Consider the following 115,343-nt stretch of genomic DNA (forward strand, 5'->3'; position numbering starts at 1 on the left):
CAGTATCACTGCGCGCCGCTGTATGTTTGAGTACCCTTCTACCCGCGGCGATGCTGCAAGCAGCTCCCGACGCAGATGTGGAGACCCTGAAACAGGAACTTCTGGAGCTGAAACAACGATACGAAGTACAACAAAAGGCCCTGGCGGTGCTCGAACAACGGGTCCGTCAGGTCGAGGACCAACCGGCAGCCCCGCAACCCAAACGCCTGGCCAAATCGCCATCCGACATGAAAGGCAATCCAAAAGTCGCGACCGGGACTGGTGCCGCAGCAGCGTCGGGGGGCGCGGCCGGGGGCAGTGGTGCTTCTTACGGCCAGTCGCTGGCCGACGACTCGCAACCGGCACAGAGTGTGTCCAACCTCTACGACGAAGCCAGCGGCTTTTTCGGCGGCGGTAAATTCAGCTTTGAAACCGGTGTGACCTACTCGCGTTACGACACCCGGCAGTTGATTCTCAACGGTTTCCTGGCGCTGGACTCGATCTTTCTCGGCAACATCAACCTCGACCGGATAAAGGCCGACACCTGGACGCTGGACCTGACCGGCCGCTACAACTTCGACAACCGCTGGCAGTTCGACGTCAACGTACCGGTGGTTTACCGCGAATCGACCTACCAGTCCGGTGGCGGCAACGGAGGTGCGTCCAACGTCACGACGGAACAGGATGTTTCGCGTGATCCAACCATCGGCGACGTCAACTTCGGTATCGCCTACAAGTTCCTCGACGAATCGGTCAACACCCCGGACGCCGTGGTCACCCTGCGAGTCAAGGCACCTACCGGCAAGGACCCGTTCGGGATCAAGCTGCGTCAGACCGACGCCAACTCCAACCTGTTCGTACCTGACACGCTGCCAACCGGTAACGGTGTCTGGTCGATCACCCCGGGGATTTCGTTGGTCAAGACGTTCGACCCGGCAGTGCTGTTCGGCAGCTTGTCCTACACCCACAACCTGGAGGAGTCGTTCGACGACATCAGCTCGACCGTCAACCAGAAAACCCCGGGCAAGGTGAAGATTGGCGACAGCTTCCAGATCGGCGCCGGTATTGCATTCGCTCTGAACGAAAAGATGAGTATGTCGTTTTCGGTGTCTGACCTGGTGCAACGCAAGAGCAAGCTGAAACAGGACGGCGGCGATTGGGAGTCGGTGGTTTCCAGTGACGCTAACGCCGGTTATTTCAACGTCGGCATGACCATTGCCGCCACGGATAACCTGACCATCGTGCCCAACCTGTCGATCGGCATGACCGACGATGCTCCGGACTTTTCCTTCAGCCTGAAATTCCCGTACTACTTCTAAAGCACAAGATCGCAGCCTGCGGCAGCTCCTACAGAGTTAATCTCTGTAAGAGTCGCCGCAGGCTGCAATCGTTGGGTCTTTGGTTTCTAGCGAATCTGATGTTTATGCAGCAGGCGATAAAACGTCGGCCGCGACACGCCCAGCACTTTAGCCGCCACACTGAGGTTGTCGCTGTGCCGGTTCAACACATCGCACAAGGCCTGGCGTTCGGCCCGGGTTTTGTAGTCTTCCAGCGTGCCCATCGGCGTGTTGATCGAATGCTGGCTGATCAACCCCAGGTCACGGGCCTCGATCTGCCGGCCCTCGGCCAGCACCAACCCCCGTCGCACGCGGTTGGCCAGCTCACGCACATTACCGGGCCAATCGTGTTTGCCCATGGCGATCAATGCATCCTCGCTGAAGCTGCGTGGACGGCGGCCGGTCTCATGGCTGTAGAAGTGCGAGAAATGATTGGCCAGCATCGACAGATCCCCGTGGCGCTCGCGTAATGGCGCAGTCACCACTTGCAGCACATTGAGACGGTAATACAAGTCTTCGCGAAAGCGTTTTTTCTCGATGGCGGCTTCGAGGTCGACGTGGGTGGCCGCGAGGACGCGCACATCCACCGGAATCGGCTGGCTGCCACCGACGCGCTCAATGTGTTTCTCCTGCAGGAAACGCAGCAGATTGGCCTGCAATTCCAGCGGCAAATCGCCGATTTCATCGAGAAACAACGTGCCACCGTTGGCCGCTTCGATGCGCCCGACCTTGCGCTGATGCGCACCGGTAAAGGCGCCTTTTTCGTGGCCGAACAGTTCGGACTGAATCAAGTGTTCGGGAATCGCCCCGCAGTTGATCGCCACGAACGGCTTGTTGTGGCGCTGGGACTGGCGGTGCAGCGTGCGCGCGACCAGTTCTTTACCGGTTCCGCTTTCACCGCGGATCAGTACCGGGGACTCGGTCGGCGCCAGTTTACTCAATAATTTGCGCAGTTCGCGGATCGGCTTGCTGTCGCCGAGCAACTCATGCTCCGGCTGATCAACATGAATCGTCCCTTGCCCCCTCAAACGCGCCATGCCGAACGCACGCCCAAGGGTCACCTGGACCCGCGAGACATCGAACGGCAAGGTGTGGAAATCGAAAAACCATTCGCAGACGAAGTCACCGACGTTCTGCAACCGCAGGACTTCCTGGTTCAACACCGCGATCCACTCGGTGCCGCTGCGGCTGATCAGTTCCTTGACCGCTTCGGGGCGTTCGAGGTGAAAGGGCTGCAGGCGCAACAGCCCGACATCGCATGTCCGATCAGCGGCATTTTCCAGGCTACAACTGTCGACATCCCACCCGACCGCGCGCAAACCAGGTAATAACCGGTGACAGTCGTCGCACGGGTCAACCACCAATAAACGTCGTAACGCAGGCGCTTCGATCATGACTGTTCCTTGGCGCCAAATTTAAGGAAATTATTGTAAAAACAGTCATTTGGCAGACCCGACTGTAACACTAGCAAGAAATTGACAGCTCCTTGTATCGATTGCTTATAGATGTACAAGCTAACGAGTTATAAGAAACGAGGTTATTAGTTAGCTATCGAGTTTGAATCTTTCGCCCAGCTTTCAAAAACTGGCGAAAAGTCGAGCAGAGGCAATAAAGTTGAAATTTCTTTGTGTCGTGTGTGACCCGCCACGGGGTTGCGTGCATCAGTACAAGTAACCAGCCGAACGGTAAGCCCAACCGACGGCACATCATTTGATTGGGCACGACAGAGAGACGACCCCATGACCGCCCCGCTCCGTATCAACGAAGCTCTTCTGATTGCCAACCACGCATTCAAACCCTTCCAGTGCGTGGCCTGGGCCCCACAAGACGGCAACGGCGAACTGAACCTGACCGTCATCGACCTTACCAACTCGCACATCGGTCGCAAGCAGATTCCAAGCAGCGCCTATTCCGATCCGGCGCAACTGGAACTGCTGTTGCAACAGGCCCGTGCCGAATTGAGCAAAGAGGGGCATCAACTGCAATCGTGGTCGATGCCACATTGATCAGAGGCTGACGCGGATGACTTTAACGTCATCCGCCCTGTTCTTTGTTAGTTGTCCGCTGCTGTTTATCTTCAATACCTCTGTACAACTTTTTTCAACCTGTCAGGCGCCACTGCTTGGCAGGCTTTCGTTTGGTTCAAAAAGACACTGTTATGGCACAGTGCGACCCTCCACCTGTTAGTTCTGTCAGTTGAACTTGCGTGTATTCAGGGATTGAATGTTCCGCTCATGCAGTTACCGCCCATTCGGGCCTGGTCAACTTGCAAGGAGAGGCATGCATGTCACCCGAGAACGCCTTCGCGCGCCCGGCACTACTCAACAGTTCCGGGCAACTCGACAAACAATTTGCCAGCACTGGCGTTGCCCAAGTGTATTTCGCCGGCAGTGTCTCCAGCATGACCCAGGGTATTGCGCTGGATCGACAGGGGCGCGTGCTGGTCGCCGCCAAAGTCGGCACTGCGCAAGGCAGTCGGTTTGGTCTGGCACGCCTCTTCGCAGACGGTTCGGCCGACCTCGCTTTCGGCCAGCAAGGCAGCGTGATTGGCGAGTTCGAATGCGGTTTTGAGGCCACAGGTGGCAAGGTTCAGGTGTTGCCCGACGGACGAATCCTGCTGGCCGGGCTGCATTATCAAAACACCCATCGCACCCTGCCTGCGCTGGCCCTGTTCAGCGCTGACGGAATCCCCGACCCGGACTTTGGTAAAAATGGCTGCAAAGTGGTACGCCTGCCCGGCGACCTGTCCGTCGGCTCCCGCGATTGCTGGCTGCCACCCGGCGTACCGGGGGCTGAAGCCTGTGACATCGCCGTGCAGGATGACGGGCGTATTCTGCTGATCGCCAATCACCACTTCGAACTCGCCGACCATGCCGGAATGCTGATCCGCCTGACACCAGACGGGACGCTCGATGAAAGCTTCAATGGGCGCGGTTTCGTGATGATTCGACATTTGCTGCTCAACACTTGGCTCAGCAGCCTCGTATTGCAAGAGGACGGGCGGATCCTCGTCGCCGGCTCGATTGATTTTCCCCAAGAGGGTCTGGTGGCGCGCTATCTGCCTGACGGGCGTCTTGATGAACGCTTCGCGGTGGATGGCTTCCTGGCTTTCAAAGCCAACGGCAAAAGCGCGATGGTCAGCCAGGTCATCGAGTCGAAGGAACATTTGCACTGCTTTGGCAGCAGTCGCGATCCGATCCGCTGCCTGGCGCTGAGCCTGCACCCTAACGGCCGCCCGGACTGGCGCAACGACACTGGCCACCCGCATCTGCTGGAAATCGGCCCCAGTGGTTGCCAGTGGAGCGCCGCGCAACGCATGGCGGATGGTCGGATCATGGCGGTGGGTGCGACGATCGGCGGCGTCGAGGCTGACTTCATCGTGGCACGCTACAAAGCTGACGGCCATCTCGACCGAAGCTTCGGCAACGGCCACGGCTGGTTACGCACGCGCCTGGGCCGCAGCCTGGACACCGCCAACTCTCTCGCGATCCAGGCAGACCGGAAAATTCTTGTCGGCGGCTACTCGCTCGACGGCAACTACCGCGCCATGGTCGCGCGTTATCTGAATCAATAACTTCCCGGACTTGAACTTGCCAGACACATGCGGCAACTTGCGCGCTTCTTAATACAAGGAGCAACCGATGTCCGGTTCACTGGTTCAGGCGTTCGTGCATAACTTCCTCGGGCATTCGCCTCGCTGGTACAAGGCGTGCATCGTCGGGTTCCTGATCCTCAACGCGGTGGTGCTGTTCACTGTCGGCCCGGTCGCCGCCGGCTGGCTGCTGGTGATCGAATTCATCTTCACTCTGGCCATGGCCCTCAAGTGCTATCCATTGATGCCCGGTGGCTTGTTGCTGATCGAGGCCCTGCTGCTGAAGATGACCACGCCGCAGGCGCTGTACGACGAATTGGTGCATAACTTCCCAGTGATCCTGCTGCTGATGTTCATGGTCGCCGGCATCTACTTCATGAAGGATCTGCTGCTGTTTCTGTTCTCACGGTTGCTGCTGGGCGTGCGCTCCAAGGCGGTGTTGGCGCTGATGTTCTGCTTTCTTTCGGCTTTTCTGTCGGCGTTTCTCGACGCCTTGACCGTCACTGCGGTGATCATCAGCGCGGCGGTCGGTTTCTATTCGGTCTACCACCGTGTGGCCTCGGGCAATGACCCGCGCCTGGACAGCGAATTCAGCGACGACCGTCATCTGCCAGCCTTGCACCATGAAGATCTGGAGCAATTCCGCGCGTTCCTGCGCAGCCTGCTGATGCACGGCGCGGTTGGCACCGCACTCGGCGGGGTCTGCACCCTGGTGGGCGAGCCGCAGAACCTGCTGATCGGTCATGAAATGGGCTGGCACTTCGCAGAGTTCTTCCAGAAAGTCGCGCCGGTTTCGCTGCCGGTACTGGCGGCGGGTCTGGTGACCTGCGTGCTACTGGAAAAACTGCGCTGGTTTGGCTACGGCACCCTGCTGCCGGACAACGTGCGTACCGTACTGGCCAATTACGCCGCCGAAGACAACGCCGAACGCACCCCGCGCCAGCGTGCTGCCCTGCTGGTGCAAGGTGCTGCTGCGTTGATTCTGATTGGCTGCCTGGCGTTTCACGTTGCAGAGGTCGGGCTGATCGGTTTGATGGTGATCGTGCTGATCACCGCGTTTACCGGCATCACCGACGAGCATCGTCTGGGCAGCGCGTTCAAGGACGCCATGCCGTTCACCGCATTGCTGGTGGTGTTCTTCGCCGTGGTCGCGGTGATTCACGATCAGCAACTGTTCGCCCCGCTCATCCAGTGGGTGCTGGCGCTGCCGGCGGAACAACAGCCGGGCATGCTGTTCATCGCCAACGGCCTGCTCTCGGCGATCAGCGATAACGTATTCGTCGCCACGATCTACATCACCGAAGTGAAACAGGCCTTCCTGTCCGGGCACATGAGCCGCGAACACTTCGAGACTTTGGCGATTGCGATCAACACCGGCACCAACCTGCCGAGCGTGGCGACACCCAATGGTCAAGCGGCATTCCTGTTCCTGCTGACCTCGGCGATTGCGCCGCTGGTGCGCCTGTCGTACGGGCGGATGGTATGGATGGCGCTGCCGTACACCGTGGTGATGGGATTGCTGGGCTGGTATGCGGTGAGTTACTGACTCTGACAACACGCGATTAAAACTGTGGGAGCGAGCTTGCTCGCGAAGAGGCCGGGTCAGGCACTTGATGTGTTGGCTGACACTTCGCATTCGCGAGCAAGCCCGCCTCCACATTGCCAGGGCGGTGAGCCAATGACTCTGACAACACGCGATTAAAACTGTGGGAACGGGCTTGCTCGCGGAGAGGCCGTGTCAGGCACTTGATGTGTTGACTGACACACCGCATTCGCGAGCAAGCCCGCTCCCACATTGCCAGGGCGGTGAGCCAATGACTCTGAGAACACGCGATTAAAACTGTGGGAGCGGGCTTGCTCGCGAAGAGGCCGGGTCAGGCACTTGAAGTGTTGGCTGACACACCGCATTCGCGAGCAAGCCCGCTCCCACATCGCCAGGGCGGTGAGCCAATGACTCTGACAACACGCGATTAAAACTGTGGGAGCGGGCTTGCTCGCCAAGAGGCCGGGTCAGGCACTTGATGTGTTGACTGACACACCGAATTCGCGAGCAAGCCCGCTCCCACATCGCCAGGGCGGTGAGCCAATGACTCTGACAGCACGCGATTAAAACTGTGGGAGCGGGCTTGCTCGCGAAGAGGCCGGGTCAGGCACTTGATGTGTTGACTGACACACCGAATTCGCGAGCAAGCCCGCTCCCACATCGCCAGGGCGGTGAGCCAATGACTCTGACAGCACGCGATTAAAACTGTGGGAGCGGGCTTGCTCGCGAAGAGGCCGTGTCAGGCACTTGATATGTTGACTGACTCTCCGCATTCGCGAGCAAGCCCGCTCCCACATTGCCAGGGCGGTGAGCCAATGACTCTGAGAACACGCGATTAAAACTGTGGGAGCGGGCTTGCTCGCGAAGAGGTCGTGTCAGGCACTTGATGTGTTGGCTGACACTCCGCATTCGCGAGTAAGCCCGCTCCCACAGTTTGTTTCCGGGTGAATCAGCGACCGAGGATGTACTTCTCGATCGCCTGTGCCACACCGTCTTCAGTGTTCGGCGCGGTGACCACATCGGCTTGGCGCTTCACCGCCTCTTCCGCCTGCCCCATGGCAATCGACAGTCCTGCGCAATGGAACATCGCCGGGTCGTTGCCGCCATCGCCAATCGCTGCGGTCTGCGCCAGCGGGATATCAAGGTGCTCGGCAATCGTCGCCAGTGCGGTGCCCTTGTTGGCCTCCAGCGCTGTCACGTCCAGATACACCGGTTGCGAACGCGAAACCTGAGCCATGCCGCTGACCTTGGCTAACAGGCGCGCCTCAAGCTCGATCAGCAAATCGGTGTTGTTACTGGTGGCGACGATCTTGTCGATGCGCTCCAGGTACGGTTCGAAACTCTCGACCACCACCGGCGGATAACCGAGACCGTGCTGTTCGCGCGGCACCATCGGCCCATGGGGGTCCTTGAGCAACCAGTCGCCACCACTGAACACCCAGATCTCCACATCCGGCTGGTCAGCGAACAACGCCAGGGCAATCAGCGCGGTCGGCACAGGCAAGTAATGCGCCACCAACAGACTGCCATCCGGATTGACGATGGTGCCGCCATTGAAGGCGGCGGTCGGCAGATCGACGCCCAGGGCTTCGATCTGCTGCAACATGGCTTTGGGCGGGCGTCCGGTCGCCAGACTGAACAACACGCCGGCCTCGCGCAGCGAACGAACGGCGTCGATGGTGCGTTGGCTCAGGCTGTGATCGGGCAGCAACAGCGTGCCGTCCATGTCACTCAGTAAAAAGCGGATCGACTCACTCATCCCAGACCGTGCCAGACGCGACCATCGCGAGTCAGCAGATCATTAGCGGCTTGCGGGCCGTCTTCCCCGGCGGCGTAGGTCTGCACGCTCGCATCCTGTTGCCAGGCATCGAGGAACGGCTGCACCGCGCGCCAGCCGTTTTCGATGTTGTCGGCGCGCTGGAACAGCGTCTGGTCGCCGGTCAGGCAGTCATAGATCAGCGTTTCATAGCCGGTCGACGGCTGCATCTCGAAGAAGTCCTTGTAGGCAAATCCCAACTCGATGTTGGCCATGTTCAGCGCCGGCCCCGGCCGCTTGGCCAGCAGGTCGAACCACATGCCTTCGTTGGGCTGGATCTGGATACGCAGATAAGTCGGCTGCAACTCATCGACTTCGGTATCCCGGAACTGCGCATACGGCGCCGGTTTGAAGCAGATGACGATCTCGGTGTCGCGCACGCTCATGCGCTTGCCGGTGCGCAGGTAGAACGGCACGCCGACCCAGCGCCAGTTGTCGATCATCACCTTCAGCGCGACGTAGGTTTCAGTGTTGCTGTCAGGCGATACGTTGGCCTCCTGGCGATAGCCATTCAACGCTTTGCCATCGACCTCGCCGGCGCTGTACTGACCGCGTACCGAATTGGCTCGCGCCTCTTCAACGCTCCATGGGCGGATCGCGCCGACCACTTTGGCCTTCTCGCCGCGCACGGCGTCAGCGCCAAACGCGGCCGGCGGTTCCATGGCGACCATCGCCAGCAACTGGAACAGGTGATTGGGCACCATGTCACGCAGCGCACCGGTGTGCTCGTAAAAACTGCCACGGGTTTCGACGCCGACGGTTTCGGCGGCGGTGATTTGCACGTGGTCGATGTAATGGTTGTTCCAGAACGCCTCGAACAGGCTGTTGGAAAACCGGCTGACCAGAATGTTCTGCACGGTTTCCTTGCCCAGGTAATGATCGATCCGATAGATCTGTTTCTCCGACATGACCTTGAGCAGACAGGCGTTCAAGGCTTCGGCGGTTTGCAGATCGGAGCCGAACGGCTTTTCGATCACCACCCTTCTGAACGCTTCCGGGGTTTCCTCCAGCAGTTTGGCCGAGCCGAGTCGGCGCACCACTTCACTGAAGAAACGCGGCGCGGTGGCCAGGTAGAACACCGCATTGCCGGTGCCGCTGTCGGCGATTTTCGCCGCCAGCGCGGAATAAGTGCTGTCGTCCAGGAAGTCGCCCTGGACGTAGCTGATACCTTTGGCGAGCTTGGCCCACAAGGCCGGATCAAGCATCTGATCGCCCTTGCCGACCTTCGCCGCCACTTCGGTACGGATGAAGTCTTCGAGTTTTTGCGCGAAGGCTTCATCGGTAATGGCGTTGTGATCAACGCCGACGATCCGCAGATTTTCGTCCAGCAAGCCGTCGCGACTGAGGTTGTACAGCGCCGGCATCAGCAAGCGCTTGACCAGGTCGCCGTGGGCACCGAACAAAAACAGCGTGGTCGGTGGTGCGGGTTCTGCCTTGGATTTTCTGCGGATCGTATGGGTCATTTCTTCGGTGTCTCCACGTGGCCGCCGAAGCCGAAGCGCTGGGCCGAAAGAATCTTGTCGCCAAAAGTGCCCTGACCGCGCGAGCGGTAGCGCGAGAACAGCGAGTTCGACAGCACCGGAACCGGCACCGCCTGCTCCATGGCCGCTTCGATGGTCCATTGACCTTCGCCGCTGTCGGCAACAGAGCCGGAGAAGCCGTCGAGTTTCGGATCGCTGGCCAGCGCGTCGGCGGTCAGGTCGAGCAGCCAGGACGACACCACGCTGCCACGCCGCCACACTTCAGCGATGTCGGCTACGTTGAGGTCGAAACGCTGATCTTCCGGCAAGCGCTCGCTGGACTTGGTCTTGAGGATGTCGAAGCCCTCGGCAAACGCCGCCATCATGCCGTACTCGATGCCGTTGTGAATCATCTTCACGAAGTGCCCGGCACCGGCAGGACCGGCGTGAATGTAGCCGTGCTCGGCGCGGTGATCCTCGGACTTGCGATCCTTGGTGCGCGGAATGTCACCCATGCCCGGCGCCAGAGCGGCGAACAGCGGGTCCAGACGGTTCACGGTCTCGGCGTCGCCGCCGATCATCATGCAATAGCCGCGTTCCAGGCCCCAGACGCCGCCCGAGGTACCGACGTCGATGTAGTGCAGGCCCTTCTCGGCCAGGGTTTTGGCGCGGCGGATGTCATCCTTATAGTTGGTGTTGCCGCCGTCGATGATGGTGTCACCGGCTTCCAGCAAGTCGCTCAGGGTGTTGATGGTGTCTTCGGTCGGCGCGCCGGCCGGCAGCATGACCCATACGGCACGTGGCTTGGCCAGGCCTGCCACCAGGGCTGGAAGGTCGGCAACGCCCGTGGCGCCCTCGGCGGCCAGGGTGTCGACAAAGGCGGTATTGCGGTCGTAAACAACGGTGGTGTGACCGTTGAGCATCAGACGTCGCGCAATATTGCCGCCCATGCGGCCCAGTCCAATAATCCCGAGTTGCATGTGCTGATGCTCCTTACTACAAATAAATGTGTGTCATTGGTTATAGCCCAACGCGACTGATGGAGGTTAGTCCAGAGCGTTGCGATGAAGTTTCCGGGCATTGTGCCCGATCCAGACTGATAACGCCCCGAATCCTGCCGAAGACACACCGACCATGAAAAATAAAAAAGTTCCATTCACGGGCAAAAGAAATCAAAATTGGCGCCGATAGCAAGTCAGTAGCCCCGACGCGGGGACGATTTGCAGTTGAGACACGCCATTTGCGAGGTGAGCAATGGGCACAGTACACACAGCAATGCCGCCACAAACCCTGTACGTCACGATCCGTCGCGATGAATTGCGTCAGTTGAAAGACGAGCGCGATCAGTTGAAGCAGGAGCTGGCGCAGCTGCGCTCGCTGACCCAGGGCGCTCAGCCCAAACCTCTGCCGGTGGTCCAGCGCCATCCGCACGCCTGACCTGCCCCGCCAGCTTCGGGAACGGCGCCTGTCGTTCCCGACATGATGCTCCCCTGCCCCTGATCGGCAACTAACGAAGTTTTCACACTGCCTTGGTGATACTCCGGCGCATTCTGGCCGTGCGTTTGCGCGCGGCCTCCGTTCGTCGGTTTGATGTAGCACTCCGACGGTGGTTAGTGACGATGAGCTGGAGTGCTGAATGGCATTGTTCAAACGCAGCAAAACGACTGCGACAGGTTTCGACTGGGCCGGGGTTCTCTGGCTATTCGCTTTCTTCTGGTATTTCTCGGGTATCACCCAACTGCTGATCCAGCTGACCGGCACCTCCGGTTTCAGCGGGTTCCGTCAGGCCTTCGTGATGAGTGCGCTGTGGCTCGCCCCGATGCTGGCGTTTCCCAAACGCACCAAACTGCTGGCCGCGCTGATCGGTGTCGTCCTCTGGGCCTGCTCGATGGCCAGCCTGGGTTATTTCTTCATCTATCAGCAGGAATTCTCGCAAAGCGTCATCTTCATCATGTTCGAGTCGAACATCTCTGAAGCCGGCGAGTACATGACCCAGTACTTTGCCTGGTGGATGGTCCCGGCGTTTCTCGCGCACACCGCGTTCGCCTACTTCCTGTGGACGCGCCTGCGCCCGGTGTACATGCCCCGTGGCCGCGCATTCGCCGCAGCGATCGCGATCCTGATCGCCGTGGTCGGCTATCCGCTGATCAAGCAGACCCAGCGTACCGGCAGTTTCGCCGGCGGTTTCGAAAAGTTCGAAGACCGCATCGAACCCGCCGTGCCTTGGCAGATGGCCGTGGCCTACCACCGTTACCTCGATACCTTGGCCGGTATGCAGGACATGCTGCACAGCGCGAGCAAGGTGCCGCCGCTGCATAACCTCAAGGTGGCCGACGCCGATAAACCTTCGACTCTGGTGCTGGTGATCGGCGAGTCGACCAACCGTCAGCGCATGAGCCTGTATGGCTACGGACGCAAAACCACGCCGGAACTGGACAAGCTCAAGGATCAGCTCGCGGTGTTCGACAACGTCATCACCCCGCGCCCGTACACCATTGAAGCGCTGCAGCAGGTGCTGACCTTCGCCGACGAAGAAAATCCGGACCTGTACCTGTCCACGCCGTCGTTGGTCAGCATGATGAAACAGGCCGGTTACAAGACGTTCTGGATCACCAACCAACAGACCATGACCAAGCGCAACACCATGCTCACGACCTTCTCCGAACAGGCCGACGAGCAGGTGTACCTGAACAACAACCGCAACCAGAACGCCGCGCAGTACGACGGTGACGTGATCGAGCCGTTCAACAAGGCGCTGACCGACCCTGCGCAGCGCAAGCTGATCGTCGTGCACCTGCTCGGTACTCACATGAGCTACCAGTACCGCTATCCGCCGACCTTCGACAAGTTCCAGGACCGTAACGGCGTGCCGGCCGGTGTGCGCGACGATCAGGTGCCGACTTACAACAGCTACGACAACGCCGTGCTGTACAACGATTTCGTGGTGTCGAGCCTGATCAAGGACTACGCCAAGTCAGATCCGAACGGTTTCCTGCTGTACCTCTCCGACCACGGTGAAGACGTGTTCGACTCCGCCGGCCACAACACCCTGGGCCGTAACGAGAACAAACCGACCGCGCCGATGTACACCATTCCATTCATGGCCTGGGCTTCGCCGAAATGGCGCGAGAACCACGACTGGGACTTCGCCGCTGATCTGGGCCGGCCGTACAGCAGCTCGCACCTGATCCACACCTGGGCGGACATGGCGGGTTTGAGCTTCGACGAACTGGACCGCAGCAAGAGTCTGGTCAGCGACAGCTTCAAACCGCGTCCGCTGATGATCGGTAATCCGTACGAACGCGAGCAGCGGGCTTTGATCGACTTCAGCCTGATGAAGCCGAAGAAAGTCGACAATGCCGCAACGAATGTCGTGCTGCAGTAACCGCATGGAAGGCGCCGGTTGCGACAGATCGCCATCGGCGTAACGCACCAATAAAAAGCTCCGTATCGCAAGATACGGAGCTTTTTTTGTTGCGGGCGGACAGGTTGCCCGCTTGTGCGAGGCTCTGCTGTGCCGGCTGAAGAGAATCGGGGCAGCCAGCATGTTCGAACGCACCCTCGCGCTTGAAAAAGCAGCGAGCGCGCTCAGAGCGCGTCAGTGAATCGCGGCGCTCGACTCAAGGTTTTTCCCAGCACAAAAACAAACGCCCCGAACAAGTCGGGGCGTTTGTGGGTGCGTTCGCGCAGGTGCTTTCACACCCTTCGCGACGCAGATCCGGTGCTATCAGTAAGCCTTGCCGGTCTTGTAGAAGTTCTCGAAGCAGAAGTTGGTGGCTTCGATGTAGCCTTCAGCGCCACCGCAGTCAAAACGCTTGCCTTTGAACTTATAGGCCATGACGCAGCCGTTCTGGGCCTGCTTCATCAGGGCGTCGGTGATCTGGATTTCACCGCCCTTGCCTGGCTCGGTCTGCTCGATCAGGTCGAAGATGTCCGGGGTCAGGATGTAACGACCGATGATCGCCAGGTTCGACGGCGCGTCTTCCGGCTTTGGCTTCTCGACCATGCTGTGTACGCGGTAGATGTCGTCGCGGATCATCTCGCCGGCGATCACGCCGTACTTGCTGGTTTCCTGTGGGTCGACTTCCTGAATCGCGATAATCGAGCAGCGGAACTGCTTGTACAGCTTGACCATCTGGGTCAGTACGCCGTCGCCTTCGAGGTTGACGCACAGGTCGTCCGCCAGTACCACGGCGAACGGTTCGTCACCGATCAGCGGGCGACCGGTGAGGATCGCGTGGCCCAGACCTTTCATTTCGGTCTGACGGGTGTAGGAGAACGAGCACTCGTCCAGCAGCTTGCGGATGCCGACCAGGTATTTTTCCTTGTCGGTGCCCTTGATCTGGTTTTCCAGCTCATAGCTGATGTCGAAGTGGTCTTCCAGCGCGCGCTTGCCACGACCGGTCACGATCGAGATTTCAGTCAAGCCAGCGTCCAGAGCTTCTTCAACGCCGTACTGGATCAGTGGCTTGTTTACCACCGGCAGCATTTCTTTGGGCATGGCTTTAGTCGCTGGCAGGAAGCGAGTACCGTAACCGGCTGCTGGGAACAAGCATTTCTTGATCATATAAGTCCTTGAAAGGGCTGTGTGTACGAGTTTCGGCGCAGTCTAATCAGGCGGCGTGCACCTTACAATGCCCCGCACTGGCTAACCGATGTCAACATAGAGAAATATTCTCGCTGATAGTTCCATTGGCGACTTCCACCCGCGAAAACAGAGTAGTTCAAACACGCAAATGCGCTGCATCACCATACGCTCATCATCCCCCAATGTGAGGATTTGTCGGTATCATGGCGCCTTTGAACCAGCGAACGAGACTGATAGATGGCCGCGGTAAAAATCATCAACGGGTATGTGATCGACAAGAAAGACGGCAAGTGGAACCTGACCACGACCAACGGCGAACACATTGCCGGGCCTTTCGACAGCGAGCAACTGGCGACGGACGTAGCGTCGGTGTTCACCGATACTCCAGCGTCGTCCAAGCGCCGTGGCAAGGATCAGGACTGATCCACTGCGACACACACCGAGCCCTGCCCTTGCGCAGGGTTTTTTATGGTCGGGCGAAAGATCCGTGCAAACAAGTGGCCAATCGCTATAACCTTTTCACTCGGGCGCTGTCAGAGCGTTTAGCCCCTCCCTCGCTGAAGACGACACATCTATGAACATGAACCGATTGCTGCCGCTGATTGCGGTACTGGCCCTGGGTGGCTGTGCTACCTCGCAAACCACCTACCTGAACAATGGCGAACAGGGCTTGAGCATCGATTGCTCCGGCGAAGCCAACTCCTGGGCCACCTGCTACGAAAAGGCTGACGCCTCCTGCGCCGGCACCGGTTATCGCATCGTCGGTACCGACGGCACACCAGCGCCCAAGGAAAGCGACAAAACCCTGGGGGTCGATGTCGGCAACTACAAGAACCGCAGCGTGGTGGTGGTCTGCAAATAGACCCTACATGTGGATCTCGGCGAACTTGATCCCGAGCCCGCGCACGATCTCGATCAGGTCGTCGAGACGGGCGAAGGATTCGACTTCGTCGTTATCGTCCACCAGAAAATAGCTGCGACCGGCGCTCTTCTTGAAAAACACGATCCATTCTCCCGAATTCGCCGGATTCTGAATCACATGCGTGGCAGAGATAAGGCCCTCTGCATGCCGTTCCCGTACTTGCTCTCGCTTCATGCGCGACTCCAGAAATGAAAATGCCGTCACAGCATGGCTGCGACGGCATCGGTGCTGATGAGCACTATTCTATCAGCCGGAAATACAGGCATTGGCGGCGTTTCGCACGTCATGCGGACGAACCGGCACATTGGACATGCGCTCATGCAGCTTGATGCTGCTACCGCCGGAACGGTCTTCGATATCAAACACCGCAGCCGCGCCGGTGGCAAATTTCCCGGGAACAATCACTCGCACGCCATCCTTGTGCGGCTGCATCTGCAGCGCGCCACGACTGCTGGCAAGCTTGTCTGCCAGGCACTGAGCATACTCATGGGGTTTCTTGCCGGAAATCACGCTCATGGTCGGCAGGGTTTCATTGATTTCGGAAACACTCGCGCAACCACCCAAAGCCAATATCAACGGCAGACACACCACACCCCACTTCATACAAACACCTCCCATAAAGACCGTCGGACAGCAGTAATGCCATTTTTCTCCGAGGCTCACTCCATTAAACCCGCATCGAATCGCGAATAACTGTTTTTAATTGTCAAAGCAGCGCCCGACGGCGGGATAATAACCCGTTCTGGCTGATAAACTGCGCCAATCGCACATGCTATCGTTTTGATTTAGTAGAAAAAGCCCTTCTGGAGGCGCCCATGAAATTCATTCACCAGCGCGAGCACCTCAACGAAGACGACATCGTCGTCATCCAGTGCTCGCAAACCTGCAACATCCGCTTGATGAACGACGCCAACTTCCGCGCCTTCAAGAACGGCGGACGCCACACCTACCACGGCGGCGCTTTCGACACGTTTCCAGCGCGCATCACCGCACCGAGCACCGGTTTCTGGAACATCACCATCGACACCGTCAGCCGTCGCGCCATCAGCGTCACGCGCAAACCGACCCTGACCCACTCGATCAAGATCATCCGCCGCTCCAGCTCCAAACTCAGCTGAGTCGCCCCCAACGCAAAGGTAAGCACGATCGTGGCCCAAACGACCAAATACGTCATCAAATACAAGCTCAACGGCAAACGCCGCTTCGAGTTCGCGCAACTGGAAAACGGCACCGTGGAAGAAGCCAAGGCTGCACTGGACGCCATCCACGGCCAGACTGACGACGTGATCAGCGACATCGCCGTCAGCATAGCGCTCTAAGTGCCGACCAGGGAGAAGTGGCATACCCTTGGCACTGTCTGTCACGAGGTTCAATGACCGCCATGCACCCGACCACCCTCGATCTGTTTGCCGACGACGCTCTCGAACAACAGCCCCGCGATGAACAGATCGGCGAGCAATCGTGGGTGTTGCGCGGCTTCGCCCTGCCGGCGATCGATGAACTGCTGCCAGCGCTGGATGGCATTCTCGCCGCAGCGCCGTTACGCCACATGATGACCCCGGGCGGCTTCAGCATGTCGGTGGGCACCAGTAGTTGCGGCGCGTTGGGCTGGATCACTGACCGCAGCGGTTATCGCTATAGCGCTGTGGATCCGCTGAGCGGCAAGCCCTGGCCAGACATGCCTGAGGTGCTGTCCGAACTGGCGCAGACAGCGGCGCAACGCGCAGGGTTTGCCGACTTCCACGCTGATTCCTGCCTGATCAACCAATATGTCCCCGGCGCGAAGATGTCTTTGCATCAGGACAAAGACGAAAATGCCTACGCGGCGCCGATCGTCTCACTGTCCCTGGGATTGCCGGCGATGTTCCTGTTCGGTGGTTTTTTACGCAGCGACAAGAGCCAGCGCATTCCTCTGCTGCACGGCGACATGGTGGTCTGGGGCGGGGTCGATCGCTTGCGTTTTCACGGGGTGTTGCCGATCAAGCCAGGCCAACATCCGCGTCTGGGCGAACGTCGGATCAATCTGACCTTGCGTGTCGCCGGGTGATCTGAAAAGTTTGACCGCAAGGCCCGGAGTGTTACCAACATCGCTGCCGGTTAACCTGAATCAAACAGGTCAACGGACTACTCGCCATGAAAAAGCTTTCGCCCATCATCAACGTTGAAGCCGATCCGCGCTGGGCTGCCGTGGTTGCGCGGGACCCACGGGCCGACGGGCAGTTTGTCTATGCGGTGAAGACCACCGGCATTTATTGCCGCCCGAGCAGCCTTTCGCGATTGCCCAAACCGCAGAACGTCGAGTTCTTCGAAAGTGCTCAAGCTGCCGAAGCGGCGGGCTACCGCCCAAGCAAACGCACGAGCAAGGATCAGACTGAAGTCGCCAGCCAGCACGCCGCGACCGTGGCGATGGCCTGTCGGCAGATCGAGTCGAGTGAAACAGTGCCCGTACTCAATCAACTCGCCGAGGTCGCCGGACTCAGCCCGTTCCATTTTCATCGCGTGTTCAAGGCTGCTACCGGCCTGACGCCCAAAGGCTATGCAGCGGCGCATCGTTCGCGCCGGGTGCGTGAGCGGCTCGCAGACGGCGGCTCGGTGACTGATGCGTTGTACGACGCGGGTTTCAATTCCAACAGCCGCTTTTATGAGTCAGCCGACAAGGTACTGGGCATGAAGCCCGGCGACTACCGCGCTGCGGGACGCAACAACGATATTCATTTTGCTGTCGGGCAATGCTCACTCGGGGCGATTCTGGTGGCGCAAAGCGAACGCGGGGTGTGCGCGATTCTGTTGGGTGACGATCCGCACCAACTGGTCTGCAATCTGCAGGATCAGTTCCGTCAAGCCAACCTGATTGGCGCCGATGCCGGCTTCGAGCAGTTGATTGCCAAGGTGGTAGGTTTCATCGAGGCGCCAGCGCTGGGCCTCGATTTGCCACTGGACGTGCGCGGCACCGCGTTTCAGGAACGGGTATGGCAGGCGTTGCGGGAGATTCCAGTGGGTTGCACCGCCAGTTACGCCGAAATCGCTCAGCGCATTGGCGCGCCGACCTCCATGCGCGCCGTGGCGCAAGCCTGCGGCGCCAACCGCCTGGCCGTGGCGATTCCCTGCCACCGCGTGGTGCGCAGCGATGGCAATCTTTCGGGTTATCGCTGGGGCGTGGAGCGCAAGCGCCAGTTGCTGGAGCGCGAAACCCAGTTTTAGCAAATCTTGCCGGGAATGCGCTCGGCTTGTTCTTCGATGAAAAAGCGACTCCACACCGAGCCGCAATGACGCCTACTCTGTCAGCGATTGACGTCGACCACAACCCTGCCACGCAGCTGTCCGGCCAGCAGTTTCGGCGCCGCGTCGATGGCTTCGCTCAGGGCGATTTCATGGCTGATCAAGGGCAACAGGGCGAAGTCCAGATCCTTGGCCAGACGCTCCCAGGCCTCGATCCGCCGAGCCTTGGGCTGGGTCACGCTGTTGATTCCGGCCAGGGTCACTCCGCGCAGAATGAACGGCGCCACTGATGCCGGAAAATCCATGCCCTGAGCCAGGCCGCAGGCCGCCACCGTGCCTTCGGCGCGGGTGCTGGCACAGGCGTTGGCCAAAGTGTGACTGCCGACCGAATCGATCACTGCGGCCCAGCGTTCCTTGGCCAGCGGTTTGCCCGGCTCCGACAAGGTTGCGCGATCAATGATTTCGCTGGCGCCCAGTTGCTTCAGGTACTCATGCTCGGACACCCGGCCGGTGGAGGCCACCACGCGATAACCCAGCTTGCTGAGCAGCGCGATGGCGAAACTGCCGACGCCGCCATTGGCCCCCGTCACCAGCACCTCGCCCTGATCCGGAGTGACGCCGTTACGCTCCAGCGCCAGAATGCACAGCATTGCCGTGTAGCCGGCGGTACCGATGGCCATCGCTTGCGCGGGAGTAAAAGCCTTGGGCAGCGGAATCAGCCAGTCGCCATTGAGTCGCGCCTTCTGCGCCAGACCGCCCCAATGACTCTCGCCCACACCCCAACCATTGAGCAGTACCTGATCACCGACTTTATAGGCAGGATGCGAGCTGACCTCGACCGTGCCCGCCAGGTCGATCCCCGGCACCATCGGAAACTTGCGCACCACCGGACTGCTGCCGGTGATCGCCAGACCGTCCTTGAAGTTCAGCGTGCTGTACGCGACCTGCACCGTCACGTCGCCTTCGGGCAACTGCGCTTCGCTGATCTGCTGCAGGCTGGCGCGGTAACCGCTGTCGTCTTTGTCGATCAAAATGCCGTTGAACATGGCTGCCTCTCAATCAATGGATTCAAATCCTCGTGCCCTGAAATAACACAAAGCAACACATTGCCCCACCCGACTTTGCGCCAATGCGCAAATCCGCCCGGTAATTGTGAAGCGGGCGGCTATGCTTTTTCGACGGTCGTGCTTTCGCTGCCATCCTGCTGAAAGCGGCCCTGTCGATGGAGCTGACAATGTCTTACCCGCGCTCGTTGCTTGCGATGCTGATGCTATGTCTGCTGGCCGTTGGCAATGCCTGGGCAGCTCCTGCCCCGGCCACCAAAACTTCTGCGGCCGACACCGCCACGAGCGCCCCGACGTGGCCGCAAGTGATCACCAGCGGCAAGGCCAAGCTGACCGTGTACCAGCCGCAACTCGACAGCTGGGATGGCTACACCCTCAATGCCCGGGCCGCCGTCGAAGCCACCGGCGCCGACCGCAAACCCACCTTCGGCATCGTCCAGTTCAGCGCGCACACGCTGGTCGACAAGGCCACACGCTGGGTCGCGCTGGATCAATACAAAATCATCAAGGCCGATTTCCCTGCCGATGCGAGTCAGGCCGATGTCTGGCTCGCGGCGTTGCAAAAAGATGCCGAAAGCCGCAAGAAAACCATTTCCCTTGATCAACTCGAGGCCGCCGTCGGCGTACTGTCGGCGGAACAGAAGGCCGACAGCGCCCCACTGGAGAACACCCCGCCGGCGATCATCAGTTCCGACGTCCCTGCCCTGCTTGTCTACATTGATGGCGATCCGGTCTACAGAGCGGTCGACGCTACCGCGCTGCAACGGGTGATCAACACTCGCCCGCTGCTACTTGAGGACGCCGCAGGCAAGCACTACCTGCACGTGTTCGATGGCTGGATGGTTGCCGACAGCCTCAGCGGCGAATACACCCGCCTGACCACGCCTCTGGCCGATCTGGAGAAAGCCAGACAGGCGGCGATTCAGAGTCGCCAGGTCGATCTGCTGACCGGCCAGAGTGACCCGAAAGACAAGATCCCCAGCCTGGCCAAACCGCCGCAACCGAAAATCTTCATCGCCACTACCCCCACCGAACTGATCGTTACCGATGGTGCGCCGCAGTGGTCGCCGATTCAGGGCACCAGCCTGCTCTACGTGAGCAACACCACCGGGCACATCTTCAAGGAAATCGGCGACCAGAACAGTTACGTGCTGATCTCAGGACGCTAGTTCCGGGCGGCCGACATGCGCGGCCCATGGACGTTTACCCCGGCGGACAAACTGCCGGCAGATTTCGCCAACATCCCCGACGACAGTCCGAAAGAGAACGTCAAGGCCTCGGTCGCAGGTACGCCACAGGCCAGGGAAGCCGCGATCGCCGCGACCATTCCGCAAACCTCGGCGATCAAGAAAAGTGCAGTGAAAATGACCGTGCCGCAGTTCGATGGCGAACCGCAACTCAAGGCGATCAACAGCACATCATTGCAGTACGTGGTCAACAGTGCCACGCCAATCATCCGGGTCGCCAACGACAGTTGGTATGCGGTGGAAAACGGCATCTGGTTCAGCGCCACCTCGGTGAGCGGGCCATGGGCCGTAGCCAGTTCAGTACCGGCGGCGATCTATTCGATCCCGCCGAGTTCGCCGATGCATTACCTCACCTACGTCAAAGTCTATGAATCCAGCGGCGACACCGTGGTGGTCGGTTACACCCCGGGTTATCAGGGGTCGACGCTGGACCCGGCCACCGGTGTGGTGGTCTACGGCACCGGTTATCCGTATACGCCCTGGGTCGGCAGCGTCTGGTACGGGCCACCGGTGACCTACGGTTTCGGCGTCGCGATGCGCTACACACCGTGGACCGGCTGGACCTTCGGTTTCGGCTTCGGCTGGAGCTGGGGCGGCAACACCGTGGCGATGGGTTGGGGCTGGGGCGCTTATCCGTGGTGGGGCAATTACGGCTGGGGTTACGCCTGGGGCCCGCGCCTGTACCCCGCGCCGCTGGCCTGGGGCGGCGCCGCTTATGGATATCGCGGCGGTGCTGTGGCCTGGGGGCCCGGTGGCTGGGCTGGCACTACCGGCAACATTTATCGTCAGTGGGGCGACCGCGCGACCGTCAGCCGCTATGGCGCCGGCTACAACGCCTGGACCGGCAATCGCTGGGCCGGCCAGGTAACCGGCATTGCGGCGGCAGGCCAACGCGGCGCGGTGCACAATGCCTACAACGGCAATTACGCGGCTGGACGCAGCGGTGAAGTGGTCGGGCCGAACGGTGGCGCCATCGCCGGTGGCCGGGTGACCGCAGGTAATGCTCGCACCGGCACCCAGGTCAGCGCCAATCGTGGCGCGGTGTACAACCCCAACACCGACAAGACCACGCAATACGCCGGCGTGAAAGGCCGCAACGGCGGCGCCGCCCGGGTCGGCGACAACGTCTATGCCGGGCGCGACGGCAACGTCTACAAGAAAACCGACAACGGCTGGCAATCGATGGTCAAGGGCAGCCCGGCCCGCACGGCGCCGGTCAACAACAATGCGCAGTTGCAGAACCTCAATCGCGAGTCTGCCGCGCGCAACTTCGGCAACCAGCGCACCAACAACTTCCACAACTCTTCGCAATTCATGAACCGCTCATTTGGGGGCGGCGGGGGCGGCGGTTTTCATCGACGCTGATCGCTGCATTGAAAATTCAGGCTGGCCCTGAGTCCGGTTTTGCTGTTAAAAACCGCCTCTGCCGTCCCTGCCCCGTTTCATCGTTCGGAGTACCGCTTCAATGAGCCAATGGCCTGACACCCGCATCCTTGACCTGCTCGGCATCGAGCTGCCGATCATCCAGGCCCCGATGGCCGGCGCCACGACGTCAGCGATGGTGATCGCCGTGTGTAATGCCGGAGGCTTGGGTTCGATGCCGGCGGCGATGCTGAGTACCGAGCAACTGCGCGAAGAGCTGAAGACTATTCGTGAGCACACGGACAAACCGTTCAACGTCAATTTCTTCTGCCACCAGCCACCGGTCGCCGATGAACAGCGCGCGCAAGACTGGAAGCATCTGCTGGAGCCGTACTACCGCGAACTGGGCGTCGACTTCGATGCGCCGACACCGGTTTCCAACCGCGCGCCATTCGATGCGGCAGCGTGCGCAGTGCTTGAAGAATTTCGCCCGCCAGTGGTGAGTTTTCACTTCGGCCTGCCGGAGAAATCCCTGCTGGAACGGGTCAAGGCCACAGGTGCGAAAGTCCTCTCCTCTGCCACCACCGTCGACGAAGCGGTTTGGCTTGAGCAAAACGGCTGCGATGCAATCATTGCGATGGGGTACGAGGCGGGTGGTCATCGCGGGATGTTTCTCAGCGAAGACTTGAGCAGTCAGGTCGGTACCTTTGCGCTGGTTCCGCAGATCGTCGATGCGGTCAAGGTGCCGGTGATTGCTGCCGGGGCGATTGCCGATGCCCGCGGTGTGGCCGCAGCACTGGTACTCGGTGCGTCAGCGGTGCAAGTCGGTACCGCGTATCTGTTCACCCCGGAAGCGAAAGTCAGCGCCTCCCATCACCAGGCGCTGCGCAGCGCCAAGGAGAGTGAAACCGCGGTGACCAATCTGTTCACCGGGCGCCCGGCGCGGGGGATTCTCAACCGGGTGATGCGCGAAATCGGCCCGATGTCGGCCAAAGCCCCGGCCTTCCCGCTGGCCGGTGGAGCCTTGATGCCGTTGCGCGCCAAAAACGAAGCGCAGTTCAGCAACCTCTGGGCCGGTCAGGCGTTTCCATTGGGACAAGATTTGAACAGCGCTGATCTGACCCGGCAACTGGCGCAAGGCGCCCTGGCAAAACTGGCTCGTCGTTGACCCAGCGAGCAGGGTGAGACATGGCACCACCTCACCCTGTGTTCACCAGCACTTCCTGTTTAGCGGCCTTTCGCTATATATTTCGCTATATAGCGTTTCACCTTTCGCATCGGTGCAGTTCACCTCCAACAATCACTGCCCTCTGCCCCCGCCCTAACGGAGCCGTTACATGACCATTCGTGCCTCACGTTTTGCCCCGACTTGCCTGGCCACCTTGCTTGCGGTATTCGCCTTCGGTACCGCTCAGGCTGATGAGGTGCAGGTGGCGGTTGCGGCCAACTTCACCGCGCCGATCCAGGCGATTGCTGCCGATTTCGAAAAAGACACCGGACACAAACTGGTCGCCGCCTACGGTGCCACCGGCCAGTTCTACACCCAGATCAAGAACGGCGCGCCATTCGAAGTGTTCCTCTCGGCGGATGACACCACCCCGGAAAAACTGGAAAAAGAAGGCGACACCGTCAAGGGCTCGCGCTTCACCTATGCCATCGGCACTTTGGCGCTGTGGTCGGCGAAGGAAGGTTATGTCGACGCCAAAGGTGAAGTCCTGAAGAAGAACGAATACCAGCACCTGTCCATCGCCAATCCGAAAGCTGCGCCATACGGTCTGGCTGCCACTCAGGTGCTGGAAAAACTCAAGCTGACTGAAGCGACCAAAGCCAAGATCGTCGAGGGCCAGAACATCACTCAGGCCTATCAGTTCGTGTCCACCGGCAACGCCGAACTGGGCTTCGTCGCGCTGTCGCAGATCTTCAAGGACGGCAAAGTCAGCAGCGGTTCGGCGTGGATCGTTCCCGCCAGCATGCACGACCCGATCAAGCAGGACGCGGTGATTCTCAACAAAGGCAAGGACAGCGCCGCTGCCAAAGCGCTGGTTGAATACCTCAAGGGCCCGAAAGCCGCTGAGGTCATCAAGTCCTACGGTTACCAGCTCTAAATGTCGCTGACGAGTGCCGACTTCGGGGCGATCTGGCTGACCCTGAAACTGGCGTCCCTGACCACCGCCATCCTGCTGATCGTCGGCACGCCGATTGCTCTGTGGTTGTCGCGCAGCCGTTCCTGGCTGCGTGGCCCCATCGGCGCAATCGTCGCCCTGCCCCTCGTGCTGCCGCCGACCGTGATCGGCTTTTATCTGCTGCTGGCGATGGGGCCCAATGGCTTTCTCGGCCACTTCACGCAATGGCTGGGTCTGGGCACTCTGACCTTCAGTTTTACCGGGCTGGTGATCGGTTCGGTGATCTATTCCATGCCGTTTGTGGTGCAACCGTTGCAGAACGCGTTCTCGGCCATCGGCACCCGCCCACTGGAAGTGGCAGCAACCTTGCGCGCCAATCCCTGCGACACTTTTTTCAGCGTGATCCTGCCCTTGGCCCGCCCCGGTTTCGTGACGGCGGCGATCCTCGGTTTCGCGCATACCGTTGGTGAATTCGGCGTGGTGCTGATGATCGGCGGCAACATTCCCGACAAGACCCGCGTGGTCTCGGTGCAGATCTACGACCATGTCGAGGCGATGGAATATGCCCAGGCCCATTGGCTGGCCGGGGCGATGCTGGTGTTTTCGTTTGTGGTGTTGCTGGTGCTCTACTCCAGCCGCAAGACCCGCGCGGGCTGGAGCTGATCGATGATTGATGCACGTCTGAAAATCACTTATCCGGGTTTCAACCTGGATGTCGATCTGCATTTGCCGGGGCGTGGCGTGACTGCGCTGTATGGCCATTCCGGATCGGGCAAAACCACTTGCCTGCGCTGTATCGCAGGGCTTGAGCGGGCGGAACAAGGCTTTATCCGAATCAACGACGAAATCTGGCAGGACAGCGAACGGCGGATCTTTGTCCCGCCGCACAAACGTGCAATCGGTTACGTGTTCCAGGAAGCCAGTCTGTTTCCGCACCTGTCAGTGCTGGCCAACCTGCAATTTGGCCTTAAACGCATCGCCAAGGCCCAGCGTCGGGTCGACATGGCGCAAGCCACCGAACTGCTGGGCATCGGTCATTTGCTGGAGCGTCATCCGCAGCATCTGTCCGGCGGCGAACGCCAACGTGTCGGCATCGCCCGCGCGCTGTTGACCAGCCCAAAACTGCTGCTGATGGATGAGCCATTGGCCGCTCTCGACAGCCAGCGCAAAAACGAAATCCTGCCTTACCTGCAACGTCTGCACGACGAACTGGACATCCCGGTGCTTTACGTCAGCCACGCGCAGGATGAGGTCGCGCGCCTGGCCGATCATCTGGTGCTGCTCAGCGACGGCAAGGCCTTGGCCAGCGGCCCGATTGGCGAGACCCTCGCCCGGCTGGACCTGCCAATGGCGCTGGGCGACGACGCCGGGGTGATTATCGAAGGCCAGGTCAGCGCCTACGATGCCGATTATCAATTGCTCAGCCTGCAGCTGCCGGCCACTGAAATGAATATCCGTGTGACTCACGCACCGATGGCGGTCGGTCAGGCCCTGCGCTGCAAGGTGCACGCCCGCGACATCAGTCTGGCCCTGCACAACAGCGAGGCCAGCAGCATCCTCAATCGCTTGCCGGTGACCGTAGTCAGCGAGCTGGCGGCGGACAATGCCGCGCATGTGCTGATTCGTCTGGACGCCGGTGGCACACCGTTGCTGGCGCGGATCACCCGCTTCTCCCGGGATCAGCTTGGCATCCACCCGGGCCAGCATTTGTGGGCGCAGATCAAGGCCGTCGCCGTGCTGGCCTGAATTGGTTGGCACGACGGCCACGGCGCGCGGTCAATCGCTGTAACAGAGCGATTCGCCAAGGACACCGCCATGCCCGACACCGCACTAGCCGACGTCTTACCGCCCGACCTGCATTACGTCGACGATACCCAACCCGGCCTCACCCGTAAAAAGCTGCGCGGCAAGTTCGCCTATTTCGATCCGGCCGGGCAGCGCATCACCGACCCCGATGTGATCAAACGGATCAATTCACTGGCAGTGCCGCCAGCCTATACCGACGTGTGGATCTGCGCCGATCCGCGCGGCCATTTGCAGGCCACCGGACGCGATGCCCGGGGCCGCAAGCAGTATCGCTATCACCCGCGCTGGCGCGAGGTGCGCGATGCCGACAAGTACTCGCGCTTGCGAGAGTTCGGCATGGCGTTGCCGAAGTTGCGCAAACAGCTTGAAACCCTGCTGGACGCACCCGGCTTCAGCCGCGACAAGGTCATGGCCACGGTCATCACGCTGCTTGACGCCACGCTGATTCGTGTCGGCAACACCCAGTACGCGCGGGACAACCGCTCCTATGGCCTGACTACCCTGCGCAGCCGGCATGTCGAGGTCAACGGCAGCGCGATTTTGTTCCAGTTTCGCGGCAAGAGCGGCATCGAACACCAGATCACCGTCAAGGATCGACGCCTGGCGCGCATCATCAAGCGCTGCCTGGAGATTCCCGGGCAGAATCTGTTTCAGTATCTGGATGAAAACGGCGAGCGGCACACCGTCAGCTCCCATGACGTCAACAGCTACCTGCAAACCCTTACCGGCGCCGATTTCACCGCCAAGGATTACCGCACCTGGGCCGGCAGCGCATTGGCCCTGGCGGTATTGCGCGAACTGCAATGGGAGTCGGAAGCCGAGGCGAAACGGCACGTGGTGGAGATGGTCAAGAGCGTGTCCAAACAGCTGGGCAACACCCCGGCGGTGTGCCGCAAGTGCTACATCCACCCGGCGGTGGTCGAGCGCTTCCTGCTCGGTGCGCTGGCCGAACTGCCACGCCCGAGAGTGCGCAAGGGCTTGCGCACAGAGGAAGTGGCGCTGGCGATGTTTCTCGAGCAAATGATGGACGCGCCTTGATCGAGGCGCACCGCTGATCTACGCTAGCGGCCTTTCCCCTCTTCAGGACAACCGCAGACAGTGAACAATCAAGCCTTCTGAAAATGTAATCGCGACACGCGCTGAAGCGCGACTGTCAGTCTTCACGATATTTTTCGGAGGTGCCGATGACTCACGTCTCGCGTACGCCTGCCCTCGTCTCCCTGAATCAAACAAGTTTTCAGTTCGCCAATGGCGAAACGATTTTCAACGACCTGAATCTGCAATTCGATCACACCCACACCGCGATTGTCGGACGCAACGGCATCGGTAAAAGTGTGCTGGCCAAGCTGATTGCCGGACGCCTACAACCGACTGCCGGCAACGTGTCTTGCTCGGTTCCATTGGCCTATGTCGCGCAAACATTCACCGCCGACGCGGCGCAGACCGTGGCCGACGCCACGGGCACCGCTGCCGCTCTTCGCGCATTGCAACGGCTGCAGTCCGGCGAGGCGGCGGTGGAAGATTTTGACATCCTCGGCGAACGCTGGGATCTGCCCGAACGTCTGCGCCAATGGCTGGATGACGCGGGTCTACCGGACATTGCCCCCTCAGATTTGACCGAGTCGCTGAGCGGCGGCCAGCAAGCCCGACTGGCGTTGATCGGCGCCTTCCTGAGTCCGGCGCGCCTGCTGGTGCTGGATGAGCCGACCAACCATCTGGATGCCGCCGGTCGGCGCTGGCTGATGCGTGAGCTGCAACGCTGGCGTGGCGGATTGATCGTTGTCAGTCATGACCGGCAATTGCTTGAGCGGATGCAGCGTATCGTCGAGCTGACGCCATTGGGCGCCACGGTGTTCGGCGGCAATTTTTCCGCTTATCAGCAACAACGACAGATTCATCAGGCGGCAGCGCAAGCGACACTGGATCAAAGCCGAACCGAGCGCCGGCGCGAGCAACAGCGCTTGCAAAACGAGCACGACACCATCCAGCGGCATGCCGCCCGCTCACTGCGCAACGCCAAAACCGCCAACGTCTCGGGCTTCGAACGCGCCGGCCTGAAAGGTGCCGCGAGGCAGATCATGGGCCAGGTGCGTCATGGTCATCAGCAGCGCAAATCCGGACTCGATACGCGGGTGCGCGATGCCTACGCCAAAGTACTCCCGGATGATGCGGTGCTGATGAACCTGCCCGGCAGTTCAGTGCCCGCTGCGCGCAGGGTCTGTACGCTGATTGATGCGCGTGTGCCATGGTTGCCGGCGCAACCGTTCAACCTCGCGCTGAGCGGTCCTGTACGCGTCGCCGTCAATGGTCCGAATGGCTGCGGCAAATCGACGTTGCTCAGGTTGCTCGCGGGTCAACTGCATCCCGCCAGTGGCGAATGCATCACCCATGTTCCTGCGGCTTATCTGGACCAGCATCTGCAGCTGCTGGATGACGGTCTCAGCATCATCGAGCAACTGCTCGCGCTGCAGAGTCCGTTGAGTGAAAGCGAATTGCGCAACCATCTGGCGCACCTGCAACTGGGCGCGCAGCAGGTCACTCGATCGAGCGCTTCACTGAGCGGCGGCGAACGCTTGAAAGCCGCACTGGCGGTGGCCTTGTGGGGCAAGACGCCTGCGCAACTGTTGCTGCTTGATGAGCCGAGCAATCATCTGGATCTGGCATCGGTTGAGGCTTTCGAGCAGGCATTGCAGACGTTTCCCGGCGCAATTGTTGCGGTTTCCCACGACATTGAGTTTCTACAAGCGTTGAAACCGACGCACCGTCTGGATTGGCATGCCACAGAATGGCGGCTGCAACCGACGAAGTGACTGTCTATTTTTTGCACGATTGGCCAAGGCTTCTATAGTTGATCTGACACCAATTGCTGTGGTGACGCCATGGAAGACATATTTGTCGTGAAGCACTGCAACAAGATCATCATTCACGGCCGCCGCGCCGGGGAAAGCGAGCACGAGCCCGCCGAGGCCAGCAGCTGGTTTCGGATCAATGACACCCGCACCGGCGGTTTCATCGGTGATGGCTACGATCTTGAGGAAGATGCCCGACGCGAATGCCAACGGCTCAATGCGGCCAGCTCGCTACTACCGGCGCGACGATCGGCCGGCTGATGCAATTGACAGGTGGGGTCTATACTCAAAACAGCTGACGGACCAGCGCCCCCCCAACGGCAAAGCGCTCGCCGCCCGCGGGCTTTTTGCTGCCTCTCAACGGTTTGTCTGAACGGAGGTGTTCCATGTCCGAAAAAGAGTCCATCACCACCCTCCTCACCCTGCTCGACTCCCGTCAGGCTCGCCTGGCGGCGGCCTGCAAGGAAATCGCCGACTGGGTCGATCATCAAGGCGGCCATCCGACTGCCCTGCGCATCCGCGATCGACTGAACGACATCGAAAAAGACACACCGCTGATCCGCAGCACCCTGTCGTCGCTACAGCCTGTCGAACGGCCACTGCCGCGTTTCAGATGACTGCGCCGCGATAAACGACAGCTAACCGGCGTACCGTCTGGCCGATGTAACGAACGCCCCGGGGTGTGGGAGGTCAAAACCTGTACACGTCACCCAGGAGACGGTTCATGGTTATCCATTTCAAAACAGACGGACATCTTGCTTGTGGTCACAAGGGCAGCAACCTTGCCTCAAGCCTTGAACTCAATCGCGTCAAATGCCGCAGCTGCCGCAACACCGACGCCTACAAAGATGCACGCAAGACCCAGCGCAATGCCGCACGCCGCGCAGCGCGCCACACCAAGGCTGATCACGGTGCGTCTGACTGGCGTTCGGAGTGGATCGAACGGCTGACCGCACTGGCCGGGCCGCAGCGCTTGCCACGGGGCTTTTTCGGGCAAGCGTTCGTATAACCGCTTGATGTGGTGTTTTTAGTCCATCACTCGACGTGAATTGCCCCAAATTCACCACTCGACCCCATCAACGCCCTGGCCTTATCGTCAGGGCTTTTTGTTGAAAACACCGTCTCGAGCAACCCGTAGCCCTGAGTCAAGCTTGCAAATAGCCAACGCGCCCTCATAACCAGAACCGTATCCACAGTCACCGAGAGGCAAAAAAATCATGTCCGGACAAACCGAAACCGCGATTCTGGCCGGGGGCTGCTTCTGGGGCATGCAGGACCTGCTGCGACGCTATCCCGGCGTGTTGCAGACACGAGTCGGCTACAGCGGCGGCGATGTACCGAACGCCACCTACCGCAACCACGGCAACCACGCTGAAGCCATCGAAATCATCTTCGACCCGGCCGTGATCAGCTACCGGCAGATTCTCGAGTTCTTCTTCCAGATCCACGATCCGAGTACGCCCAACCGTCAAGGCAACGATCTCGGCCCCAGCTATCGTTCGGCGATTTATTACCTCAACGACGAGCAACGCGACATCGCCGAGGATACCGCCGCCGACGTTGACGCTTCCAGACTTTGGCCGGGCCGGGTAGTCACCGAAATCGAACCTGCCGGGCCGTTCTGGGAAGCGGAACCTGAGCACCAGGACTACCTGGAACGGATCCCGAACGGCTACACCTGCCATTTCATCCGCCCGAACTGGAAGCTGCCGAAACGCGGCTGAAAACACACCTGCGTAATCGCTTCACGCACGGCGCTGGCCTCAACTGAAGGCCGGCGTCGTGCGCACCTCTGGAATCAATCATTTTGGCGAGCCCTCTGTAGCACAGTTCAAGCACCCGAGGATGAACATACGTTCATCGCAAGCATGGCTCAATGCGTCTAGCCTGCGGGTTCCAACATAGTGCCTACAGGAGTACCCCACCATGTTCTCGCACGAAAGCCTCCCGCTGATTGCCATTTTCACCATCATGCTACTGTGCGTACTGGCTGCGTTTTTACACCCGGTACACGCATTCTTCAGCTGGCTGCGCAGGCGCAAGGAACGATCAAACGCCAAGGCTGCAAAAGAGGTTGATTCGCGCTGAGTGTTTTTCCCTGACAGGCCCGGGCATGCCTGGGCTTTTTGTTTTCTGGCCGAACAGCAGATACAAAAAAGCCCAGCGCGGGGCTGGGCCTGATTATTCGTCAACGTTAAAAACATCCAGGCTTCTTAGCCACGAGAGTGCAACTCAAGTGACTTACGCCAGACTCCTCTCGTGCTCGCGTTCATGAACGTAAACCCGCGCAAGCACAAAAAGAAATGGAAGGAATTGGCGAGGAGCCAGTTAAAAATAGCGACTCGGAAACAAACAAGGGTTTGCCTCAGCTTTCGCCCGCAAACCCTTGATTTAAGATGGTGCCCGAAGCCGGAATCGAACCGGCACGCCCTTACGAGCGGGGGATTTTAAGTCCCATGCGTCTACCAGTTTCGCCATTCGGGCGGTAGCGCGGTGTAGTGCTCAAATCAGCTATCAGCAAACCTGACAGAGCCGAGCCTTGTGTAGCAGAGCGGGAAATATATACATCACGTCCCGGTGAAGCAAGTTCACAGTAGCTGATTTCAAGACTAAATCTTGCAGCGCACTGAAAATAAAAAAGCTCCGTAAATCATGGATCTACGGAGCTTGTTTATAGTGGAGGCCGAGGTCGGAATCGAACCGGCGTAGGTGGATTTGCAATCCACTGCATAACCATTTTGCTACTCGGCCTCAAACGATCGCTGTTTAGTAGCACAACAACAACCGCGTACAAACTTGGAGCGGGAAACGAGACTCGAACTCGCGACCCCGACCTTGGCAAGGTCGTGCTCTACCAACTGAGCTATTCCCGCTTGGTGTGGCGCATTCTATAGATTTCAGATGCCCCGTCAACCCTTTGATTCAAAAAAGTTTTATTTCTTTTCAACGTCGGTTTTCAGATGCGGCCAGGCGGCCCGCAGGTATTGAACCATCGACCACAACGTCAGGCCCGCCGAGATCATCAGCAAGGCGTAACCCAGCAGTACCCAGAAGCTGAAGTCGCGGGGATTGGCCAGCAGGATCACCAGCGCCAGCATCTGCGCTGCAGTTTTCCACTTGCCGAGATTGGACACCGCAACATGGGCGCGAGCACCGAGTTCGGCCATCCATTCACGCAAGGCCGATACGACAATCTCACGGCCAATGATGACTGCAGCGGGGAGTGTCAGCCACAAGTTGCCGTGTTCCTGCACCAGCAATACCAGGGCGACCGCCACCATGAGCTTATCGGCGACCGGATCGAGGAATGCGCCGAACGGCGTGCTTTGCTCCAGGCGACGGGCCAGATAGCCATCGAGCCAGTCAGTGGCCGCCGCAAAGGCGAATACCGAGGCGGAGGCCATATAGCTCCACTGATAAGGCAGGTAAAACAGCAAAATGAAGATCGGGATGAGCAGGACGCGGAGAACGGTAATCAGATTAGGGATATTCATCGGCACAACTGGCTACGAGGTGAGTTGGCATTCTACTCGCTATGCAGGTTTGCATAAATCGACTCTGCGAGCTTTTTACTGATCCCCGGTGCTTTGGCGATCTCTTCGATGCTTGCACGAGACAGCTCCTGCAATCCACCAAAATGTTTCAACAAGTCCCGACGTCGGGTCGGCCCGACACCCGCAACGCCTTCCAGCGTCGAGGTACGGCGGGTCTTGCCGCGCCGCGCACGGTGGCCGGTAATTGCGAAGCGGTGAGCCTCGTCACGAATCTGCTGGATCAGGTGCAACGCCGGTGAGTCGCCACGCAGCGTGAACTCATGCGCGGCATCATTGAGATACAAAGTTTCGAAGCCCGCCTTGCGTGTTGCGCCCTTGGCCACACCCAGCAGAATGAGATCCGGCACTGCCAGTTCGTTGAGCACGTCACGGGCCATCGACAACTGACCTTTGCCGCCGTCCACCAACAGAATGTCCGGCAGCTTGCCCTCCCCGTCCTTCAGCTTGCTGAAGCGTCGGGTCAACGCCTGGTGCATGGCCGCATAGTCATCACCCGCCGTGACCCCTTCAATGTTGTAACGACGATAGTCGGATTTGATCGCGCCTTCCGGGCCGAACACGACACAGGAAGCGACGGTAGCCTCACCACTGGAGTGACTGATGTCATAGCACTCAAGACGCTGCGGCGGCTCATCCAGGTTCAGCACTTCAGCCAGTGCATCGAAGCGCGCAGCCGTGTGTTGACGGTTGGCCAGGCGTGCGCCCAGCGCCTGCTCGGCATTGGTGACCGCCAACTGCTGCCAGCGCGCCCGTGTGCCCCGCACCCGGTGGCTGATGCTCAGCTCCCGACCGCGCAGCTCGTGGATGGCGTCGATCAGAGCCGTGGCGTCTTCCGGAACCACGTTGACGATCAGTTCGCTCGGCAGGTCGCGCTCCGGACTGCTGATGTAATACTGACCGAGGAACGCCGCCATGACTTCGGCAACCTCCTCCTCGATACCCACTTGCGGAAAGAAGTTCTTGCTGCCCAACACCCGCCCGCCGCGCACGCTGATCAAGTGAACGCAAGCGCCGCCCGGGTTGACGAAGGCGGCGATGACATCAATGTCGCCCGTGCCACCTTCCATGCTCTGCTGATCCTGAACCCGGCGCAGCAAGGCGATCTGGTCACGCAACTCGGCGGCGCGCTCGAATTCGAGATTGATCGCCGCCTCTTCCATTGCCGTTGACAGCTCATTGGTCAGGGCATGACTGCGCCCCTCGAGAAACATTACCGAGTGGCGCACATCCTCGGCATAAACCTCAGGCTCGACCAGGCCGACACACGGCGCCTTGCAACGTTTGATCTGATATTGAAGACACGGGCGCGTGCGGTTTTTGTAATAGCTGTCTTCGCACTGACGGACGAAAAAGGTCTTTTGCAAGAGACTGAGACTTTCGCGAATCGCCCCGGCGCTCGGGTACGGGCCGAAATACTTGCCCTTGGCCTTCTTCGCGCCACGGTGGATGCTCAGACGTGGGAATTGGCCGTCAGACAGAAAGACATAGGGATAGGACTTATCGTCGCGCAACAGAATGTTGTACGGCGGTCGCCACTCCTTGATCAGGGTCTGCTCAAGCAGCAACGCCTCGGTTTCGTTGGCGGTGATGGTCGTTTCGACCTGGGCGATGCGCCCGACCAGCGCTGCGGTCTTCGGCGCCAGCCCGGTCTTGCGAAAATAGCTGGCAAGGCGCTTCTTGAGGTTCTTGGCCTTGCCGACGTACAGCAGGCGCGCATCGCTGTCGAACATGCGATAGACGCCGGGGCGCCCGCTGACAGTCGCCAGGAAGGCGCCGGAATCGAATACTTCAGTCATGATCAGGCGCTGGCATCCACCATGCCGTGGCGCACAGCCAGCAACGTCAGCTCGACGTCACTGCTGATCGACAGCTTTTCGAAAATCCGGTAGCGGTAGGTGTTCACCGTTTTCGGTGACAGGCAGAGCTTGTCGGAGATGATCTGCACCTTCTGGCAGCCGACAATCATCAACGCGATCTGGATTTCCCGTTCGGACAAGGCATCGAAGGGTGAATCGTTGGTGGGCTGGAACGATTTGATCGCCAGTTGCTGGGCAATCTGCGGGCTGATATAGCGCTGCCCGGCAAACACCAGACGGATCGCCTGGACCATTTCCGGCAAACCAGCGCCCTTGGTCAGGTAGCCGGCGGCACCCGCCTGTAACAGGCGCGTAGGAAACGGATCTTCCTCGCACACGGTCACCGCGACGACCTTGATGTCCGGGTGGCTGCGCAACAGCTTGCGCGTGGCCTCGAGGCCACCAATACCGGGCATCTTTACGTCCATCAGAACCACATCGGGTTTCAATTCACGGGCCTTGATCAGGGATTCTTCCCCGGACTCGGCCTGTCCAACCACCTGCAAGCCATCGATATCGGCCAGCATACGTGTAATGCCTGTACGAACGAGATCATGGTCGTCGACCACTAGCACCCTAATCAAGCAGACACCTCGCGATATGGTCTTATTGGGATGCCGGACACCTTAGCAAAAAGTGCCAGACAGACCTAGCGGCAAGCATCATTTAAAAAGTTTCAATTCATCATCGAAGGCTTGCCGGCCGTGGGTTTCAGAGCACAGGTGTACTGAAATCGAGCTGCATCCTCAGGAAACACTCGTCCTCACCGCACTCCTTGAAGCCTTTTCTCTTATACAGGCTTTGTGCCGGATTATTTTTGAATACTGTCAAACGCAGTGCCGGGAGTTTTTCGCTGTGAGCCAGGGCGACAACCTGATCAATCGCCCAGGATCCTGCGCCCTGCCTGCGAAAGGCCTCGGCTATTTGCAGCTCGCGGATGTACAAGGCCCGGCGATCATGACTGAGACTGAAAAATCCGACAGAAGCTTCACCAAGAAGGATCAGCCAGCTGTCCCGGCCATCCCAAGCAACGTCGAACGCTTCGTCCTGCCACAGCAGATCGTGGTCAATGTAATAGCGCAGCATGTTCTGGCACGTCAGCTCTCGGGCGAACGCCCGATCTGCCGATTCGGCACGACGCAATGCCCATGTCACCGGCCCACCGCCACGGGTACTACCCGTCCCTGCCATGCGCCGGCATCACGCCGGGCAATAACCAACACTTCACCCGGTCCTTGTGCCGCCACCACCAACGTACCGCTTTCAGACCAGACAGCACTGCGACCCGCCGATTGCCATCCACCCGTGAGCCCGGCGTGATTGGCCATCAGCACTGCCATCGCGTGTTTTTGGGCATAACCCTGCAGCAGCGCGCTATCCACGCCGTAGCCTTTTTCACCGATCAGAACGCCCGCTGCGTACAGGTCGGCGCCCGCACCAGCAGCCGCTGCCGCGTGGCTGGCATGAGAAAAATCAGCGCAGACCGCCAGCGCGACGGTCTGTCTGCCTATACGTAGAGTCGAACCACCAACCCCAGGGGCATAGAAGCGTTCTTCGCCACTGTGCAAATGTTGTTTGCTGTAAACCTCAAGAGAACCATTCCCGCCTAATGTCAGCGCGCCGATCAATACCTTCGAACGATCCTTATCGCGAATCGGCATGCCGACGACAGCGGTGACGCCCAGCTCGCGAGCGCAATCGCGCAAGGGTTGCAGCACCGCATCCTGCGGATCGATTGCCAGGTCTGCCGCCACTTGGCCTTCGTAGCCTGTCAGCGACAGCTCCGGGAACACCAGCAGCTCGACGCCCTGCTCCGCCGCCTCGGCCATGAAGCGCAAATGACGGGCGATGTTCGCCGCCAGATCACCGGCAACGGAAAAGGATTGGGCTGCAGCGATGGTGAATCTCGACATTATTCATCCTTGGGATTGTGCCAAACACGCAGTGTGTCACAACGTCCCTGGCACTCAAGCGATAGGTAACCTCTTGAATGGGCCATAGCAATTTCTGATTGCTCAGGCGTACGGGCCTCTAGTAAGCTCGGCGCATTCATTGGAGACAGACCATGTTCAACGCCCTCTCACAGCTTCGTTCCGCCAGCGCCCTGCGCTCGGTTGCGGCTGCCCGGGTGAATGACGTTTGTGCTCCTGCCAGCTTTTATTTTGGGTATTGGTTTAGCCACTGGCGCGCCTGATACCCACCGGCGCCCATGAAAACGGGTCGCCTACCAGAGAATTCTCAACCCCCGGTCGGCCTCCCGACCGGGGGTTTCGTTTTTTCAGGCCCCAACTTTTTCAGCAACACACCAGACACTTTGAGGATTACCCCATGAACTACGCCACTTATTACCGTTACGACACTTTTACCGCCTGGCGATTTAGCAGCCTCCGCTCGGGACAGCCTGCCGCCTCCGATCGGTCACCCACAGGTGGCAAGCACAAACACGCAGCCAATACGGCCAATTGTCGAACACCCCAGTAGGGCCGAGTGAGCGGGAAGCACCCGCCGCCAGCCCAGGAATCCCGAATATGAACTCGTCTGTTTCTGCTCTGCCACTGACCACCCTTGATTCTGCCAACGAAGCACTGACCCTGCGTCTGCCCAGCGCGTTGCAGCTCAAACAGCAATTGCCCCTGAGCAATGCCCTCGCCCAGCAAGTCGCAGCCCACCGCCAGGCGGTCCGCGCGATTCTCGATGGCGAAGACCATCGACTGCTGATCGTCGTCGGCCCTTGTTCGATTCATGACCCGCGCTCCGCACTCGAATACGCCGAAAAACTTTCCCGCCTGGCCCATGAAGTCAGCGACGAGATGCTGCTGGTAATGCGCGCTTACGTCGAAAAGCCCCGCACCACCGTTGGCTGGAAAGGTCTGGCCTACGACCCGCACCTGGACGGTAGCGATGACATGGCTGCCGGCCTGACCCTGTCTCGCGAATTGATGATCGAGATGATCCGTCTGGGCCTGCCCATCGCCACCGAACTGCTACAGCCGATGGCCGCCGGCTACTTCGACGACCTGCTCAGCTGGGTTGCCATCGGCGCACGCACCACCGAATCGCAGATCCACCGGGAAATGGCCAGCGGCCTGAACATGCCCGTCGGTTTCAAGAACGGCACCGACGGTGGCGTGAGTGTAGCCGTCGACGCCATGCGCTCAGCAGCACATCCGCACCGACACTTCGGCGTCGACAGCCAAGGACACCCGGCGATCATCCAGACCCCGGGCAACCCCGACACTCATATAGTGCTGCGCGGCGGTCATCACGGTCCGAACTACGATCGCGAAAGCGTCGCCCGGGTACATGCCGACCTGAGCCGACTGAAGATTCCGAGCCGGATCATGGTCGACTGCAGCCACGCCAACAGCGGTAAGGACCCATTACGCCAGCCCGACGTGTTCAACGCAGTTCTCGAACAACGCCTGATGGGCGATCGCTCCTTGATCGGGATGATGATTGAATCCCACCTGTTCGAAGGCTGCCAGCCGTTAAGCCCCACACTGCGTTACGGCGTGTCGGTTACCGATGGTTGCCTTGGGTTCAGTGCGACGGAACAGTTGCTGTCAAGCGCTGCCGAGCGTCTTCGAGCCTGATGATCCGAGCAGTCTTTGCGGGCTTATCAAAATCCCGCAAAGGCTGATTCATCGTTCAGACTTCACCACCGGGTTATGCCCGCACCCGGATGCGGGTTGTCTCGGAAGCCTGGCTGACATCATCCAGCCGCTCCACTGAATACGACACCTGCACCACAGTTTCCCGGTGTTCTCGCCAGAAACGGTAGGGCACGATGAATACCAAGGGCTGGCCTGCGGTTTCCCGGGTGATGTCCCGATCATCGCGGTGACTGAAATACTCACCATCGCATTTCAAGTAAACCAGCTCCCCCTCCTCGGCCTGGGCATTGCCGATCACCACGGTGATGCCATCCTCAGCATCTACTACCTCCAGTTCGCCATCTTGCGCTTCCAGTACCTGCGGAGCTGCGAGCTCGCCTCGCATCAATGGCGCGATCAGAATTCGCGAGATTGCAGAGTTCCTCACCTGCGCCGCCCCTGATTCCACCCGGTAGCTGACGCTTACCTCCTGCATACGATGAGGGGCGATGCAATCTGCGGGTATCCAGAAGGACAGCGCTTCGCCGACCGCAAACTGCTCCACGAGCAACACATCGTTGATCACCGGCAGCCCTTCGACACCATGCCAGGACAGGATGATCCGGTCCCCGACAGCCATCCGGGCATAAGGTCGTACGATAACGCTAGTGCCTTGCGGAACACGGGCTGGATCGAGCGTCCCACCCACCGTCTCTTCAAGAATCGGGGCCAGCAGATCGGGTTCCGGATCACCCACATTCAGCTGCAAACGACTGGACGACACCGGCTTCGGCTGCGCGACGCTGTACAGCGTCCAGTAAACCTCCAGCGAGCCGCGCTCCAACGCTGCGATATGCGAACCCTTTACGACAAAGACGAGTTCCTGATCCACCTGCCTTTCACTGACCGCACGTGTGGTTTCGTGAATATAGGGCAATCCTTCGTCATCCAGTCCTTGCCAGCTCAGCACAAGTTTGTCGCCGCACAACATGTTCGGGTAAGGCGCAACCCTGACGAATGCGTTGTCGAGTGAAGGATCAAGCATTCCGCCCTCCATAACCTCGAGCATCGGTGCAGGCAGCCACGAGTCTGGAGAGGGTGCCGCTGCAGACCCAGGTCGATAGCAGAATTCGAAGTGCTTGCCGTCCACCTTCAAACTCAGAAGACCGCGCTCATCAGAGTCATCCGCTACAGGGGACATATTTGACGCTGATGCCACAGAAGAATCGCCATTGGCTTCGTATATAGACATTCGTAGCTCCATTCCTTGGATAAAACGCCGCCGTGAAGGCCGCGTCGAACGAAATCCATTGAACACCATCCAGCGATTGGCGGAAGTCAGCACAACGCCTTCCATTGGCAGGGTAAATACACCGCATAACGTAGGCTTACGAAGCAGAATCCAGCGATAACGGGCAAAAGATTGCCAAATGTTCCGACTACCCTCTCAAGCAGAAGCGAAAATTCGTACCGCTTTTAGTCCAATTTCCTTTCAGTACAGAGGATTTTTCAGACATCGCCGACCCGCAGGCCTGTTTTACAGTGGCACGCACCAACCACTGACAAGCATCTGCAAAAGAGGCAGGAACATGCAACGGAATGCGACAACCCGCTACCCCATCCTTTTGGTCCATGGCCTGTTCGGGTTTGACCGTATCGGCCATTTCGAGCTTTTTCATGATGTCAAGCAAGCGCTGAGGGAAGCAGGCGGGCAAGTCTTTGTGCCGCAGCTGTCCGCAACCCATGACAACGAAGTTCGCGGCCAGCAATTGATGTTCCAGGTCGAACGCGTTCTGCGCGGCACCGGCGCCGGTAAAGTCAATCTGATCGGACATAGTCAGGGCGCGCTGGCATGCCGTTATGCCGCTGCGCTCGCGCCGGAGAAAGTCGCCTCGGTCACGTCGGTCAGCGGCCCCAATCACGGCTCGGAACTGGCTGACACCTTACGCCTGGCGCTGATTCCAGGAGGCCTGCCGGAGCAGGTGGCGGAGCACGCTGCGACACAGTTTGCTCGATTCCTCTCGTTGCTCAGCGGTCAACCCGGCATGCCGCAGAACGCCGTCGCCGCACTCAATGCCCTGACGACTGCGGGCGTTGCGCAATTCAACAAAAAGTACCCTCAAGGCCTGCCTTCTACCTGGGGCGGCCAGGGGGCGGAACGGGTCAATGACGTTCACTACTATTCCTGGAGCGGCACGCTGCAGGACAATTTGTTGCAGGCTCTGGACCCAGTGCATTCCGTCTGCCACGCATTATCCAGCCATTTCGTCAAGGAGGCCGGACAGAACGATGGCTTCGTGGGTCGCTACAGTTCTCATCTGGGGCGGGTCATCCGCGCCGACTACCCTTTCAATCACCTTGGCAGCTTGCGCCGTCCGGGCGGGTTGCGAATACCCGGCGCGGATCCTGTCGACCTCTACGTCGAACACGCGGTACGCCTGAAGGCCGCGCACCTATAGATGTACATCAACGCACCGAGTGGAACTTTGCCGAGAAATCGCTTACTGAATCCGGTAGGCTCCGCACTTTACTGAAATAGATTGGAGAGTTTCCCCATGGCTAAAGCCACTGCCCGCCACATCCTGGTTTCCAGCGAAGACAAGTGCAACGAACTCAAGGCCCAGATCGAAGGCGGTGCTGATTTCGCCGAAGTCGCCAAGGCCAACTCCACCTGCCCGTCCAGCCGTCAGGGCGGCGATCTGGGTTCTTTCGGTCCTGGCCAGATGGTCAAGGAATTCGACACCGTGGTCTTCAGCGCGCCGATCAACGTCGTGCAAGGCCCGGTGAAGACCCAGTTCGGTTATCACCTGCTCGAAGTCACCAGCCGTCAGGACTGATTCCGCGTCCGGTCTGCTGTGCAACGGCCCGCCTTTTGGTGGGCCGTTGTGTTTTGGTTACAGGATACGGCTGGCGACTGCCGCGCCGCTCGCGTACAAATTGCGCTTATCGATCACCCGGCTTTAAGGCTGACAATGCGACTGGCTTTCCCGACTTTGCTGTTCACTGCCGTGGCCCTGCTGTTGGGCGCCGCTGGTGTGGACGCTACCCCGCAACACGCGTTGACCGTCTATGGCGAACCTGCCAAATACCCGGCCGGCTTCAGCCACTTCGACTACACCAATCCGCAGGCGCCCAAGGGCGGCACCATGCGCCGCTCGGCGATAGAGATCGGGCATTTCGATCATATCCTGCCTTATATAGACAAAGGCATCGGTGTCACCCAGATTGACGGCATGCTCTATTCGCCGCTGGCCCAGCGTTCGATGGACGAGCCTTACACCGTCTACGGCCTGGTGGCGCAGAAGATGGAGCGCTCGGAGGATGGCCTGTCGCTGCGCTTCTTCATCGATCCCAAGGCACGTTTCGCTGACGGCAAGCCGATCACTGCGCAAGACGTGCGCTACACCTATGACCTGTTGATGACCCAGGGCAGCCTGCGCTATCGCACGCAGTTCGCCGACGTCAAAGGTGTTGAAGTGGAAGCGCCGCTGACCGTGCGTTTCGATTTCAAGAGCAACGAGAACCGCACTTTGCCGCTGGACATCGCCACCCTGCCGGTATTCCCCGAGCACTGGTGGAAAACCCGCGACTTCGCCGGCGGCGGTGGCTATGAACCGCCACTGGGCAGCGGCCCGTATCGGGTCGGCAAGGTTGATTCCGGGCGCAGCATCACTTTTGAGCGCAACCCCGACTGGTGGGGCAAGGATCTGCCGGTCAGTCGCGGCCTGTACAACTTCGATCACTTCAGCATCGAGTATTTCGGCGACACCGATGTCGCACGCCAAGTACTGCGCGGCGGTGCCTATGACTACAACCGCGAGTTTTCCGCCACTGGCTATTCGATCGGTTACGACAGCCCTGCGCTGAGTGACGGTCGTTTGCAGAAGGCCCACCTGGCCACCGAAGCCCCGCAATCTGCGCAGGGCTTCGTATTCAACCTGCAAAAACCGATGTTTCAGGATCGTCGGGTGCGTCAGGCGCTGGCGATGCTCTGGGATTTCGAGTGGAGCAACCGGCAGATGATGCGCAACATGTACATCCGCCAGCAGAGCTATTTCTCCAATACCGCACTGGCAGCTCGCGAGCTGCCGGATGCCGCAGAGCTGAAAATCCTTGAGCCATTGCGCGGGCAGGTTCCCGACGAGGTCTTCACCCAGGTCTTCGAGGCACCGAAAACCGATGGCAGCGGGCTGATCCGCGATAAACAGCTGCAAGCCCTGGAACTGCTCGAACAGGCCGGCTGGAAACCCGAGGGCGACCAACTGGTCAATGCCGAGGGCGAGCCGCTGAGTTTCACCTTTCTGGTCAGCCAGAACGGCATGGACCGCCTGCTCCTGCCTTACAAGCGCACGCTGAAACAGATCGGCATCGAGCTGAATATCCGCCGCATCGACTCCTCGCAATACGTCAATCGCCTGATGAGCCGCGACTACGACATGATCGTCACCGGCTACCCGGTCAGCACGTCTCCGGGTGGCGAGCTGCTCAACTACTTCGGCTCGATATCGGCCAACGACCCCGGCGCCAACAACTACATGGTGCTGAAAAATCCGGCGGTCGACACCCTGATCAACGGCCTGATCCGCGCCTCGACCCAGAGTGACATGCTGCACTATGCCCATGCGCTGGATCGGGTGTTGCAATGGAACTACTACTGGATTCCCAACTATTACCCGCCGGGCACCTCCACCGTCTGGTGGAACCGTTTCGGCATGCCGGCGATCCAGGCCAGCAATGACGAAGCCATCGAGAGCTGGTGGGAAATCAGCAGCACGCCGTTGACCAACCAGCAGATGACCGCCGAGAAAATCGGGCGTGGCAGACCCGGAGGACCGCACTGATGTGGGCATACATTCTGCGGCGCCTGCTGCTGATCATTCCGACGCTGGTGATCATCCTGCTGGTCAATTTCGTGATCATTCAGGCGGCACCCGGTGGCCCGGTCGAACAGGCCATCGCCCATCTGCAAGGGATCGGCGGTGCGAGTGTCGGCGGCAGTTCCAGCGAGACCATGAGCAATACCTCGCGCGCCAGCCGTGGCCTCGATCCGCAACTGATCAAGGACATCGAAAAGCAGTACGGTTTTGACAAACCGGCGCATGAGCGTCTGTGGCTGATGCTCAAGAACTACGCGCAGCTGGACTTCGGCAAGAGCTTTTTCCGCGGCGCGACAGTCACCGATCTGATTCTGGAAAAAATGCCGGTGACCATTTCCCTCGGCCTGTGGGCGACGCTGATCACCTATCTGGTGTCGATCCCGCTGGGCATCCGCAAAGCGGTGCATCACGGCAGCCATTTCGATATCTGGAGCAGCACCGCGATCATTATCGGCTACGCGATGCCGGCGTTTCTGTTTGCGATGTTTCTGATCGTGGTGTTTGCCGGTGGCACGTCATTGAACTGGTTTCCGGTGCGCGGACTGGTCTCGGACAACTTCGAATCGCTGTCGACCCTTGGCAAGATCGCCGATTACTTCTGGCATCTGGTGTTGCCGGTGACGGCGCTGGTGATTGGCGGCTTCGCCACGCTGACGATTCTCACCAAGAACTCGTTCCTCAATGAAATCACCCGCCAGTACGTGGTCACCGCCCGCGCCAAAGGCCTGAGCGAACGACGCGTGCTTTACGGTCACGTGTTCCGTAACGCGATGCTGCTGGTGGTCTCGGGGATTCCGCAGGCGTTCATCAGTGTGTTCTTTGCCGGTTCGCTGCTGATCGAAGTGATCTTCTCCCTCGACGGTCTCGGCCGCATGAGCTACGAAGCGGCGGTTTCCCGGGACTATCCGGTGGTGTTCGGCTCGCTGTTCATCTTCACCCTGTTCGGCCTCTTGATAAAACTGATCGGCGACTTGTGCTACACCCTGGTCGATCCGCGTATCGACTTCACCGCGAGGAACGCCTGATGTTCAAGCTCTCGCCTCTGGGCCGTCGCCGTTTTGCGCGATTCAAGAAAAACCGCCGTGGCTGGTGGTCGTTGTGGCTGTTCATCGGCCTGTTCGTGGTGACGCTGGGCGGTGAACTGATCGCCAATGACAAACCGCTGGTGGTCAGCTACCAGAACCAGCTCTACTTCCCGGTCTTCAAGCGCCACACCGAGCAGGAGTTTGGCGGGCAACTGCCGTTCCAGGCCGATTACCGCAGTGACTATGTGCAGAACCTGATCCACAAGGACGGTGGCTGGCTGCTGTTCCCGCCGATCCCGTTCAGCGATGACACGCCCAACTACGACCTCAATCAACCTGCGCCGAGCCCGCCCTCAAAGGTCAACTGGCTCGGCACCGACGATCAGGCGCGTGATGTGTTGGCGCGGGTGATTTTCGGTGCCCGGGTATCGATCCTGTTTGCCCTGATGCTGACCGCCGTCAGCGCGCTGATCGGCATTGCTGCCGGCGCCCTGCAAGGCTATTACGGCGGTTGGGTCGATCTGCTCGGGCAGCGTTTGCTGGAGGTCTGGAGCGGATTGCCGGTGCTGTACCTGCTGATCATTTTGTCCGGCTTTGTCGAGCCGAATTTCTGGTGGCTGCTGGGGATCATGGCGCTGTTTTCATGGCTGGCACTGGTGGATGTGGTGCGCGCCGAGTTCCTGCGCGGGCGTAATCTGGAATACGTCAAAGCGGCGCGCGCTTTGGGCCTGAGCGACCGCAAGGTGATTTTCCGGCACATCCTGCCGAATGCGATGAACGCGACACTGAGTTACCTGCCGTTCATTCTCACCGGCGCGATTTCCACCCTCACCGCTCTCGACTTCCTCGGTTTCGGCATGCCCGCCGGCAGTGCCTCGCTGGGCGAACTGATCGGCCAGGGCAAGCAGAACCTGCAAGCGCCGTGGCTCGGGCTGACGGCGTTCTTCACCCTGGCGCTGATTCTTTCCTTACTGGTGTTCATCGGCGAAGCGTTACGTGACGCGTTCGACCCGCGATCCTGAAGTGTGACCATGACTGATAACCTGATCGAAATCCGTGACCTGAACGTCGCCTTCCATGGCCAGCCGGCGGTGCGCAACCTGTGCCTGGACATCCGCCCCGGCGAGTGCCTGGCGCTGGTCGGCGAGTCGGGCTCGGGCAAATCGGTGACCGCGCATTCGATTCTGCAATTGCTCCCCGAAGGCGATGCGCAAACCAGCGGCAGCATTCGTTATCGCGGTCAGGAACTGCTCGGAGCCGATCCGAAGGTGCTGCGTGAACTGCGCGGCAACCGGATCGCGATGATCTTCCAGGAACCGATGACCTCGCTCAATCCACTGCACACCATCGAAAAGCAGATCGGCGAGACCCTGCTGGTGCATCGCGGCCTGGGCGGTAAAGCGGCGCAGCAGCGCATTCTTGAATTGCTGGAACTGGTGGGCATTCAGAAGGCCAAAGAGCGCCTAAAGGCCTATCCGCATCAACTGTCCGGCGGCCAGCGGCAACGGGTGATGATTGCCATGGCGCTGGCTTGCGAGCCGGAACTGCTGATCGCCGACGAGCCGACCACCGCGCTGGATGTGACGGTGCAGCGCAAGATCCTGCTGCTGCTCAAATCCTTGCAACAACGCCTGGGCATGTCGCTGCTGCTGATCAGTCATGACCTCAATCTGGTGCGCAGCATTGCGCAACGGGTGTGCGTGATGAAGGCTGGCGAAATCGTCGAGCAAGCCCCGTGCGAAACGCTGTTTACCGAACCGAAACACCCTTACAGCTGCGTGCTGCTCAACGCCGAGCCGGAAGGCGAAGCCCTGCCCCGGGACGAACGCGAGAACGTGCTGGAGGTGGATGATCTGCGGGTCGAGTTCGTCGTCGGCGGCGGGCTGTTCCAGCGCAAACAATATTTGCGCGCGGTGGACGGCATCAGCCTGAATATCCAGCGCGGCAAAACCCTGGGCATTGTCGGTGAGTCCGGTTCGGGCAAGTCGACCCTGGGCCAGGCGATTCTGCGGTTGCTCGATTCCGAGGGCAGTATCCGTTTCCAGGGCACCGCCCTTGATGGCCTCGATCAGAAGCAGTTGCGGCCATGGCGTCGGCAGATGCAGGTGGTGTTTCAGGACCCGTTCGGCAGCCTCAGTCCACGGATGTCGGTGGCGCAGATCATCAGCGAAGGACTGGAGGTGCACTGTCAGTCCAACGCCGATGAATGCGACGCACAGGTGATCCGCGTACTCAAGGAAGTCGGTCTCGACCCGCAAAGCCGTCATCGCTACCCGCACGAGTTTTCCGGCGGTCAGCGCCAGCGCATCGCCATCGCCCGGGCACTGGTGCTGAAACCGGCGCTGATCCTGCTCGACGAGCCGACGTCGGCCCTCGACCGTACCGTGCAGAAGCAAGTGGTCGCCCTGCTCCGCGACCTTCAGGAAAAACATGGCCTGACCTACCTGTTCATCAGCCACGACCTGGCGGTGGTGCGAGCGCTGGCACATGACATGATCGTGATCAAGGACGGCAAAGTGGTGGAACGCGGCGCCAGCCACGAGGTGTTCGACTCGCCGCAGCATCCTTACACCAAAGAGCTGTTGGCAGCGGCGCATCCGGGGTAGGCATAATCGGCGCTTGCCTTGATACCGAGTAGCATCTATCGCGAGCAGGCTCACTCCTACATTTGAAATGCGTTCCATTGTAGGAGTGAGCCTGCTCGCGATGGCGTCGCCAAAGCCGAAAGATATTCAGGATCTGTCAGATGAACACCACCGAAAGCCTCAAGGACTACCAACGCGTGCGCTCGCTGGCAATCCGCTCGCTGTTCGAGATCATCGAGCAGTCCAGCGAAGGCACGGTGATTGTCGATCGTGATGCCAACATCGTCTGGATGAACGAGCGTTACGCCCGGCGTTTCGGTCTTGAGTCAGCGAAAAAAGCCATCGGCCAACCCTGCGAAAGCGTGATCCCCGGCAGCTTGTTGCGTGAAGTGGTGCGCACCGGCCGGCCGATCCTGCTGGACATGCAGGACACGCCGAAAGAGCCGCTGGTGGTGATGCGCCTGCCGATCCACGACAACGCCGGGGCGGTGATCGGCGCCATTGGTTTTGCTCTGTTTGATGAATTGCGCAGCCTGTCGCCGATGCTCAAGCGCTACCTGAGCATGCAGGAAGAACTGGCCTCGACCCGCTCGCTGCTGCGGGCCCGGCAGACCAAATACAACTTTGCCCATTTCATCGGTACCAGCAGCGCCAGCCTCGAGGTCAAACGCCGCGCCCGGCGCAGTGCCAGCGCCGAATCCCCGGTGTTGCTGCTCGGCGAAACCGGCACCGGCAAGGAGTTGCTGGCTCAGGCGATTCACAGCGCTTCGCCCCGGGCGCACAAAGCCTTCGTCAGCATCAACAGCGCGGCAATCCCGGAGGCGTTGCTCGAAGCCGAATTCTTCGGCACCGCGCCCGGTGCGTTTACCGGCGCCGACCGCAAGGGTCGTACCGGCAAGTTGCAGATTGCTCAGGGTGGGACGCTGTTTCTCGATGAGATCGGCGACATGCCGTTGCCGCTGCAAAGCAAACTGCTGCGGGTGCTGCAGGAAAAAGAGTTCGAGCCGGTTGGCTCCAACGACGTGATCCAGAGTGATGTGCGAGTGATCGCCGCGACTTCGACCGATCTGCAAGCCGCGATCAAGCGCGGTGAGTTCCGCGCCGACCTGTATTACCGTCTCAACGTGCTGCCGATTCAGGTTCCGCCGCTGCGCGAACGTCTCGACGATCTGCCGGCGCTCAGCGAGGCGATTCTTGAAGAACTGCGCAGTCAGCATGAGCTGAGTCGCGCAGCGCTGGACCTGCTCGGACAACATGCGTGGCCGGGCAACATCCGCGAATTGCGCAACGTGCTGGAGCGCGCAGCGCTGCTCAGCGACGACCTGATCCTCACCGAAGAGGATATTCGCGCTGCAATCGGCACCTTCACACCGGTTGAACGCCCGTCTGCAACCACGCTCGCCCCGTTGGCGGAAGAAACCTTTGCCGAGGCGCGGCAGCGGTTTGACCGGCAGCTGATCCAGTCTGCCCTCGCGCAATGTGCGGGCAAAGTGCCGGAGGCGGCGGCTCGGCTGGGGTTGGGGCGCTCGACGTTGTACAAGAAGATGCTGGCCTTGGGTATCGCCGAGTCTCAATAAAGAGACCCAAGTCTCCAATAAAAGACAACAGCAAAAGCTTCGCGAGCAAGCCCGCTCCCACAGGGGATACGCATTACAAATGTGGGAGCGGGCTTGCTCGCGAACGCGTCAGCCTCTCGACAAAAATCTCCAAAGAGAGACTGCCCTTCAGCTTTCAACACGCTTAAACCAATAAAACCCTTATATTTCAATGATTTGAGTATCTGGCACAGATCTCGCTAACACCTCTACTGCACCCGCTTCACCCACAAAAATAACAATCCCTGGAGACACTCCATGAGTGTGATCATCGCCTTGGCAGCCCTCGCGCTGCTGATGCTTGCCGCCTACCGTGGCTACAGCGTCATCCTCTTCGCCCCGATTGCCGCCCTCGGCGCTGTCCTGCTCACTGACCCTTCCGCCGTCGCGCCTGCCTTCACCGGGGTGTTCATGGAGAAAATGGTCGGTTTCATCAAACTGTATTTTCCGGTGTTCCTGCTCGGCGCCGTGTTCGGCAAGTTGATCGAATTATCAGGGTTCTCCCGTTCGATCGTGGCCGCAGCGATTCGCTTGCTCGGCACCCGTCAGGCGATGCTGGTGATTGTGCTGGTCTGCGCCCTCCTCACTTACGGCGGCGTGTCGTTGTTCGTGGTTGTGTTTGCGGTGTATCCGTTTGCCGCCGAAATGTTCCGCCAGAGCAATATCCCCAAGCGCCTGATCCCGGCGACCATCGCCCTCGGCGCATTCTCGTTCACCATGGACGCCCTGCCCGGTACGCCGCAGATTCAAAACATCATCCCCAGCACCTTCTTCAACACCACCGCGTGGGCCGCGCCGTGGCTGGGGGTGATCGGCACGATTTTCGTGTTCTGCGCCGGCATGCTGTTCCTGCAGCGCCAACGCAACAAGGCCCAGCGTGCTGGCGAAGGTTATGGCACCGAGCTGCGTAACGAGCCGGAAACCGCCGAAGACCTGAAACTGCCGAACCCATGGATCGCCCTGTCGCCGCTACTGGCGGTGGGCATCATGAACCTGCTGTTCACCCAGTGGATTCCGCAGTGGTACGGCAAGACCCACAGCCTGGCGCTGCCGGGGATGGCCACGCCGGTGACCACGGAAATCGCCAAGCTCACGGCGATCTGGGCGGTGCAGGCGGCATTGCTGATCGGCATCCTGATGGTGCTGGTGTTCGGCTTCAAGGCGATTCGCAGCAAACTCGCCGAAGGCAGCAAAAGCGCGGTCAGCGGCGCACTGCTGGCGGCGATGAACACCGCCTCGGAATATGGTTTCGGTGCGGTAATCGCTTCGTTACCGGGCTTTCTGGTACTGGCCGACTGGCTCAAGCAAATCCCCAATCCGCTGGTCAACGAAGCGATCACCGTGACCCTGCTCGCGGGTATCACCGGTTCGGCGTCGGGCGGCATGAGCATTGCGCTGGCGGCGATGTCCGAGCAGTTCATTGCGGCGGCAAACGCCGCGAACATTCCGCTGGAAGTGCTGCACCGCGTGGCTGCGATGGCCAGCGGCGGCATGGACACGCTGCCGCACAACGGCGCGGTGATCACCCTGCTGGCAGTCACCGGTCTGACCCACCGCGAAGCCTATAAAGACATTTTCTGTATTACGCTGATCAAGACCCTGGCGGTCTTCGTAGTGATCGGCACTTTCTACGCCACTGGCATTGTGTGAGGTATTCATGACGACTCTTTCGGGCAAGACCGCACTGGTTACCGGTTCCACCAGCGGCATCGGTCTGGGCATCGCGCTGAGCCTGGCCAAGGCCGGCGCCAACCTGATTCTCAATGGTTTCGGGGATGCGTCGAGCGTGATCGCCGAAGTCGGCCAGTTCGGCGGCAAGGTCGGTCATCATCCGGCGGACGTCAGCGACCCGGCGCAGATTGCCGACATGATTGCTTACGCCGAGCGTGAATTCGGCGGCGTCGATATTCTGGTCAACAACGCCGGGATTCAGCACGTGGCGGCCGTGGAGGAGTTTCCGGTGGAACGCTGGGACTCGATTATCGCGATCAATCTGTCATCGGTGTTTCACAGTACGCGCCTGAGCCTGCCGGGGATGCGCGCCAAGGGCTGGGGGCGAATCGTCAACATTGCCTCGGTGCATGGTCAGGTGGGATCGACTGGCAAGGCTGCGTATGTTGCAGCCAAGCATGGAGTGATCGGTTTGACCAAAGTGGTCGGGCTGGAAACGGCTACCAGTAACGTCACCTGCAACGCGATCTGCCCGGGCTGGGTGCTGACGCCGCTGGTGCAGAAACAGATCGATGATCGTGCCGCCAAAGGCGTCGATCCGCAGCAGGCGCAGCATGATTTGCTGGCGGAGAAGCAACCTTCGCTGGAGTTCGTCACGCCGCAGCATCTGGGGGAATTGGTGTTGTTTCTGTGCAGCGAGGCTGGCAGCCAGGTGCGCGGAGCGGCGTGGAATATTGATGGGGGCTGGTTGGCGCAGTAATGCTGCGCCCCTGTAGGAGCGAGCCTGCTCGCGATAGCGGTGTATCAGCCAACATCAATGTTGAGTGTAATTCCGCTATCGCGAGCAGGCTCACTCCTACAAGTGATGTGTCATGAACAACAAAACAAAAGGCAAACCAATGTCCAACCTCCTCTGGCAACCCGATGCCAAGCGTATCGCCCAATCGCGCATGGATCAGTTCCGCCGCGATATCAATCAGCGTCATGGCCTGGCGCTGAGCAGCTACACCGACCTGCACCGCTGGAGCGTGGATCAGCGCGAAGCGTTCTGGCAGGCGATCGTCGACTGCTTCGACATCCGCTTTCACACCCAGCCCGACGCCGTCCTGCGTGAAGGCGCGCAAATGCCCAGTGCCGAATGGTTTCCCGGCGCGACCCTGAACTTTGCCGAACACCTGCTGCGCCGTCGTGACGATGCCGTTGCAGTGATCGCCGTTGCGGAAAACGGTCAGCGCGAACAGCTGACCTGGGCCGAACTGGCCGAACACGTCGCCGGTTTTCAGGCCAGCCTGATGGCCTGCGGAATCGGCCTCGGCGACCGGGTGGCCGCGTGCATGCCCAACTCCTGGCAGACCCTGGTGGCGATGCTTGCGACCACCAGCCTCGGCGCGATCTGGTCGTGCTCCTCGCCGGACTTCGGCACCCACGGTGTGATCGACCGTTTCGGCCAGATCGAACCCAAAGTGTTGATCACCTGCGCCGGCTACCGTTACGCCGGTAAAGACATCGACCAGACCACCAAGGTCAACGAAATCCTCGCACAACTGCCATCGCTGCAGCAGTTGATCATCGTGCCCTACGCTCGTGCGCAGGCCCGTACCGAGGATTACCGAACCCACGCCAACGTGACGTTGTGGGACGATTTCTACCAACCCGGCGGCGAGCCGCGCTTTGTCCCGGTGCCGTTCAATCACCCGTTGTACGTGTTGTATTCCAGCGGCACCACCGGCGTGCCGAAATGCATCGTGCACAGCACCGGCGGCGTGCTGCTGCAGCATGCCAAGGAGCATGGCCTGCACGTCGATCTCGGCCCCGGCGACCGGTTGTTCTACTACACCACTTGCGGCTGGATGATGTGGAACTGGCTGGTTTCGGCCCTCGCCGTCGGCAGCGCGGTGGTGCTGTATGACGGCTCGCCGTTTCACCCGGATAACCAGCGCTTGCTCGATCTGATCGACGATGAGCGCATCAGCGTGTTCGGCACCAGCCCCAAGTTCCTCGCAACACTGGAAAGCAGCGGCATCAAGCCTGCGCAAAGCCATGATCTGGCTAGCCTGAAGACCTTGCTCTGCACCGGCTCGGCGCTGTCGCCACAGAGCTATGACTACGTCTACCGCGACTTCAAGCGCGATGTGTGCCTGGCGTCGATGTCCGGCGGCACCGATGTGGTGTCGTGCTTCGTCAACGGCAACCCGCTGTCGGCGGTGCGCCGGGGCGAAATCATGGGCAAGAGCCTGGGCATGGCCGTTGAAGTGTGGAACGACGCCGGCGTTGCAGTGATCGGCGAAAAAGGTGAATTGGTGTGCATCCGGCACTTCCCGGCAATGCCCGTCGGTCTGTGGCACGACCCTGACGGAGAAAAGCTGCGCAAATCCTATTTCAGCCTGTTCCCCGGTATCTGGGCCCAGGGCGACTACGCCGAGCAACTGCCCCACGGCGGGATGCTGATCCACGGCCGCTCCGACGCCGTGCTCAACCCCAGCGGTGTGCGCATCGGCACGGCGGAAATCTATCGTCAGGTCGAGAAAGTCCCGCATGTGCTGGACAGCGTGGCCATCGGGCAGCAATGGCAGGACGATGTGCGCGTGGTGCTGTTTGTCCGTCTGCAGGATGGCGTGACGCTGGATGACGCCCTGCAACAGCAGATCCGCCAGGTGATCCGCGCCAACACCACGCCGCGCCACGTGCCGGCGAAGATCGTCGCGGTGACCGATATTCCGCGCACCATCAGCGGCAAGGTGGTGGAACTCGCGGTGCGCAATGTGGTGCATGGCGAGCCGGTGAAAAATACCGATGCGTTGGCCAATCCCGAAGCGCTGGAGCAGTTCCGCAATCGCCCGGAATTGTCGGACTGATCCCAATCCCTTGTGGGAGCGGGCTTGCTCGCGAAGGCAATCTGTCAGTCGATAACAATGTGACTGATACACCGCTTTCGCGAGCAAGCCCGCTCCCACAGGGGTGAGGTGTTAATCCATCAGGCCCCAGTCGCCTGATATTGGGGGGCGCCGGCAGCGGCCCCGCAATAGTCCGGAGCTTTCGGATTAGCACGCCATCCCCTTGTGGGTGCGGGCTTGCTCGCGAAGGCAATCTGTCAGTCGATAACAAATGACTGATACACCGCCTTCGCGAGCCCGCTCCCACAGGGGTCAGGTGTTAATCCATCAGGCCCCAATCGCCTGATATTGGGGGCGCCGGCAGCGGCCCCGCAATAGCCCGGAGCTTTCGGATTAGCACGCCATCCCCTAGTGGGAGCGGGCTTGCTCGCGAAGGCAATCTGTCAGTCGATAACAATGTGACTGATACACCGCTTTCGCGAGCAAGCCCGCTCCCACAGGGGTCAGGTGTTAATCCATCAGGCCCCAATCGCCTGATATTGGGGGCGCCGGCAGCGGCCCCGCAATAGCCCGGAGCTTTCGGATTAGCACGCCATCCCCTTGTGGGAGCGGGCTTGCTCGCGAAGGCAATCTGTCAGTCGATAACAATGTGACTGATACACCGCCTTCGCGAGCAAGCCCGCTCCCACAGGGGTGAGGTGTCAATCCATCAGGCCCCAGTCGCCTGATATTGGGGGCGCCGGCAGCGGCCCCGCAATAGTCCGGAGCTTTCGGATTAGCACTCCATCCCCTTGTGGGAGCGGGCTTGCTCGCGAAGGCAATCTGTCAGTCGATAACAATGTGACTGATACACCGCTTTCGCGAGCAAGCCCGCTCCCATAGGGGTCAGGTGTTAATCCATCAGGCCCCAGTCGCCTGATGATGAGGGCGCGGGCGCTGGCCCCGCCTCGGCATGCAGCTTCAAACGCAGGCGCAGGTTGTTCTGCGAATCGGCATGTTTGAGCGCTTCGTCTTCACTGATCACGCCCTCCACCACCAGCCCGTACAGCGCCGCGTCGAACGTCTGCATGCCGGCCTCGCCGGACTTCTCCATGATGCCTTTGAGTTCGCCCAACTCGTTGCGGCGGATCAGGTCGGCGATGGTCGGGGTGCCGAGCATCACTTCGACCGCCGCCCGCCGCTGACCGTCCACAGTGCGCACCAGCCGTTGCGAGACGAACGCCTTGAGATTGTTGCCCAGTGCATGCAGCAACTGCGGGCGGCGCTCTTCGGGGAACAGATTGACGATACGGTCCAGCGCCTGATTGGCGTTGTGCGCGTGCAGCGTCGACAGCACCAGGTGCCCGGTGTCGGCGAATGTCAGCGCATGCTCCATGGTTTCGCGGTCGCGAATTTCGCCGATCAGCACCACGTCCGGCGCCTGGCGCAGGGTGTTTTTCAGCGCCGCATGGAAACTGCGGGTATCGACGCCGACTTCGCGTTGATTGATGATCGAGCGCTGGTGTCGATGGATATACTCCACCGGGTCTTCGATGGTGATGATGTGCCCGCTGCTGTGGCGGTTGCGGTGATCGATCAATGCGGCCAGCGAGGTGGATTTGCCGGAGTCGGTGGCACCAACGAACAGGATCAGCCCTTGTTTGAGCATTACCGTTTCCTGTAACACCGGCGGCAGCTTAAGGTCTTCGAAACGCGGAATATCGAGTTTGACGTTGCGGATCACGATTGACACGTCGTTGCGTTGCTTGAAGATGTTCACCCGAAAACGGCCGATGCCCGTACGTGAAATCGCCAGGTTCATTTCCAGATCCCGATCGAACTCGCGCCGCTGCTCAGCGTCCATCAAGGAGCTGGCGATCGCTTCGACCTCACCGGGCTTGAACGGCCGCTCGCTGAACGGCGTCAGCACGCCGTCGATGCGCGCACTGGGTGGCGCTCCCGTGGACAGGAACAGGTCAGAGCCGTGCTGGCTCGACAGACGGAGCAACAGTGCATCGATTTCCATGGCAATAAGCACCCGCGAAGCATTCAATGAACAGAAATGACCCGCTGTCGTGACGTAACGGGTCATACAGCGTCTACCGCAAGTGCAAGAATAGTAGATACCAACGCACTGACCGACGCTCAGGATAGATGTGATGAACGCAGCACCCTCCCCCGATGACGCCCAAGCCCTGATCGCCCGTACCGACTGGAGTCGCACGCCGTTGGGCGCTTCTGGCACCTGGCCGCAAAGCCTGCGCACCGCGGTGGACATCGTGATTCACTCGCCGATGCCGATGCTGCTGTTGTGGGGGCCGCAGCTCACGCAGATCTACAACAATGGCTTTGCGATGCTCGCCGGGAGCAAGCATCCGCACGCTTTCGGACAGCCGGCGCACCTTATATGGCCGGAACTTCAGGACTTTACCGACCCGATTTATCGAGCCGTCCTACAAGGCCAGGTGCGCACCTACAGCGAACGGCGATTTACCCTGCAACGCGAAGGCGTAGAGTCTGACTTCTGGCTGGACCTGACCTACAGCCCCATCCGCGATGAAAACACGCAGGTGGCGGGGATCCTGGTGACCGCCATCGAAACCAACGAACGCCGGCGCATCGCCCTCGAACTGCAACGCCGTTCCGAAGAAAGCCTCAAGGCCCAGCGCGATACCGAGGAGCGCCTGCAACTGGCGCTGGCAGCCACCGATGCGGTCGGCACCTGGGACTGGGACATCGGTGAAGACCGCTTCATTGCCGACGCCCATTTCGCCCAGTTGCACGGCATCGATCCGGCCCACGCCAGCCAGCTACCGATCAGCGACTACCTGCAAGGCGTGCACCCCGAAGACCGCGCGTTGATCGCCCGCAGCATCAAGCATTGCATCACCCACGGCACCGAATACGCCGAGGAATACCGCCTGCTGAAAGCCGACGGCGAACTGCGCTGGGTGTTTGCCCGGGGCCGCTGTTACAAGGATCACCACGGGCGACCGGTGCGTTTCCTCGGCGCCGCGCTGGATCTGACCGAGCGCAAGCACACCGAGCAGGCGCTGCGTCAGAGCCAGACGGAATTGCAGCTGATCATCAATGCAATGCCGATCCTCATCAGTTACGTCGACCACGAAGAGCGCTTTCGCCTGAACAACGCGGCGTATCTGGACTGGTACGGCCTGACGCCGCAGGAACTGTATGGCCGCACCATTCGCGAAGTGATCGGCGAAGAAGCCTACTTTCTGCGTGCGCCGTACATTGCAGAAGCTCTGGCCGGACGGCCCTGCTCGTTCAGCCTGTACACCCCACATCGCGACGGCAGCAGCCGCCATGCGCTGATGAATTACCTGCCGCGCCACGGTGCCGATGGCTCAGTCAACGGTTTCTATATTTTCGTGATCGACGAGTCCGAACGGAAGAAGACCGAAGAAGCGCTGCGCAATCTCAATGAAACCCTGGAGGAACGGGTCAGCGCCCGTACCGAACAACTGGCCCAGGCCAATCAGCGCCTGCAGAACGAAATGTTCGAACGCGAACGCGCCGAAGACGCGTTGCGCCATGCGCAGAAGATGGAAGCGGTCGGCCAGCTCACCGGCGGTATCGCCCACGACTTCAACAACATGCTCACAGGGATCATCGGCAGCCTTGATCTGATGCAACGCTACATCGCCGACGGCCGCGCCGATGAAATCGGGCGTTTCACCGAAGCGGCGGTGTCGTCGGCCAACCGAGCAGCGGCGCTGACCCATCGCTTGCTGGCGTTCTCGCGCCGGCAGTCGCTGGACCGCAAGACCCTCAACGTCAACGAACTGATTCATTCGCTGGAAGATTTGATCCGCCGCACCAAGGGCGACCCGATCGAACTCACGCTGCGCCTGGCCGACGACGTGTGGCCGATCAGTACCGACGTCAGCCAACTGGAAAATGCCCTGCTCAACCTGGTGATCAACGCCCGCGACGCCATGCCCGATGGCGGCGAGCTGCTGATCGAAACCGCCAACGTTTACCTCGACGGCAACGACATCACCACCCTCGAACCGGTCAAGGCCGGCGACTACCTGATGCTGGCGGTCAGCGACAACGGCACCGGCATGACGCCGTCGGTGCGCGCCAAGGCGTTCGATCCGTTTTTCACCACCAAACCGATCGGCCAGGGCACCGGGCTCGGACTGTCGATGATTTATGGCTTCGCCCAGCAGTCGGGCGGTCATGTCAGCCTCGACAGCCTGCCGAATCAGGGCACCTGTGTGCGCTTGTACTTGCCGCGCCTGAACCTGCTGGAGCCGGAACGGCCAGTTGTGGAAACCCTCGGTGCCGCGCCGACGGCCACTTGCGGGGAAACCGTGGTGGTGGTTGAGGATGACCCGGCAGTGCGCATGCTGGTGCTCGATCTACTCAAGGAGCTGGGTTACCTCGCCCACGAAGCCGCCGACGCCAGCGCCGCCCTGCCGCTGCTGGAATCGGAGCTGCGTGTGGATCTGCTGGTGACCGACGTCGGCCTGCCGGGGATGAATGGCCGGCAACTGGCGGAAATTGCCCGCCAGCATCGTCCGGGCCTGAAAGTGCTGTTCATGACCGGTTATGCGCAGAAGGCCGCCGAGCGCCAGGGCTTTCTCGAGGATGGCATGGACATGGTGGCCAAGCCGTTTTCGATTGAAGTGCTGGCCAACAAGATCCGCGAGATGATCAACCAAACGCCGTCACTTGAGGCATAATCCCGCGCCCCGCCGTCACCCCGTTACAGGTATCGCACGATGAAAGCCCAAGCCCGCCATATTCTGGTGAAAACCGCCGAAGAGGCCGAACAGCTCAAACAACGCATTGCCAAGGGCGAAGCGTTCGACGTGCTGGCGAAGAAATACTCGACCTGCCCGTCCGGCAAGCGCGGCGGTGATCTGGGTGAAGTGCGGCCGGGGCAGATGGTCGGTGCGATTGATGCGGTGATCTTCAAGAAGCCGCTGCGCACGGTGCATGGGCCGATCAAGAGCAAGTTCGGCTATCACCTGGTGCAGGTGTTTTTCCGCGATTGACCTGTTTGACCTGTTTCTCTGTAGGAGCTGCCGAAGGCTGCGATCTTTTGATCTTAAAAAAGCAAAATCAAAAGATCGCAGCCTTCGGCAGCTCCTACAGGGGGTCAGGCTTTGGGGATCAACGCTCCCGGGAACTGGATGACCCGACTCGCCAGCCAATGCCCCGCCTCAGCCGCCTCGACCGGACTGCCGCCCAGCAAACGCCTGGCCAGATACGCCGCGCTGAACGAATCCCCGGCCGCCGTCGTATCCACGACCTTGTCGACCTGCTGCGCCGGCACTTCGAGCGCCTCGCCATCACAACGAATCAGACACGCCTCGGCGCCACGCTTGAGCACCACTTCCGGGGTGCCGATCTGCGCGTACGCCTCGAACACCGCCTCGCAATCGGCAAAATGGAACAGCGCCTGCTCGTCATCCACGGTCAGCAACGCCAGATCGACATGCGGCAACACGCTGCGATAGGCCGCCCGCGCGTCTTCCTGTGAGGCCCACAAGCGTGGTCGATAATTGTTGTCGAAGACGATCCGCGCATCGCGCTGGCGGGCTTCGATCAGGGTCTGGATCAAGCGCTCGCGGCCCTTGGCCCCCAGCACTGCGAGGGTGATGCCGCTGAAATACAGCACATCGTAGTCCGGCAGCGCCGCCAGAATCGGCTCGGCCGCCGGGGTCGTGAAGCAATCGCGCACCGCCGCTTCATTGCGCCAGTAGAGGAAACGCCGTTCACCGCTGGCGTCGGTCTGGATGCAGTACAGGCCGGGCAAGCGACCGGGCAATCGCTGCACGAGATCCAGGCCAATGCCTTCGTCGGCCCAACTCTGGCACATGGCGTCGCTGAAGCTGTCGTCGCCGAGCGCGGTGACGTAATCGACCCGGGCGTGTTCGCCGAGGGCGCGGGCCAGGTACACCGCGGTGTTCAAGGTATCGCCGCCGAAACTTTGCTGCAGGCTGCCGTCGGCGCGGTGCTGGAGTTCGATCATGCATTCGCCGATCAGGGCGATGCGCGGGGTGTTCGGGCCCAGGGGGCTGAGGCTGGTCATCATGTGCCGTCTCTGCTGATTCGGTGGTGGTTGATCCGGCCTCTTCGCGAGCAAGCTCGCTCCCACAATTTGGAATGCATTCCCCTGTGGGAGCGAGCTTGCTCGCGAATGGCCACGACTCGGTCTCTAGCCCTAGAAACAGGTCTCCATACTCTCGACCACCATTAACTCCTCATCCACCAGCAACCCCACCCGCCACTTGTCGAAGGTCAGGCACGGGTGCGAGGTGCCGAAGGAAATGATATCGCCCACCCGCAATTCAACCCCCGGCGCCACGGTCATGAACGCATGCTGGTCCATCACCGCCGTCACCTTGCACGCGCCGACATCGTCGCCCACCGCTGGCAATACACCGGCCTTGTAACGCAGCAATGGCACCGGCAGGCCGGCATCGAATGCCACATCGCGTTTGCCGAGGGCGATCACCGCAAAACCCGGCTCCGGCAGCGATTGCACGTGGGCCCAGACTTCCAGCGCCGGGCGCAATCCTTCGTGCAGATCGCTACGACGATCCAGCACGCAGCACTGCGCTTCCTTGTAGATGCCATGATCGTGGGCGACATAACTGCCCGGGCGCAGCACGCTGAGGAAGCGTCCGCTGGCGTTCTGCGCTTCGAACGATTCGGCGATCAGGTCGTACCACGCCGACCCCGAGGCAGTGATGATCGGCTTGGCAATGGCAAACGCGCCGCTGTCCTGCAACTGCACCGCCAGGCGCACCAGCGACGCGGCGAATTCACGAATGCCGCTAACCGCGTGATCGCCATGGATCACCCCTTCGTAACCCTCGATGCCGGTCAGAGCCAGCGCCGGTTGCGCGTTGATCGCCTGGGCCAGCGCGATGACTTCCTGCTCGCTGCGGCAACCGCAGCGGCCACCGACCACGCCGTACTCGATCATCACATTCAACTTCACTCCGCGCGAGGCGAAGTAGGCGCCGAGATCGGCGACGTTGTCCGGGTGATCGACCATGCAGTAGAAATCGAAATCGGCATCGGCCAGCAGATCGGCAATCAGTGCCATGTTTGGCGTGCCGACCAGTTGGTTGGCCATCAACACCCGGCGCACGCCGTGGGCGTATGCAGCGCGGGTCTGGGTGGCGCTGGCGAGGGTGATGCCCCAGGCGCCGGCGTCGAGCTGACGCTGGAACAGCGCCGGGGTCATGCTGGTCTTGCCGTGGGGCGCGAGCTCGGCGCCGCTGTCGCTGACGAACTTCTGCATCCAGCGAATGTTGTGCTCCAGCGCCTCGCGGTGCAGCACCAGCGCCGGCAGGCTGACGTCACGCACAAGGTGTGCGCCGATGGCAGCGTCGCCCTTTTCCACAGCGGTATTGATGGCAGTCGTCATGCTTGAACTCCTCACTGTCGCGGCCGCTGGCAGCCGCGGTTATTCGTTGATACGCCGGGCGAGGCTGTTGGCGCTCTCGATCAGCACCCGGCGATAGTCGTCGTAATTGTTCTTCGCATCGGCCCGTGGGGCGACGATGCACAGGGTGCAGATGGCCACGCCACTCGGGTCTTTGACCGGCGCGGCGAAGCAATGGGTGAAGGTGTCGGCCACGCTGTCGAACGAGAAGAATCCGTCGATGCCGGCCTGGCGGATCTCCGCCAGAAAGCGTTCCAGCGGCAGGCGCTCGCCGTCGGGCAGGATGTAGTCGTCTTCGTCGATCAGGTCGATGATCTGCTGATCACTCAGGTGCGCCAGCAGCAGGCGTCCGGACGCGGTCCACGGGATCGGCGCGTTTTCGCCAATGTCGGACGAAATGCGGAAATGCCGCTCGCCCTCCTTCATCAGCGCCACCGTGTATTTGCGCCCGTTGAGCAGGCACATCTGCGCGGTTTCGCGGGTCTGGCTGACGATCTCCTGCAAGGCGTGATCGGCCTCGCGACTGAGGTCGAAGTGACGCAGGTGCGCCTGCCCGAGGAAGTACAACTGACGACCGAGATAAACGTGACCGTCCTTGCCCACCGGCTCCAGAATCCTGCGTTCCAGCAGCGACGCCACCAGTTCGTAGACCGTGGATTTAGGGCTGCCGATACCATTGGCGATGTCGTTCGGACGCAGCGGCTGGCCGATTTCCTTGAGGAAATCGAGGATATCGAACGCCCGGTCCAGACCGCGGGCCCGGCGTTTGATGGTGTCTTCGGTCATGTTTTCAGTTCCCAATGAAAGTGCCGGGAGTTTACCGAGAGTGCAGCGTCGACGGTTAGATCGCCATCGCGAGCAGGCTCACTCCTACAGTTGAAGCGCGTCCTTCTGTAGGAGTGAGCCTGCTCGCGATAGGGGCACCTCGGTTCAGGCCTTTTTCTTGTACGCAATGCAATCGATCTCGACCTTGCAATCAACCATCATGCTCGCCTGCACACAGGCCCGTGCCGGGGCGTGTTCCGGTTTGAAGTACTCGCCGAAGACCTTGTTGAAACTGCTGAAATCCCGCGGGTCATCCAGCCATACGCCAGCGCGCACCACATCTTCCAGGCCGTAACCGGCCTCTTCGAGAATCGCGATCAGGTTCTTCATGGTCTGGTGGGTCTGCTCGACGATGCCGCCAACGATGATCTCGCCATCCACCGCCGGCACCTGGCCGGACACGTGCAGCCAGCCATCCGCTTCAACGGCGCGCGCGAAGGGACGTGGCTGACCGCCAGCGGCGGTGCTGCCGGTGCCGTATCGAGTAATGCTCATGGGTACTTCTCCTGATTACAAAGCAAAAATTAGAACCGCGTGCTCTTGAGAAACTCAGCCAGACGCGGCGATTGCGGGCGTTCGAACAGTTCCTTGGGCGGCCCCTGCTCTTCGATTCGCCCCTGATTCATGAATACGATCTTGTCCGAAACCTCGAAGGCGAAACGCATTTCGTGGGTCACCAGCAACATGGTCATGCCGTCTTCGGCCAGGCCCTTGATCACGTTCAGCACTTCACCGACCAGCTCCGGATCAAGGGCCGAGGTGACTTCGTCGAACAGCATCAGGCTCGGGTTCATCGCAATCGCCCGGGCAATCGCCACACGCTGTTGCTGCCCGCCGGACAACTGCCCGGGAAAGTGATTGCGCCGCTCCAGCAGGCCGACCCGTTCCAGCCATTTCTCGGCCAGCACCACCGCTTCGTCCTTGTGCATTTTCTTTACCTTGAGCAGACCGAGGGTGACGTTCTGCAAGGCGCTCAGGTGCGGGAACAGGTTGAATTGCTGGAACGCCATGCCGGTCATCGCGCGATGACGGGCGATGACTTTTTCGGCGTGACGCACACGTTTACCGCCGACCTCGTCATAGCCGATGGACTCGCCGTCGAGCAGGATCTGCCCGCCCTGAAACTCTTCGAGCATGTTCACGCAACGCAGCAAGGTGGTCTTGCCCGAACCGCTGGAACCGATCAGCGTCACCACATTGCCGCGCTGCATGCTCAGGTCGACGCCCTTGAGCACTTCGACTGCGCCGTATTGCTTGTGCAGGCCACGGATGTCCAGCAGCGGCTGACCGTTCTGAGCGTTGGAAACTTGAGCTTGAGTCATGGCAGGGCCACCCGCTTTTCAATATGCCGGCCGAGTAATTCGATGCCGTAGTTGATGACGAAGAACAGAAAACCGGCGAACAGGTAAAACTCCAGGGTCATGAAAGTCCGGGCGATGATCTGTTGGGTGCTGAGCAGTAGTTCGGCAACGCCGATCACCGAGAGCAAGGTCGAAGCCTTGACGATTTCGGTGGACGAGTTGACCCAGGTCGGCAGGATTTGCCGCAACGCCTGGGGCAACAGCACGTAACCGAGGGATTGATAAAACGACAGGCCGATCGCCTTGCTCGCTTCCATCTGCCCGCGTGGCAATGCCTGCAAGGCACCGCGCACGATCTCGGCAACGTGCGAGCCGCAGAACAGCGTCAGGCCCAAGGCTCCGGCCTGAAACGCGCTGATCTGCCAGCCCAGCGCCGGCGCCATATAGAAGCAGGCCAGCACCAATACAAACACCGGCGTGCCGCGAATAATGTCGACATAAAAGCGGAACGGCGCGCGCATCCAGAACTTGCCGTAAGTCAGCACCAGACCGGTGACGACGCCGAGCAGCGTGCCGAACAGAATCGCCAGCGCCGACACCTGCACACTGGTCAGGAAGCCTTGCAGCAACGTCTCGCGTGCTACCCACAATTCATGCAACCAACTGGGAGATTCGTACATCGCAGCCTCCTATCGGCGGATCGCCAGACGCTGCTCGAGGTAACGCAGCAGCATGGCAATGAGGTAACAGGCCGCGACATACAACGCCGTGGTCACCAGCCAGGTTTCGATCACCCGGTAGCTCTCGACGTTGATCTTGCGCGCGTAATAAGTCAGCTCCGGCACCGCAATCGCGGCGGCCAACGAGGTGTCCTTGAACAGCGAGATGAAGTTGTTCGACAGCGCCGGCAACACGTTGCGCAGCATCACCGGCACGGTGACGTAGGCCTTGACCTGCCACTCACCGAGACCGATCGCCAGCCCGGCTTCACGCTGGCCTTTGGGAATGCTCAGCAAGCCGCCACGGAACACTTCGGTCAGATAGGCACCGGCATACAGCGACAGCGTGATGATGAACGAGGGGATCTTGTCCAGACGAATGCCCAGGCTTGGCAAGGCAAAGTAGATCAACAGAATCAACACCAGAATCGGCGTGTTACGCACCACCGTGACGTACACCGACGCCAGCACCCGCAAGGCGCGATGCTTCGAGAGCAAGGCAAACGCCATCAGCAGGCCGATCACGCAGCCGATGGCGATCGACACCAGCGCCAGTTCAAGACCCAGACCGAGCCCCGCCAGCAAGGTGTCGAAATCGCGCCATACGGCAGCAAAGTTCAACTGATAGTTCATGGTCAGCAGTACCTTGAGCGGGGCGCGTGCAGGCGCCCCACTCTCACGGGATCATTTGAATTCGACAGGGAAACCGATCGCCGGCGACGGCAGGTCGACCCCGAACCATTGCTTGAAGGACGCTGCGTAAGTCGGAAACTCAACGCCGGTCATGGCTTCATGCAGGGCGGTGTTGACGAAGTTCAGCCAGTCCTGATCGCCGCGTTTGACTGCACAGGCGTAGGTCTGTGGGCTCCAGGCGTAGGTCGGGCTGCGGTAACGGCCAGGGTTCTGCACCATCAGGTACTTGACCGACGACTGATCGGTAGCAGCGGCATCAGCACGGCCGGAGTTCACCGCCTGATACATCAAATCGACACTGTCGTACTGATCGACCTTGGCCTTGGGCAGCGCCTGATGCACCAGTTCTTCGGCGTAGACGTTTTGCAGCACGGCCACGGTGACGCTGTCACCGGCAGCCTGCAGGTCTTCGATTTCCTTGTACTTGCTGTTGGCCGGCAGCAGCAGGCCGACACCTTCGCGGTAGTACGGCAGGGTGAACGCCACTTGCTGCGCACGACTGGCGGTAACGGTGATGAACTGGCAACTCATGTCGACCTTGTCGGTCAGCAGATTGGGAATTCGCGCGTCGGACGACTGCACGACGAACTCGACTTTGCTCGGGTCATTGAACAGCCCTTTGGCCACCATCCTGGCGATGTCGATATCAAAGCCCTGCAACTTGCCGTCCGCACCCTGAAAGTGCCACGGCGCATTGGTGCTGCCGGTGCCGACAATCAGCTTGCCCCGGGCCAGAACACTGTCGAGCTTGCTATCGGCTGCCTGGGCCATGCCCATCACAGCGGACGAAGCCGCAAGAACAAAAACACACGCTTTGAACAACGAAGGACGGCGATGCATGGCAAGCACTCCAGGATGATGTTTATTCCACTATACCGGAACACGGTTTGTTACTACGGAATAGACAGCAGAAAGTGTGCCACAGGAATTGCAGGGAATCTGCAGTGGACTGAAATGTTTTTGGAATCAAACAGATGCGGGAAATGCGAGGAATGGTGTTACGTGAAAGTACTGATGGGCTGCGCTACCTTAGGCTACAAATCGCGAGTAGCGGGTTCCCAATTGGAGCATCGACGGCTACTTCGGTGCAAATGTGGTTGGCGTTTGAACGTGCCCTCTCTCCATATCTATCGGCTAGCGGCTTTGTCGTAGACTTCTCCCCGCTCTCTTCTCCCTACCCATAGGTCATCTATAGAGACCTTGATGGTGGGATCGTTTTCTCGCTCCTTGCATAGTGCGATCAGTTCCAGGTCCTCAAGACGATTCATCATCGCCTCATACTCCTTTGCGGGAACACAATAAAACGCTGGCTCATTTCGATTGAGGATTGCAACAGATTGGCCGCCACCGGCGGCCACGGTACCCATGGGGTTTCTTTTCAATTCAGAAATACTCGCAACGATATTAGAAAGGACTACGTGAGTCATGATGGTGCTCCTTGGAGTGCTGTTAATAGTGCTTAAAATAGCACTCCAAGACGGCTTCGACGCCTATCGCTCATTACCGCCTTCTCTTTTATTGAGTGAAAAAAAGGTATCACCTCCCGACATTCCACATTTCCGGGCTTCGTGTCGGGCTGGTCCTTCATAAAAGTGGGAAAAATCTCGCGAATCCACAGGCCACCTGTAATTTCTGACAGTAGACCTGTTCTTCACCCTTCTTTAACGTCATCGAACCTTCGAGGTCGTTGAAAAGGAGTTCTCAATGAGCGCTGCCAATACCATTTCCAATCTGGCCCCGGTTTACCGCAAAGCCCTGAAAACCTGGCGCCCGGTGATCCTGTACTTCGCTAACGAACACTGTCCTGCCTGCGAATGGGCCGGGCCGGTGTTTCGTGAGGTGGCCGAGCCGTACCGTCATCGCGCCAATATCTACATGCTTAACACCCGTGAGTCACCGCGCCATCCGCTGGTTACCGGCACGCCGACGGTGCTGTTCTACAAGAACGGCAGGCTGGTGAAAAAACTCAAGGGCATCGGCACAGAGGAAACACTGGCGGCGGATTTTGCCCGGCATATTGGCAGGACCAGGGCGCCGGTGGTGCAGCAGAAATCACGGCATGACCTGCCGTGGTTGCGCCGCACATTGAGCAGGCTCTGCACAATCACGCGTGCGCATCGGCGGGTGATTTGAGGCAGTGCATTTCCCGTAATCGTTGCGGCGTCTGACACATCGCTCGCGGGCAAGTCCGCTCCCACAGGGGGCAACGTTGTTCACACATTTCGTGTACGACGCGTGCACTGTGGGAGCGGGCTTGCCCGCGAAGGGGTCGGCACCGTCAGCGCAAGGCTGCTGCCTTACGCAGAATCGCGCACCAGCAACACCCGCGTCACCCGTCGTTCCTCAACGGCTTTGACGGTCATTTGCCAGCCTTCGTACTGCAGCCGGTCGCCCTTCATCGGCAAGCGATCCAGCAGGCTCATCACCAGTCCGGCCAAGGTCTGATAGTCCTCGGTCGGTTCGGCGCCGAACCCGGTGCGCTGGCGAACACGCGTCAGGTTCAATGCGCCGCTGACGACAAAACCGCCCTGCTCCTCGATCACGTCCGGGCCTTCGATTTCGCTGGCATCGGGCAGTTCGCCGGCAATCGATTCGAGGATGTCGGTCATGGTCAACACGCCGACGAAGTCACCGAATTCGTTGACCACGAAGGCGATGTGAGTCGACGCCGCGCGCATTTGCTCCAGCGCATTGAGGATCGAATAGCTGTCGAGCAGGTTGATGGTCTTGCGCGCAAGGTGCTCCAGATTCGGCTCGGTACCGGCCAGGTACTCCTTGAGCAGCTCTTTCTTGTGCACGAACCCCAACGGTTCGTCCACCGCGCCGTTGCGAATCAGCGGCAGACGCGAATACGAAGAGTGCATCAATTTTGTGCGAATCGTTTCGGCGTCGTCGGCCAGATCGATGGTGTCGACGTCCGCGCGTACGGTCATCAGATTACGAATCGGCCGCTCGGCCAGTTGCAGCACGCCACTAATCATCACTCGCTCGCGGCGGTCGAACAGCTCCGCATTAGGGGCTTCGCCGTCATCCAGCAGGTCGGAGATTTCCTCGCCGACCTCCTCCGCCTCCAGCTTGCGCCCGCCCAGCAGACGCATTACCGCGTGGGCCGTGCGCTCACGTATGGGGCGCAGGCCTTGCATCGAACGCTTGCGTCGGGCCCGGGCGATCTGGTTGAACACCTCGATCAGGATCGAGAAACCAATCGCCGCGTACAGATAGCCTTTCGGGATGTGGAAACCCAAGCCTTCGGCCGTCAGGGCAAAACCGATCATCATCAGGAAGCCCAGACATAGCATGATCACCGTCGGGTGCGCATTGACGAAGCGGGTCAGCGGCTTGCTGGCGACGATCATCAGGCCGATGGAAATGATCACCGCGATCATCATCACCGCCAGTTCATCAACCATGCCGACGGCGGTGATTACCGCGTCCAGCGAGAACACCGCGTCGAGCACCACGATCTGCGCCACGATCGGCCAGAACAGCGCGTAAGCGGCGTTGGTCGAGCGCTGGCCGACGTGGCCTTCGAGTCGTTCGTGCAGCTCCATGGTGGCCTTGAACAACAGGAACACACCACCGAACAGCATGATCAGGTCACGGCCGGAGAAGCTCTTGTCGAATACCTCGAACAATGGCTGCGTAAGAGTGACCAGCCAGGAAATACTCGCCAACAGGCCCAGGCGCATGATCAACGCCAGCGACAGGCCGATGATTCGCGCACGGTCGCGCTGATGCGGCGGCAGTTTGTCCGCCAGAATCGCGATGAACACCAGGTTGTCGATACCCAGCACCAGTTCCAGCACGATCAGAGTCAACAGGCCTAACCAGGCCGTGGGATCCGCTAACCATTCCATAAAATGTCTCGATCTCTCTTCAGTGAATTCAGGCTGCCGGGCACGGCAAAGTCCAACGCGAAGGCTCTGAAGCCGCGTTGTCAACGATAGACGGGTGTCGGAAAACCGGATGCTGCGAGTGCGTCAAGACCGCGCCATGGCGCGAGGAGAAGGTACGACTGGGAGGCTCCAAGAGGGTGTTCATGCAAATCCTGAATGAAAAATGGCCTTGGAGCGTACAGGCTCAAGGCACATTTTCTACAGCGGCAAATCATTTCAAAATCTGTAAGAGCACAAGAAATGTGATTTTCCTGCAGGCCCTTTCGCGAGCAAGCCCGCTCCCACATTGGACCTTCTTTGAACTCAGAACCTGCGTCCGACGAATAACCTCTGTGGGAGCGGGCTTGCTCGCGAAGGGGTCATCAAACACACCACATCATCGCCCGGCAAAACGCAAGCGCGACAACTGCCGCAGATCGCCCTCTACGTAATAATCATGAGTCCAGCTGTCATCCACCGCCAATGGACTCACCTGCTTCAGCGCCAGCTTCTTCGCGAAATAGCGAAAGCGGTAATGCTCATAAAACCGCAACAATTCCAGGCCATAACGATCAGCCAGATCGGTATCGCCCCGGATGATCAGGTAATTTTCGTCATTGCCGTTACTGGCCGAGGTGCTGAAGTTGTGGCTACCACTGATAATCGTCGGGGTATCGCTGGTGAAATCGCTGACCACAGCTTTGGTGTGCACCAGCAGGTTACCCTTCTGGCCTTTCATGTTTTCCTTGAGCCAGCCTTCCAGACCGGTGTTCAACAATGCCGTAGCGGCGAATTCGGCGGAGCGATCGGCATGGAATCCGGTTATACGGCTCGCGGTGTTTTGCAGACCGTAACGCAAGATGTCGTCATGCGGTTTGCCGAGCAGCGCGTTGAGAATCGCATCCGGCAGGCTGAACGCGGTGACGAACAACACGTCCTTTTTCGCCGCCTCGATGATCTCGACGAACTCGCGCAAATCAGCCCCGCCGCGACGTGGTGAGAACCCGGCGAACAGCGGCTGCGCGGAGTCCATCGGATTGCGCTCGGTGATCCAGTTGCGCGTCGCGCCGACGTCGGCGGGATTGGCCCAAACCTCTTCGAACGTTTGCAAATACCGCATGGCAATCGTCTCATCGTCGAGCGTATGCACCACATTGGCCTGGCGATAAACACCATTGGCGGTGAAATTGGTGCTGCCGCACAGCACGGCCTGCGGTTGACGCTGACCCGCGCCATCGACACGGCTGAGGACGATGAATTTGTTGTGGAAAATATTGTGAGTGATCCGGCCACGCTTGTTCGCCTCAGGCAGCCTGGCAAGGTTCGCTTCGTTGAAGGTTGTGCCAGGATCATCAGGCTGGGCGTGATACAGCACGCGCACCTGAACCCCTCGGGCGAGCGCAGCGTTCACTGCATCGACAATCGCCTGCAACTGATACTCGTAGATCGCAATATCCAGCGCCCACTGCGCGTCCACCGCACGTTCGATAAAGCCCAGCAATCGCTCCAGCAGTCCGTTCTCCAGCCACAGCCGCGCCGCGTCGGGCCAGGCTTCGATGGGCAGATTTTTGTTGGCGCTGATCTGCGCATCGAGGTCGGGAAACTTGCGCTGGAAGGCCTGACTGGCGGCCACGGCACGGTTGAAGATCACGCTCTGGTTGGCCGGATGACCGTTGTCACTGGTGATGCTCAGCGCCAGCGATTCGCCCAGTTGCGGCGCGTCCGCCGTGCCATAGGCCAGATGCACGCGATAGTGCATCGTCGTGCCTGGATTGACAGCGTAATCGGCCCAGCGAAATTTCTGCAGCGGCGCTTTATCGCTGGGCGTGGCGTGATATTGGGGGAACGTGTGTGCCTTGCCGGGAAACGTCAGGCTGTTGAACAGGAACAACCACGGTTTGTCGCCCTGCTGTTTCTCGATGGCAAACCCGAGCAGGCCTTTGCGTCGCGGTTCAGCCAGATCCATGGCCAGCAGCACGCCATTGGTGCCGGCGTAGGCTTTGACGCGGAAATCGTCCTGAGGATTGGCGACCAGTACCCGCATGGTTCACTCCTTGTGATTGGGCTGGGGTGGAGCATAGAGCAGCGCTGCAAGTTTGGATGATATCCGTTTGAACCGAGGTGACCTCTTCGCGAGCAAGCCCGCTCCCACAGGTAAAGCAGCGTTCACATTCCTTGTGAGAGCGAGACTGCTCGCGAAGAGGCCCGTTCAGACTTCACACGTCATCGATATGCCGATAATCCGCATTCAGCGCTGCCGCTAATTCTCGCGCCCGTGCCAGGCGGATCGGCCCACGCTCAATGTCGATCAGCAATCCCGGACACTCCAGCGGCGGTATCGACGGCAAGGTTTTCAAACGCCCATCCGTCACCACCAGCATGCGCTGCTGCTCGGCCGGGAAGCGCTTTTGTCGCTGGGTCAACCATTGCTGTGCCTGCGTCAAAGCTGCCACTAGCGGCGTTCCACCGCCCGCCCCTAGCGCCTCCAGCCAGGTGCGCAAGCCACTCGACGCCTTCAACCCCTGCACCTGCCATTTCGGCGCGCTGCCGCTGGCGGTCAGCAGGGCCAGCCGCGCCCGTTGCCGATAAGCATCATCGAACAATTGCGCGAGCAAGCCCTTGGCATCGCTCAGCGCCTGATGCCGACGCGTCGAAGCCGAGGCATCGACGATCACCAGCCACAGCTCATGGGGAGTTCGAGTGCGCAACTGGAACTGCAGATCTTCGCAAGTCTGCGGCCGACCGTTGAGCAGCGTGCCCGGCCAGTTCACCAGACCGCTGCGCGCAGCGTGGCGCTGGCCTTGGCGTCCATGGTCGAGGCGTCCGGCACGAGGTCTGGCATTCGCCCCCGCGTCGGATCGGGGACGAATGCCGGTTACTTTTTTGGCCAGCTCGGCACTTCGCGGCGAGCGCCGGTGGCCAGTGCCGGGGCGGGCATATCGCCCCACTGTCCCTGGCCCTCGCTTGACTCGGCTTGCGTATTGGCCGAATTCTGCGCGGGTGGCTGCGGACTGTGAGAAGAGGACTCTTTACGGCGATGACGCAGGGCGAACTCCGCCACGGCGTCGATATCCTGCTCGGCAATCGCTGCCGCACCGCGCCATGCCGCGTGAGCACGAGCTGCACGCAGCCAGACCAGATCGGCACGCAAGCCATCGACACCCGCCGCAAAGCAACGCTCGGTGATGCTCGCCAACGCGTCGTCATCCAGCGCAATGCTCGCCAACAGGATGCGCGCCTGTTCGCAACGTTCGCGCAGCGCCTGTTGCTGTGCTTCCCACTGCGTGCAGAACGCCTGGGGATCGCTGTCGAAATCCAGTCGGCGGCGGATGATCTGCCCGCGCTCGGTTGGCGCGGTGTTGCCGCTGAGGGCGACGTTCAGGCCGAACCGGTCAAGCAGTTGCGGACGCAGTTCGCCCTCTTCCGGGTTCATCGTGCCGATCAATACAAATCGCGCCGAATGCCGATGGGAGATGCCGTCACGCTCGATCAGGTTGGTGCCGCTGGCTGCCACATCGAGCAGCAGGTCCACCAGATGATCCGGCAGCAGGTTCACTTCATCGACGTACAGCACACCGCCGTCAGCCTTGGCCAAAACACCGGGAGAAAACTGCGCCCGTCCTTCACTCAGTGCCGCGTCGAGATCGAGGGTGCCGACCAGACGTTCCTCGGTGGCGCCCAGCGGCAGCGTGACGAACTGACCGCTGGCGAGCAGATCGGCCAAGCCACGGGCCAGGGTCGACTTGGCCATGCCACGCGGGCCTTCGATCAGCACGCCGCCGATTTTCGGGTCGATCGCGGTGAGGCACAGGGCGAGTTTCAGGTCATCGGCGCCGACCACAGCGGAGAGCGGGAAATGCGGGGTTTCGGTCATCTTCAATACTCGGTCATGGTCGGTGTGAATTCATTTCAATGTAGGAGTGAGCCTGCTCGCGATAGCGGTGGTTCAGCGACAAATAGGTTGGCTGATACACCGCTATCGCGAGCAGGCTCACTCCTACAAAATGTTGTGGTGTGTCAGGTGTCTTCTTCTATATCCAGCAACAGGTTTTCCAGGGCCTCTTTATAGGCCCCGGGTTCCTGCCACATCCCACGCTGCTGCGCTTCGAGCATGCGCTCGGCCATATCACGCAGCGCATGCGGATTGTGCTCGCGGACAAAGTCGCGGGTCGCCGGGTCGAGCAAGTAGGCGTCAGCTAACAACGCGTACTGATGATCGTCGATCAGTTGCGTGGTGGCGTCGAAAGCGAACAGGTTATCGACTGTCGCCGCCAGTTCGAAGGCGCCTTTATAGCCGTGCCGTTTGACCCCGTCGATCCATTTCGGATTGGCCGCCCGCGAGCGGATCACCCGATTGAGCTCTTCTTTCAGGGTACGGATTTTCGGCAGATCCGGCTGGCTGTGATCGCCGTGATAACTCGCCGCTGCTTCGCCACGCAGGGTTTCCACCGCCGCGAGCATGCCGCCCTGGAACTGGTAATAGTCATTGGAATCGAGCAAGTCGTGCTCGCGGTTGTCCTGGTTCTGCAGCACCGCCTGCACCTGGCTCAGGCGCTGAACGAACTGCTCGCGGGCGGCGGTGCCTTCGTCAGAACCGCCGTAAGCGTAGGCCCCCCAGTTCAGGTAGACCTCGGCCAGATCTTCGCGGCTCTGCCACAGACGCCCATCGATGGCGCCCTGCACGCCCGCGCCATAAGCTCCGGGTTTGGCACCGAAGATCCGCCAGCCGGCCTGGCGCCGCGCCGTATCGGCATCCAGCCCCGATTGCAAAAGCGCCTCGCGCTCGGCACGCACTTTCGCGGCCAGCGGATTAAGGTCATCCGGTTCGTCCAGCGCCGCCACCGCTTGCACGGCCGCGTCGAACAGCCGAATCAGGTTGGCAAAGGCATCGCGGAAGAAGCCCGAGACCCGCAGCGTGACATCGACCCGTGGCCGGTCGAGCAGGCTCAGCGGCAGAATCTCGAAATCATCGACGCGCTGACTGCCGGTGGCCCACACCGGACGCACGCCCATCAACGCCATGGCCTGGGCGATGTCATCACCGCCGGTGCGCATGGTCGCAGTGCCCCACACCGAGAGGCCGAGTTGACGCAGGTGATCGCCGTGATCCTGAAGGTGCCGTTCGAGAATCAGCGTGGCGGACTGGAAACCGATGCGCCACGCGGTGGTGGTCGGCAGGTTGCGCACGTCCACCGAGTAGAAATTGCGCCCGGTGGGCAGCACGTCGAGACGACCACGGCTGGGTGCGCCGCTTGGCCCGGCGGGGACGAAGCGGCCGTTCAGGGCGTCAAGCAGGCCACGCATTTCGGCGGGGCCGCAGGCGTCGAGGCGTGGGGCGACGACTTCGCGCAGATTGTTCAGGATCGCGCTCACTTCAGCCCAACACGCCCCTTGTGGGAGCGAGCTTGCTCGCGAAAGCGTCGTGTCAGTCGACATTGATGTACCTGACCCATCGCTTTCGCGAGCAAGCTCGCTCCCACAGGGGATTTGTAGTGCTTGGGAGATCAGTTGGGTGGCGAACAGTTCGAGGCGTTCGCGGGTGTCACCGGCGGTGCGCCAGATTTCGTCGCTGACGCTTTGCAGCTCCGGCGGGCGCGGGCCGTTCCACGGGTCGGCAAGTGCGCAATCCAGCGGATCAAACCCCAGCTCGAAGGCCTTGGCCAACGCCCGCAGCAGACTCGACTGCGCGCCTTTGCCGTCGCCACGCGGAATGCGCAGCAAGGCCAGCAAGGTATCAATGCGCAAACGCCCGCTCGGCGACTCGCCAAAAATGTGCAGGCCATCGCGGATCTGCGATTCCTTCAGATCACACAGATAGGTGTCCAGACGCGGCAGCCAGATCGCTGCATCGGCGTCGCTGTCCAGACCGGCGTCGAGTTGCAGTTCACGGTCGATCTGCGTCTCGCGCACCAGTTGCAGGATGTCGCGCTGCAGCTCCCGCGCACGACGCGGATCGAGCAGTTGCGCTTCGTAATATTCGTCGGCCAACAGTTCCAGATTGCGCAACGGGCCGTAGGTTTCGGCGCGGGTCAGCGGCGGCATCAGGTGGTCGATGATCACCGCTTGCGTGCGCCGTTTGGCCTGGGCGCCCTCGCCCGGGTCGTTGACAATAAACGGATAGATGTTCGGCAGCGGCCCGAGCAGCGCGTCCGGCCAGCAATTCTCCGAAAGGCCGACGCCCTTGCCCGGCAACCATTCGAGGTTGCCATGCTTGCCGACGTGAATCACCGCGTGCGCGGCGTAGGTGTTGCGCAGCCAGAAATAGAACGCCAGATAGCCGTGCGGCGGCACCAGATCCGGGTCGTGATACACCGCACTCGGATCGACCTGATAACCGCGCGCCGGTTGAATGCCGACGAAGGTCAGGCCAAAGCGCAGCCCGGCGATCATCATCCGCCCGTCGCGGCACATCGGATCGTTTTGCGGCGCGCCCCAGCGTTCCAGCACTGCCGCGCGATTGGCCTGCGGCAGCGCATTGAACATCGCCAGATAGGCGTCCATCGCCAGGCTTTGCTGGCACGGACGCAGGTCGATGCTGTCGAGATCGTTGCTGACGCCGCCGAGCAATTGCTGGATCAGTTCGGTGCCGCTGTCCGGCAACTCAGCAGTCAACGGAAAGCCTTCCGCCTGCAACGCGCGCAGGATATTCAACGCCGCCGCCGGCGTATCGAGACCGACGCCATTACCGATCCTGCCGTCACGGGTCGGGTAGTTGGCGAGGATTAGCGCGATGCGTTTTTCCGTGTTCGGCAGCCGCGCCAGATCGCTCCAGCGCCGCGCCAGTTCAGCGACGAAATCCATGCGTTCGGGTTGCGCCCGGTAGCAGACTACGTCGGACTGGCTGCGCTCGCTGCGCCAGGCCAGGTCCTTGAAGCTGATCGGCCGACTGATGATGCGCCCGTCGAGTTCCGGCAAAGCGATGTGCATCGCCAGATCTCGCGGGCCAAGGCCCTGCTCGCTGTCGCGCCAACCGGGTTCGTTGTCCTGAGCGCAGATCGCCTGAATCACCGGAATATTGCGCCGAAATGGCCGCAGATGTGGGGCTTCGGGACTGGACTGCGCGAACCCGGTGGTGTTGAGAATCACCGCCGCCGCGACCTCGTCCAGCCAGTCCTCGACCACACTGAGGCAGCCGGGTTCTTTCAGGCTGGCGACGGCAATCGGCAACGGATTGAGCCCTGCCGCCTGCAAGCGCTGGCAGAACACATCGATGAACGCGGTGTTGGCCGCCTGCAAATGCGAGCGATAAAACAACACCGCCGCGACCGGTTGACCGGGCAGCCATTCGGCTTGCCAGTCGCTCAGTGCGGCGGTGTTTTTCTGTGGGTGGTAAATCGCCGTACGCGGCAGCGCCTGCGGTTCGCCCCAGGCGTAGTCGCGCGCCAGCCAGCGGTTGGCCAGACAATGAAAGAAATCCAGCGCATTGCCCATGCCGCCCTGACGCAGGAACTGCCAGAGGCGGTCGCGATCTTCGGCGGGCACGGTGCTCAGGTCGCTGAGTTCCGGATCGGGACGATCATCGCCCGGCACCAGAATCACCTGCACCCCGCGCTCGGCCAACTCCACCAGTCGTTCGACACCGTAACGCCAATAAGCGATGCCGCCGTGCAGCGAAATCAGAATGACCTTGGCGTGACGCAGCACCTCATCGACATACAGATCGACCGAGGCGTGGTTCTGCACCTGCATCGGATTGGCCAGGCGCAGGCTCGGGTAATCCTCGGGCAGTTGCTGCGCCGCTTCGGCGAGCAGCGCCAGGCTGGAATCGCCGCTGCACAGGATCACCAGCTCGGCGGGGGTTTGTCCAAGGTCGGCAATGTTGTCATCCGACACGAAACCGCCGGGCTGGGTCCTGAGCAGGTGCATGGCTTAAACGCTGAGCGCGGCGCGCAGTTGCGCTTCGAGTTGCGCAGCGTCGAGTTCCTGACCGATCAACACCAGACGAGTGACGCGCGCTTCGTCAGCGCCCCACTGGCGGTCGAAATGCTTGTCGAAACGCGTGCCCACGCCTTGAATCAACAGGCGCATCGGCTTGTTCGGAATCGCCGCGAAGCCCTTCACGCGCAGGATGCCGTGCTGCACAACCAGTTGCGTAAGCGCGTCGAGCAGCAGGCTTTCGTCGGCTTGCGGCAGTTCGATCGAGATCGAATCGAAGGCGTCGTGATCGTGGTCATCGTGGTCGTCATCACCGTCGTGGTGGTGATCGTGATGGCTGTGGCGGCTGTCGATATGTTCTTCGGATCCGGCACCGAGACCGATCAGCACGTCCAGCGGCAGGCGACCGTTGCTGGCTTCGATGATTTTCACCGCTGGCGGCAGTTCTTCAGCGACCTCGGCGCGAACGCGAGCCAGATCTTCGGCGCTGGTCTGGTCGGCCTTGTTGAGGATCACCAGATCGGCGCTGGCCAGTTGATCGGCGAACAGTTCGTGCAGCGGCGATTCGTGATCCAGATTCGGATCGAGTTTGCGCTGGGCATCGACCTGATCCGGGAACGCGGCGAAGGTGCCAGCGGCCACTGCCGGGCTGTCGACCACGGTGATCACCGCGTCAACGGTGCAGGCGCTGCGGATTTCCGGCCACTGGAAGGCTTGTACCAGCGGTTTTGGCAGAGCCAGACCGGAGGTCTCGATAAGGATGTGATCGAGATCGCCGCGACGGGCGACCAGTTCACGCATCACCGGGAAGAACTCTTCCTGCACCGTGCAGCACAGGCAGCCGTTGGCCAGTTCGTAGACGCGGCCGGTGGCTTCTTCTTCGGTGCAGCCGATGGTGCATTGCTTGAGGATTTCACCGTCGATGCCCAGCTCACCGAACTCGTTGACGATCACCGCGATGCGACGGCCCTGAGCGTTGTCGAGCATGTGCCGCAGCAAGGTGGTTTTGCCCGAGCCGAGGAAACCGGTGACGATGGTGACGGGGAGTTTGGCCAGTGTTTTCATCGGATGCCCTTTGGCAAGGTGGCGGGCATGCGGGACGAGATCCGCTGCGAGCGTGCGCGCGGAAGAATTCGCCACCGGATCACCCCGCCCGGTTGTAGTGAGAAATCTGTCACGAGGCAGGTCTCCTGGCTGACGGTGTTCAGGCCTTGCGCCTGGCGTTCGTTGCGCCTTCCCGCGGGCTCAGTGGATTGAGCTGGCAGTGGCGTGGCAACGAACTTCACCGTTCACAGTTGCGGGGGCAGCCGCGGCTTTGACCGCGTTCCCTTCTTAGCTTCGGCGTGGGCCGAAGAACCTCGAAGGTGCAAGGCTACGCATGGCTTGAGGATGGGTCAATGCTTTGGTTTTTTTTGGATTGGGGGCATATCCGTTGCTGCGGGGGTTGCCGCTGGCGGTTTCGCTCTTACAGCGAGTCACCTTTTCCAAACGCCGGGTTTGAGGTTTGGGGTTTGGGGGCATATCCGTTCCTTCGGGTGTTGCCTCTGGCGGTTTCGCTCTTACAGCGAGTCACCTTTTCCAAACGCCGAAAAGGTAACCCAAAAGGCTTTGCCCCGGCGTACGGCACTTCGCTTAGGCTCAGTGTTCCCTCGCTACGGTGTCCATCCGGGGGCATCGCCTCCGGTTTGCTTCGCTGCACCTCCTCTCGATGTATGCGGCTTCGCCGCATGGCGCTGCGCGCCTTCCCCCTTATGGACACCTACGCTCGGCCTGCCGAAGGGGCAAAAGATCAAAAGCCACATCAAGAGCCAAAGCCAAAGCAGGTCAAAAGATCGCAGCCTTCGGCAGCTCCTACATGGGATTGGGTGTGTTCAGTTGGAGTTTGGTTGGCTGGCAGGCCGCCTTCGCGAGCAAGCTCGCTCCCACAGTTGGAATGAGTGTGTTCCGTTGGAAATTGGTCGGCTGTCAGGCCGCCTTCGCGAGCAAGCCCGCTCCCACAGTTGGAATGGGTGTGTTCAGTTGGAAATTGGTCGGCTGTCGGGCCGCCATCGCCAGCAGGCTGAAAGCGTGCACCCCATGCGGCGAAGCCGCCCCACTCAACACGATGAGCGTTAGCTCGAGTACCGCTTTTGATCTCAGGGCCCGTCGGCAGGCTGAGTGGAGGGATTTATCCGGGGGTGGGAGCGCAGCGACCGTTTGGCGCAGCCAAACACAGCGAGAGGAGGTGCAGCGAAGCAAACCGTAGGCGCTGCCCCCCGGATGAATCCCGCAGCGAAGGAACCCGAGCCTAGGCGAGGGCCGAACGTCAGGGCATAGACCTTTTGGTTACTTTTGGGGCGTTTGCCAAAAGTGACCCGCCGTAAGGGCGGAACCCTAAGTGGCCGTTACCGCAGCAACGGATATACCCCCATACCCATCCAATTGACTCAAATCCCCAACCCATGCTCTCCTACACAACTTGTTACGGGTGCCCTTCACAGGGTGAAACGGGAAACCGGTGAATCATGTGCTTTACTCAAAGCCATGTCAGTCCGGTGCTGCCCCCGCAACGGTAAGCGAGCGAAGCGTCAAATCCACTGTGCCATTACGGCATGGGAAGGTGACGCTTGCAGGTCGGCCAGACGCCAACCCCTCGTGAGCCCGGAGACCGGCCCGCAACACACAGTGCGCATTTTGCGTCACTGAACATAACAAACCCGCGGTGGGCGGGCGCTGTTCGAACCTCTGCGTGCCCGACCCGCAGGGGTTTTCATGCGCTCTGTTGACCCGCTGACACTCCAAAGGGAAGCGCCATGTCGATCATCAGCAGCACCGGCAGCAACACCGACAAAATCTCCAGCACCAGCACATTGAGCCAACGCCTGACCGCCGCGATTTTCGCGTCGATCCTGGGTGCCGGCCTCGTTTACTTCGCCGGTTTCTCGCACATCGAAGCGGTGCACAACGCCGCTCACGATACCCGCCACAGCGCCGCGTTCCCGTGCCACTGAGACCTGCCGACATGATCAAGCGTATCGCGCAAACCGCAGGTTTCACCGGCCTGCTGGCCGCCCTGCTGCTGACATTGCTGCAAAGCTTCTGGGTCTCGCCGCTGATTCTGCAGGCCGAAACCTTCGAGAAATCCGAACCTGTGGCCGTTCACGAACACGCCGCCGGCACCGCCGCTCACACCCATGACGCCGAAGCCTGGGAGCCGGAAGATGGCTGGCAACGTGTGGTCTCGACCACCGGCGGCAATCTGGTGGTGGCAGTCGGTTTCGCCCTGATGCTCGCCGGCCTGTACACCTTGCGTGCACCGTCCAAAACCTCGCAAGGCCTGCTCTGGGGCCTGGCCGGCTACGCGACCTTCGTCCTTGCGCCGACCCTGGGCCTGCCGCCTGAACTGCCGGGCACCGCTGCAGCCGATCTGGCTTCGCGGCAAACCTGGTGGATCGGCACCGCTGCCTCCACTGCTGTTGGCCTGGCGTTGATTGTGTTCAGCCGCCACTGGCTGATGAAGTTGCTGGGCGTGGCGATCCTCGCCGTGCCGCACGTGATCGGCGCTCCGCAACCGGAAGTGCATTCGATGCTCGCTCCGGAAGCGCTGGAAACCCAGTTCAAAATCGCTTCGCAGTTGACCAACGTGGCGTTCTGGCTGGCCCTGGGCCTGATCAGCGCCTGGTTGTTCCGCCGCAAAAGCGATGGTCAGTACCACGCATGACCGATGACCGCGCAGCGCCGACCTTTGTGGTCGGCCTGGGCTGCCAGCGCGGCTGCCCGGTCAGCACGCTGCGCGCGTTACTCGATCAGGCGTTGCAGGCGCATCGCATCGAGCTGGAAGCGGTCAAGGCCCTGGCCAGCATCGATCTCAAACGCGATGAACCCGGTTTGCAGGAACTGGCCAGCCAGTTGGCGCTGCCGCTGTTGTATTTCAGCAGCGAAGAATTGGCCAGTTACCAGCAGCGACTCAGCCACCATTCTCAAATTGCCTATGAGCGCACCGGTTGCTACGGCGTGGCGGAAAGTGCCGCGCTGGCCCTTGCCGAGCAGTTGATTCAGGCACCGGCAAAACTGCTGATTTCCCGGCAGAAATACGCTCAGGCGACACTGGCATTGGCCGGCGCTGCGTAAAATCCCGATAATCCCCCTGTTTGATCATGAGCAATCTTCATCTGAAGCGTTGCCCTGCCCCGTTTTTCACAGGATTTCTTCATGACCGTCTACTTCATCGGCGCCGGCCCCGGCGACCCGGAACTGATCACCGTCAAAGGCCAGCGGTTGATCCGCAGCTGCCCGGTGATCATCTACGCAGGCTCGCTGGTGCCGGCCGCGGTGCTGGAGGGGCATCAGGCCGAAACCGTGGTCAACAGCGCCGAACTGCATCTGGAGCAGATCATTGAATTGATCACAACCGCCCATGCCAATGACCAGGACGTGGCGCGGGTGCATTCGGGTGATCCGAGCCTGTATGGCGCGATTGGCGAGCAGATTCGTTATTTGCGTGAGTTGCAGATTCCGTTCGAAATCATCCCCGGCGTCACCGCCACCGCAGCGTGTGCGGCGTTGCTTGGCGCGGAACTGACATTGCCGGACGTGTCGCAAAGCGTGATTCTGACCCGTTATGCGGACAAGACCGCGATGCCGGCGGGTGAGGAACTGAGCAGTCTGGCGCAGCATGGCGCGACCATGGCGATTCATCTGGGGGTCAATCATTTGCAGAAGATCATCGCTGAACTGCTGCCGCATTACGGCGCGGATTGCCCGATTGCGGTGATTCACCGGGCGACATGGCCGGATCAGGACTGGGTAGTGGGGACGCTGGAGGATATTGCCGAGAAGGTTGCGGCCAAAGGGTTTCGGCGTACAGCGTTGATTCTGGTGGGTCGGGTGTTGGGCAGTGAGGTGTTTAGCGAGTCGTCGCTGTATCGCGCGGGGCATGCGCACCTCTACAGACCCTGAAAGCCAAAAGATCGCAGCCTTCGGCAGCTCCTACATTGGAATGTGTATCCCTGTAGGAGCTGCCGAAGGCTGCGATCTTTTGCTTCACCCATAAAAAAACGGCGCTCACGGGGCGCCGTTTTTCATGTCCGCAGCGAACGCCTTAGTAGTAGGCATTTTCTTTCTGCGTGTGGTCGGTCACGTCGCGCACACCTTTGAGCTCTGGAATGCGCTCAAGCAAGGTGCGCTCGATGCCTTCCTTCAAGGTCACGTCGGCCTGGCCGCAGCCCTGACAACCACCACCGAACTGCAACACGGCGATGCCGTCCTCGACCACATCGATCAGGCTGACCTGACCGCCGTGGCTGGCCAGCCCCGGGTTGATTTCGGTTTGCAGGTAGTAGTTGATGCGCTCGTTGACCGGGCTGTCGGCATTGACCATCGGCACTTTGGCGTTTGGCGCCTTGATGGTCAGCTGGCCGCCCATGCGGTCGGTGGCGTAATCGACGACGGCGTCGTCAAGGAACGCTTCGCTGAACGAATCGATATAGGCGGTGAAGCTTTTCAGCCCCAGCGCGGTATCTTCAGGTTTTTCTTCGCCCGGCTTGCAATAGGCAATGCAGGTTTCGGCGTACTGGGTGCCAGGCTGGGTGATGAAGACGCGGATGCCGATGCCCGGGGTGTTCTGCTTGGAGAGCAGATCGGCCAGGTAATCGTGGGCGGCGTCGGTAATGGTAATAGCGGTCATGGAAACTCCTCGCAGGCTTGGGCGCAGTTTACGCCAATCATTGCGCCGGACAAAGTCCTAGTATTTTTGTCGGGAAAGATTCTCGACAGGTGCGCGCATCGGTTCGCCATCGATCCGCGCTTTAAGCCACTGATAGCTGCGCTTTTCCACCCATTCGTAGCTCAACCATGACCCCACGCCAATGGCCAGCGCACAGACGATGAACATCAGATACGGATTGATCCCGTAGTGCCGCGCGATAAAACCGCCAACCGACAGTACCAGCACGTGCATCAGATACACCGAATAGGAACAGTCACCCAGCCATTTCATCACCCAGTTACGCTCGACGTAGCGCTCCAGCGCCATGCAGGCCATCACCAGCACCGCACTCGGCACACCCCAGTTCAACAGCCTTGGCGCCGGTGCCAGGTGATAGATCGCCAACAACGCGGCGCCCATCGCCAACAGCGGCAGCCACAGGCCGGCGCCAATCCAGCCCCGGCGGTAGAGCACGCCGATGCCGATCCCCAGCAAGAACTCGTAGACGATATCGGAACGGTAAAACTCGTTGAGCCAGCCGAACGCCTGACATGCTGAAAACAGCAACGCGGCGACCACCAGCAAGCGCACCTGCCAGCGGAACACCAGCGCACACGCAAACAACACATAGAAGAGCATTTCGTAATTGAGCGTCCAGCCGACATTCAGCGTCGGATAGATCCCATAGCCGCCGGGGTTTTGTGCAGGGATGAATAACAGCGACGCGAGGAAATGCGCCCAATCCACCGTCTGATCCGGCAACAGCGGCTGGGCGAAGACCACCAACAACGCCATCAACAGCGTGTACAGCCAGTACGCGGGGACAATCCGCGACAGCCGATACAGCAGGAATTGCCCCGGCCGCAGAATCTTGTCCTCGGTGGACAGGAAAATCACCAGACCGCTGATGACAAAGAAAATATCGACGCCGACCGCGCCTTTGTCGATGAAGAACTGCCCGACCGGGCCGCGGGCCTTGAAGTCGAAGAAAATCTGCATGAAGTGGTGGCAGACCACCGTCCACGCGGCAAGCGCCCGCAGGGCCTGCACTGAAATCAACATTGGAGGGGCTCCCGTACACAACTCTCAAAACCACCACCGACCCCTTGTAGGAGTGAGCCTGCTCGCGATGACGGCATGTCAGGCGACAACCATTCTGAATGGACTGACGCCTTCGCGAGCAAGCCCGCTCCCACAGGGGATTTGTGAGTTACCTGAAGCTGTGACAGTCGGCCTGTATTAAACGATCAAAGATTCTCGTAGCGGTTGATGTCCAGCACGCCCTCTTCCACCGGGTCAGTTTCGTGGAGGTATTGGCTCAGGTCGTGGAAATAGAACCAGAATTGCGGATGACTGCGACGGATCCCCCAGCGTTCGACGATTTTCTCGAAACGATCGGCATCCTTGGCATTCTCCATGGCATCGACAAATTCCGATACTTGCTCGGCCGGAATGTTGAAGATGAAGTTCGGATAGCTGCTGAGCACGCCCGGGTAAATGGTCAAGGTGTCCAGCCCTGGCTGATAGCGCAGCGACTCGCCCAACAGGAACGCTACGTTGCTGTGCGCGCGATTGCGCAGCAGGCTGTACACCTCGCGTTTGCCGCTGCGGGTTTCGATGCGCAGCATGGTCGCTTCCGGTAATTGGTCGATGACCTTCAAACCGGCGGCCGGGCGCGAAGTCAGACGGCTCAACGCCTGCTCGGCATTTTGCAGGGCCGGGTCGATATTCGGCCGCGAGCAATAGGCGCCGTCACAGCGGTTGATCGGATCCGGCCGCGCATTGAGGTCGCCATAACGCCCCAGCAACTGCATGGCGAAGTCGAATTTCGGGTCTTTCTCATCGAGTTTCAGTGCGGTCGGCTTGTCGTCGTCGATGGCTTCGTAATCGAGCCACATCTTGAACTGGCCGCTGCTCTGATACCAATCGTTGAGGTAGCCCTCGCGGGAATCGGCCGGCATCAGGCGCAGGAAGTTCTGCTCGGCACCGTTGCGGATCAGGTCGAAATACAGGCGGGTCTGCGCCTGATGGGAGACGTTGCCGAATACATCGAAGTTGACCGCCAACTGGTAATAGGTGCGCTCCAGCAGCGGATAGTCGAACAGCCACATGGTCTGTGGCACTTCGCCGATCAGGCCTTTGGTCACCGACGCACTGTCGAAGTGGCGGAAAATGCTCAGCAGCGCGTTGTCGTTACCGGCCCACAAGGTTGACCAGCTCGGGGCCGGCAGTTCGGCGTAGCTGTCACGGCGCAGGGCTTCGTATTCGTTGCGCTTGTTGCGGTAGTTGTGCCACAGACTGAGGACACTGCCGACGTCATCGTTCTGCCCCGGCATTGCCAACAACGGCGTGGCCTGGCCGCGATAGTTGGGATCGGTGATGTACAGATCGTGTTCCGGAGCCTGGAACAGCGCCCAGAAGTTATCGCGGATCACATCCGTCGCAATCTGCCCACGGCACACCGGCCCGCGAATAAAGGTGCGGACGAAGTATTCGGCGTTGTCGAGCATGAACTGATAACGCGCCTGCGCCGGAATCGCCTCGAACGTGGCGAACGGGTTGGCCCGGCTCTGCGGGCCGTAACCCGGCAATGCATTGACCTGCCAGTTGCCGCTGTAGAACAGGCTCTTGACCCGCGCCATCTTCGCCGCGCTCAGCGGATAGGTGATGTGGGTCTTGTGCACGATCACCCCTTGCACCGGCCACAAGCGGTAATACACCTGAGTACCCGGATCGTCATTCGGGCGACGGGTGGCGATCAGGTCGATCGGCTGGCCGGTTGGCGTGCGCGAACGCACCCACTGGAAGTAGTGCCCCGGTTCGCCGTCCTTGAAATAGAGGTGCGCAAGGTACCAGTGTTCGAACAGCCAGCGCCCGACCAGACTCTGCCGCGCGCCCGGCGCATTGAGCAGGTTTTCCCACTGGACGATTTGCAGCGCTTCTTTGGCGCTCGGCGCCAGCCCCTGCTCGTCGATCGGCGCACCGGACGCCAGCCAGCGCTGCAGGGTCTGGTATTGCTGATCGGTCAGCCCGGTCACCGCCAGCGGCATGCCTTCTTTCGGGTGGGCGCCGGCATAGCCGTCAAACTCGGCGGGCATCGCGCACATGTTTTCCCGTTGCAGGCCGAGGACCATGTCTTCCGGCAACTTGGCGTTGGGGGTCAGCGGAGTTTTGTGCCCCAGTTCGAGCATCCGCGCCATCAGCGCCGCCTGGCTGCCCTGGGCATCGAGTACCGAATAAAAGCCTTTCTGCTGCCAGGCACGTTTGCCGAAGGCGTCGTAGAACAGCCGCGTGGTCGGCGCCGCCTGGGTGCGTTCGCCGTCGTAGACCGGCATCTTGCTCGCGCCCCGCCCTGCGCCTTCACCGCTGCCCAGATTGAGCTGGCACGCCGAGTCATAGCAGGCGTGGCAGGCCACACACTTCTCGGTGAAGATTGGCTGGATATCACGCGTATATGAAATAGAAGGTGAGATCGCGGGTTCCTGCGCAATGGCGCCCCAGCTTAAAAACAGCAAGAAAATGCTGATGACGCGGTACGACATGCCCATGATCCCGATCGTGAAAAAAACGCCCGCGATTCTACAGTATGACGCTCGTACAAACATGAACGATATTCATGCAAAAGCAGCACGTGCTCCAAAAGCGCACAGGTTTGTTATGATCCCGCCCCTTCGTCATGGTCTTTTCGAGTAGTCCCAATGTCCGATCGCAGCGTCCGCCTTCAAGCTCTCAAGCAAGCCCTCAAAGAGCGCATCCTGATTCTCGACGGCGGCATGGGCACGATGATCCAGAGCTACAAGCTCGAAGAGCAGGATTATCGCGGCAAACGCTTCGCTGACTGGCCGAGTGACGTCAAGGGCAACAACGACCTGCTGGTGATCACTCGTCCCGACGTGATCGGTGGCATCGAAAAGGCTTATCTGGATGCCGGCGCCGACATTCTGGAAACCAACACCTTCAACGCCACACGCATTTCCATGGCCGATTACGGCATGGAAGAGCTGGCGTACGAATTAAACGTAGAAGGCGCGCGACTGGCGCGCAAGGTGGCCGACGCCAAGACCGCCGAGAACCCGGACAAGCCGCGTTTCGTCGCCGGCGTGCTCGGCCCGACCAGCCGCACCTGCTCGCTGTCGCCTGACGTGAACAACCCCGGCTACCGCAACGTCACTTTCGATGAACTGGTGGAGAACTACACCGAGGCCACCAAAGGCCTGATCGAAGGCGGCGTCGATCTGATCCTGATCGAAACCATCTTCGACACGCTCAACGCCAAAGCCGCGATCTTCGCCGTGCAAGGGGTGTTCGAAGAGCTGCACATCGAACTGCCGATCATGATTTCCGGGACCATCACCGATGCGTCCGGCCGCACCCTGTCGGGCCAGACCACCGAAGCATTCTGGAACTCGGTGGCCCACGCCAAGCCAATCTCGGTCGGCCTCAACTGCGCGCTCGGCGCCAGTGAGCTGCGTCCATACCTGGAAGAGCTGTCGAACAAGGCCAGCACTCACGTTTCCGCGCACCCGAACGCCGGTTTGCCGAACGAGTTCGGCGAGTACGACGAACTGCCGGCGCAAACCGCCAAGGTCATCGAAGAATTCGCCCAGAGCGGTTTCCTCAATATCGTCGGCGGTTGCTGCGGCACCACCCCGGGCCACATCGAAGCCATCGCCAAAGCCGTCGCCGGTTACGCACCGCGGCAGATTCCGGATATTCCCAAGGCCTGCCGCCTGTCCGGTCTGGAGCCGTTCACCATTGATCGCAGCTCTCTGTTCGTCAACGTCGGCGAGCGCACCAACATCACCGGTTCCGCCAAGTTCGCCCGTCTGATCCGTGAAGACAACTACACCGAAGCCCTGGAAGTCGCCCTGCAGCAGGTCGAGGCCGGCGCGCAGGTGATCGACATCAACATGGACGAAGGCATGCTCGATTCGAAGAAGGCCATGGTGACCTTCCTCAATCTGATCGCCGGTGAACCGGACATCTCCCGCGTGCCGATCATGATCGACTCCTCGAAATGGGAAGTGATCGAAGCCGGCCTGAAGTGCATTCAGGGCAAGGGCATCGTCAACTCGATCAGCATGAAAGAAGGCGTTGAGCAGTTCATCCATCACGCCAAGCTGTGCAAACGCTACGGCGCGGCGGTGGTGGTGATGGCGTTCGACGAAGCCGGCCAGGCCGACACCGAAGCGCGCAAGAAAGAAATCTGCAAACGCTCCTACGACATTCTGGTCAACGAAGTCGGCTTCCCGCCGGAAGACATCATCTTCGACCCGAACATCTTCGCCGTGGCCACCGGTATCGAAGAACACAACAACTACGCTGTGGACTTCATCAACGCCTGTGCCTACATCCGCGACGAGCTGCCGTATGCGCTGAGTTCCGGCGGCGTGTCCAACGTGTCGTTCTCGTTCCGGGGCAACAACCCGGTGCGTGAAGCGATTCACTCGGTGTTCCTGCTGTATGCGATCCGAGCCGGCCTGACTATGGGCATCGTCAACGCCGGTCAGCTGGAAATCTACGACCAGATCCCGCAGGAGCTGCGCGACGCCGTCGAAGACGTGATCCTCAACCGCACACCGGAAGGCACCGACGCCCTCCTCGCCATCGCCGACAAGTACAAGGGCGACGGCAGCGTCAAGGAAGCCGAGACCGAAGAGTGGCGCAGCTGGGACGTCAACAAGCGTCTGGAGCATGCGCTGGTCAAGGGCATCACCACCCACATCGTCGAAGACACCGAAGAGTCGCGCCAGTCGTTCGCCCGGCCGATCGAAGTCATCGAAGGCCCGCTGATGTCCGGCATGAACATCGTCGGCGACCTGTTCGGCGCCGGCAAAATGTTCCTGCCGCAGGTGGTGAAATCCGCCCGCGTAATGAAGCAGGCCGTGGCGCATTTGATCCCGTTCATCGAACTGGAAAAAGGCGACAAGCCGGAAGCCAAGGGCAAGATCCTGATGGCCACGGTAAAAGGTGACGTACACGACATCGGCAAGAACATCGTCGGCGTGGTGCTGGGTTGCAACGGCTATGACATCGTCGACCTCGGCGTGATGGTTCCGGCGGAGAAAATCCTCCAGGTCGCCAAGGAAGAAAAGTGCGACATCATCGGCCTGTCTGGCCTGATCACCCCGTCGCTGGACGAGATGGTCCACGTTGCCCGCGAAATGCAGCGTCAGGATTTCCATCTGCCGCTGATGATCGGTGGCGCGACCACGTCCAAGGCGCACACCGCCGTGAAAATCGAGCCGAAGTACAGCAACGATGCCGTGGTCTACGTCACCGACGCCTCGCGCGCGGTGGGCGTGGCGACGCAGTTGCTGTCCAAGGAACTCAAGGCCGGTTTCGTCGAGAAAACCCGTCTGGAATACGTCGATGTACGTGAGCGCACCGCCAACCGCAGCGCCCGAACCGAACGCCTGAGCTACGCGGCGGCGATCGCCAAGAAGCCGCAGTTCGACTGGGCCAGCTACACGCCGGTCAAACCGACCTTCACCGGCACCCGCGTGCTGGACAACATCGACCTCAACGTACTGGCCCAGTACATCGACTGGACGCCGTTCTTCATCTCCTGGGACCTGGCCGGCAAATTCCCGCGCATCCTCGAAGACGAAGTGGTCGGTGAAGCCGCCACCGCGCTGTACAAGGACGCGCGCGAGATGCTCACCAAGCTGATCGACGAGAAACTGATCAGCGCCCGTGCAGTGTTCGGTTTCTGGCCGGCCAATCAGGTGCATGACGACGACATCGAACTGTACGGCGATGACGGCAAGCCCATGGCGCGCCTGCATCACCTGCGTCAGCAGATCATCAAGACCGACGGCAAGCCGAATTTCTCGCTGGCCGACTTCGTTGCACCGAAAGACAGCGAAGTGACCGACTACGTCGGTGGTTTCATCACCACCGCCGGCATCGGCGCCGAAGAAGTCGCCAAGGCCTATCAGGACGCTGGCGACGATTACAACTCGATCATGGTCAAGGCACTGGCCGACCGTCTGGCCGAGGCCTGCGCGGAATGGTTGCACCAGCAAGTGCGCAAAGAGCACTGGGGTTACGCCAAGGATGAGGCGCTGGACAACGACGCGCTGATCAAAGAGCAGTACTCCGGTATCCGTCCGGCACCGGGTTATCCGGCCTGCCCGGATCACACCGAGAAGGCCACGCTGTTCACCCTGCTCGATCCTGAAGCCAGCGAAATGCGCGCGGGCCGCAGCGGCGTATTCCTCACTGAACACTACGCGATGTTCCCGGCAGCGGCGGTCAGCGGCTGGTACTTCGCCCATCCGCAGGCGCAATACTTTGCCGTGGGCAAGGTCGACAAGGATCAGGTGCAGAGCTACACCTCGCGCAAAGGTCAGGAGCTGAGCGTGACCGAGCGCTGGCTGGCGCCGAACCTCGGTTACGACGAATGACCGCAACGGTCAGCCCCCGGGCCTGCCGGGGACTGACCATTCACCGGGTTTACGCGCCTGACAATTGCCCGGAGGTTCCGGGCAATTGTGCGTTGCCGGCAGACAAACCGATCCGTTCAATCTCCTGACGCGACAATTCGATGAGCCTGGCATTTCGCGCAGCCGCCTGATCGAACAGCCTGCTCAGATACAGCGGATCGTCAGCACTCAGACCTTCGTCCTCGCCCTCCTCCAGCAACTGCGTTTCATCCATTTGCCTGAACGCTTCAGGCTGTTGCTCCTTGAGATAATCCAGCCAGAAATCGCGCTGAATCAGGTCCTCCAGAAATCTCTCGGAGCGTTCCGCGCTGACCACCTCGGCCCGCGCATTGACCAACTGCTGCGGGGTGACACCGGAGACAAATTTCATGTTTTTCGGCTGCCCGGGCAACTCCAGTCCATCGTCCCAACCCCCGGTCAGACCGATCCGGTAACCGAGGCGTACTTCGGCCTCGTCGAAGCCGCTGCGAGCAGCCGCCGCTTTTGCCAGCTCATCGACCTTGTCCAGCCGAAACAGCTGCCGCGACAGCGACAACAAGGCCTCGCCGCGGACTCCCGGGCGGCCCGCCGGCAAATCGAGCAAGGCGTTGTAAGTGAAGACCTTGCCCTCCAGACCACTGAACGTAAGGATGCGCCCGTCCACGCAAGTCCCGTGTGTGGCCGAGCCGGCGAAAATCACCTCGCGCAGCTCACTGTTGGCGGCCGCCGCTTCCATGACCATCCACACCCGTCGGGTCAGATCGGCGTTGGCCACGCGGAACTCCTGGGTGTCCTGCAACCGGTCAAGCAAATGGAAGAATGCCGCGCTATCCGGTTCGGCAGCGAGTTGATCCCAGAGTTTGTCGCGTACGGACGCCTGCTCCGCCGGCAAATTCACCAGCCACGGCGCCTTCTGTTGCGCATGGGCCTGTTCGCCTGGGAGGGTTTCGTCGGACTCGATGCTGTCGGTGGTTTCACTGAGCCCGCCGGCAACGTCGTCAGCCATTTCCTCCAGATCGGAACTGGAAAAACCGAGCACTCGCAGGCGATTACCCGCAGCCTGATAGGTTCTGAGCCTTTCAAGCGACTCCTCCGACAGGTTGTAGTTGTCAGTCAGGTCGGTACCGTCCATCAGCTCATCGTGCTGACCGTCCAGCGCCTGTTCGGGAATGGCGGTGATGTCGTTGCGACTGAGGTTGAGTGTCCGCAGGTGCTGCGCATCCAGCGTCCCGGCCGGCCATTCGGCCAGGTTGTTGTTGCGCAGATCCAGACTTTGCAAATGCTCGAAGTAGCTGGCGTCGAACGCCTCGAGATGGTTGTAGCTCAGGTCCAGCGTTTGCAAATGCTGCAGACCGGACAGCGCGTCATACAGCGGCTCGGTGTCAGTGAAGTTGTTGCTGGCAAGCTCGAGTCGCTCGAGCTGCGGCATTTGCCGGACGCCATCAGGCAGCGCGGTGAGTTCATTGCCACTGAGGGTCAGATCGCGCAGGTGAGTGAAGGATTTGAGAAAGCCGTTGCTGCCTTCGGCCGTCACTCGTGTGCCTGTCAGGTTCAAACTGCTGACATGCCCGAAGTCCTCGGGCAGCGGCGGAAGATCACCCAATTGCAGGCCGTTGAGATCCAGAACCGCATCGCCCCCGACAGTCGATAACCTTGCGCGCCAGCACGTCAGAATGCGCCACGCCGCCAGGCTGCGCGATTGCGAGGAGATGACCCAGTCAACGCCACGGGTTTCCCGGGTATACAGCCAGCCATTGAGTCGGCGAACGAGGGTTTCAAAGGTCTGGCTCCAGCCCGCGATCCGCTCGCCGATCTGCACATCGGTCGCACCCTCGGTACGCAGCGCCTCGATCACCTGCATGGCTTGTTCATCGGTAAGGGCCGGCTGCACTCGCTGCAGGTTCTGGCGCATCCGTGTCAGCCCGGTACTGACAGGTGCCTGCGTCAGCGGCAGCAACTGGCGGGCCACTGACAAACCGTTCTCCGCCGGCGGAAAAGTCGCCGGCACCGGCTGCCGGGCAAACGCATCCAGCGCGCCGGCAGGCAGGCCGAGGGTGTGCTCGAGCCGCAGTTGCCCCAGACGCAATTCAGCCGACGCCGCTGCGGTCAGCGGCGCACCGGTCAGGTTGATATTGAGCAGTGCAGTGCTCTCGAGTACGGCAGGCGGCAACGTGCTGATACGGGTATCGCGCAGATCCAGCCACCACAGTTGCGGCAGACCTTCGGCCCCTGTCGGCCACTGTTGCAGGTGCGTTGCCTGCAGGTCGAGGGCCTTTAAACGTTGCAGGCTGTCGACGTTCAGTTCGTTCAGCGGATTGTTCCGCAGATTCAGCTGTTCGAGCGCAGGCAGTTCACTCAATCCGCTCTCCAGGCCTGAAGCGTCGGTCAACTGATTGTCGGCCAGATCCAGGTGCACCAGGCGCGAAAGGCTCTGCGACTCGATCGGCCATTCGTGCAAGGCATTGTCACTCAGATCAAGGGTTCGCACTTCGCTGAACGCACTGAGGAAACCGCGCATCTGCGCGGCCGCAACGCGCTGGCCGTTGAGCAGCAGCGTGCGTACATGCGCAAATGCGTCAGCGGGTAACGCCGGCAGGTCGCTGAGCATCAGCCCCGACAAGTCCAGAGTCGAAGCGCTGATGGTCGCGCCATAGCGCTTGAACATGCCCTTGCGCCAACTGGTTTTCAGGACATGGGCCAGGTTTGATCGCGCGACAAGTTCGCGCAGCGATTCTGCCGATACCACCACGCGCTGCTGCCACTGATTGAGTTGGCTATCCAGCGCGGCATATTGATCGCTCAAGGCATTGATGGCGGTGAAACGCTGCTGCTCATCCGGCCATTGCTCGAAGAAACGATTGAACACCCCCTCGGGCGATTGATTCACGCCCTCGCCCAGGCGCCGCAACTCGCCGCGGCAATAATCCCTGACCATCGTCTCTCGATCGATCAGGTGTTCCGGATGGGTCTTGACGTATTCGTACACGCCGGTGAAGTTTTCCCGGGAGAATCTTGACCAGTCCAGCGACAGTCCCGACCAGAGTTTTTCATGGCCCTGCAGCAGTGCTGCCGGCACGGTGCTGATCCCCGTGTCTCTGAGGTTCAGACGTTCCAGGGCCGGTAACTCCAGCACCCCCGCAGGCCAGTCGAACAATGAGTAGGCGACGATTTCCAGTGTGCGCAGATTACGCATGCCGCTGACATCGAAGGCCAGCGGCTGATAGCTCGAGGTGCTGACGCTCAATGCTTCAAGACGGGTCAGTTGAGCCAGGCGTGCCGGCATGTCAGCGGCAAAGGGCATTGCACTGTAGAGCGTCAGATCAGTGAATTCCGGCATGTTCTGCAACGCCACCGGCACGTTGGTAAATGTTTCAGCGGTGGCATTGATGCGCAGCGCCTTGAGTCTGGGGAAACTGCCCAACAGTTCATCGACGTTGGCATCGGTGATGCACCGCCCCCTGACTCGCAGATCGCGCACATGCGAGAAGTCCGCCGTCAGCACCGGCAACGGGTCATCGCAGATCAGATCGAGGCGTGCCGCACTCACGTGACTATCGGCCAGCGGCGAATTGCGCCAGCTCTGCTTGAGGCTGCGCACCACGCTGGATCGGCCGCCGATCATCGACTCCAGCGTCGACTCAGGGACCGGCACACCTTCCCATTGCGCCAGCGACGATTCGAGTTCCTGCCATTCACGCAGGCGCCTTTGCAACAGCTCGTAGATCTGCGCGTCAGTCCGGCCGGTTGCCAGTTGTCTGAGGATGAACCCGCCCGCTTGCTGATCGGTAAGCGCCGGGTACACGTCCTGCACGCGCGTCACCAGCAACGGGTTGACGCCTTCGCCGCGACCGCTGGCGTAATAACCGAGCCCGTGCTGGCGTACCCGCACCGGCGCCTTGAAGAGTTTCTTGTGGCCATGGCGTCTGCTCGCCAGTCGAGCCAGTTCGGCACGGTGTCGGGCCACATACCGGATCAGTGCCCGACGCAGTCCGGCGCTACGCGCAACCTGGGTAAAACCCAGGGCCTGTCGCGACTGGTCGGGCAAGGCATGGAGGATTGAGGCAAAAAAGTTGTCGCCGTGACGCGGAACACTGTTGAGCTCTTCGCCGCGCTCGTTGTACGCCTGATAGACCGGCCCGCGCTTGACCAGATACTTGGTTTGGCCGGCACTTTCGCTGCCGACACTGTCAATCAACGGCCCGTCGAGGCTACCTTCGCGCACCTCAAGACGCACTTCGTCCGACCAGCCCGGCAGTCGTTCCAGGGCGCGCAAGGCCAGCCATTGGCTTTCGCTGCCACCCGAATTCTCCATGTGCAGGCCGGCGACCGCGTGGTTGAAGCGGCGTTGCCGGGCAAATTCACGGGAGATCTCCAGCAGCCGCAACGGCACCCGCTTACCGCTTTGCAGGCGCGCCAGCTCCTCGGCGTTCGCCTCCAGCAGCACGCGGATTGCCGCCGAGCTGCCCAACCCCGGTGTCGCGGCTTGTAGCCTGGCGATTCGCCGATCGTTCAACGCGGGTTCGTCATAGAGCCTGTCGAACATCGCCGGTTGCCGGGTGCGCAGGTAGTCGGCGATCTGTTTGCGCAGTTCCAGCGGCCGGGATTCGACCACACGCGCCGGCTCGGCGCCCAGCAGCCAACGTGTTTGCGGCTCATCCAGCGCGGCCAGAATACGCTCAGGCAATTGGCCGTCGAGCACTTCGGCGCGGGTCACCTGGATCGGCGTACGGGTCTGGCCCTCGATCGAGCCTGTCTCCGCGCCGAACAGTCGGCTGGGGCCGGACAGCTGCGCTCCGTCGAAGACTTCCAGAATCAACCCGCTCGGCCAGCGTGGCATTTGCGTGAGCATTGGCAGCGTCAGCAGATACGAATCATCCAGGCTGGCTCCTCGTTCGACCTGGTCGATCAGCCGCCCGACCTGCTGATCCGCCTCGTACAGGCGCAGCGTGTCGGCCAGGGCCAGTGGCGCTGGCTGATGATCGAGGTGCATCTGACGCAGAGCATCATCACTGACACCACTGACATTGGCGATTTCGAGCAGTTGCGCATCCGAAAACGCCTCAGTCGAGTGACCGATGCGCCGCAGCAGGGTCAGTCGATCCCAGCTCAGCGGTCGCTCCAGGTTGTGGCGCCAGGCCCCCAGTCGATTGTGCTCGAGGATCGGTTGATACGCCGCAGGATCACGCGGGTGGCGGATGCGCCAGCTTTTCACGATCTCGTCGTAGTGCGTCTGGTAGACCTTGCCTTGCTGGCGAATGAAGGTCTTGCCGTCGAATCGATACACGCCCTGCGCATCAGGCACGGCACTCGCCGGCAGGACACTATCGCTGACGTAAGCATCGAGGTCAGGCTTCCACAGGCGGACCGAACCGTCAGGCCGCTCGACCGGGTGCAAGTGCTCGATCGCCGGCTCGGCGAAGGCCGCTTGGAGTCGGCCTGCGCCCTTGCCGACCGCGCCCATCACGCCAATCAGCGCCAGGTTCTGCGCCACATCGACCAGATGCGCCTTGGCAGCCTGGCGATCACCTTCCGACCATTCGATGGCGCCTTCGAATGACTCATAGAGCAGTTGCCCGGCCATCACGGTCATCATGATTTCGCCCAGTACCGGGACGAACATCGACACCATGTTCAAGGCCATCATCCCGAGTTCGAGCAGATGACTGAGTTTTTCTGCGCGTACCCGGGCATCGACATCCGCAGTGGGGACGGCGTGGGCCCGCGCGTCGGCGATGAATTTGGCCCGGTGCTGTTCGTAGAGGTATTGCCACAGATCGGTGTTGTCGGCCCAGATCCCGGCCACGCCTTTGCGCGTGGTCGGCAACGGGTCGAGATACGGGTCAGGCTGCGGCTCGCGCTTGCCGGGGGCTTCGGGTGGCAGCTCCTTGATTCGCGCGATGGTCGACAGTGGCGGTATCAGTTGTGCAACCTTGACCCAGATCGAATGCAGCGGGTCACTCGGAGAGTCCGCAGCCTTTTGGGTGAACTGACTGAAATAGTAAGGACGGTCGGCATAAGCCACGAACTGACTGAAAAACTGCTGGTAAGCGGTCGGGCCTGGCCCGGAAGCCGCAGGGTCAGTCGCGGTGAACTTGCCTTTGAACACCTCACGCATCTGCGCCATGGTGTAACGCTTGAGCGGGTGTTGCGGGTCATGGGGAATGTAGACGATGAACTCGTTGGTGTAGCGGTAGCGCTCGCTGATGCTGAACACCACGCAACCGGTCATCCGCCGCTTCATCAGGCTCAAATCACGAAACCACACGGCCTTGCCGCCGAGCTGCGGGTGGATCTGGCCGTCCACCACCGACAGAATCATCCGGTAGTCGGCGGGTTCGATGTCCTGTTTCAGCAGCGCCCATTCAGCGGCGGCACGCAACGCGGTTTTCTGGCTGGCAATGAAGTGCCGGCGCAAGGTGTCGGTTTTCTCGAAAAACGCTTTGATCCGTGCCTGATAACGGGCACCGACGTCCAGCGAACGACACAGCGTCAGAAACTGCCTGACCGTGATGCCGATTTCTGCTGCCTGAAACTCGCCCGGGGTCGCCGTCTCGACCACGAAACCGGATCTGGCGTGATAGGCACCCGCTTCACATTCCGACGCCTCGAAGTTGTGCAATGCCGCTTGCAGCAAGGGCAGTTTCAACACTTCGAACGTGGAAACTTCAACTTCCAGCACCCCGAGTTCGAGGGGCCTTCTGAGGCACAGCAAGGTCTTGTCGAGATCGACCGTGACGTTGAACTGATCCTTGAGTGCCTTGCCAAGCAGCGCCTGGGCAAATGCATCGACGCTTTCAAGGCCGGCCATGGTCTTGTCGAGTCGGCTCTGGGCGATAAAGGCAGCCGTGACCCGGTCTTTCAAGGCTTGTTGCTGATCATTCGGCAAAGGGTGATAGCCGTGCGCTGGACGGGTGCTGGCCGCTTTCATCGCGGCTTGCCGTGCGGGCGAGGCGGCAATCAGCCAATCGGGGATCATCTGCTCCAGCAGCTTGCCGTGAAGGCTGGCGCTGACCGGCGCGCGGGGCAATGTCGGGGGATGAGTGGACATCCTGTCTCTCCTGAAAAATGGGAAGACAGGACACCATGTGCGCCGCGCTGATCTGCGGTACATAGTTATCGTATGGGCGCGGACGTGTTACCGGACAAGTCAGGAACCCGCGTGCGACCACGGCACAACCCGCTGGATTGACTATGCTGTCGGGACAGCCTTTCGGACGGGGGATTTATGGACGATCCAGTCGACAACAAGCCACCGAGCTTCTGGCAAATGCTGCACAGCGTGATGGCTGCAGCATTCGGTGTGCAAAGCGGGAAGAACCGGGCAAGGGACTTCACCCATGGCAAGCCCAGCCATTTCGTGGTCCTGGGGATCGGCTTCACCGCCGTGTTCGCCTTGACGCTGTTTGCCATTGTCAAACTGGTGCTGCATTTCGCCGGGGTCTGACGGCGCTCAGTGCATCAGGATCTGCAGGCCGAACGGATAGCGATACGCCGCGGGGCGCCCCTTGGCAGAGAGTTTGCGAAAACTCACGCCGTAATCCGGCGCGGCGCCCATGGCCAGCATTTGCTGCGCCTGATGCTTGTCGATCAGTTGCAGCAGCGACAATTGCCGGTCACGTCCGCCATAACGATTCAGATCGACGCCCTGATCGTAGTCGTGCAACTCCACCAACGCCCAGCCACCCAGCGTGAAGTGCCCGCCCACCAGCGCGCTCAAGCGTCCATCGACCAGCGCCTGCAACGCCTCGGGCGAGGTGTTGACGGCGCTGAACAGCACGTCTTTGCCGGGGACTTTGCCGGCTTCGGCAAACGCGCGCATGGCGCCGAAGGCCATTTCATCATTGGCCGACCACACCAGCGACACCTCTGGATAGCGGTTGACCAGTTGCCGCGCCTGTTCATAGGCGCGCTGCCGGGTCCAGCCGCTGTACACCAGTTGCCGCAGTCGCACCTGTGGATGCTCGGCCAGAGCGCGCTGCATGCCACGTTCGCGCAATTGCGCCGACGGCGTGACTTTGAGGCCGGAAAACGCCAGCACCTCGATCGGCTGGTCGCGTGCGACCGGCGGATGCAGGCGAATCAGTTCCTTCATCATCAGGTAGCCGCCCTCTTCGTCATTCGGCACCAGGCTGCCGATGCGATCGGTACGCTCGCCGACCAGCGCCTGCTGATCGGGGGTCAGCACCGCGTTGACCATGAACAGCTTGACGCCGCTGCCTTGCGCCAGCCGCAGGATCTGTGGTGCAACATACTGCTCGTTGACGAACATCAGATAGTCGGGACGGTTCGGCCCCTGCAGAGCAATTCTGGCCTGGGCCACGGTGAGTTCGGGCTGGCGCTGGGAATAGAGAATCTGCAAATCGACACCCAGGTCGCGGGCCGCCGCCTGCATGAATTGCGAATAGCTAACCCAGAAGGCTTCCTGAGTTGACCCAGGATTGAGGAACAGCACCGACTCCGCTTTCGCTGCGACGCTGACAGCCGCGCCGAACAGCAGCAGGCTGAGATGGACAAACTTCAACATGAAAAATCCGGGCCCAGGGAAAAATGGCCGCGCATTATAGCCTTCGAACCTACGGCTATTGACGCCTGATCCCGCTTTTGTCCGACAATTGTCGGAAGCGGGCCCGAATCGGTCGTTTACTGATGACTGACCCAGAATACCGCTGTCCCTACGACCAGAATTATCAGGAACAGAATGGCCCAAGCATCGACACTGCTATCGCTTTTTCTTGCCTTGGTCGGATTGCTCATTGCATCGCCTCTTGTCGGTTTTATCGGTGATTGCAGAAAGACTCGATCACAGTTAAGACGATGATTGTCCCCGCGACAAATGTGGATTAATCAACAACTATTCTCGTTAGGCGATTTGGTTCTTTACATATACTCAAACATCACTTTTGCGCATAACTGCAAACGGGTATATTGCCCCGGCTCCGTTAGGGAGTGCGCGGCCGTGCGCGCGTAATTGCCGAGGCACCATCGGACTCCAGCAAGCGAAAACGCAGCGTTTTCCGAGTAGCCCAAAGCCTGAGAACAGGACTTATATGTACGTATACGACGAGTACGATCAGCGGATCATCGAGGACCGCGTCAAGCAGTTCCGTGATCAGACCCGACGCTATCTGGCAGGCGAGCTGAGCGAAGAAGAATTCCGCCCCCTGCGCCTGCAAAATGGCCTCTACATCCAGCGTTTTGCGCCGATGTTGCGCGTGGCGGTGCCTTACGGCCAGCTGACCTCCCGTCAGGTGCGCATGATGGCCAAGATTGCCCGCGACTACGACAAGGGCTACGCCCACATCAGTACCCGGCAGAACGTGCAGTTCAACTGGCCGGCGGTGGAAGACATCCCGGACATCCTCGCGGAACTGGCCACCGTGCAGATGCACGCGATCCAGACCAGCGGCAACTGCCTGCGCAACGTCACCACCGACCAGTTCGCCGGTGTCGCCGCCGATGAACTGATCGACCCACGCCCATGGTGCGAAATCGTCCGTCAGTGGACTACATTCCACCCGGAATTCGCCTACCTGCCGCGCAAGTTCAAGATCGCCGTCAACGGTTCGACCGCTGACCGTGCGGCCATCGAAGTCCACGACATCGGCCTTGAGCCGGTACACAACGCCGCCGGCGAACTGGGTTTCCGTGTACTGGTCGGCGGTGGCCTGGGCCGTACCCCGGTGGTCGGCGCGTTCATCAACGAGTTCCTGCCGTGGCAGGACCTGTTGAGCTACCTCGACGCCATCCTGCGGGTGTACAACCGCTATGGCCGTCGCGACAACAAATACAAGGCGCGGATCAAGATCCTCGTCAAGGCGCTGACCCCTGAGGTGTTCGCGCAGAAAGTCGATGCCGAGATGGAGCACCTGCGCGGTGGCCAGACCACGCTGACCGAAGCCGAGCTGCATCGTGTCGCCAAACACTTCGTCGATCCGGACTACAAGGCGCTGGAGAATCAGACCGCCGCCCTGACCGAACTCGACAAGGAGCATCCGGGTTTCGCCCGCTGGCGCTCGCGCAACACCCTGGCGCACAAGAAGCCGGGTTATGTGGCCGTGACCCTGTCGCTGAAGCCGACCGGCGTTGCTCCGGGCGACATCACCGACAAGCAGCTGGACGCCGTCGCCGATCTGGCCGAGCGCTACAGTTTCGGTCAACTGCGCACGTCCCACGAGCAGAACATCATTCTCGCCGATGTCGAGCAGAGCCAGTTGTTCACCCTGTGGGGCGAGCTGCGTGAAAGCGGTTTTGCCACGCCGAACATCGGCCTGCTGACCGACATCATCTGCTGCCCGGGCGGTGATTTCTGCTCGCTGGCCAACGCCAAGTCGATCCCGATCGCCGAATCGATCCAGCGCCGTTTCGACGACCTGGACTATCTGTTCGACATCGGTGAGCTGGACCTGAACATCTCTGGTTGCATGAACGCCTGTGGTCACCACCACGTCGGCCACATCGGCATCCTCGGGGTGGACAAGAAAGGTGAAGAGTTCTACCAGGTGTCCCTCGGTGGCAGCGCCAGCCGTGACGCGAGCCTGGGCAAGATCCTCGGCCCGTCCTTCGCCCAGGACGACATGCCGGACGTGATCTCGAAGCTGATCGACGTGTACGTTGAACAACGTACCGAAGACGAGCGCTTCATCGACACCTACCAGCGTATTGGCATCGACCTCTTCAAGGAACGCGTCTATGCAGCGAATCATTAAGAACAACGAAGTCGTCGACGAAACCTGGCACCTGCTGCCCAAGGACGCGACCCTCGATGGCATCTCCAACTGCGACGACCTGATCGTGCCGCTGGCCCTGTGGCGTGATCATGCTCACGCGCTCAAGGCCCGCGACGGCGGGCTGGGTGTGTGGCTGGACGCCGATGAAGAAGCCGAGGAAATCGGTGACGACGTCGCGCAATTCCAGGTGATCGCGCTGAATTTTCCGGCCTTCACTGACGGCCGCAACTACTCCAACGCCCGCCTGCTGCGTGACCGTTACGGTTTCAAAGGTGAACTGCGGGCGATTGGCGATGTGCTACGCGACCAGCTGTTCTACATGCACCGTTGCGGTTTCGATGCGTTCGCCCTGCGCGCCGACAAGGACCCGTACGATGCGCTGGAAAGCCTGAAAGACTTCTCGGTGACCTACCAGGCCGCCACCGACGAACCGCTGCCGCTGTTCCGTCGCCGCTGATCGAATACGCCTTGAGCACCTGCTCAAGGCGTACTCCCCTCCTCTTCTGTATCCGAACTGGCCAGCTCATTGGCCGGATGGCGCACCAGTGCCTGATCGGTGAGCTGGCGAATCAGCACCTGACGTTCATTTCTGAAATTGTCGTGAATCGCATTCATCTGTACCGCTGCCTGGTCGCGCGTCAGCTCCGCCTGCTCCTCCAGACGCGCCAAGGCCCGCGAGGTCCGAACATAGACAAGGGCGAAAGCGTCGGGATGCGCCGATTCGAGAAATTCGACCCAGAATCGCTGGCCGATACACCATTCGGGAAACGCCGAAGAGCCTTCGATACGCATGACGGCCTGATAAGCCTGATCCAGTTCTACCTGCGATACCTCGACATTCAACGGGCTGCTCATCGCCCTTGGCTGCCCAGGCAAATTCAGGCGCTCCGCCAGCCCCACCCGATAGGCCAGACTGAATTCGAGCGCATGCTCGTAGACACTCGGTTGGGCGCGGGTGTTGATCTCTGCCAAGGTCTGCTCTTCCAGCGTTTGCAGGCGAAACAAGCCTCTGAGCAGATGCGTCAGTTGCCGCTCCAGCGGCGCGCCATCGATCCCGGCCGCGACCGTGGCTCGATAACACAGCACCTGGACTTCCATCTCACTGAACACCGCAGAATAGCCATCGACACTGGTGGCGACGCGCGCCGTGCGGAACAATTCGCTGCGCAGCCGCGTGTCTTCAGCGGCCGCCTCGACCACATTCCACACACGCTGGCTGAAATACGGGTACAACCGGGTGTAATCGGCCGTGTGGATCAACTGTGAAAGAACATTGAAGAAATCCCGCGAGCCGGGCGCTGCCCGTACAGCCTCCCAGGTAACGCTACGCGGTATCGCTTCGACGGCAGGCCTGCCGGTCAGCCAGCGCGCACTCTGGCCTTCATACGACACGCCGAGTAGCGGCTGATGTCGATAGACCCGGGCCATTACACCGAAACTGACGCTGTTCGCCTGCTGATACGTCGCAATCTGTCGCAAAGAGTCAGGCGACAAGGGGTTACCCATCAGGCGAACGGCGCGGGTGACCACCAACGGAGCCCTGAGTACCGCCTCCGGCACCGTGCTTATCTGGTTATCGCGCAGATCGATCAGTTGCGGTCGTTGCAAACCGGTGGTTCCCTCGGGCCAATGATCGATTGCGCAACCGCGCAAGCGCAGTCTTTCCAGATCCGGCAGTGAGCTGACATCCGGGGCATGCGCAAGATCAACATTGAAGTCCAGGCTCAGCACCCGCAGCTTTTTCAATTGCGCCAGGGACGGCACCGATGCAGAAGATAGACGAATACGGTTCTCGCTCAGATCCAGATGCGTCAACCAGGGCATGCGCGCCAATGCCATCGGTAACTGGGTCAATTGGTTCCCCCTCAGGGAAAGGCTGCGCAAATTTCTGAAATGACGCAAAAATGCCGTCAGCCCCAGCGGCGTAGTGCCGTCCATGACCAGATGCGTAACGTGGCTGAAATCCCCGACCAGCACTGGCAACTCTCCCAAAGGCTCCGGGGCGAAGATCAACGTGTCGGGTGGCGCGTCTCCCGAGCCCCCCGGCTCTCTGCGCCAGCAGCGGATGATCGCGCGCATGGCCCGGGACTTCGCCGACTGTGGAACATCAAGCAATGCGCCATCGATCCCGTTGTACTGCGTTTGCCGCGTCACCCAACGACTCAGGACTTCGCGAATACCGAGAAACTCCAGGCGCAGCAATTCCAGTTTCATCAGCACCAGGATCTCATTGCGGCCCAAGACGTTGAGTAGCGCATGGATCTGTGCAGGGGAATGGGCCGGGTAGAGTTCCTGAATACGGCGCACCATCACTGAAACGCTCACACCTGAGTTCGCCCAAGGCCCTGCCGGGGGCCGGTCAGCCAGGGCCATCGGCGAATAGTCGCCGGGACGGTCGCCCATGGTTCTGGCAAACGTTGTTCGCCGTTGCATGGCAAGTTCGGTGATTTTCTCCCGTAGCCCGTTCGCCCCGGCCTCGATCGACAGGCCCAACGCGACCTTGCGTTGCGCCGACAACCCATGCCAGAGGGCCTGGAAATAATGCTCGCGGGTGCGCCCGGAAAATGTTTTCAGCGCAGCATCAGTACCCTGCAGAACGCTGATGCGGTCCGCCAACACATTGATGATCACCCGCTCACTGGATGAGCTTGACGCCGTCGTTGCAACACTGCCGTGACTGCCCGACCACTCCTGTATCTCGATCGCTGAAGCCCCTGACCAGCCCGGCAAATGTTCAAGGGTATCGAGCACCAGGCGATTGGTACTGTGACCACCGCCACTCTCCAGGTACAGGCCTTCATAGGCTCGACACACAGCAATCGCCTGTTGATAGCGGCGCACCTCCTGCGCCAGCCGCAATGGTACGCGGGCAGCGTCCAGCTCCTGCGCTTCGCCATCCAGGGCACTGCCCGCCAACTCCTCGGCAACACTGGCAGGCAGATCGGCAAAGGTCTTCATCAGCAACGCCACCCGACCATTGCTCGGCGCTTCGTGGCGTCGATAAATTCGCTGGAACAACGGCTCCCGTCGCCCTTGTGCCTGTTCGCCGACGATTTGCACCAGTTTGCGCGTCTGAACCGCCGAATCCTGGCTCGTCAGGCCGAGCAAGGTCTTGCGCCGCTGGCTGCCGAGCGCAGGCAGCAGAGAACGGTACAGTTTCCCCCGATGCACATCCTGCTGGGTTATCTTCAGGATCGTGGTGGCGGTGGTAGCGCCATAACGATTGATTGGCGTGCCCGCTGCATCGACGACGCTGATAACGCAGTCTGCCGGCCAACTGGCCGAGGTCGTCAGCAGGTGCAATTGCAGGTCAGCATCCGCCATGGGTGCCGACAACGGAATCTGCAGTTGCTCGATAAACTCCGTCACCGCTGCATCGGCGCGAAATCGCCACACCGTGTCGAGCAGCAAGGCCGGCGGATGACCGCGATCTACATGGATCTGACGCAACACGCTGTCTTCGATACCGCTGACAGCCAGAGCCTGCAGCGCTCTGGCATCGGACAGCTCCTCGCGGGGATGGCCGAAGCGGCGAAACAGCTTCAATCGATCCCAGTCCTGAACCAGCTCGCTGTCATGACGCCAGGCCCCCCGATCGTTGGTTTCGAGCAGCGGTGAATAGCGGCTCGCCGATTCCGGCGGCGCCTGTACTTCCCACAGCCCGGTCTGAGGCTCGGGGCGCACCGCATAGTGCAGGTCATCGAGCGTCAGGTACGCCTGGCCATCGACCCAACGCAAGCCGCGACCATCGCGACGCACTCCGGCAGGCAAGGCCCGACGCTGTTGATACACGTGCAGGTCAGGCTTCCAGAGGCGAGACTGCCCCGAAGCCATTTTGACCATGCGCAAGCGCTCGATAAAAGCCGATGACCTGACGACTTTGAACGCTGCGCCCACCGCCCTGGTACTCGCAGCGAAAGCCGCCATCAGGATCAGGTTTTCGACGACATCGAAAAAGTAATCCGTCGCCTGCTCCTGCTCGCCTCTGGACCAACTGGCAATCCCTTCATAGACCTGCGAGAGCAACTGCACCGCGGTCACCGCCAACAGAGCCTCTCCGACTACAGGTATGAACGATACAGCGACCAATAGCAGGTCGACCCCGATTGCCTTATAGGTGTCCAGTCGGGCCAGCCGGGTTTTCTCGTCTTCATCGTCCGTTGGGACCACTACGAGCCGAGCGTCGGCCATGGTCTGTTCGGCGTGCTGGCGATACATCAGGCTGAACGGGTCACCCGCAAAATCGATGCCGGACAACGTCACGTAGAACGCAGCACGAGGCAGGATTGAATGACTGTGCGGATATAAACGCCCATCGAGTTCGGTCACCCACGCTGCGCGCTCACTGATCTTGATGTAGCGCATGAAGAATTGGCGAAACGCTGCGCCTTTCAACCGCTGGCTCAACTGTTTCTCGAAATCGCTGAAGGATGAATACTCCTTGAGCGGGTGCAACGGATCACCTGGCAGGTAAACAACGCATCGATAGTCGTCATCGGCGTGCTCACTCACCGGGCCGATAAACAGCACACCGTTAAGTGTGACACCCAGCATCTGCAAGCCCTGATAACCCAGGGTGTTGTTGCCCAGTTTGATCGTGGCCTGGTTATCCTTGACTGCCTGCAACATCTCATGTACTTCGAGACTGATATGTTTTTTCATCAATGCGACGTGCCGATCCACTTCGAACCGACACCGCAGGTTCGCAGTAAACTTGCCGCGCAACGGATCGGTCTCAGCCTCCACATTGAAGACCGCACGAAGATGAGTCTGATATTGCTTGCCCAAGTCCAGGGTTCGACACAACAGCGCAAACTCGTGGGGCCGGATCGATAATATATTCGCCTCTCGACCGGTTACTTTTTCGGGAATATAGATCAAGGAGGTATCGTTATAATTTGTGGCCTGAGTCTCGCTGAGTTCGAAGTTTTCGCAGGCGGCCGTGAGCAGATCCCGATCAACTGGCAACACCAGTTTCCTGCGCAAGCCCAACAGACTGGAGGTGGAGCGCACGTGCTGAAAGATCACCCCGCCGATATCCAGCGAGTTGCCGAGCTTTTGCGACATGGCGCTGGCCAGTAACGGTGCGCAAAACTCTTCTGGAGACTTGAGGTTCTTCAGAAACGGGTCCACTTCACTCTGGGCGCGGTGGCTGGCCATGATGCTTTGATAAAGTGTTTGACGCAGTTCATCCGATGCTGACAGCAGCCAGCCGGGAGCATTGTTCTTGATCAACTCAAAGAACATGCCTTTTTGTTCGGGCGTTAATACAGGCGTGACAGCCTGGTCAGACAAAGAAGACATACTGAACATCTCGAAAGCTGAAAGTAGCAACAGCTTATCGAGCAGGACTTTTAATAAAAGCGCGAATTACCGATTAAAAATCTTAAATTCAAATCAACTATTCAAACTTAAACCATACATATATACCGCCACCATAAAAAAACCCCTTTCACCGTTACAGTAAAAGGGGTTTTTCTTTGGCCTTTTCTTACCAGAAGCGTTGCTGGGTCAAGCGGCTCCACCAGCTCAGCAGCACGCGATCCACTGAACCGCTGGCGGCCATGCCGATGCGCTCCTGCAGGCTTTTACGCTCGGCGTAATGCAGGTGATAAACCTCGGCTTTCTTCGCCCGGTCGGCCAAGTATTCATCGCTGGTCTTGAGTTCGTCGACCAGTTGTTTGTCCAGCGCTGCAACACCAAGCCAGACCTCACCGGTGGCCACTTCGTCGATGGCCAGTTGCGGGCGATAACGGGAAACGAAGTTCTTGAACAACTGATGGGTGATGTCCAGGTCTTCCTGGAACTTCTCCCGGCCCTTCTCGGTGTTTTCGCCGAACACGGTCAGGGTGCGTTTGTACTCACCGGCGGTCAGCACTTCGAAATCGATGTCGTGCTTTTTCAGCAGACGATTGACGTTGGGCAACTGCGCCACCACGCCGATCGAGCCAAGAATCGCGAATGGCGCGCTGATGATCTTCTCGCCAATGCACGCCATCATGTAACCGCCGCTGGCGGCGACCTTGTCGATGCACACCGTCAATGGCACGCCGGCCTCGCGGATACGTGCCAGTTGCGACGACGCCAGACCGTAGCTGTGGACCATGCCGCCACCGCTTTCCAGACGCAGCACCACTTCGTCCTTCGGCGTGGCGAGGGTCAGGAGTGCGGTGATTTCGTGACGCAGGCTCTCGGTGGCCGAGGCCTTGATATCACCGTCGAAATCCAGCACGAACACCCGGGATTTGCTTTCGGGTTTGTTCTTCTGCTTCTTCTCGGTCTTTTCCGATTTGGCCTGGCCCTTGCGCAAGGCCTTGAGCTGATCCTTGTCGAGCAGGGTCTGCTCCAGACGTTCACGCAAGCCTTTATAGAAATCGTTGAGCTTGCTGACCTGCAGCTGCCCCGCCGACTTGCGCCGGCCCTTGCTGCGCAATGCAGCAAAACTGGCGAGCACCACCAGGATGGCGACCACCAGCGTTACGGTCTTGGCCAGAAAGCTGGCGTATTCGGTGAAAAACTCCACAGAGACTCCTTAAAACAATGCGCGGATGCAAAACACGCGCGGGATGGTTGCAGCATACCCATGCCTCGCCCCGTCGGCCAGCCGTGAAACCTCTGGCAACAGGCCTGTAACGAGCATTTCAAACAAGCGTATGTTTTTTCATTGACAGCACTCCGTCATCCTCATAACCTCGCCAAACCTTCAACGTACCGGGATGACGCGGACGTGGGCAGCATCTATCTGATTCGACATGGCCAGGCCTCCTTTGGTGCAGACGACTATGACGTCCTGTCGCCCATCGGCGTGCGTCAGGCAGAGATCCTCGGCCAGCACCTCGCCGAGCTGGGAATCCGTTTCGATCGCTGTCTGGCCGGCGACCTGCGCCGTCAGCAACACACGGCCACCAGTGCGCTGGAGCAATTCAGCGCCAAGGGCCTGGCGGTACCGACGCTGGTGACCGATTCGGCGTTCAACGAATTCGATGCCGACGCCGTGATCCGCGCCCTGATTCCAGCCATGCTCGACGACGAACCGGAAGCCATCGACATTCTGCGCAACGCAGCGCAGAACCGCGCCGAGTTCCAGCGCATCTTCGCTCTGGTGATCGAGCGCTGGCTGGCGGGCACCTACGACCCCCCCGGGCTGGAGAGCTGGCTGGGTTTTGTCGAGCGAGTACGGGGCGGATTGCACCGCATCCTCGAACAGGCCGACGGCAACCAGAAAATCGCCGTATTCACCTCCGGCGGCACCATCACCGCCCTGCTCCATCTGATTACCCAAATACCTGCCCGGCAGGCCTTTGAACTGAATTGGCAAATCGTCAACACCTCGCTCAACCAGCTGAAGTTCCGCGGTCGCGAGGTGGCTTTGGCCTCCTTCAACAGTCACGCACATCTGCAACTGCTGAAGGCTCCGGAACTCATCACTTTCCGCTGAGTCCGGATAATTGTGACCCTTGCTGTAATCAACCAGCGCCTAACCCAAGAAAGGATCGAACCATGACCTCCGTAGCTGATGCCGTACAAGCAATGAAAGCCAAGTTCAACCCAGCCGCTGCTGCCGGTCTGGACCTGGTCTTCGGTTTCAACATCACTGACGAAAACAAGCAGTACGCGCTGATCGTCAAAGACGGTACTTGCGACATTCAGGAAGGTGAAAACCCGGACGCCAACTGCACCCTGGTACTGGACAGCGCAACTCTGAAAGACATCGTCAGCGGTGAAACCGACGGCATGCAGGCGTTCATGGGCGGCAAGCTGCGCGTTGAAGGCGACATGATGCTGTCGATGAAACTGTCCGAGCTGTTCCCGTCGTAAGACGTCGTTCGGTTTGAAGAAAATCCCGCCCCTGTGGCGGGATTTTTGCGTCTGGCCCCCGGGTTTCGTCATAAACAGGTCATAGGTGGGAGGGGGCTTGCTCCCGAAGGCGTCGTATCAGCCACATTTTTTGCCGCCTGTCACACTGCTTTCGGGAGCAAGCCCCCTCCCACATTGGTCACGTGGCGCACCATAAACCGCGGCATGCACCTTCTACTACGTTGGAGCTGTCATCAACCAGCAAATGATGCCGCCAACAGCTCCTGCGTATACGGATGCTGCGCATCGCTGAACAGCGCACTGGTCTCGCCACGCTCCAACACTTCGCCATCCTTCATCACAATCAGGTCATGGGCCAGCGCCCGCACCACCGCCAGGTCATGACTGATGAACAGGTAAGTCAGCCCGTGCTCTTCCTGCAGGCGCCGCAATAAAGCAACGATCTGCTTCTGCACCGTGCGATCCAGCGCAGAAGTTGGCTCATCGAGCAGAATCAGCTCCGGCTTGAGCACCAGCGCCCGAGCGATGGCAATCCGTTGCCGCTGGCCACCGGAGAACTCGTGCGGATAGCGATGTCGGGTGGCCGGATCCAGGCCAACCTCACGCAGCACATCGATCACCGCCCGCTCACGCTCGGCAGCATTCAAGTCGCTGTGTACCTGCAAGCCCTCGGCAATGATCTGCTCCACACACAGGCGCGGACTGAGGCTGCCGAACGGGTCCTGAAACACCACTTGCAGGCGTTTGCGCAACGGCCGCAGTTGCTTGCCGCTCAACTGCTCCAGTGCCTCACCGGCAAAACGAATACTGCCCTCGGCGTCGATCAGGCGCAAAATCGCCTGACCCAAGGTCGACTTGCCCGAGCCCGACTCTCCAACAATCCCCAGCGTTTTGCCGCGCTGCAGATTTAGATCGATGCCCTTGACCGCCGCCAACCAAGTCTTCGGCCGCAGCCAACCGCCCCCCAGGCGAAAACGCACATGCAGATCGCGCACCTGCAACAAGTCCTGCGCGACATCCCGGCACAGCGCTTCGCCCCCCGGCTCGGCGTTGAGCAATTCGATGCTGTAGGGATGCTGCGGCGCGCGGAACAGTTGCTCGCACGACGCCTGCTCGACGATCCGTCCACCGCGCATCACCGCCACCCGCTGCGCAATGGTGCGCACCAGATTCAGGTCATGGCTGATGATCAGCAGCGCCATGCCCAGGCCCTGTTGCAGCTCTTTAAGCAGCAACAGAATCCTGCGCTGCACCGTCACATCGAGCGCGGTGGTCGGCTCGTCGGCGATCAATAACTGCGGCTCGCAGGCCAGCGCCATGGCGATCATCACCCGCTGGCGCTGGCCGCCGGAGAGCTGATGCGGATAGGCCTTGAGCCGTTCGCGCGGCTTCTGAATACCCACCAGTTCGAGCAGTTCAAGAATCCTTTCACGGGCCTGCGCGCCGGCCAGGCCTTTGTGCAGCGCCAGGCTCTCACCGAGTTGCCGTTCGATGGTGTGCAGCGGATTCAGCGAGCTCATCGGCTCCTGAAAAATCATCGCAATACGATTGCCGCGTAACTGGCGCAGATAGCGCTCATGCACGCCGAGCAGCTCTTCGCCGGCATAACGAATGCTGCCGTCGATCCGCGTGATGTTCGGGTCGAGCAATTGCAGGATGCTGTGGGCGGTCACCGATTTGCCCGAGCCGGACTCGCCGACCAGTGCCAGGCATTCGCCGGGACGAATATCGAGGTCGATGCCATGCACCACAGGCTGGCCGTTGAATGCCACACGCAGGTCGCGTATTTCGATCAGGTTATCGCTCATCTCAAGCCCTCGGATCATAAGCATCTCGGCAGGCCTCACCGATGAACACCAATAGAGAAAGAATCAGCGCCAAGGCAAAAAAAGCCGTCAGCCCCAACCACGGCGCTTGCAGATTGCTCTTGCCCTGGCCGATCAGTTCGCCCAGCGAAGCGCTGCCGGCGGGCATGCCGAAACCGAGAAAATCCAGCGCCGACAAGGTCGCGATCGCCCCGGTGAGGATGAACGGCAGATAGGTCAGGGTCGCGCTCATGGCGTTGGGCAGGATGTGCCGACTGATCACCTGCATATCGCCAACCCCCAGCGCCCGCGCGGCTTTCACGTATTCCAGACCGCGGCTGCGCAGAAACTCGGCGCGCACCACATCGACCAGACTCAGCCAGGAAAACAGCGCCATGATCCCCAGCAACCACCAGAAATTCGGCTCGACGAACCCGGACAGAATGATCAGCAGATACAACACCGGCAGCCCCGACCACACCTCCAGCAACCGCTGCCCGAGCAGATCGACCCAGCCACCGTAATAGCCTTGCAAGGCACCGGCCGCAATGCCGATCAGCGCACTGGCAGCCGTCAGCGCCAAGGCAAACAGCAGCGACACCCGCGTACCGAAGATCACCCGCGCCAGCACATCCCGCGCCTGATCGTCGGTGCCCAGCCAGTTCTCGCCGCTCGGCGGGCTCGGTGCCGGCTCAGTCAGGTCGTAATTGACCGTATCGAAACCGAACGGGACCGGCGCAAACCACATCCGCCCGCCCTGCCCCTCAATCAGTTGCCGCACCTGCGCACTGCGATAGTCCGGCTGGAACGGCAGCTCACCGCCAAAATCCTGCTCGGTGTAGCGCTTGAACGCCGGGAAATACCACTGCCCCTGATACTCGACCAGCAGCGGCTTGTCATTGGCGATCAGCTCGCCGCCCAGGCTCAGGCCGAACAACAACAGAAACAGCCACAGCGACCACCAGCCACGCCGATGCGCCTTGAACCGCGCCCAGCGCCGCTGGCCGATGGGAGATAGAGTCAGCATCAGGCAGTCCTCGCGGTGAAGTCGATGCGCGGGTCGACCAGCGTGTAGCACAGGTCGCCGAGCAGTTTTATCAGCAGGCCGAACAGGGTGAAGATGAACAGCGAACCGAACACCACCGGGTAGTCGCGCGACACCGCTGCCTCGTAACTGAGACGGCCGAGGCCATCGAGGGAGAAGATCACTTCGATCAGCAACGAGCCGCCGAAAAATACCGTTACCAGCGCTTGGGGCAGCCCGGCGACCACCAGCAACATCGCGTTGCGAAACACGTGGCCGTATAACACCTGACGCTGGCTGAGGCCCTTGGCCCGAGCCGTCACCACATACAGGCGCGAGATCTCGTTGAGAAAGCTGTTTTTGGTGAGAATCGTCAGGGTGGCGAATCCGCCGATCACCAGCGCGGTGACCGGCAGCACCAGATGCCAGAAGTAATCGGCCACTTTGCCCCACAGTGACAGCTCGGCGAAGTTGTCCGAGACCAGCCCGCGCACCGGAAACCAGTCCAGTGCGCTGCCGCCCGCGAACACGATGATCAGCAGTAGCGCAAACAGGAACCCCGGCATCGCGTAGCCGATGATGATCGCCACGCTGCTCCAGACATCGAACGCCGAACCGTTGTGCACGGCCTTGCGGATGCCCAGCGGAATCGACACCAGATAGGTGATCAACGTAGCCCACAAGCCCAGTGACAATGTCACCGGCAGCTTCTGCCAGATCAGCTCGGTGACGCTGGCGCCACGGAAAAAGCTCTGGCCGAAATCCAGTTGCGCGTAGCTTTTGAGCATCAGCCACAGGCGCTCGCCGGCGGGTTTGTCGAAGCCGTACTGACGCTCGATATCGGCCACCAGTTTCGGGTCGAGACCTCGAGTGGCGCGGGATTCGCCGCCGATGGTTTCGACATGACCGCCGCCCACCGCAGCACCGACACCGATGCCCTGCAAGCGCGCAATCGCCTGCTCAACCGGGCCACCCGGCGCAGCCTGCACGATGACGAAATTGACCAGCAGAATCGCCAACAAAGTCGGCACGATCAGCAGCAGACGCCGCAGGCTATAACCCCACATGGGCGAACTCCTTCTGCTGTTGCTGCATCTGCGTGGCGGTCAACGCAGTCGGGCTGATTTCCCACCAGGTATCGAGCCCGGCGTCATACAGCGGCGCCGTTGCCGGACGACCAAAACGGTTCCACCACACCGTGGAAATTCCCGGCGGGTAATAGTTGGGAATCCAGTAGTAACCCCACTGCAACACGCGATCCAGGGCATGGGCATGGCGCAGCAGGCTTTCGCGGTTATCGGCCTGCACCAGTCCTTCGAGCAAGGCATCGACCGCAGGATCGCGCAGCACCATGTAGTTGTTCGAGCCGGGATCGTCGGCACCGTCGGAGCCGAAGTAATTGAACATCTCGCGCCCCGGCGCCTGACTCACCGGGTAACCAACGACGATCATGTCGTAGTCGCGATTACGCACGCGGTTGGTGTATTGCGCGGTGTCGACCTGACGAATATCGAAGCCGATGCCGATCTGCGCCAGGTTGCGCTTGAACGGCAGCAGCAGCCGTTCAAAGCCCTTCTGGCCGTTGAGAAAAGTGAACTGCAGCGACTCGCCATTGGCATTCACCAACTGATCGCCACGGGGTTTCCAGCCGGCGGCTTCCAGCAACTTCAACGCTTGCAACTGCTCGGCGCGGATGTTGCCGCTGCCGTCGGTTTTCGGCGCTTCGAAGACTTGGGTGAACACCTCATCGGGGATTTTGCCGCGCCACGGTTCGAGGATTTTCAGTTCCTCGGCGTCCGGCAACTCGGTAGCCGCCAATGCGCTGTGCGAGAAGTAACTGCGCTGGCGCAGGTACATGCTGCGCATCATTTGCCGGTTGCTCCATTCGAAATCCCAGAGCATGGCGATCGCCTGCCGTACCCGGCGATCCTGAAACATGGGTTTTTGCAGATTGAACACGAAACCCTGCGAACCTTGCGCGGCACCCGGGGCCAGATGTTCGCGGAGCAATTTGCCCTGCTCCAGCGCCGCCCCGGCATAGCCGATGGTGTAACTGGTCGCGGAAAACTCGCGGTTGTAATCAAAGCCACCAGCCTTGAGTACCTGCCTTGAAACATCGGTGTCGGCAAAGAACTCGACGCTCAAGTGATCGAAGTTATAGAGACCACGAGTGATCGGCAGATCCTTGGCCCACCAGTCGGCGACGCGCTGAAATTTCACGCTGCGCCCGGCATCCACCGCGCTGATCCGGTACGGGCCGCTGCCCGGCGGGATCTCGAAACCGGCGCCCTCGGCGAAGTTGCGGGTGCGCCACCAGTGCTCGGGCAACACCGGCAGCGTCGCCAGATCCAGCGGCAAGGTGCGACTGTCGTTGTTCTTGAAGTTGAAGCGCACTTGCGTCGGTGACTCCACCAGCACTTCGGCGACGTCACGAAACTGCTGGCGATATTTGAGGCTGCCCTGCGTGGTGAACAGTTCGAAGGTATAACGCACGTCTTCGGCAGTGATTGGCGTGCCGTCGTCGAACCGGGCCTTGGGATTGAGGTAGAAGCGCAGCCAGCGACGATCCGCATCCAGTTCCATCTGCTGCGCCACCAGACCGTAGACGCTGTAGGGTTCGTCCTTGCTGCGATAGGCCAGCGGCGCGTAGAGCCAGCCGTCGATGTCGGCGACGCCGGTGCCTTTGTCGATGTACGGAATCAGGTGATCGAACGGGCCGCTTTCCAGCGAGGAGCGGCGCAGCGTTCCACCCTTCGGAGCGTCAGGGTTGGCGTAGGCCAGGTGCTGGAAGTCCGGGGCGTATTTGGGGGCTTCGCCGTAGACCGTTAACGCGGGTTGCGGGGCGGCCCAACTGGATGGGCTTGAGAGCGCAAAAGCGCTGAGCAGAATGAGCCTGGATAGCATTGGCAGGTCCTTTCACAAGGTGTTGCGACTGGCCTCTTCGCGAGCAAGCCCGCTCCCACAAGGAAGTTGTGCTCACCGCAGATTCCCTGTGGGAGCGGGCTTGCTCGCGAAGAGGTCAGTACAGTCACCAAACCTTCTGCCTACCTGTGATGTGCAACAGGCCGGCAATTTTTATAGAGCAGGCTTAGATCAATCAGTGACTAAAACCCGCCGCCTCTGGACATTCTCAGAACTTGTAATTGACCCGTGTGTACAGCGTCCGCCCGAACGGGTCGCCGTATTTCGGGTCGTAGCCGCTCTGGAAGGTGTAGGTCTGGTTGCTGAACGGTGGCTCGCGGTCGAACAGGTTCTTCGCGCCGAGGGTCACGCTCAGGGTTTTGCGCCAGGTGTAGGTGCCGGCCAGATCCCAGACGTTGTACGAGCCGACGTAATCGTGGGTCTCGCGGTCGGAGTCGTGGTAGCCGCTGGTGTAGCGGTTGGTCAGCGCCACACCGTAGGGGCCATAGTTCCAGCTGCCGGTCAGGCTGTGGCGCCAACGGGCCACGGCGCCGGCCGAGGAAAAGTCGCCGCCACGGAAATCGCCGAGCTTGTCGATATAGTCGCCCTTGAGCTGCTGCTGGTACTCGTAACGGCTGACATAGGTGCCTTGCAGGCCGATGCCGAAGTTGCCGTACGGGGTGCTCGGCAAGCGGTAATCAAAGCTGACATCGACGCCACTGGTCTTGATCTTGCCGAGGTTGGCCAGCCCGGTGACGATGTGATCGATCGAGCCATCAGGCTTTCGCACCAGACGATCCGGATACAGCTCCGGGTTTTCGAACACCGCTGATTCGGGGAATTCGGCGATCTGGTTGGCGATGTTGATCCACCAGAAGTCCAGCCCGGTGCTCAGGCGCTCGAATGGTTGATAGACGAAACCGAGGGTGACGTTGCGCGCGGTTTCCGGACTGAGGTCCGTATTGCCACCGGTGCGGCTGTAAAACTGCTGGGCGCAGTCGCGGTTGGCGATCCCGCCGTTACTCGGGTTGCCACCGGCACACAGTCGCGGGTCGTTGTAGTTGGCGACGGTGAACGTGGTGAAGTTCGGGTTGTACAGCTCATACAACGAAGGTGCGCGAAAACCTTCACTGTAGGCGCCGCGCACCACCAGTTCCTTGAACGGCTGAAAGCGGAACGAGTATTTCGGGTTAGTGGTGCTGCCGAAGTCGCTGTACTTGTCGTGGCGCACGGCGGCGGACAATTCCAGGCTGTCGAGCACCGGCACGTTGACCTCGGCGTATTGCGCCGAAACGCTGCGATCCCCGGCGACGCTGGCATTCGGGTCGACACCCAGGCTCTGCACATCGGCGGCGAACTGGGCGAAGTCCTGATGGAAATCTTCCTTGCGGTATTCGCCACCCAGCGCCAGTGCCGAAGGGCCGGCGCCGAACCAGTCACCGATCTCGCGACTGACACGTCCATCAATCGCCTTCACCCGCCCTACCGCCGTCGAGTAATCGCCGTCCACCGCGTTGGCTGCCAGCAGCGCCTGCCCGGCAGAGGTCTGCGCGCCAAACGGGTTGATGATGCCGTTGGCAATACCGGCGCTGACGGCGCGGTCGTTGACATAGCCGGCCTCGATGGCATTGACCACTTTGTTCTGGTTGTACGACGCGCCGACGTTGTAGTCCCACCCAACCACGCTGCCATCGAAGCTCAACAGCAAACGCTGGCCGGTGTTGTCGTCTTCGTGCTGGCGCGCGCCAACGGCGGTTTCGCGCCAGTTCACATCCACCGGTTGCGTCGGGTCGAGGGCGAAACCGTTGGGGCCGGGGGTAATGCCGTTACCGGGATAGAACGTCGTGCCGGGATTGACCTGATTGCCCATCAGCGTACCGGGGCCGATCTGCGTGCGGTTTTCGTTGCGCGCCCAGAAGTATTCGAGGCTGACGTTGTGATCATCCGCCAGCTTGCCGGTGGCTTTGGCGAAAGCCGAGGTCTTCTCGGTTTCCGGCACCAGATCGAGGTAGTTCCACAGGCTCTGGCGGCAGATGCCATTGCGCGCCAGCAACCCCGGTGCATTGCAACCGGAACTGGCCAGCGGATTGGTGGCGTTGCTGCCCTGACTCCAGTTGGCCGGCGATGCGGTGCCGGAGGTGTAATCGAGGCCGCGTCCCGGCTGATAGTTGTAGGTGTAGCCACGATCCTCGGCAGCTAGTCGTTGCTGCTTGTCATGACTGACCACGCCGAACACGTTGAAACGGTCATCCTGCAAATCGCCAAAGCCCCAACTGCCGCTGAAATTACGACTTTCACCACCGCCGGCATGGGTCGGCGTGTCGTAGTGGGTGCTCAGTTGGCCTTCGGTGAGGCTGGTCTTGGTAATGAAGTTGATCACCCCGCCGATCGCATCGGTGCCGTAAAGCGCCGAGGCGCCATCACGCAGCACTTCGACACGGTCGATGGCGGCGAACGGAATGGTGTTCAGGTCAACCCCGGAGCCATTGATCGCATTGGTCGCGTTGTTACTCAGCCGCCGGCCATTGAGCAGCACCAGCGTCTTGTTCGGGCCGATGCCGCGCAAATCGGCATACGACGCCCCGCCGCTGCTCGAACCCACCGAACGACCGGAGCCGACCGAGGACTGGTTGGCGGAAATCCGGCTGACCAGTTCTTCGGTGGTGCTCACCCCCTGCTCGCGCAGTTCTTCAACTCGCAGAATGGTGACGGGTACTGCTGTTTCCGCATCGACCCGGCGAATCGCCGTGCCGGTAACTTCG

91 protein-coding genes, 3 tRNA genes and 2 riboswitches (2 of these 96 cut by a window edge) are annotated in these 115,343 nt (G+C 60.4%); of the genes, 49 read left to right on the forward strand and 45 right to left on the reverse strand.

Annotation, left to right across the window (positions count from 1 at the left end):
* Positions 1–1,298, forward strand: partial view of a transporter gene (locus tag CKW11_RS02365; protein ID WP_095136087.1) — the 3' portion only. It extends 10 nt beyond the left edge of the window; only the last 1,298 of its 1,308 coding nucleotides appear in the window; its start codon lies beyond the left edge, outside the window; the stop codon is at positions 1,296–1,298.
* An 86-nt stretch (positions 1,299–1,384) separates the two neighbouring features.
* Here CKW11_RS02365 and CKW11_RS02370 read toward each other — a convergent pair whose 3' ends face one another.
* Positions 1,385–2,710, reverse strand: coding sequence for a sigma-54 dependent transcriptional regulator (locus tag CKW11_RS02370; RefSeq protein ID WP_095136089.1), 1,326 nt, complete (start codon positions 2,708–2,710; stop codon positions 1,385–1,387).
* Between the two features lie 345 nt (positions 2,711–3,055).
* On the opposite strand from CKW11_RS02370, the gene CKW11_RS02375 reads away from it, so the two are divergent.
* From CKW11_RS02375 to nhaB, 3 genes are all read left to right on the forward strand, one after another.
* Complete coding sequence (locus tag CKW11_RS02375; RefSeq protein WP_095136091.1) at positions 3,056–3,322, forward strand: hypothetical protein; 267 nt, start codon at positions 3,056–3,058, stop codon at positions 3,320–3,322.
* A 278-nt stretch (positions 3,323–3,600) separates the two neighbouring features.
* On the forward strand, positions 3,601–4,890 hold the full coding sequence (locus tag CKW11_RS02380; RefSeq protein ID WP_095136093.1) for a hypothetical protein: 1,290 nt from the start codon (positions 3,601–3,603) through the stop codon (positions 4,888–4,890).
* A gap of 67 nt (positions 4,891–4,957) precedes the next feature.
* On the forward strand, positions 4,958–6,454 hold the full coding sequence (nhaB, locus tag CKW11_RS02385; protein ID WP_095136095.1) for a sodium/proton antiporter NhaB: 1,497 nt from the start codon (positions 4,958–4,960) through the stop codon (positions 6,452–6,454).
* A gap of 946 nt (positions 6,455–7,400) precedes the next feature.
* On the opposite strand, the gene CKW11_RS02390 is transcribed toward nhaB, so the two are convergent.
* The 3 genes from CKW11_RS02390 to gnd are packed head-to-tail and all read right to left on the reverse strand — an operon-like array spanning position 7,401 to position 10,731.
* A complete protein-coding gene (locus CKW11_RS02390; protein WP_095136097.1) occupies positions 7,401–8,210 on the reverse strand; it encodes an HAD family hydrolase in 810 nt (269 codons plus the stop codon).
* Positions 8,207–9,730 carry a glucose-6-phosphate dehydrogenase gene (zwf, locus tag CKW11_RS02395; protein ID WP_095136099.1) on the reverse strand — a complete coding sequence of 508 codons (1,524 nt, stop codon included), beginning with the start codon at positions 9,728–9,730 and terminating at the stop codon, positions 8,207–8,209. Before zwf ends, CKW11_RS02390 begins: the two co-directional genes overlap by 4 nt.
* Positions 9,727–10,731 (reverse strand): phosphogluconate dehydrogenase (NAD(+)-dependent, decarboxylating), encoded by a 1,005-nt coding sequence (gnd, locus tag CKW11_RS02400; RefSeq protein WP_305887134.1) that lies wholly within the window; start codon positions 10,729–10,731, stop codon positions 9,727–9,729. Before gnd ends, zwf begins: the two co-directional genes overlap by 4 nt.
* 250 nt (positions 10,732–10,981) lie before the next feature.
* Here gnd and CKW11_RS02405 point away from each other — a divergent pair, with 250 nt between their 5' ends.
* Together CKW11_RS02405 and CKW11_RS02410 are read left to right on the forward strand one after the other, a co-directional pair.
* A complete protein-coding gene (locus CKW11_RS02405; RefSeq protein WP_007964649.1) occupies positions 10,982–11,164 on the forward strand; it encodes a DUF6026 family protein in 183 nt (60 codons plus the stop codon).
* 199 nt (positions 11,165–11,363) lie between these two features.
* Positions 11,364–13,112 carry a phosphoethanolamine transferase CptA gene (locus CKW11_RS02410; protein ID WP_095136103.1) on the forward strand — a complete coding sequence of 583 codons (1,749 nt, stop codon included), beginning with the start codon at positions 11,364–11,366 and terminating at the stop codon, positions 13,110–13,112.
* 342 nt (positions 13,113–13,454) lie between these two features.
* On the opposite strand, the gene galU is transcribed toward CKW11_RS02410, so the two are convergent.
* Positions 13,455–14,294, reverse strand: a complete 840-nt coding sequence (gene galU / locus CKW11_RS02415; RefSeq protein WP_007912230.1) for a UTP--glucose-1-phosphate uridylyltransferase GalU — start codon at positions 14,292–14,294, stop codon at positions 13,455–13,457.
* A gap of 258 nt (positions 14,295–14,552) precedes the next feature.
* Between galU and CKW11_RS02420 the strand changes: the two genes are divergently transcribed.
* Entirely contained in the window at positions 14,553–14,738 is a 186-nt protein-coding gene (locus tag CKW11_RS02420) for a hypothetical protein (RefSeq protein ID WP_007964653.1), read from the forward strand.
* Between the two features lie 151 nt (positions 14,739–14,889).
* Positions 14,890–15,177, forward strand: a complete 288-nt coding sequence (locus tag CKW11_RS02425; protein ID WP_095136105.1) for a hypothetical protein — start codon at positions 14,890–14,892, stop codon at positions 15,175–15,177.
* Between the two features lie 3 nt (positions 15,178–15,180).
* On the opposite strand, the gene CKW11_RS02430 is transcribed toward CKW11_RS02425, so the two are convergent.
* Positions 15,181–15,411, reverse strand: coding sequence for a hypothetical protein (locus tag CKW11_RS02430; RefSeq protein ID WP_027612691.1), 231 nt, complete (start codon positions 15,409–15,411; stop codon positions 15,181–15,183).
* Positions 15,412–15,483: 72 nt separating this feature from the next.
* The gene (locus tag CKW11_RS02435) at positions 15,484–15,840 is read right to left on the reverse strand and encodes a hypothetical protein (RefSeq protein WP_095136107.1); all 357 of its coding nucleotides are present in this window, start codon (positions 15,838–15,840) and stop codon (positions 15,484–15,486) included.
* A gap of 212 nt (positions 15,841–16,052) precedes the next feature.
* Between CKW11_RS02435 and CKW11_RS02440 the strand changes: the two genes are divergently transcribed.
* The 4 genes from CKW11_RS02440 (at position 16,053) to ada (ending at position 18,438) form a co-directional block, all read left to right on the forward strand.
* Positions 16,053–16,355: a DUF1883 domain-containing protein gene (locus CKW11_RS02440; RefSeq protein WP_041064472.1), complete on the forward strand. Its 303-nt coding sequence runs from the start codon at positions 16,053–16,055 to the stop codon at positions 16,353–16,355.
* A gap of 30 nt (positions 16,356–16,385) precedes the next feature.
* Positions 16,386–16,556: a hypothetical protein gene (locus CKW11_RS28620; RefSeq protein ID WP_095136109.1), complete on the forward strand. Its 171-nt coding sequence runs from the start codon at positions 16,386–16,388 to the stop codon at positions 16,554–16,556.
* 62 nt (positions 16,557–16,618) lie between these two features.
* Positions 16,619–17,284: a DNA oxidative demethylase AlkB gene (alkB, locus tag CKW11_RS02450; protein WP_095136759.1), complete on the forward strand. Its 666-nt coding sequence runs from the start codon at positions 16,619–16,621 to the stop codon at positions 17,282–17,284.
* Positions 17,285–17,370: 86 nt separating this feature from the next.
* A complete protein-coding gene (ada, locus tag CKW11_RS02455) occupies positions 17,371–18,438 on the forward strand; it encodes a bifunctional DNA-binding transcriptional regulator/O6-methylguanine-DNA methyltransferase Ada (RefSeq protein WP_095136111.1) in 1,068 nt (355 codons plus the stop codon).
* Positions 18,439–18,518: 80 nt separating this feature from the next.
* On the opposite strand, the gene CKW11_RS02460 is transcribed toward ada, so the two are convergent.
* The gene (locus CKW11_RS02460; protein ID WP_095136113.1) at positions 18,519–19,502 is read right to left on the reverse strand and encodes an MDR family oxidoreductase; all 984 of its coding nucleotides are present in this window, start codon (positions 19,500–19,502) and stop codon (positions 18,519–18,521) included.
* A gap of 188 nt (positions 19,503–19,690) precedes the next feature.
* On the opposite strand from CKW11_RS02460, the gene CKW11_RS28740 reads away from it, so the two are divergent.
* The 13 genes from CKW11_RS28740 (at position 19,691) to CKW11_RS28625 (ending at position 30,995) form a co-directional block, all read left to right on the forward strand.
* Positions 19,691–20,689, forward strand: a complete 999-nt coding sequence (locus CKW11_RS28740; protein WP_256582011.1) for a hypothetical protein — start codon at positions 19,691–19,693, stop codon at positions 20,687–20,689.
* Positions 20,690–20,704: 15 nt separating this feature from the next.
* Positions 20,705–22,132 (forward strand): hypothetical protein, encoded by a 1,428-nt coding sequence (locus CKW11_RS28745; protein WP_256582012.1) that lies wholly within the window; start codon positions 20,705–20,707, stop codon positions 22,130–22,132.
* 100 nt (positions 22,133–22,232) lie between these two features.
* The gene (locus CKW11_RS02470; RefSeq protein ID WP_095136115.1) at positions 22,233–23,297 is read left to right on the forward strand and encodes a nitronate monooxygenase family protein; all 1,065 of its coding nucleotides are present in this window, start codon (positions 22,233–22,235) and stop codon (positions 23,295–23,297) included.
* Between the two features lie 169 nt (positions 23,298–23,466).
* Positions 23,467–24,234: a molybdate ABC transporter substrate-binding protein gene (gene modA, locus CKW11_RS02475; protein ID WP_095136117.1), complete on the forward strand. Its 768-nt coding sequence runs from the start codon at positions 23,467–23,469 to the stop codon at positions 24,232–24,234.
* The gene (modB, locus tag CKW11_RS02480; protein WP_095136119.1) at positions 24,235–24,915 is read left to right on the forward strand and encodes a molybdate ABC transporter permease subunit; all 681 of its coding nucleotides are present in this window, start codon (positions 24,235–24,237) and stop codon (positions 24,913–24,915) included.
* Between the two features lie 3 nt (positions 24,916–24,918).
* Positions 24,919–25,998, forward strand: coding sequence for a molybdenum ABC transporter ATP-binding protein (gene modC / locus CKW11_RS02485; RefSeq protein WP_095136121.1), 1,080 nt, complete (start codon positions 24,919–24,921; stop codon positions 25,996–25,998).
* A gap of 69 nt (positions 25,999–26,067) precedes the next feature.
* Positions 26,068–27,096 carry a DNA topoisomerase IB gene (locus CKW11_RS02490; RefSeq protein WP_095136123.1) on the forward strand — a complete coding sequence of 343 codons (1,029 nt, stop codon included), beginning with the start codon at positions 26,068–26,070 and terminating at the stop codon, positions 27,094–27,096.
* A 146-nt stretch (positions 27,097–27,242) separates the two neighbouring features.
* The gene (locus tag CKW11_RS02495; protein ID WP_095136125.1) at positions 27,243–28,868 is read left to right on the forward strand and encodes an ABC-F family ATP-binding cassette domain-containing protein; all 1,626 of its coding nucleotides are present in this window, start codon (positions 27,243–27,245) and stop codon (positions 28,866–28,868) included.
* A gap of 69 nt (positions 28,869–28,937) precedes the next feature.
* Entirely contained in the window at positions 28,938–29,168 is a 231-nt protein-coding gene (locus tag CKW11_RS02500; protein ID WP_095136127.1) for a hypothetical protein, read from the forward strand.
* Between the two features lie 125 nt (positions 29,169–29,293).
* The gene (locus tag CKW11_RS02505) at positions 29,294–29,524 is read left to right on the forward strand and encodes a hypothetical protein (RefSeq protein ID WP_007964939.1); all 231 of its coding nucleotides are present in this window, start codon (positions 29,294–29,296) and stop codon (positions 29,522–29,524) included.
* Between the two features lie 107 nt (positions 29,525–29,631).
* Positions 29,632–29,916, forward strand: a complete 285-nt coding sequence (locus tag CKW11_RS02510) for a hypothetical protein (protein ID WP_095136129.1) — start codon at positions 29,632–29,634, stop codon at positions 29,914–29,916.
* 208 nt (positions 29,917–30,124) lie between these two features.
* Positions 30,125–30,631, forward strand: a complete 507-nt coding sequence (gene msrA, locus CKW11_RS02515; protein WP_095136131.1) for a peptide-methionine (S)-S-oxide reductase MsrA — start codon at positions 30,125–30,127, stop codon at positions 30,629–30,631.
* Positions 30,632–30,833: 202 nt separating this feature from the next.
* Positions 30,834–30,995, forward strand: coding sequence for a hypothetical protein (locus CKW11_RS28625; RefSeq protein WP_177439963.1), 162 nt, complete (start codon positions 30,834–30,836; stop codon positions 30,993–30,995).
* Between the two features lie 309 nt (positions 30,996–31,304).
* Here the strand turns inward: CKW11_RS28625 and CKW11_RS02520 are convergent.
* The 8 genes from CKW11_RS02520 to CKW11_RS02555 form a co-directional block, all read right to left on the reverse strand.
* Positions 31,305–31,391, reverse strand: a tRNA-Leu gene (locus tag CKW11_RS02520).
* Between the two features lie 193 nt (positions 31,392–31,584).
* Positions 31,585–31,658 (reverse strand) — tRNA-Cys (locus CKW11_RS02525).
* A 46-nt stretch (positions 31,659–31,704) separates the two neighbouring features.
* Positions 31,705–31,780 (reverse strand) — tRNA-Gly (locus CKW11_RS02530).
* 60 nt (positions 31,781–31,840) lie between these two features.
* Positions 31,841–32,401 carry a CDP-diacylglycerol--glycerol-3-phosphate 3-phosphatidyltransferase gene (gene pgsA / locus CKW11_RS02535; protein WP_003225417.1) on the reverse strand — a complete coding sequence of 187 codons (561 nt, stop codon included), beginning with the start codon at positions 32,399–32,401 and terminating at the stop codon, positions 31,841–31,843.
* A gap of 32 nt (positions 32,402–32,433) precedes the next feature.
* On the reverse strand, positions 32,434–34,257 hold the full coding sequence (gene uvrC / locus CKW11_RS02540; protein ID WP_095136133.1) for an excinuclease ABC subunit UvrC: 1,824 nt from the start codon (positions 34,255–34,257) through the stop codon (positions 32,434–32,436).
* A 2-nt stretch (positions 34,258–34,259) separates the two neighbouring features.
* Positions 34,260–34,901 (reverse strand): UvrY/SirA/GacA family response regulator transcription factor, encoded by a 642-nt coding sequence (gene uvrY / locus CKW11_RS02545; protein ID WP_024012761.1) that lies wholly within the window; start codon positions 34,899–34,901, stop codon positions 34,260–34,262.
* A gap of 127 nt (positions 34,902–35,028) precedes the next feature.
* On the reverse strand, positions 35,029–35,472 hold the full coding sequence (locus CKW11_RS02550; RefSeq protein WP_177439964.1) for an N-acetyltransferase: 444 nt from the start codon (positions 35,470–35,472) through the stop codon (positions 35,029–35,031).
* Entirely contained in the window at positions 35,469–36,230 is a 762-nt protein-coding gene (locus tag CKW11_RS02555) for a carbon-nitrogen hydrolase family protein (RefSeq protein WP_095136137.1), read from the reverse strand. The genes CKW11_RS02550 and CKW11_RS02555 overlap by 4 nt, the downstream gene beginning before the upstream one ends.
* Positions 36,231–36,845: 615 nt before the next feature.
* Between CKW11_RS02555 and CKW11_RS02560 the strand changes: the two genes are divergently transcribed.
* Complete coding sequence (locus CKW11_RS02560) at positions 36,846–37,910, forward strand: 3-deoxy-7-phosphoheptulonate synthase (RefSeq protein WP_095136139.1); 1,065 nt, start codon at positions 36,846–36,848, stop codon at positions 37,908–37,910.
* Between the two features lie 73 nt (positions 37,911–37,983).
* On the opposite strand, the gene CKW11_RS02565 is transcribed toward CKW11_RS02560, so the two are convergent.
* Entirely contained in the window at positions 37,984–39,162 is a 1,179-nt protein-coding gene (locus CKW11_RS02565; protein WP_095136141.1) for a hypothetical protein, read from the reverse strand.
* A gap of 337 nt (positions 39,163–39,499) precedes the next feature.
* Here CKW11_RS02565 and CKW11_RS02570 point away from each other — a divergent pair, with 337 nt between their 5' ends.
* The 10 genes from CKW11_RS02570 (at position 39,500) to CKW11_RS02615 (ending at position 52,518) form a co-directional block, all read left to right on the forward strand.
* Complete coding sequence (locus tag CKW11_RS02570) at positions 39,500–40,369, forward strand: triacylglycerol lipase (protein WP_095136143.1); 870 nt, start codon at positions 39,500–39,502, stop codon at positions 40,367–40,369.
* A 96-nt stretch (positions 40,370–40,465) separates the two neighbouring features.
* Entirely contained in the window at positions 40,466–40,747 is a 282-nt protein-coding gene (locus tag CKW11_RS02575; protein WP_007912303.1) for a peptidylprolyl isomerase, read from the forward strand.
* Between the two features lie 135 nt (positions 40,748–40,882).
* A complete protein-coding gene (locus tag CKW11_RS02580) occupies positions 40,883–42,751 on the forward strand; it encodes an extracellular solute-binding protein (protein ID WP_095136145.1) in 1,869 nt (622 codons plus the stop codon).
* The gene (locus CKW11_RS02585) at positions 42,751–43,812 is read left to right on the forward strand and encodes a microcin C ABC transporter permease YejB (protein ID WP_095136147.1); all 1,062 of its coding nucleotides are present in this window, start codon (positions 42,751–42,753) and stop codon (positions 43,810–43,812) included. Before CKW11_RS02580 ends, CKW11_RS02585 begins: the two co-directional genes overlap by 1 nt.
* A complete protein-coding gene (locus CKW11_RS02590; protein WP_095136149.1) occupies positions 43,812–44,834 on the forward strand; it encodes an ABC transporter permease in 1,023 nt (340 codons plus the stop codon). Before CKW11_RS02585 ends, CKW11_RS02590 begins: the two co-directional genes overlap by 1 nt.
* A 9-nt stretch (positions 44,835–44,843) precedes the next feature.
* On the forward strand, positions 44,844–46,418 hold the full coding sequence (locus tag CKW11_RS02595; RefSeq protein WP_095136151.1) for an ABC transporter ATP-binding protein: 1,575 nt from the start codon (positions 44,844–44,846) through the stop codon (positions 46,416–46,418).
* 140 nt (positions 46,419–46,558) lie between these two features.
* The gene (locus CKW11_RS02600; RefSeq protein WP_095136153.1) at positions 46,559–47,974 is read left to right on the forward strand and encodes a sigma-54-dependent Fis family transcriptional regulator; all 1,416 of its coding nucleotides are present in this window, start codon (positions 46,559–46,561) and stop codon (positions 47,972–47,974) included.
* Between the two features lie 276 nt (positions 47,975–48,250).
* Positions 48,251–49,642: a GntP family permease gene (locus CKW11_RS02605; RefSeq protein ID WP_095136155.1), complete on the forward strand. Its 1,392-nt coding sequence runs from the start codon at positions 48,251–48,253 to the stop codon at positions 49,640–49,642.
* A gap of 7 nt (positions 49,643–49,649) precedes the next feature.
* On the forward strand, positions 49,650–50,423 hold the full coding sequence (hbdH, locus tag CKW11_RS02610) for a 3-hydroxybutyrate dehydrogenase (protein WP_047294787.1): 774 nt from the start codon (positions 49,650–49,652) through the stop codon (positions 50,421–50,423).
* A 139-nt stretch (positions 50,424–50,562) separates the two neighbouring features.
* On the forward strand, positions 50,563–52,518 hold the full coding sequence (locus CKW11_RS02615; protein ID WP_095136760.1) for an acetoacetate--CoA ligase: 1,956 nt from the start codon (positions 50,563–50,565) through the stop codon (positions 52,516–52,518).
* An 871-nt stretch (positions 52,519–53,389) separates the two neighbouring features.
* On the opposite strand, the gene CKW11_RS02620 is transcribed toward CKW11_RS02615, so the two are convergent.
* Positions 53,390–54,502 carry a PilT/PilU family type 4a pilus ATPase gene (locus CKW11_RS02620; RefSeq protein ID WP_095136157.1) on the reverse strand — a complete coding sequence of 371 codons (1,113 nt, stop codon included), beginning with the start codon at positions 54,500–54,502 and terminating at the stop codon, positions 53,390–53,392.
* Positions 54,503–54,635: 133 nt separating this feature from the next.
* Here CKW11_RS02620 and CKW11_RS02625 point away from each other — a divergent pair, with 133 nt between their 5' ends.
* Positions 54,636–57,185, forward strand: coding sequence for a PAS domain-containing sensor histidine kinase (locus CKW11_RS02625; RefSeq protein ID WP_095136159.1), 2,550 nt, complete (start codon positions 54,636–54,638; stop codon positions 57,183–57,185).
* A gap of 39 nt (positions 57,186–57,224) precedes the next feature.
* On the forward strand, positions 57,225–57,500 hold the full coding sequence (locus CKW11_RS02630) for a peptidylprolyl isomerase (protein ID WP_003225447.1): 276 nt from the start codon (positions 57,225–57,227) through the stop codon (positions 57,498–57,500).
* A gap of 104 nt (positions 57,501–57,604) precedes the next feature.
* Here CKW11_RS02630 and CKW11_RS02635 read toward each other — a convergent pair whose 3' ends face one another.
* The 9 genes from CKW11_RS02635 to CKW11_RS02675 form a co-directional block, all read right to left on the reverse strand.
* Positions 57,605–58,540: a sugar kinase gene (locus CKW11_RS02635; protein ID WP_095136761.1), complete on the reverse strand. Its 936-nt coding sequence runs from the start codon at positions 58,538–58,540 to the stop codon at positions 57,605–57,607.
* A gap of 132 nt (positions 58,541–58,672) precedes the next feature.
* A complete protein-coding gene (locus CKW11_RS02640) occupies positions 58,673–59,887 on the reverse strand; it encodes an amino acid deaminase (protein WP_095136161.1) in 1,215 nt (404 codons plus the stop codon).
* Between the two features lie 39 nt (positions 59,888–59,926).
* Positions 59,927–60,691 (reverse strand): IclR family transcriptional regulator, encoded by a 765-nt coding sequence (locus tag CKW11_RS02645; protein ID WP_027612656.1) that lies wholly within the window; start codon positions 60,689–60,691, stop codon positions 59,927–59,929.
* A gap of 144 nt (positions 60,692–60,835) precedes the next feature.
* Positions 60,836–61,225 (reverse strand): RidA family protein, encoded by a 390-nt coding sequence (locus CKW11_RS02650; protein WP_007912330.1) that lies wholly within the window; start codon positions 61,223–61,225, stop codon positions 60,836–60,838.
* Between the two features lie 29 nt (positions 61,226–61,254).
* Positions 61,255–62,052 carry an amino acid ABC transporter ATP-binding protein gene (locus CKW11_RS02655; RefSeq protein ID WP_095136163.1) on the reverse strand — a complete coding sequence of 266 codons (798 nt, stop codon included), beginning with the start codon at positions 62,050–62,052 and terminating at the stop codon, positions 61,255–61,257.
* Complete coding sequence (locus CKW11_RS02660; protein ID WP_095136165.1) at positions 62,049–62,711, reverse strand: amino acid ABC transporter permease; 663 nt, start codon at positions 62,709–62,711, stop codon at positions 62,049–62,051. The genes CKW11_RS02655 and CKW11_RS02660 overlap by 4 nt, the downstream gene beginning before the upstream one ends.
* A 9-nt stretch (positions 62,712–62,720) precedes the next feature.
* Positions 62,721–63,383 (reverse strand): amino acid ABC transporter permease, encoded by a 663-nt coding sequence (locus tag CKW11_RS02665; RefSeq protein ID WP_003225455.1) that lies wholly within the window; start codon positions 63,381–63,383, stop codon positions 62,721–62,723.
* Between the two features lie 51 nt (positions 63,384–63,434).
* Entirely contained in the window at positions 63,435–64,283 is an 849-nt protein-coding gene (locus CKW11_RS02670; protein ID WP_095136167.1) for a transporter substrate-binding domain-containing protein, read from the reverse strand.
* A gap of 287 nt (positions 64,284–64,570) precedes the next feature.
* Positions 64,571–64,870, reverse strand: coding sequence for a type II toxin-antitoxin system Phd/YefM family antitoxin (locus tag CKW11_RS02675; protein ID WP_095136169.1), 300 nt, complete (start codon positions 64,868–64,870; stop codon positions 64,571–64,573).
* A gap of 277 nt (positions 64,871–65,147) precedes the next feature.
* Between CKW11_RS02675 and CKW11_RS02680 the strand changes: the two genes are divergently transcribed.
* A complete protein-coding gene (locus CKW11_RS02680) occupies positions 65,148–65,576 on the forward strand; it encodes a co-chaperone YbbN (RefSeq protein ID WP_095136171.1) in 429 nt (142 codons plus the stop codon).
* Positions 65,577–65,740: 164 nt separating this feature from the next.
* On the opposite strand, the gene CKW11_RS02685 is transcribed toward CKW11_RS02680, so the two are convergent.
* From CKW11_RS02685 to cobW, 6 genes are all read right to left on the reverse strand, one after another.
* Positions 65,741–67,300 carry a TerC family protein gene (locus CKW11_RS02685; protein WP_095136173.1) on the reverse strand — a complete coding sequence of 520 codons (1,560 nt, stop codon included), beginning with the start codon at positions 67,298–67,300 and terminating at the stop codon, positions 65,741–65,743.
* Positions 67,301–67,715: 415 nt separating this feature from the next.
* Entirely contained in the window at positions 67,716–69,362 is a 1,647-nt protein-coding gene (locus CKW11_RS02690) for a phospholipase D-like domain-containing protein (protein ID WP_095136175.1), read from the reverse strand.
* Positions 69,363–69,534: 172 nt separating this feature from the next.
* Entirely contained in the window at positions 69,535–70,266 is a 732-nt protein-coding gene (locus CKW11_RS02695) for a VWA domain-containing protein (RefSeq protein WP_177439965.1), read from the reverse strand.
* Complete coding sequence (locus CKW11_RS02700) at positions 70,194–71,192, reverse strand: ATP-binding protein (RefSeq protein WP_095136179.1); 999 nt, start codon at positions 71,190–71,192, stop codon at positions 70,194–70,196. Before CKW11_RS02700 ends, CKW11_RS02695 begins: the two co-directional genes overlap by 73 nt.
* A gap of 143 nt (positions 71,193–71,335) precedes the next feature.
* Positions 71,336–75,184 (reverse strand): cobaltochelatase subunit CobN, encoded by a 3,849-nt coding sequence (gene cobN / locus CKW11_RS02705; protein WP_095136181.1) that lies wholly within the window; start codon positions 75,182–75,184, stop codon positions 71,336–71,338.
* 3 nt (positions 75,185–75,187) lie between these two features.
* Positions 75,188–76,258: a cobalamin biosynthesis protein CobW gene (cobW, locus tag CKW11_RS02710; RefSeq protein WP_095136192.1), complete on the reverse strand. Its 1,071-nt coding sequence runs from the start codon at positions 76,256–76,258 to the stop codon at positions 75,188–75,190.
* Positions 76,259–76,355: 97 nt separating this feature from the next.
* A riboswitch (cobalamin riboswitch) is annotated at positions 76,356–76,569 on the reverse strand.
* Positions 76,570–77,641: 1,072 nt separating this feature from the next.
* A riboswitch (cobalamin riboswitch) is annotated at positions 77,642–77,864 on the forward strand.
* 121 nt (positions 77,865–77,985) lie between these two features.
* Between cobW and CKW11_RS02720 the strand changes: the two genes are divergently transcribed.
* The 4 genes from CKW11_RS02720 to cobM all read left to right on the forward strand — a co-directional run bounded on the left by CKW11_RS02720 (position 77,986) and on the right by cobM (position 80,131).
* Positions 77,986–78,183, forward strand: coding sequence for a CbtB domain-containing protein (locus CKW11_RS02720; protein ID WP_095136197.1), 198 nt, complete (start codon positions 77,986–77,988; stop codon positions 78,181–78,183).
* Positions 78,184–78,194: 11 nt separating this feature from the next.
* Entirely contained in the window at positions 78,195–78,893 is a 699-nt protein-coding gene (locus tag CKW11_RS02725; protein WP_095136199.1) for a CbtA family protein, read from the forward strand.
* Positions 78,890–79,303, forward strand: coding sequence for a cobalamin biosynthesis protein (locus tag CKW11_RS02730; protein WP_095136201.1), 414 nt, complete (start codon positions 78,890–78,892; stop codon positions 79,301–79,303). The genes CKW11_RS02725 and CKW11_RS02730 overlap by 4 nt, the downstream gene beginning before the upstream one ends.
* 81 nt (positions 79,304–79,384) lie before the next feature.
* Complete coding sequence (gene cobM / locus CKW11_RS02735) at positions 79,385–80,131, forward strand: precorrin-4 C(11)-methyltransferase (RefSeq protein WP_095136203.1); 747 nt, start codon at positions 79,385–79,387, stop codon at positions 80,129–80,131.
* A 142-nt stretch (positions 80,132–80,273) separates the two neighbouring features.
* Here cobM and nfuA read toward each other — a convergent pair whose 3' ends face one another.
* The 3 genes from nfuA to CKW11_RS02750 all read right to left on the reverse strand — a co-directional run bounded on the left by nfuA (position 80,274) and on the right by CKW11_RS02750 (position 84,421).
* Complete coding sequence (gene nfuA, locus CKW11_RS02740; RefSeq protein WP_003225494.1) at positions 80,274–80,858, reverse strand: Fe-S biogenesis protein NfuA; 585 nt, start codon at positions 80,856–80,858, stop codon at positions 80,274–80,276.
* Positions 80,859–80,915: 57 nt separating this feature from the next.
* Positions 80,916–81,941 carry an acyltransferase gene (locus tag CKW11_RS02745; protein ID WP_095136205.1) on the reverse strand — a complete coding sequence of 342 codons (1,026 nt, stop codon included), beginning with the start codon at positions 81,939–81,941 and terminating at the stop codon, positions 80,916–80,918.
* A 185-nt stretch (positions 81,942–82,126) separates the two neighbouring features.
* Positions 82,127–84,421: a fatty acid cis/trans isomerase gene (locus CKW11_RS02750; protein ID WP_095136207.1), complete on the reverse strand. Its 2,295-nt coding sequence runs from the start codon at positions 84,419–84,421 to the stop codon at positions 82,127–82,129.
* A gap of 156 nt (positions 84,422–84,577) precedes the next feature.
* Here CKW11_RS02750 and metH point away from each other — a divergent pair, with 156 nt between their 5' ends.
* Complete coding sequence (gene metH, locus CKW11_RS02755; RefSeq protein WP_095136209.1) at positions 84,578–88,288, forward strand: methionine synthase; 3,711 nt, start codon at positions 84,578–84,580, stop codon at positions 88,286–88,288.
* Between the two features lie 49 nt (positions 88,289–88,337).
* On the opposite strand, the gene CKW11_RS02760 is transcribed toward metH, so the two are convergent.
* Positions 88,338–95,354: an NEL-type E3 ubiquitin ligase domain-containing protein gene (locus CKW11_RS02760; RefSeq protein ID WP_095136211.1), complete on the reverse strand. Its 7,017-nt coding sequence runs from the start codon at positions 95,352–95,354 to the stop codon at positions 88,338–88,340.
* A 177-nt stretch (positions 95,355–95,531) separates the two neighbouring features.
* On the opposite strand from CKW11_RS02760, the gene CKW11_RS02765 reads away from it, so the two are divergent.
* Positions 95,532–95,750, forward strand: coding sequence for a DUF2970 domain-containing protein (locus tag CKW11_RS02765; RefSeq protein ID WP_095136213.1), 219 nt, complete (start codon positions 95,532–95,534; stop codon positions 95,748–95,750).
* Positions 95,751–95,756: 6 nt separating this feature from the next.
* Here CKW11_RS02765 and CKW11_RS02770 read toward each other — a convergent pair whose 3' ends face one another.
* The gene (locus tag CKW11_RS02770) at positions 95,757–96,830 is read right to left on the reverse strand and encodes an ABC transporter substrate-binding protein (protein ID WP_095136215.1); all 1,074 of its coding nucleotides are present in this window, start codon (positions 96,828–96,830) and stop codon (positions 95,757–95,759) included.
* A gap of 523 nt (positions 96,831–97,353) precedes the next feature.
* On the opposite strand from CKW11_RS02770, the gene CKW11_RS02775 reads away from it, so the two are divergent.
* On the forward strand, positions 97,354–99,012 hold the full coding sequence (locus CKW11_RS02775) for a nitrite/sulfite reductase (protein WP_095136217.1): 1,659 nt from the start codon (positions 97,354–97,356) through the stop codon (positions 99,010–99,012).
* Positions 98,996–99,490, forward strand: a complete 495-nt coding sequence (locus CKW11_RS02780) for a DUF934 domain-containing protein (RefSeq protein WP_095136219.1) — start codon at positions 98,996–98,998, stop codon at positions 99,488–99,490. Before CKW11_RS02775 ends, CKW11_RS02780 begins: the two co-directional genes overlap by 17 nt.
* 23 nt (positions 99,491–99,513) lie before the next feature.
* Here CKW11_RS02780 and CKW11_RS02785 read toward each other — a convergent pair whose 3' ends face one another.
* Both CKW11_RS02785 and sohB read right to left on the reverse strand, forming a co-directional pair.
* On the reverse strand, positions 99,514–104,346 hold the full coding sequence (locus tag CKW11_RS02785) for a dermonecrotic toxin domain-containing protein (RefSeq protein ID WP_256582015.1): 4,833 nt from the start codon (positions 104,344–104,346) through the stop codon (positions 99,514–99,516).
* A gap of 178 nt (positions 104,347–104,524) precedes the next feature.
* The gene (gene sohB, locus CKW11_RS02790) at positions 104,525–105,556 is read right to left on the reverse strand and encodes a protease SohB (protein WP_095136223.1); all 1,032 of its coding nucleotides are present in this window, start codon (positions 105,554–105,556) and stop codon (positions 104,525–104,527) included.
* Between the two features lie 204 nt (positions 105,557–105,760).
* On the opposite strand from sohB, the gene CKW11_RS02795 reads away from it, so the two are divergent.
* Both CKW11_RS02795 and CKW11_RS02800 read left to right on the forward strand, forming a co-directional pair.
* Entirely contained in the window at positions 105,761–106,471 is a 711-nt protein-coding gene (locus CKW11_RS02795) for a histidine phosphatase family protein (RefSeq protein WP_095136225.1), read from the forward strand.
* 62 nt (positions 106,472–106,533) lie between these two features.
* Positions 106,534–106,851 (forward strand): SCP2 sterol-binding domain-containing protein, encoded by a 318-nt coding sequence (locus CKW11_RS02800; RefSeq protein WP_095136227.1) that lies wholly within the window; start codon positions 106,534–106,536, stop codon positions 106,849–106,851.
* A 233-nt stretch (positions 106,852–107,084) separates the two neighbouring features.
* On the opposite strand, the gene CKW11_RS02805 is transcribed toward CKW11_RS02800, so the two are convergent.
* From CKW11_RS02805 to CKW11_RS02825, 5 genes are all read right to left on the reverse strand, one after another.
* The gene (locus CKW11_RS02805) at positions 107,085–108,659 is read right to left on the reverse strand and encodes an ABC transporter ATP-binding protein (RefSeq protein ID WP_095136229.1); all 1,575 of its coding nucleotides are present in this window, start codon (positions 108,657–108,659) and stop codon (positions 107,085–107,087) included.
* Between the two features lies 1 nt (position 108,660).
* Positions 108,661–109,683 (reverse strand): ABC transporter permease, encoded by a 1,023-nt coding sequence (locus tag CKW11_RS02810; protein WP_095136231.1) that lies wholly within the window; start codon positions 109,681–109,683, stop codon positions 108,661–108,663.
* Positions 109,683–110,747, reverse strand: a complete 1,065-nt coding sequence (locus CKW11_RS02815; protein ID WP_095136233.1) for a microcin C ABC transporter permease YejB — start codon at positions 110,745–110,747, stop codon at positions 109,683–109,685. Before CKW11_RS02815 ends, CKW11_RS02810 begins: the two co-directional genes overlap by 1 nt.
* Positions 110,734–112,584 (reverse strand): extracellular solute-binding protein, encoded by a 1,851-nt coding sequence (locus CKW11_RS02820; protein ID WP_095136235.1) that lies wholly within the window; start codon positions 112,582–112,584, stop codon positions 110,734–110,736. The genes CKW11_RS02815 and CKW11_RS02820 overlap by 14 nt, the downstream gene beginning before the upstream one ends.
* Positions 112,585–112,810: 226 nt before the next feature.
* On the reverse strand, positions 112,811–115,343 hold the 3' portion of the coding sequence (locus CKW11_RS02825) for a TonB-dependent receptor (protein ID WP_095136249.1). 110 nt of this gene lie beyond the right edge of the window; the window shows 2,533 of its 2,643 coding nt (coding positions 111–2,643); the start codon falls outside the window, past its right edge — the gene reads right to left on this strand; its stop codon occupies positions 112,811–112,813.

The organism is Pseudomonas sp. Irchel s3a10, assembly GCF_900187525.1.
Taxonomy (GTDB): Bacteria; Pseudomonadota; Gammaproteobacteria; order Pseudomonadales; family Pseudomonadaceae; genus Aquipseudomonas; species Aquipseudomonas koreensis_G.

Coding starts and splice junctions, on each gene's coding strand:
- pgsA (WP_003225417.1), bottom strand. CDS start 32,401: ATGAATATCCCTAATCTGATTACCGTTCTCCGCGTCCTGCTCATCCCG.
- CKW11_RS02750 (WP_095136207.1), bottom strand. CDS start 84,421: ATGTCGTACCGCGTCATCAGCATTTTCTTGCTGTTTTTAAGCTGGGGC.
- CKW11_RS02405 (WP_007964649.1), top strand. CDS start 10,982: ATGGGCACAGTACACACAGCAATGCCGCCACAAACCCTGTACGTCACG.
- cobM (WP_095136203.1), top strand. CDS start 79,385: ATGACCGTCTACTTCATCGGCGCCGGCCCCGGCGACCCGGAACTGATC.
- CKW11_RS02470 (WP_095136115.1), top strand. CDS start 22,233: ATGAGCCAATGGCCTGACACCCGCATCCTTGACCTGCTCGGCATCGAG.
- CKW11_RS02435 (WP_095136107.1), bottom strand. CDS start 15,840: ATGAAGTGGGGTGTGGTGTGTCTGCCGTTGATATTGGCTTTGGGTGGT.
- CKW11_RS02440 (WP_041064472.1), top strand. CDS start 16,053: ATGAAATTCATTCACCAGCGCGAGCACCTCAACGAAGACGACATCGTC.
- CKW11_RS02565 (WP_095136141.1), bottom strand. CDS start 39,162: ATGTCTATATACGAAGCCAATGGCGATTCTTCTGTGGCATCAGCGTCA.
- CKW11_RS02675 (WP_095136169.1), bottom strand. CDS start 64,870: ATGACTCACGTAGTCCTTTCTAATATCGTTGCGAGTATTTCTGAATTG.
- CKW11_RS02600 (WP_095136153.1), top strand. CDS start 46,559: ATGAACACCACCGAAAGCCTCAAGGACTACCAACGCGTGCGCTCGCTG.
- CKW11_RS02560 (WP_095136139.1), top strand. CDS start 36,846: ATGAACTCGTCTGTTTCTGCTCTGCCACTGACCACCCTTGATTCTGCC.
- CKW11_RS02815 (WP_095136233.1), bottom strand. CDS start 110,747: ATGTGGGGTTATAGCCTGCGGCGTCTGCTGCTGATCGTGCCGACTTTG.
- CKW11_RS02630 (WP_003225447.1), top strand. CDS start 57,225: ATGAAAGCCCAAGCCCGCCATATTCTGGTGAAAACCGCCGAAGAGGCC.
- CKW11_RS02660 (WP_095136165.1), bottom strand. CDS start 62,711: ATGTACGAATCTCCCAGTTGGTTGCATGAATTGTGGGTAGCACGCGAG.
- metH (WP_095136209.1), top strand. CDS start 84,578: ATGTCCGATCGCAGCGTCCGCCTTCAAGCTCTCAAGCAAGCCCTCAAA.
- alkB (WP_095136759.1), top strand. CDS start 16,619: ATGCACCCGACCACCCTCGATCTGTTTGCCGACGACGCTCTCGAACAA.
- CKW11_RS02820 (WP_095136235.1), bottom strand. CDS start 112,584: ATGCTATCCAGGCTCATTCTGCTCAGCGCTTTTGCGCTCTCAAGCCCA.
- CKW11_RS02505 (WP_007964939.1), top strand. CDS start 29,294: ATGTCCGAAAAAGAGTCCATCACCACCCTCCTCACCCTGCTCGACTCC.
- CKW11_RS02765 (WP_095136213.1), top strand. CDS start 95,532: ATGGACGATCCAGTCGACAACAAGCCACCGAGCTTCTGGCAAATGCTG.
- msrA (WP_095136131.1), top strand. CDS start 30,125: ATGTCCGGACAAACCGAAACCGCGATTCTGGCCGGGGGCTGCTTCTGG.
- CKW11_RS02680 (WP_095136171.1), top strand. CDS start 65,148: ATGAGCGCTGCCAATACCATTTCCAATCTGGCCCCGGTTTACCGCAAA.
- CKW11_RS02650 (WP_007912330.1), bottom strand. CDS start 61,225: ATGAGCATTACTCGATACGGCACCGGCAGCACCGCCGCTGGCGGTCAG.
- CKW11_RS02425 (WP_095136105.1), top strand. CDS start 14,890: ATGAACATGAACCGATTGCTGCCGCTGATTGCGGTACTGGCCCTGGGT.
- CKW11_RS02685 (WP_095136173.1), bottom strand. CDS start 67,300: ATGGAATGGTTAGCGGATCCCACGGCCTGGTTAGGCCTGTTGACTCTG.
- CKW11_RS02625 (WP_095136159.1), top strand. CDS start 54,636: ATGAACGCAGCACCCTCCCCCGATGACGCCCAAGCCCTGATCGCCCGT.
- CKW11_RS02700 (WP_095136179.1), bottom strand. CDS start 71,192: ATGACCGAAACCCCGCATTTCCCGCTCTCCGCTGTGGTCGGCGCCGAT.
- zwf (WP_095136099.1), bottom strand. CDS start 9,730: ATGACCCATACGATCCGCAGAAAATCCAAGGCAGAACCCGCACCACCG.
- CKW11_RS02590 (WP_095136149.1), top strand. CDS start 43,812: ATGTTCAAGCTCTCGCCTCTGGGCCGTCGCCGTTTTGCGCGATTCAAG.
- CKW11_RS02780 (WP_095136219.1), top strand. CDS start 98,996: ATGCAGCGAATCATTAAGAACAACGAAGTCGTCGACGAAACCTGGCAC.
- CKW11_RS02615 (WP_095136760.1), top strand. CDS start 50,563: ATGTCCAACCTCCTCTGGCAACCCGATGCCAAGCGTATCGCCCAATCG.
- cobN (WP_095136181.1), bottom strand. CDS start 75,184: ATGCACCTGCTCAGGACCCAGCCCGGCGGTTTCGTGTCGGATGACAAC.
- CKW11_RS02595 (WP_095136151.1), top strand. CDS start 44,844: ATGACTGATAACCTGATCGAAATCCGTGACCTGAACGTCGCCTTCCAT.
- modA (WP_095136117.1), top strand. CDS start 23,467: ATGACCATTCGTGCCTCACGTTTTGCCCCGACTTGCCTGGCCACCTTG.
- CKW11_RS02430 (WP_027612691.1), bottom strand. CDS start 15,411: ATGAAGCGAGAGCAAGTACGGGAACGGCATGCAGAGGGCCTTATCTCT.
- ada (WP_095136111.1), top strand. CDS start 17,371: ATGAAAAAGCTTTCGCCCATCATCAACGTTGAAGCCGATCCGCGCTGG.
- CKW11_RS28625 (WP_177439963.1), top strand. CDS start 30,834: ATGTTCTCGCACGAAAGCCTCCCGCTGATTGCCATTTTCACCATCATG.
- CKW11_RS02640 (WP_095136161.1), bottom strand. CDS start 59,887: ATGACGACTGCCATCAATACCGCTGTGGAAAAGGGCGACGCTGCCATC.
- CKW11_RS02665 (WP_003225455.1), bottom strand. CDS start 63,383: ATGAACTATCAGTTGAACTTTGCTGCCGTATGGCGCGATTTCGACACC.
- CKW11_RS02800 (WP_095136227.1), top strand. CDS start 106,534: ATGACCTCCGTAGCTGATGCCGTACAAGCAATGAAAGCCAAGTTCAAC.
- CKW11_RS02690 (WP_095136175.1), bottom strand. CDS start 69,362: ATGCGGGTACTGGTCGCCAATCCTCAGGACGATTTCCGCGTCAAAGCC.
- CKW11_RS02810 (WP_095136231.1), bottom strand. CDS start 109,683: ATGCTGACTCTATCTCCCATCGGCCAGCGGCGCTGGGCGCGGTTCAAG.
- CKW11_RS02775 (WP_095136217.1), top strand. CDS start 97,354: ATGTACGTATACGACGAGTACGATCAGCGGATCATCGAGGACCGCGTC.
- hbdH (WP_047294787.1), top strand. CDS start 49,650: ATGACGACTCTTTCGGGCAAGACCGCACTGGTTACCGGTTCCACCAGC.
- CKW11_RS28745 (WP_256582012.1), top strand. CDS start 20,705: ATGCGCGGCCCATGGACGTTTACCCCGGCGGACAAACTGCCGGCAGAT.
- nhaB (WP_095136095.1), top strand. CDS start 4,958: ATGTCCGGTTCACTGGTTCAGGCGTTCGTGCATAACTTCCTCGGGCAT.
- CKW11_RS02730 (WP_095136201.1), top strand. CDS start 78,890: ATGACCGATGACCGCGCAGCGCCGACCTTTGTGGTCGGCCTGGGCTGC.
- CKW11_RS02605 (WP_095136155.1), top strand. CDS start 48,251: ATGAGTGTGATCATCGCCTTGGCAGCCCTCGCGCTGCTGATGCTTGCC.
- CKW11_RS02370 (WP_095136089.1), bottom strand. CDS start 2,710: ATGATCGAAGCGCCTGCGTTACGACGTTTATTGGTGGTTGACCCGTGC.
- CKW11_RS02770 (WP_095136215.1), bottom strand. CDS start 96,830: ATGTTGAAGTTTGTCCATCTCAGCCTGCTGCTGTTCGGCGCGGCTGTC.
- CKW11_RS02725 (WP_095136199.1), top strand. CDS start 78,195: ATGATCAAGCGTATCGCGCAAACCGCAGGTTTCACCGGCCTGCTGGCC.
- CKW11_RS02460 (WP_095136113.1), bottom strand. CDS start 19,502: ATGTTCAACGGCATTTTGATCGACAAAGACGACAGCGGTTACCGCGCC.
- CKW11_RS02620 (WP_095136157.1), bottom strand. CDS start 54,502: ATGGAAATCGATGCACTGTTGCTCCGTCTGTCGAGCCAGCACGGCTCT.
- CKW11_RS02375 (WP_095136091.1), top strand. CDS start 3,056: ATGACCGCCCCGCTCCGTATCAACGAAGCTCTTCTGATTGCCAACCAC.
- CKW11_RS02380 (WP_095136093.1), top strand. CDS start 3,601: ATGTCACCCGAGAACGCCTTCGCGCGCCCGGCACTACTCAACAGTTCC.
- CKW11_RS02500 (WP_095136127.1), top strand. CDS start 28,938: ATGGAAGACATATTTGTCGTGAAGCACTGCAACAAGATCATCATTCAC.
- modB (WP_095136119.1), top strand. CDS start 24,235: ATGTCGCTGACGAGTGCCGACTTCGGGGCGATCTGGCTGACCCTGAAA.
- CKW11_RS02585 (WP_095136147.1), top strand. CDS start 42,751: ATGTGGGCATACATTCTGCGGCGCCTGCTGCTGATCATTCCGACGCTG.
- CKW11_RS02760 (WP_095136211.1), bottom strand. CDS start 95,354: ATGTCCACTCATCCCCCGACATTGCCCCGCGCGCCGGTCAGCGCCAGC.
- CKW11_RS02570 (WP_095136143.1), top strand. CDS start 39,500: ATGCAACGGAATGCGACAACCCGCTACCCCATCCTTTTGGTCCATGGC.
- CKW11_RS02420 (WP_007964653.1), top strand. CDS start 14,553: ATGGCCGCGGTAAAAATCATCAACGGGTATGTGATCGACAAGAAAGAC.
- nfuA (WP_003225494.1), bottom strand. CDS start 80,858: ATGACCGCTATTACCATTACCGACGCCGCCCACGATTACCTGGCCGAT.
- CKW11_RS02785 (WP_256582015.1), bottom strand. CDS start 104,346: ATGTTCAGTATGTCTTCTTTGTCTGACCAGGCTGTCACGCCTGTATTA.
- CKW11_RS02555 (WP_095136137.1), bottom strand. CDS start 36,230: ATGTCGAGATTCACCATCGCTGCAGCCCAATCCTTTTCCGTTGCCGGT.
- CKW11_RS02645 (WP_027612656.1), bottom strand. CDS start 60,691: ATGACCGAAGACACCATCAAACGCCGGGCCCGCGGTCTGGACCGGGCG.
- CKW11_RS02410 (WP_095136103.1), top strand. CDS start 11,364: ATGGCATTGTTCAAACGCAGCAAAACGACTGCGACAGGTTTCGACTGG.
- CKW11_RS02720 (WP_095136197.1), top strand. CDS start 77,986: ATGTCGATCATCAGCAGCACCGGCAGCAACACCGACAAAATCTCCAGC.
- CKW11_RS02495 (WP_095136125.1), top strand. CDS start 27,243: ATGACTCACGTCTCGCGTACGCCTGCCCTCGTCTCCCTGAATCAAACA.
- CKW11_RS02390 (WP_095136097.1), bottom strand. CDS start 8,210: ATGAGTGAGTCGATCCGCTTTTTACTGAGTGACATGGACGGCACGCTG.
- cobW (WP_095136192.1), bottom strand. CDS start 76,258: ATGAAAACACTGGCCAAACTCCCCGTCACCATCGTCACCGGTTTCCTC.
- CKW11_RS02655 (WP_095136163.1), bottom strand. CDS start 62,052: ATGACTCAAGCTCAAGTTTCCAACGCTCAGAACGGTCAGCCGCTGCTG.
- CKW11_RS02805 (WP_095136229.1), bottom strand. CDS start 108,659: ATGAGCGATAACCTGATCGAAATACGCGACCTGCGTGTGGCATTCAAC.
- CKW11_RS02670 (WP_095136167.1), bottom strand. CDS start 64,283: ATGCATCGCCGTCCTTCGTTGTTCAAAGCGTGTGTTTTTGTTCTTGCG.
- CKW11_RS02510 (WP_095136129.1), top strand. CDS start 29,632: ATGGTTATCCATTTCAAAACAGACGGACATCTTGCTTGTGGTCACAAG.
- CKW11_RS02490 (WP_095136123.1), top strand. CDS start 26,068: ATGCCCGACACCGCACTAGCCGACGTCTTACCGCCCGACCTGCATTAC.
- CKW11_RS02580 (WP_095136145.1), top strand. CDS start 40,883: ATGCGACTGGCTTTCCCGACTTTGCTGTTCACTGCCGTGGCCCTGCTG.
- CKW11_RS02575 (WP_007912303.1), top strand. CDS start 40,466: ATGGCTAAAGCCACTGCCCGCCACATCCTGGTTTCCAGCGAAGACAAG.
- CKW11_RS02635 (WP_095136761.1), bottom strand. CDS start 58,540: ATGACCAGCCTCAGCCCCCTGGGCCCGAACACCCCGCGCATCGCCCTG.
- CKW11_RS02745 (WP_095136205.1), bottom strand. CDS start 81,941: ATGTTGATTTCAGTGCAGGCCCTGCGGGCGCTTGCCGCGTGGACGGTG.
- uvrC (WP_095136133.1), bottom strand. CDS start 34,257: ATGACTGAAGTATTCGATTCCGGCGCCTTCCTGGCGACTGTCAGCGGG.
- modC (WP_095136121.1), top strand. CDS start 24,919: ATGATTGATGCACGTCTGAAAATCACTTATCCGGGTTTCAACCTGGAT.
- galU (WP_007912230.1), bottom strand. CDS start 14,294: ATGATCAAGAAATGCTTGTTCCCAGCAGCCGGTTACGGTACTCGCTTC.
- CKW11_RS28740 (WP_256582011.1), top strand. CDS start 19,691: ATGTCTTACCCGCGCTCGTTGCTTGCGATGCTGATGCTATGTCTGCTG.